General features: G+C 60.8%; 70 protein-coding genes and 1 riboswitch. Of the genes, 25 read left to right on the top strand and 45 right to left on the bottom strand.

The annotated features are described in order from the left end of the window. The 4 genes from BLP82_RS16560 to BLP82_RS16545 all read right to left on the bottom strand — a co-directional run. A partial coding sequence (locus BLP82_RS16560; protein ID WP_092170111.1) for a hypothetical protein occupies positions 1–2510 on the bottom strand: 2510 nt, incomplete at its 3' end. Positions 2511–2591: 81 nt separating this feature from the next. Beyond that, complete coding sequence (locus BLP82_RS16555; RefSeq protein WP_092170107.1) at positions 2592–4997, bottom strand: hypothetical protein; 2406 nt, start codon at positions 4995–4997, stop codon at positions 2592–2594. 59 nt (positions 4998–5056) lie between these two features. Next, entirely contained in the window at positions 5057–7744 is a 2688-nt protein-coding gene (locus tag BLP82_RS16550) for a fibronectin type III domain-containing protein (RefSeq protein ID WP_139197869.1), read from the bottom strand. 42 nt (positions 7745–7786) lie between these two features. Then, positions 7787–9256, bottom strand: coding sequence for a hypothetical protein (locus tag BLP82_RS16545; protein ID WP_092170099.1), 1470 nt, complete (start codon positions 9254–9256; stop codon positions 7787–7789). A 211-nt stretch (positions 9257–9467) separates the two neighbouring features. Here BLP82_RS16545 and BLP82_RS16540 point away from each other — a divergent pair, with 211 nt between their 5' ends. Beyond that, positions 9468–10022: a hypothetical protein gene (locus BLP82_RS16540; RefSeq protein WP_092170094.1), complete on the top strand. Its 555-nt coding sequence runs from the start codon at positions 9468–9470 to the stop codon at positions 10020–10022. A 54-nt stretch (positions 10023–10076) separates the two neighbouring features. After that, positions 10077–15053 (top strand): RHS repeat domain-containing protein, encoded by a 4977-nt coding sequence (locus tag BLP82_RS16535; protein WP_092170090.1) that lies wholly within the window; start codon positions 10077–10079, stop codon positions 15051–15053. 79 nt (positions 15054–15132) lie between these two features. Here the strand turns inward: BLP82_RS16535 and BLP82_RS16530 are convergent, their stop codons facing one another. The 13 genes from BLP82_RS16530 to cobO all read right to left on the bottom strand — a co-directional run bounded on the left by BLP82_RS16530 (position 15133) and on the right by cobO (position 30491). Further along, positions 15133–16599 (bottom strand): hypothetical protein, encoded by a 1467-nt coding sequence (locus BLP82_RS16530; RefSeq protein ID WP_139197868.1) that lies wholly within the window; start codon positions 16597–16599, stop codon positions 15133–15135. A gap of 203 nt (positions 16600–16802) precedes the next feature. Then, positions 16803–19043 carry an autotransporter outer membrane beta-barrel domain-containing protein gene (locus tag BLP82_RS16525; RefSeq protein ID WP_092170082.1) on the bottom strand — a complete coding sequence of 747 codons (2241 nt, stop codon included), beginning with the start codon at positions 19041–19043 and terminating at the stop codon, positions 16803–16805. A 225-nt stretch (positions 19044–19268) separates the two neighbouring features. Then, positions 19269–21269 (bottom strand): hypothetical protein, encoded by a 2001-nt coding sequence (locus BLP82_RS16520; protein WP_139197867.1) that lies wholly within the window; start codon positions 21267–21269, stop codon positions 19269–19271. A 197-nt stretch (positions 21270–21466) separates the two neighbouring features. Then, positions 21467–22198, bottom strand: a complete 732-nt coding sequence (locus BLP82_RS16515; RefSeq protein WP_092170073.1) for an adenosylcobinamide-GDP ribazoletransferase — start codon at positions 22196–22198, stop codon at positions 21467–21469. A gap of 2 nt (positions 22199–22200) precedes the next feature. Next, the gene (gene cobC / locus BLP82_RS16510; RefSeq protein WP_092170068.1) at positions 22201–22776 is read right to left on the bottom strand and encodes an alpha-ribazole phosphatase family protein; all 576 of its coding nucleotides are present in this window, start codon (positions 22774–22776) and stop codon (positions 22201–22203) included. Then, on the bottom strand, positions 22773–23828 hold the full coding sequence (cobT, locus tag BLP82_RS16505; protein WP_092170064.1) for a nicotinate-nucleotide--dimethylbenzimidazole phosphoribosyltransferase: 1056 nt from the start codon (positions 23826–23828) through the stop codon (positions 22773–22775). Before cobT ends, cobC begins: the two co-directional genes overlap by 4 nt. Next, positions 23825–24346 (bottom strand): bifunctional adenosylcobinamide kinase/adenosylcobinamide-phosphate guanylyltransferase, encoded by a 522-nt coding sequence (cobU, locus tag BLP82_RS16500; RefSeq protein WP_092170060.1) that lies wholly within the window; start codon positions 24344–24346, stop codon positions 23825–23827. Before cobU ends, cobT begins: the two co-directional genes overlap by 4 nt. A 157-nt stretch (positions 24347–24503) precedes the next feature. After that, positions 24504–25955, bottom strand: a complete 1452-nt coding sequence (locus BLP82_RS16495; RefSeq protein ID WP_092170056.1) for a cobyric acid synthase — start codon at positions 25953–25955, stop codon at positions 24504–24506. Then, entirely contained in the window at positions 25952–26944 is a 993-nt protein-coding gene (cobD, locus tag BLP82_RS16490; RefSeq protein ID WP_092170052.1) for a threonine-phosphate decarboxylase CobD, read from the bottom strand. Before cobD ends, BLP82_RS16495 begins: the two co-directional genes overlap by 4 nt. After that, positions 26937–27845 carry an adenosylcobinamide-phosphate synthase CbiB gene (cbiB, locus tag BLP82_RS16485; RefSeq protein ID WP_092170049.1) on the bottom strand — a complete coding sequence of 303 codons (909 nt, stop codon included), beginning with the start codon at positions 27843–27845 and terminating at the stop codon, positions 26937–26939. Before cbiB ends, cobD begins: the two co-directional genes overlap by 8 nt. Beyond that, complete coding sequence (gene bluB / locus BLP82_RS16480; RefSeq protein WP_092170045.1) at positions 27842–28492, bottom strand: 5,6-dimethylbenzimidazole synthase; 651 nt, start codon at positions 28490–28492, stop codon at positions 27842–27844. Before bluB ends, cbiB begins: the two co-directional genes overlap by 4 nt. Then, positions 28489–29883, bottom strand: coding sequence for a cobyrinic acid a,c-diamide synthase CobB (locus tag BLP82_RS16475; RefSeq protein ID WP_092170041.1), 1395 nt, complete (start codon positions 29881–29883; stop codon positions 28489–28491). The genes bluB and BLP82_RS16475 overlap by 4 nt, the downstream gene beginning before the upstream one ends. Beyond that, positions 29880–30491 carry a cob(I)yrinic acid a,c-diamide adenosyltransferase gene (gene cobO, locus BLP82_RS16470; protein ID WP_092170037.1) on the bottom strand — a complete coding sequence of 204 codons (612 nt, stop codon included), beginning with the start codon at positions 30489–30491 and terminating at the stop codon, positions 29880–29882. Before cobO ends, BLP82_RS16475 begins: the two co-directional genes overlap by 4 nt. Before the next feature lie 80 nt (positions 30492–30571). Further along, positions 30572–30784, bottom strand: a riboswitch (cobalamin riboswitch). Between the two features lie 154 nt (positions 30785–30938). On the opposite strand from cobO, the gene BLP82_RS16465 reads away from it, so the two are divergent. Together BLP82_RS16465 and BLP82_RS16460 are read left to right on the top strand one after the other, a co-directional pair. Beyond that, complete coding sequence (locus BLP82_RS16465; protein ID WP_092170032.1) at positions 30939–31523, top strand: hypothetical protein; 585 nt, start codon at positions 30939–30941, stop codon at positions 31521–31523. A gap of 202 nt (positions 31524–31725) precedes the next feature. Further along, positions 31726–33036, top strand: a complete 1311-nt coding sequence (locus BLP82_RS16460; RefSeq protein ID WP_092170028.1) for a PQQ-dependent sugar dehydrogenase — start codon at positions 31726–31728, stop codon at positions 33034–33036. A 182-nt stretch (positions 33037–33218) separates the two neighbouring features. Here the strand turns inward: BLP82_RS16460 and BLP82_RS16455 are convergent, their stop codons facing one another. The 5 genes from BLP82_RS16455 to BLP82_RS16435 all read right to left on the bottom strand — a co-directional run bounded on the left by BLP82_RS16455 (position 33219) and on the right by BLP82_RS16435 (position 37798). Continuing rightward, complete coding sequence (locus tag BLP82_RS16455; RefSeq protein ID WP_092170023.1) at positions 33219–33755, bottom strand: C40 family peptidase; 537 nt, start codon at positions 33753–33755, stop codon at positions 33219–33221. A 165-nt stretch (positions 33756–33920) separates the two neighbouring features. After that, on the bottom strand, positions 33921–34547 hold the full coding sequence (locus tag BLP82_RS16450; RefSeq protein WP_060741069.1) for a C40 family peptidase: 627 nt from the start codon (positions 34545–34547) through the stop codon (positions 33921–33923). Positions 34548–34759: 212 nt separating this feature from the next. Beyond that, positions 34760–35464 carry a DnaA regulatory inactivator Hda gene (gene hda, locus BLP82_RS16445; RefSeq protein WP_003178999.1) on the bottom strand — a complete coding sequence of 235 codons (705 nt, stop codon included), beginning with the start codon at positions 35462–35464 and terminating at the stop codon, positions 34760–34762. A 169-nt stretch (positions 35465–35633) separates the two neighbouring features. Continuing rightward, complete coding sequence (locus BLP82_RS16440; protein ID WP_092170019.1) at positions 35634–36707, bottom strand: AI-2E family transporter; 1074 nt, start codon at positions 36705–36707, stop codon at positions 35634–35636. Between the two features lie 32 nt (positions 36708–36739). Next, positions 36740–37798, bottom strand: a complete 1059-nt coding sequence (locus BLP82_RS16435; RefSeq protein ID WP_092170015.1) for a DUF2066 domain-containing protein — start codon at positions 37796–37798, stop codon at positions 36740–36742. Positions 37799–38162: 364 nt separating this feature from the next. On the opposite strand from BLP82_RS16435, the gene purM reads away from it, so the two are divergent. From purM to BLP82_RS16410, 4 genes are all read left to right on the top strand, one after another. Beyond that, entirely contained in the window at positions 38163–39221 is a 1059-nt protein-coding gene (purM, locus tag BLP82_RS16425; protein WP_092170007.1) for a phosphoribosylformylglycinamidine cyclo-ligase, read from the top strand. Continuing rightward, positions 39221–39871 (top strand): phosphoribosylglycinamide formyltransferase, encoded by a 651-nt coding sequence (gene purN, locus BLP82_RS16420; RefSeq protein ID WP_003204660.1) that lies wholly within the window; start codon positions 39221–39223, stop codon positions 39869–39871. The genes purM and purN overlap by 1 nt, the downstream gene beginning before the upstream one ends. A gap of 8 nt (positions 39872–39879) precedes the next feature. Next, the gene (locus BLP82_RS16415) at positions 39880–40593 is read left to right on the top strand and encodes a DUF3108 domain-containing protein (RefSeq protein ID WP_060741064.1); all 714 of its coding nucleotides are present in this window, start codon (positions 39880–39882) and stop codon (positions 40591–40593) included. 302 nt (positions 40594–40895) lie between these two features. Then, positions 40896–41090, top strand: a complete 195-nt coding sequence (locus BLP82_RS16410; protein ID WP_025215049.1) for a hypothetical protein — start codon at positions 40896–40898, stop codon at positions 41088–41090. A gap of 138 nt (positions 41091–41228) precedes the next feature. Here the strand turns inward: BLP82_RS16410 and BLP82_RS16405 are convergent, their stop codons facing one another. The 5 genes from BLP82_RS16405 to cysM form a co-directional block, all read right to left on the bottom strand. After that, positions 41229–41768, bottom strand: coding sequence for a DUF2058 domain-containing protein (locus tag BLP82_RS16405; RefSeq protein ID WP_053124301.1), 540 nt, complete (start codon positions 41766–41768; stop codon positions 41229–41231). 26 nt (positions 41769–41794) lie between these two features. Further along, positions 41795–42628 carry a nucleoside triphosphate pyrophosphohydrolase gene (mazG, locus tag BLP82_RS16400; RefSeq protein WP_092170003.1) on the bottom strand — a complete coding sequence of 278 codons (834 nt, stop codon included), beginning with the start codon at positions 42626–42628 and terminating at the stop codon, positions 41795–41797. A gap of 129 nt (positions 42629–42757) precedes the next feature. Beyond that, positions 42758–45004: a GTP diphosphokinase gene (gene relA / locus BLP82_RS16395; protein ID WP_014339754.1), complete on the bottom strand. Its 2247-nt coding sequence runs from the start codon at positions 45002–45004 to the stop codon at positions 42758–42760. Between the two features lie 101 nt (positions 45005–45105). After that, the gene (gene rlmD, locus BLP82_RS16390; RefSeq protein WP_092169998.1) at positions 45106–46476 is read right to left on the bottom strand and encodes a 23S rRNA (uracil(1939)-C(5))-methyltransferase RlmD; all 1371 of its coding nucleotides are present in this window, start codon (positions 46474–46476) and stop codon (positions 45106–45108) included. Further along, entirely contained in the window at positions 46476–47378 is a 903-nt protein-coding gene (cysM, locus tag BLP82_RS16385) for a cysteine synthase CysM (protein ID WP_060741061.1), read from the bottom strand. The genes rlmD and cysM overlap by 1 nt, the downstream gene beginning before the upstream one ends. A 290-nt stretch (positions 47379–47668) precedes the next feature. Here cysM and BLP82_RS16380 point away from each other — a divergent pair, with 290 nt between their 5' ends. The 4 genes from BLP82_RS16380 (at position 47669) to BLP82_RS16365 (ending at position 52460) form a co-directional block, all read left to right on the top strand. Beyond that, complete coding sequence (locus BLP82_RS16380; RefSeq protein WP_092169993.1) at positions 47669–50419, top strand: response regulator; 2751 nt, start codon at positions 47669–47671, stop codon at positions 50417–50419. 88 nt (positions 50420–50507) lie between these two features. Further along, the gene (locus tag BLP82_RS16375) at positions 50508–51497 is read left to right on the top strand and encodes a 2-hydroxyacid dehydrogenase (protein ID WP_092169988.1); all 990 of its coding nucleotides are present in this window, start codon (positions 50508–50510) and stop codon (positions 51495–51497) included. Between the two features lie 124 nt (positions 51498–51621). Next, positions 51622–52056, top strand: a complete 435-nt coding sequence (locus BLP82_RS16370; RefSeq protein WP_092169984.1) for a hypothetical protein — start codon at positions 51622–51624, stop codon at positions 52054–52056. Beyond that, positions 52056–52460: an META domain-containing protein gene (locus tag BLP82_RS16365; RefSeq protein ID WP_092169980.1), complete on the top strand. Its 405-nt coding sequence runs from the start codon at positions 52056–52058 to the stop codon at positions 52458–52460. The genes BLP82_RS16370 and BLP82_RS16365 overlap by 1 nt, the downstream gene beginning before the upstream one ends. Before the next feature lie 191 nt (positions 52461–52651). Here BLP82_RS16365 and BLP82_RS16360 read toward each other — a convergent pair whose 3' ends face one another. Continuing rightward, positions 52652–53119, bottom strand: coding sequence for a TlpA disulfide reductase family protein (locus BLP82_RS16360; protein ID WP_092169976.1), 468 nt, complete (start codon positions 53117–53119; stop codon positions 52652–52654). A 115-nt stretch (positions 53120–53234) separates the two neighbouring features. Here BLP82_RS16360 and arsC point away from each other — a divergent pair, with 115 nt between their 5' ends. Genes arsC through BLP82_RS16345 form a run of 3 tightly spaced genes read left to right on the top strand, consistent with a single transcriptional unit; the run spans position 53235 to position 54608 of the window. Next, positions 53235–53588, top strand: a complete 354-nt coding sequence (arsC, locus tag BLP82_RS16355) for an arsenate reductase (glutaredoxin) (protein ID WP_092169972.1) — start codon at positions 53235–53237, stop codon at positions 53586–53588. Beyond that, positions 53585–54190, top strand: a complete 606-nt coding sequence (gene wrbA, locus BLP82_RS16350; RefSeq protein WP_060741054.1) for an NAD(P)H:quinone oxidoreductase — start codon at positions 53585–53587, stop codon at positions 54188–54190. Before arsC ends, wrbA begins: the two co-directional genes overlap by 4 nt. Then, a complete protein-coding gene (locus tag BLP82_RS16345; RefSeq protein ID WP_092169969.1) occupies positions 54183–54608 on the top strand; it encodes a DUF2069 domain-containing protein in 426 nt (141 codons plus the stop codon). The genes wrbA and BLP82_RS16345 overlap by 8 nt, the downstream gene beginning before the upstream one ends. Positions 54609–54696: 88 nt before the next feature. On the opposite strand, the gene BLP82_RS16340 is transcribed toward BLP82_RS16345, so the two are convergent. Both BLP82_RS16340 and ttcA read right to left on the bottom strand, forming a co-directional pair. Further along, positions 54697–55371 (bottom strand): DNA-3-methyladenine glycosylase I, encoded by a 675-nt coding sequence (locus BLP82_RS16340; RefSeq protein WP_092169966.1) that lies wholly within the window; start codon positions 55369–55371, stop codon positions 54697–54699. An 81-nt stretch (positions 55372–55452) separates the two neighbouring features. Beyond that, positions 55453–56277 (bottom strand): tRNA 2-thiocytidine(32) synthetase TtcA, encoded by an 825-nt coding sequence (gene ttcA, locus BLP82_RS16335; protein ID WP_003204698.1) that lies wholly within the window; start codon positions 56275–56277, stop codon positions 55453–55455. 394 nt (positions 56278–56671) lie between these two features. On the opposite strand from ttcA, the gene BLP82_RS16330 reads away from it, so the two are divergent. Then, positions 56672–57274, top strand: a complete 603-nt coding sequence (locus tag BLP82_RS16330; RefSeq protein ID WP_039591896.1) for a Yip1 family protein — start codon at positions 56672–56674, stop codon at positions 57272–57274. A 148-nt stretch (positions 57275–57422) separates the two neighbouring features. After that, positions 57423–57917: a SprT family zinc-dependent metalloprotease gene (locus tag BLP82_RS16325; protein ID WP_003204703.1), complete on the top strand. Its 495-nt coding sequence runs from the start codon at positions 57423–57425 to the stop codon at positions 57915–57917. A gap of 115 nt (positions 57918–58032) precedes the next feature. Here BLP82_RS16325 and BLP82_RS16320 read toward each other — a convergent pair whose 3' ends face one another. Together BLP82_RS16320 and BLP82_RS16315 are read right to left on the bottom strand one after the other, a co-directional pair. Beyond that, positions 58033–59214, bottom strand: a complete 1182-nt coding sequence (locus BLP82_RS16320) for a CaiB/BaiF CoA transferase family protein (RefSeq protein WP_092169962.1) — start codon at positions 59212–59214, stop codon at positions 58033–58035. Between the two features lie 194 nt (positions 59215–59408). Beyond that, positions 59409–60761, bottom strand: coding sequence for a dicarboxylate/amino acid:cation symporter (locus BLP82_RS16315; RefSeq protein ID WP_060741049.1), 1353 nt, complete (start codon positions 60759–60761; stop codon positions 59409–59411). Positions 60762–61093: 332 nt separating this feature from the next. Here BLP82_RS16315 and BLP82_RS16310 point away from each other — a divergent pair, with 332 nt between their 5' ends. Continuing rightward, on the top strand, positions 61094–62092 hold the full coding sequence (locus BLP82_RS16310) for an AraC family transcriptional regulator (protein ID WP_092169958.1): 999 nt from the start codon (positions 61094–61096) through the stop codon (positions 62090–62092). 89 nt (positions 62093–62181) lie between these two features. Here the strand turns inward: BLP82_RS16310 and BLP82_RS16305 are convergent, their stop codons facing one another. The 3 genes from BLP82_RS16305 to BLP82_RS16295 all read right to left on the bottom strand — a co-directional run bounded on the left by BLP82_RS16305 (position 62182) and on the right by BLP82_RS16295 (position 64907). Beyond that, positions 62182–63528 (bottom strand): ATP-binding protein, encoded by a 1347-nt coding sequence (locus tag BLP82_RS16305; protein WP_092169953.1) that lies wholly within the window; start codon positions 63526–63528, stop codon positions 62182–62184. Next, on the bottom strand, positions 63525–64202 hold the full coding sequence (locus BLP82_RS16300; RefSeq protein WP_014339772.1) for a response regulator: 678 nt from the start codon (positions 64200–64202) through the stop codon (positions 63525–63527). The genes BLP82_RS16305 and BLP82_RS16300 overlap by 4 nt, the downstream gene beginning before the upstream one ends. 105 nt (positions 64203–64307) lie before the next feature. Next, on the bottom strand, positions 64308–64907 hold the full coding sequence (locus tag BLP82_RS16295; protein ID WP_092169949.1) for a hypothetical protein: 600 nt from the start codon (positions 64905–64907) through the stop codon (positions 64308–64310). A 144-nt stretch (positions 64908–65051) separates the two neighbouring features. Here BLP82_RS16295 and BLP82_RS16290 point away from each other — a divergent pair, with 144 nt between their 5' ends. Both BLP82_RS16290 and BLP82_RS16285 read left to right on the top strand, forming a co-directional pair. Further along, the gene (locus BLP82_RS16290; RefSeq protein ID WP_092169945.1) at positions 65052–65843 is read left to right on the top strand and encodes a dienelactone hydrolase family protein; all 792 of its coding nucleotides are present in this window, start codon (positions 65052–65054) and stop codon (positions 65841–65843) included. 265 nt (positions 65844–66108) lie between these two features. After that, positions 66109–66834 carry a 4'-phosphopantetheinyl transferase family protein gene (locus BLP82_RS16285; RefSeq protein ID WP_092169941.1) on the top strand — a complete coding sequence of 242 codons (726 nt, stop codon included), beginning with the start codon at positions 66109–66111 and terminating at the stop codon, positions 66832–66834. Between the two features lie 115 nt (positions 66835–66949). Here the strand turns inward: BLP82_RS16285 and BLP82_RS16280 are convergent, their stop codons facing one another. Both BLP82_RS16280 and BLP82_RS16275 read right to left on the bottom strand, forming a co-directional pair. Further along, positions 66950–68560: an ATP-binding protein gene (locus BLP82_RS16280; protein ID WP_092169937.1), complete on the bottom strand. Its 1611-nt coding sequence runs from the start codon at positions 68558–68560 to the stop codon at positions 66950–66952. Next, a complete protein-coding gene (locus tag BLP82_RS16275; RefSeq protein WP_092169934.1) occupies positions 68557–69279 on the bottom strand; it encodes a response regulator in 723 nt (240 codons plus the stop codon). Before BLP82_RS16275 ends, BLP82_RS16280 begins: the two co-directional genes overlap by 4 nt. Before the next feature lie 887 nt (positions 69280–70166). On the opposite strand from BLP82_RS16275, the gene BLP82_RS16270 reads away from it, so the two are divergent. Then, entirely contained in the window at positions 70167–73058 is a 2892-nt protein-coding gene (locus BLP82_RS16270; protein ID WP_060741041.1) for a ribonucleoside-diphosphate reductase subunit alpha, read from the top strand. Positions 73059–73420: 362 nt separating this feature from the next. On the opposite strand, the gene flgE is transcribed toward BLP82_RS16270, so the two are convergent. The 6 genes from flgE to BLP82_RS16240 form a co-directional block, all read right to left on the bottom strand. Further along, positions 73421–74719: a flagellar hook protein FlgE gene (flgE, locus tag BLP82_RS16265; protein ID WP_092169930.1), complete on the bottom strand. Its 1299-nt coding sequence runs from the start codon at positions 74717–74719 to the stop codon at positions 73421–73423. Between the two features lie 28 nt (positions 74720–74747). Next, complete coding sequence (flgD, locus tag BLP82_RS16260; protein ID WP_092169926.1) at positions 74748–75470, bottom strand: flagellar hook assembly protein FlgD; 723 nt, start codon at positions 75468–75470, stop codon at positions 74748–74750. Positions 75471–75485: 15 nt separating this feature from the next. Beyond that, positions 75486–75929, bottom strand: a complete 444-nt coding sequence (gene flgC, locus BLP82_RS16255) for a flagellar basal body rod protein FlgC (RefSeq protein ID WP_060741038.1) — start codon at positions 75927–75929, stop codon at positions 75486–75488. A gap of 3 nt (positions 75930–75932) precedes the next feature. Beyond that, a complete protein-coding gene (gene flgB, locus BLP82_RS16250; RefSeq protein WP_060741037.1) occupies positions 75933–76340 on the bottom strand; it encodes a flagellar basal body rod protein FlgB in 408 nt (135 codons plus the stop codon). Positions 76341–76696: 356 nt separating this feature from the next. Further along, on the bottom strand, positions 76697–77524 hold the full coding sequence (cheR, locus tag BLP82_RS16245; protein WP_003204735.1) for a protein-glutamate O-methyltransferase CheR: 828 nt from the start codon (positions 77522–77524) through the stop codon (positions 76697–76699). A 58-nt stretch (positions 77525–77582) separates the two neighbouring features. Next, a complete protein-coding gene (locus BLP82_RS16240; RefSeq protein ID WP_092169922.1) occupies positions 77583–78509 on the bottom strand; it encodes a chemotaxis protein CheV in 927 nt (308 codons plus the stop codon). 78 nt (positions 78510–78587) lie between these two features. Between BLP82_RS16240 and flgA the strand changes: the two genes are divergently transcribed. The 4 genes from flgA (at position 78588) to BLP82_RS16220 (ending at position 81196) form a co-directional block, all read left to right on the top strand. Beyond that, positions 78588–79352: a flagellar basal body P-ring formation chaperone FlgA gene (gene flgA, locus BLP82_RS16235; protein ID WP_072412228.1), complete on the top strand. Its 765-nt coding sequence runs from the start codon at positions 78588–78590 to the stop codon at positions 79350–79352. Between the two features lie 172 nt (positions 79353–79524). After that, positions 79525–79842: a flagellar biosynthesis anti-sigma factor FlgM gene (gene flgM, locus BLP82_RS16230; protein WP_060741034.1), complete on the top strand. Its 318-nt coding sequence runs from the start codon at positions 79525–79527 to the stop codon at positions 79840–79842. Between the two features lie 47 nt (positions 79843–79889). After that, positions 79890–80357: a flagella synthesis protein FlgN gene (locus tag BLP82_RS16225; RefSeq protein WP_092169919.1), complete on the top strand. Its 468-nt coding sequence runs from the start codon at positions 79890–79892 to the stop codon at positions 80355–80357. Between the two features lie 92 nt (positions 80358–80449). Then, positions 80450–81196, top strand: coding sequence for a flagellar brake protein (locus BLP82_RS16220; RefSeq protein WP_092169915.1), 747 nt, complete (start codon positions 80450–80452; stop codon positions 81194–81196). A gap of 61 nt (positions 81197–81257) precedes the next feature. On the opposite strand, the gene BLP82_RS16215 is transcribed toward BLP82_RS16220, so the two are convergent. Both BLP82_RS16215 and BLP82_RS16210 read right to left on the bottom strand, forming a co-directional pair. Next, positions 81258–82619 (bottom strand): MFS transporter, encoded by a 1362-nt coding sequence (locus tag BLP82_RS16215; RefSeq protein ID WP_092169911.1) that lies wholly within the window; start codon positions 82617–82619, stop codon positions 81258–81260. Positions 82620–82689: 70 nt separating this feature from the next. Then, positions 82690–83931 (bottom strand): glutamine synthetase family protein, encoded by a 1242-nt coding sequence (locus BLP82_RS16210; RefSeq protein WP_170842326.1) that lies wholly within the window; start codon positions 83929–83931, stop codon positions 82690–82692. Positions 83932–83946: the final 15 nt, after the last annotated feature.

Below are 83946 nucleotides of genomic sequence, written 5' to 3'. Positions count from 1 at the left end.
ACCAGCTTGATGCTCTCGATTTCACTCTCCGACAACTCTCCATCGCCAGCAGGCTGAACCCGCACCATCACCTTGGCCTGTTGCAAGCCATTGGCATACACCGTTGGAGGATAGGTGCTGACTTCGAAATCGAAGGTATCCAGGGCGTGCCATTGCGACTGTCGGGCATGCTCGGACAAGTGAATGATGCTGTAGCCAAAGTGATCGAAAAACTCTTCGGAAACACTGATTTTCACCACGCTGTAAGGCAGCGTAATCGTCGAGGGCGCGGTGAATAACCCGGTTTGCCCATTGATACTGCCCTCCCCGGCCACGACTTCCCATGTGAACTGCTCGGGGCGCTGAGAACCTGGCAGTCTCAACAGGGCGGTACCGTTGGGCCGTAAGCCAGGATGCAGGGCCGGTGACAGATTCAACGCGAAGTTGCCCTGACGCAGAAGCACCGTAGCCACGGCTTTCTCCCCGGTGCTGGTGTCCTCGACATCGATCAACACCGCCTCCAATGTGCCATCCTGCAGATCCGAAGACGGCGGCGTATAGATCGCCTCGGCGCCATTGACCTGCAGCGAACCGACATTGCTGCGCGGTGTCCAGCGGAATGGTCCGGCGCCCAATGAAGTTGCTTTGAGCCGCACGTCGCGGCGATCACTCATAGGGATCAGCGACATCGAAGGCGTTACTACGACACTGGTCAGCACGACCACTACCAAGGCCGAGGCCGTGACGTCCTTACCAGTGTCCGGATCGGTGTAGCTGGCGGTGACTACGTTGCGTATGGCGCTGCCATCGAGCAGGTGAACATCGGGGGCCACATATTCACCGTTATCGATGGTCCCCAGCGCACGACTGCCGTCGACACTGCGCACGCTCCAGATGACATTCGAAGTCCGATGACTCAGTTGCCGAATCGTGAACGTCTGCGAATCGCCCGCCTTCACTACCGGCAACAAGGGATCAAGGGTGAACGTGGTTTCTTTTGGATCGATTTGCCCAACCATCAGCAGGTCGCCCGGCAATCGGGCCTCGGTCAGTTGCAGGGCATTGCGCTCGGGAAATAGCAAGTTACTGATGGCTAAGACATTGAGACCGGGCAAGTCCAAAGTGTGGAACGCTTTCATAATCTCCAGAAATGGAGGTGTTAACGCTGCTTCCAACTTTTCAGGTAATTCAAGGTAGGGAGGAAAGTTACTCAGTTTACCCTCTGGATCCCAATCCCCATGAAACTCGATGACCGAGTCGGATGATTGCTCGAACCTCACATAATTTAAATCCGACAATACCGGTACAAATTCAAGTTGCACACGAGCTGTGGCTATAGCGTCCCAATAAATATTGACGGTTGGATGCAACCACAGCCATTTACGCAAATGGAATGGCAACAATCGCCCGCCCTGGAGAGACAACTCAAGGAACGAAGATTCATTCGAAGTTATCTGAAGTGAATTTTCTGGATTGGGATCAGCCAGGCCAAAAAAAATAGGGCCACGATTACTTAAGCTAACCTCTGAGCCAATCTTCTTGGCCCACACGAACCTAAACCCCGGAATATTGTACCCCCCTGCAACCGCAGTTAATGTGCGAGCCACATGGTTTGACTCTGACGACCTTAGCCTTAAGTTCGCGTCTATATGCTTTTCAACAGCATCCTGCACATACCAGTCAAACACCACCCGGCTGGCCAACACCAACGAGCCCGAGTACATCGCCTTACCCGTCGTCGGATGCCGATCATTGGGAATCAAATAATCCACTGCAAGTTCATTAGGGTCGCCACCTTCATTCGGATTGCCCTTGGTCCTGACAAATAACACCACGGCCCCTTCACCGTAATCGTCGGAATTCCGATTCTTGCCCTCGTCCGTAGCCATGGTGCGGATCAGGAAGGAACGCGGCGCCAGAAGATCGACATCGCGTAAATCAAGCATCCCCAGCTCATATATTCTGTCTTCAGGTTTCTGTTCGAGAAACAGCTCTTTGAAGAAATTCCCCAGGGTTTCCTGGGCGCGGTCCTCTGTAACCAGATTGCAACGGCAGTTATAACCAGTACCAATATCAACAATAACCCTGCCCTGTTCGTTGACCGTACCGCGGCTGGCGGCCAGGTCGATATCCATGGTCAAGGTATAACCCTGATTAACAGTGACTACATAGCTGTAAAGAATCGCACCGGGAACTTGGCCTGTGCCCTTGCGTATATAGGAGACAGTGCCTGCGACGATATCCATGGTGGCAGTGGCCCGGGAATCACGCAGCGAGGCTTTTTCAAAGCTCAAGCGCGGATGGCTAAGGATCAACCCACTCATCTCCAGGTATTCGCTGCTATCCGGCGTCATGGGCGGTGCGCCAAAGATACGCTTGAGGAAGCTTTCGCGATTAAAGCGGGTAATATATTGCTGCTCCAGCAAACTGTTGACCTTGGCTCGATTCATGAATACCAGGGCATCCCAACCGAGTGTGACCGACTTGCCTCTCATTTTGTCAGTGAGTGCACTTAACGAATAAGTAGTCATGGCTTTTGCCTTCAGCGATATAAATCGACTGTGTATAAAACAGGGCAACAAGTACCGATCAGTGCGGCACTTATATGGATGTCATTCAGATTCCCAATCGGACTTGAGCGTATTCCCCACGCTGCCAATCAGTTCCACGTATCGATCAAGCGGTAGGGGAACGGCAGCGAGGGCATGAGTGTCCTGGAGCATTCCCGGAACCATCCCCGTGACCACCACAAGGCTGCCGGGTGGAACGAATGCCGGTTGCTGATACATCGCGGTCTGATCGTCAAAGGTTCCCGCTCCGGCGAGCAGTTTCCAGGTCACCCTGGACGGATCGACCGGATTACCGTCCCTGTCCCGGAGTTCGAATTGCACGGTACCGGTGGAGGGATCGCTTGCCTCGGAAATCCACATGGGCGTGGTGACGCCGAGCTTGGTGATCAGATAATGGATGTAGGCGGATGTCGTCACCCCGTTGACAGTTTGCTTGATCTCGAACCTGTCCACGTAAAACGCAACGTTCGGATCGCTGCTACCCGGCCCTGCGGTGTATCTCCGCTCGTTGGGCTTATCATCCACCGGTTCCAGACTTGACCCCCATTGAGGGGTGAGATTGATCCACTCAAGGGTTCCGCCATTCACTGATTGGGCAGTAAACGTAGTCTTATCACCCGGGTCGCCAGCGTCGTATATCGGATTGGCGACAATCGCGCTGGCAAGAATCGTGACCAGTGAAGAGCTTTTGAACGCCGTCCCATTCAGGGTTCCTTCGGCCGTCACCACTACAGCAAGGAAGCCGTCAGGTAACTGGTTTGCTTGCGGAGCGGTGAAGTAACCACTTGGACTGATCAATTGCGACATGTCGACCTGCCCATCAATGTCGCGCACCGCCCAGGTGACATTGTCCGGCGTTGGGCTCAAGGCGAACTGAAACCCGTAGGTCGCCTCGATCGTTGAATTTGCCGGCGAAAGGACCACTGTAGTACGCAGCGGATCTATATCGCCAAACACCGCGAGGTCACCGGGATTAAAGGCTTCGGTCAAGTGCAGGGCGTTATGACCGGGAAACAGGAGGTTCCTGAGCAGGAAAGTGTCAATGGACGGAATTTCAACCTTTTTAACCACATCAGAAATGGTGGACGTGACTCTATCCCTGATATGACGCTTTGTATCTTCCTCACCTTCCATGTTCCAGAAATAGCCAGGAGTTCCCCCAAACGTGGTATCCGCCTCCGCATGTAAAACTTGTGGATTGCCTAGCTCCACATAATTCGTTTCGGCATCCAATACAACTTCAAGTTTCAGCCCGACATGATAATTACAACTATAATCAAAATCATGACTTGGGTTATCCGCAGGCACCTTGCAGCGTCCTGCCACGATACCTTTCCAGTCGATTGCGAAGCCGCCTGGGGTGGCATAATTCGTTGTTAAACCCGTGAATATGCCGTCGACTTTCCTAAAGACGTAAGCAAACGGGTCCAACCTACTATTAGCCCAAGCGTAGCCTTGACTGGGTGCATACCAATATTGGTACATCGCCGTCGCAAAACCTATATCTGCCCCACCAGCCGTAGCTTCCAACGTAGAAGCCATATCCCGACCTGAATCCGCCACTCTCAGCTGCAACCCCTTCCCGATGGAAGCCTCGAGTGCTGGCTTCAGTATCTTGTCCGCAAGAACGCGGCTCGACAGCAACATCGCTCCAGTAAACCGCTTACCTCCCTCGTCAGCCGGAATCATATAGGGGTCTTCGGAAGTATAATATTCGGGGCCGTCCTGCCCTCCCCTGAGGGTAATGAATAGCATCACTGCCCCATCGCCATACTGCGCGTCACCAAACAAAGCATTCGGATCGGATTTCATGGTCCGGATTTCGAAGTTCTGCGGAGTCAGAATCCCGTTCTCGATACCTTCAAGGCGCCCTATGGAAAACCATGTCAATTTAGGACCCAACGCTTTGATGTATTCTTCAAAACGCTCACCCACGGCGGCCATCGCAAGACTACCAACCACAAAATTCGCTTTAAAATTGTCAGCGTCGCGTAAATCGATCAGTACGTCACCCAGGCCGGAAACCCTTACCTTGGTCACCGGTTGATCCATCCATAACTGCGGGCCGCCTACCGGCATCACCTTCAGCATCCTGGAAACAAAAAGCCGCCCTCCCGAGTATTTTTTCGTACTGACAATCATGCCGCCGATCATGTCCATGGTCAGGCGCGTCTTGGCTGGCGAGTCCGAACTGGAGTTTTCGAAAGACAAACGCGGCGCGCCTAATTTCAGCCCGTAGATGTGCTCTACATAAGTACCATCTCCCCAAGGGGCGTCCATGGTGATTGGCTCAATATAACCATCTTCACTGTTGAATCTTTCGACATACAGTTGAAAAAGCAGCTCATTGGTCTTGCGTTGATCATAGAGCGTCACTGCGTCCCAGCCTTTGGTAAAGGACTTGCCTTGCATCTGATTGATCAATTGCGTTAACGTCAATTTACTCATGACTCGTCACTCCGGTCCGTCGTCAGCAATATTTTTAAGCCATTTACATGACCAACCGCTTACTTATCCTCTTTGCCGCTTGACATAGCCTCATCCGATTCGTTGGACAAATAGCCCGGCGGATAAAAATATACGTAATGCGTTCGCTCGGATAAATTTCCGGCAGCATCGACTGCACGCAGATGAAAGCGGTTATACCCTTGAACATTGGAGGTATATTCGGTACCGGTAATATCGGCGATCGGTACCCACCATCGGTAAAGCCTGTACTTGACCGCATTACTCGATGCATTCCACTGAAACTGGATTGGATAGTAATTATTGTGTTCCAAGCGAAAGTTTCCGGGAATCGGAAGAGAGGAATCTACAGGCGGGACCGTCTCATTCAGGATTTCAAGCAATTCCACATATTTGCTCAGCGGCAATGGGATCGCGGCAACAGCGAGCATGTCCTGGAACTCGTCGGGGACCATACCCGACACGACGATAAAGCTGCCCGGCGCGACGGAGGCCGGTTCACGATAAAACCCTGTACTTTCATCGAAAGTGCCCGGCCCACCGAGCAATTTCCAGGTCACCCAGGAGGGGTCGACCGGGCCAGGCGTGCCGCGCAGTTCAAACTGCACCGTGCCATTGTCAGGGTCGCTCGCCTCGGAAATTCGCAATGGCGTGGTGACCGCCTGGTTTTGAATCAGGATATGGATATAGCCCACCTGGCCGTTGGACGTTTGCCTGACTTCGATCTTGTCCAGGGAAAACGGTGTATAGCGGTCCGAACTGCCGCCAGCCGTATAGGTTCTTTTGGTCGGTTCACCCGATACCGGGGTCAAGCTTGAGCCCCATTGCGGCGTCAGGATATTCCATTCCAGGGCGCCACCTTCCAGGGACTCGGCAGTCAATTGTTTCGTTTCTCCCGGATCACAGCTGTCGTAAAGAGGGTTGGTCAAGACCATGCTGCCCAACACCGAAACCAACGCCGAGCTTTGCACCGGTGCTCCGTCCAACATGCCCCGCGCGGTCACCACAATGGCGAGAAAGCCCTCGGGCATTTGGCTTTGGGATGGCGCGGTAAAGTATCCGCTCGCACTGATGACCTCCGGCAGCGACACCCGGCCATCGATATCCCGCGCCGACCAGGTCACATTGCTCGGCATCGGGGTCAGGTCGAATTGAAACCCGCTGCCAGCTTCAACGGTCGAGTTGAGCGGAGAAAGTTTCGCACTGGTGCGTAGCGGGTCGATTTCACCAAACAGGGCAAGGTCGCCGGGAACATAAGCCTTGGTCAAATGGAGCGCGTTGTGCCCCGGAAACAAAAGGTTTCTCAGCGTAAAGGTGTCGATTGACGGTATTTGGATTTTATCGACCACACCGACAATAACCGAGCGGACTCTTTCGTCGATATGCCTTCTGGTCTCGGACTCACCGTCCTGATTCCAATAGTGGCCGGCACTCCCGTTGAACGTGGTCTGGATACGTAGTACCTCAGCGACTGGATTGCCCAACTCCACGTGACTGCTTACCGGATCTATACCGGCTTCAAGCGCTATCTCCAGCGTATGACTGCACTGATAGCCAAAGTTATACGTTGGGTTTCTGGCAGGTACCTTACATTGCCCTGAAACGGAACCGAGCCACTGAATATAAACGTTCCCCTTTGCACCATAAAAAACATTCAAGCCACTGGGAACGGCGGGCAACCATTTGAACTGATAAGCAAACGGTTCCAGCTTGCTGTTGATAAAACCAATGTTTTGATTTGACGCACTCCAATAGGGATACGTCGCCGTATCAAAACCAATGTTACTTCCACCAGAGATCGCCTGCGGCATTGAAGCAGAATCCTGGCCTTGACTGACAACCGCCAATACCAAGTCTTTCCCGATGGAATTTTCCAGAGCAGGTTTTAAAATTGACTCAGCAAAGACCTTGCTCGACAAAATCAGAGTGCCGGTATATTTTGCGGCACCGCCGTCCGCCGGTATCAAATAAGGCGCCTGCGCGTCAGGAAAACGGCTGCTATCGCGTCCCCCCTTCAAAGTAATAAACAGCATCACCGCGCCCTCGCCGTATCGCTCGTCGCCCATCACGGCCGTGGGAGTGGACTTGGTCAACCTCACTTCAAAGTTTTGCGGGGTCAATACGCCATTCAGTTGGCCATCCAGACGACCGAGGGGAAACACCTTCATCTCGGCGGGAATATTCTCCTCAAAATAATACTGGAAACGACTGCCGACCTCTTCCATCGAAAGCTTGCCAAGCACAAAGTTTGCGTTGAAGTTATCGGCTTTCGCCAAGTCGATCAGCACATCCCCAAGCCCATTGACCACAGCCTTGGTCACGGGTTGGTCCATCCACAGTTGCGGACCACCGACGGGTAATATCTTGAGTAACTTCGATATGTAAAAAGGCCCGCCAGGAGGCTTCTTGGCGCTGACGATCATGCCACCGATCATGTCCATGGTCAGCCGCGCCTTGGCCGCCAATTTGGGATCGGCATTTTCAAACGACAGGCGAGGTGCGCTCAGCTTAAGGTCATGTATATATTCCTTGTAGGCATCCTCGCCCCAAGGGGCGACCATTGACATGGGCTCGATATAGCCATTTTCGCTATTGACCCGCTCGATATACAGCTGCATCAACAACTCATTGGTCTTGCGTTGATCGTAAAGCACCAACGCATCCCACCCGCAGGTCAAGGTCCTGCCATGCATTTTGGCGATCAGACTCGTCAACGACATTTTGCTCATGATTCAATCGTCCCTGTGCCCATGAAGAGCACGGATGGGTAATCAATCCAATAACTTCAACTGCAGCGGATTCTTGAACACCACAGTCGAGTGCCCGCCATCGAAACTGACGCTCGCACGCAGAGTGAACAGTGAATTAACCGGGATTCCTGCCAGGTGCGTGGTCGTCAGGCGCGCCGTGACTCCCGAAGTCGTCTCGGCGGGCAGGACCTGGCGCACGGCAATGATGTCGCGCTCGGCAATGGCGCTGGAGGTCAACCACAGGCGCACGCTTTGGGCCGTTGAAATGAACGACCAAAGCCCCAGGCTCAACAACGCACCGCCGGGGGGAATAGCGGACAATCTCAGGGTCGCCGGCGAGCCGACCTGGGCGCCTTCGCAGGTAATCGCCGGATGGCTGGTCAGCTCACGCACGAACAACTGCAACGGGGGCTGGGCCTCCTGGCCGGAGACGCTATACGTCACTTCCACCGTCTTGCCGAAGTTCGGCGGCAAGGCCGTCGAAGGCACCTTGAATTTCAATGGGTTGGTCTGGGCAGGATCCACCGCGTCATACGAGCCCTCGGCCCCAAAGCCTTTCCAATGGGCGATGACCGAGTCATCGTCACCGATGGTCGCGCTCGGCGGGATGCTGATGAAGGCACCATTGATGGCGGTGATCGGGTTCAACTCGTCACGGCCCTCGGTGACCACGCTGTTGTCGACCGTGGGTGTCGGCAATACCAGCGGTTCGCGAATCGTCAGTTCCAGGGTTTCGCCGGATCCGGCGGCATCGTCACGGGCATACTGATAGCGCAGGCTGACGGCGCCGCCCTGATTGTCGAGCAGCCACTGAAGCGGCATCGGCACCTCGATCCGGCCGCTGTCGATCATCGCCTGGTCGATGCGCAAATACTGGACCGTGTTTTTGTTCTGCCCACTGCCCAACCCGGTGCGTGTGCCGTAGACCAGCAAATCGTCACCCGCGAGGATCCCCGGGTAAGGCGCCACCACCACCCGGATCCCTTCGGGGAACTGGATGGGATTGATCACGCTGCCGGTCAGGTCCTTGACAGTCGCCGCTGGCAGTTCGGGTGTGCTGGGTGGCGTGACCAGGATCGTGCGTTCCACCGATTCGTCATCGGGCTGCGAGGGGGACGCGTAATCGACCTGATAGCGCAGGGCGATAGTGCCGCCGCGCACCGCCGCGGCATTAGATTTCAACACGGTCCAGGTCAGCACCGAGCCGGGGTTGTTGCTCGGGTCGGTATCACTATCGCTCAAGGTCTTGGCTGGCAGATTGACCGGAGGGCCAGCGATCCCATCGGCACGGGTCCCCACCCAGAACAAGCGGACCACATCACCGTTGGCCATGCCGGGATAGGGCACGACCGCGAGGGTCATGCTGCCATCGATCTTGTCGGCATCCAGGTGCTGGTCGTGGGATTCCTTGATTTGCGGCGCGGGTAGCAGGCCATCCTGACGAGGTTTGGTCGGCCTTTTTTTTCCGTCTTTGATATGGCTTGTAGTCATATTGCCACCCTTCAAATCAATGCCGATAGCCGGACAATTGCCCGTGCTAATACCTGAGTTTTTTTTATTTATACGCTTGGCCAATCTGGCTGGGTACTAGCAGAACTACTAGGTTCCAAAGGTTCTTGTGAGTGCTAGATTCGACCAGAAGGTAACTGTGCAGCCGCCCCTTCTAAACAGCCTCGGTCAATTTAAAGAGAGGTATCCGACCATGAACTCGCTTAAATCGATGTTGAGAACTTGTGCCTGGATGACGCTTATCAGTGTCAGTGCTCTCGGCACTATTTCGTGCGTGGCACCCGACCGGGGTAATACCACAAAAAATGCTTTCGGGAGCATTCACTTTAATAATGACAAAGGCGAAGAAAAGTGCATTCTGGCAATCCCTGAAACAACCCTGACAGCGGATTTCAGCCGACCGAATCAATACTGTGAAAATAATATGGTTTCAACTTTCTGGCTGGAAAATGTGCCCTCGGCAACATTGATTCAGTTCTTTGAAAATGAGTCCTGCTCTAATGGAAAAGTCCCGAGTAATTTTTTCTTCCTGTTGAAGACCGTCAAGCAACCCACTGACTGGACTCCTCACAGCGCCGTGACACAGTCCATCGACTCATTGCGAACCCTGCGCCCGGGAGAGCTGATCGGCGGGAAGAATTTGCGCGTTGAAGCCGACGGCGTTTTTGTAGGTTCTGATCTAGCCAGTAAGAACCTCAACGAGCGCCTCAGTTGCGTCTACATCGAACGCTCACAACCCGCTAACTAATCCAAACACTTTCAACAGGCAGCCCCATCACCGCGCACACCGAGGACCACCCCCATGACCACCGCCACCTCCGTGCCCTCCAACGCCTTCAACTTCATGAACTTCATCCTCAGCCAGGTCGACCCTCGCACCGGACAATACACTTGCGCCATCTCCCTGCCCGAACTCAAGGCCAATAACCTCTGTGGCCCAGTCGTACCGCTGCAACTGAATTTCAATGCGCTCAACACCAGCGACAGTGGCTTTGGCAAAGGTTGGGACCTGCAACTGTCCCAGTACAACCCGCACAGCCGGATACTTTCCCTGTATTCCGGAGAAACCTTCAAGGTCGATCCCGGGCCCGATGGCATGGAGATCCCGGAAAAGAAACTCGATACCTTTCACTTCCACGACCTGGGGGATCAACGCTACAAGGTCGTGCATAAATCCGGGTTGGTGGAAATCCTCCAGGTGGGCCAGGGCCAGGTCGCGATGCCGGTGGAAATGCTCTCGCCCCAGGGTCATAGCGTGACCCTGGAATACACAGCCTTCGGTACCCAGCCACTGCTGAACAAAATCCGCAATGCCGACCGTACCGAGCTGCTCAGGCTGGAACGCAGCGCCAACATCCTGGAGGTGAAGCTGTATCCCGACACCGCGTTGGAAGCCCTGTTCGTGCTGAATATCCTCGGCGGCGAAACCAAAAGCGTGGTGCTGCCCACCGACGATCTGGCGTCCTGGCGTTTCGAATACATTTCCCTGAGCGGCCTGACCCTGCTCAAGGAGGTCCGTACCCCCGCTGGCGGCCATGAAACCGTCAGCTATTCAGGCACACCGCATTCCTTCCCAGGCGTGCTCGACCGTACGCTGCCACGGGTCCACTGGCACAAGATCGATCCGGGATTCGGGCAACCGATCATCGAAACGCATTATGAGTACGATCGCACCGGCAACAACTTTCTCGGTTATGGCAGTGGTGTCACCTGGACCAATAATGGCCTGGATAACCTGTATCGCGATGGCGTGGTCCGGGGCTATCGCTATGAAACCAGCGAGATTCTCTGGGACGCCCTGGCCCAGAAACCGATACGAACCACCCGCCGGGTGTTCAACCGGTTTCATCTGCAGGTGCTTGAAGAGACTTCGCAAAAAGCCAGCGCACCGGGCAAGGACGATTCCCTGCTGGTGACCGAGACCGAGTATTACGGCGACCCGCTGGATGACTTCAAGGACCAACCGACCTACTTCCAGTTGCCCAAGCGCCTGACCCAGACCTGGCGCAATGCCGCCGCCACCGTGCCCCGGCACAGTGAAGTGACGACCAGCACCTACGATGATTTCGGCAACCTGCTGGTGCAGGTCAATGCCAATGGCGTGACCGAAACCAACGCCTGGTACAGCGCCTTGGGCGAGGCTGACTGCCCGGCCGATCCGCACGGGTTCGTGCGCAATATCAAGAGCAAGACCGTCACGCCGGCAGCTTCCGAATACGGTGATGCGCCTGTTTTGCAAACCTGCTATCGCTACGTTGAATACCCCGGGCTCGCCGGCAGCGACCGTTGGCTGGCCTTGAGCGACGAGACCCTGTTCCAGGTGGTGGACGACCAACCACAGACCGAGTTGCGCCGTATCGCCCATGAGTATCTGGTCAACCCCGATGATCCCCGCCAGCACGGGTTGCTCAGCAAAATGCGGCAAACGCTGCACGGCCAGGACGATACCCTGACCACCACCGAATACACCTACAGCATGACCCGCAGCGCCCGTACCGGGGCCATGGTCATGCGCACCGAAACCACCCTGGTCGGCTATGACGACCAACCCCGTGCGCCAATCCGCAAAACGATCATCGAAGAACACTCGCTGCTCAATGGCGCCAGACTGCTCAGCACCGATGATGTCGGCACCGAGATCGTCTACCAATACGATCGCCTGGGCCGGGTTATCGAGGAGAGCGTGGCGCCGGAAACCGCCTACCACGCCAAGCGCACCTACAGCTACACGTTGACCCATGCACCGGAGCAACAGGCGCAGCAGTGGGCCAAGGATGCCAAGGGCGTCGAAACCATTACCTGGCTGGATGGCTTGAACCGCGTATTGAAAGTGCAGCGTCAGGATGCCGATGCCATGGGCGGCGAACCCGATGCCTTGCGAGATACCTACCGGGCGACCTACAACGCCCTCGGACAACTGGCCAGCGAGACCGACATCGATTGGGAAGGCAGCAAGAATATTGCCCTGACCAGCCGCTACGAGTACGACGCCTGGGGCGAGCAATACAAGGTCATCGGCAGCGATGGCGTGGCGCATGTCACTGAAAACGACCCGCCCACACAAACCCTGCGCAGTTGGAGCGAGAGCGTTGCCACGCCGGTGAAAATAACGGGCAAGACCCGCTCGACGCTCAATCGCTTCGGCAAGGAAGACAAAGTCGAGGCGCTGGACACAGCGGGCAAGACGGTCAGCGAAATGCAGTTTTTCTATGACGGGTTGGGCAATTGTGTCGAGCAGATCGACCCGATGGGCGAATCCACCCGTTTCACCTACGACCTGTACGGCCGGGTGCAGGCCACCACATTGCCCGACTACAGTGAAATCCATCGCACGTACGCCCGTCACAGCGCCGATGAGTTACCCATCAAGCTTGAGGTGGTCGCCAATGAGACGAGCACCTGCGTCGGCTCGCAGACCTTCGACGGGCTGGATCGCCAGACCACACTGAAAGTCGGCCCGCGCCTGCAACAGTTCCAGTACAAAGGCGGACAACTCCAGGTGGATACCCGGATCACCGCCAGCAACCAATCCATCAGCTACGAGTACCAGTTGGGACTGACCGGCGCACCGGTCGCCAGCATCGCCCCGGACGAGCAGTCGAGCTTTAACTACGACCAGCAGAGTGCGCAACTCACGCTTTCGGAAAACACTCAGGGCCAGCACAGCTTCGACTACAGCTCCACCGGCCAGCTGCGACGCGAGAGCTGGACCGAGAAGCGCTCGGGCAAACAATGGCAAAGCCACTACACCCATACGTTGAACGGCCGCCCCCTGACCCGCACCAACGACAATGGCCTGCTTTGCACCTATGACTATGACGAAAAGGCCCGGCTCAAGAGCGTGACCCAGGGCCAGATCCACGCGGCTTTCGAATACGACAGCCTCGGCCAGATCAGCCTGATCACCACGCAGAACACCCATACCCGGCAGTCACTGGAAACCCGGCTGAGCTTCGACGACCAGGGCCGCGAGATACTCCGCCAGATAAACCTGAGCAGTGGTCACCCGCAGCAAACGATCATCCAGGTCTACCGGGCCGACAGCAAGCTGCACAGCCGTCATCGGCAACAGGGCGATGAAACCGAACTGCTCGAAACCTTCGGCTACGACCCGCGCGGACGGCTGGTGCAGTACAACTGCGAAGGCAGCCAACTGCCCCAAGACCGCTACGGCAACGGGATTTGTGAACAGCTGTTCGCCTTCGATGCGCTGGACAATATCACCGAGGTTTACACGCTGTTCGCCGACGGCAGCCGCGACGAAACCGTGCGCACTTTTGCCGATGACGATCACTGCCAATTGGTCAGGATTACCCACAAGCACCCCGACTATCCGGACAGCATCGAGCTCGACTACGACGAGGATGGCAACCTGTTGCACGACGAAAACGGCCAGCGCCTGACGTATGACAGCCAGGGTCGTTTGTTGCGCGTCACCGACAGCGACGGCAAGACCGTCAGCCAATACCGCTACGACGCCCACGACCATTTGTTCGGCGTCACCCGCGAGGCGGACGAGGAAACCTTACGCTTCTACGATGACGACAGCCTGACCCGGACCGAACAAGGCGACAGGAAGATCCATTATCTGGGAATCGACGGCCAACCCTTGGGCCAGCAGCAACAGGACGATCCCGAGCGAACCCTGCTGCTGCTGACCGATGCGAAAAACAGCGTGCTGGGCGAGAGCAGCCAGGATGAGTTGCGCAAGGCCGTATATGGCGCCTATGGTGAGCGCCGTCCGCAGGATGACCTGCAATGCCTGCTGGGCTTCAACGGCGAAGTCCGCGATGAAACCAGTGGCTGGTATCTGCTGGGCCGCGGCTACCGCGCCTACAACCCGACGCTGATGTGCTTCCACAGCCCGGACTCGCTGAGCCCGTTCGATGCCGGAGGGATCAACCCCTACATGTACACGGCGGGCGACCCGATCAACTTCGTCGACCCCACCGGGCATGCCAATCGCGGCGTGAACTGGCTGGGCGCGCTGGGCGCGGCGCTGTCGGCGATTGGTATTGCGTTGTCGATCGCGGCGGTGGTCATTGCGCCTCCGGTTGGGGCGCTGGCGATAGGGGTTACGAGTACTTTCACTTTGGTGGGGGTTGGTACGGGTGTCTATGGTGTGTATGAAGGGATCATGGCTACCCACGCTACAAGGTTGCGAGATCGCGAAAAAAAGGCAATGAGTTCGGTGATTTCGGGCGGCGTGGATGTTGCGTTTGGTCTCTTTGGGCTCTGGCAGGCGGCAAAGGCTGCTGCGAAGATTGCCGCCCAGAAGAGTTGGCACACCCAACTCAAAAAAAGCTTCGGTGATATCAATTCGCAGCTCAATACGCGAAATGCCAATGTTGCTACCAGAGAGGCGGCCCCAGCCGCCGAAGGGTTAGGAAGCAATGGGCTAGTACGCAATCGCGTCAAAAAAACCGCCCCTAAACAGGTCTCTGATTCCGCGCAACCAGCACGCAAAAGAGCAGATTCCCTTCCCTACATACCGCCCCCCGATTACCCGGGATCCGGCCCAAAACCTGTTCCACCACCGAAACCCAACAAGCTAAATCGACCCCAAAGTCTAAATGACGTCCAGACCGGGGGGAATCGCGCTGGTGAGGAAGGCATTTCAGATGCAACAGAGCTTTCCGGAGCAAATATGGAGGTGAGACACGGCAGGGACGGAAAGTGGCATGCTGTCCTATCCGAAGTCACTGACGGTAAACTTAATGTCAAGTCATTTAGCGCCAAGGTATCGAAGGACGGAACCTTGATTAGAGATCTTGACTAGATTTTATTCAAAGAGCTAGCGATACAATGGCACCATTGAAAAACCCGGTAGGTTCGCTACCGGGTAGTCCCAGACGTTTTTAAGCCACAACTTTCAACGCCAAACTCCTGAACTCAATATAACTCTCCCCCCCATCAAAACTCACCCCCGCATAAAGCGTAAACATGGAATCAAGCGCCAGCCTATCCACATAATCCTTCGCGATCTTCATGCTGAATGTCCCATCGAAACCATGCGGGACCCCGCGTTGGAAATCGGTGCGCACGCCTTCCGCGATGGCCCACACGTTCATCCGCTGGCCCCGGGCCTGGTAGATCCACCTGGCAATTTCCAGGTCCGCGCCCTCTGGCGGAACACCCGATTTGGAAAGAGTCGCCGGCGAGCCCACCTGCGCCTGGCGGCAATGCACCTGCCCCAGCGCCCCGACGGCGAACGGGTTGATGCGCAGGGTATAAATCGCCGAATGCTGCGGGGAAGTACCGGGCCAGTAATAGGTTTCGACCTTGCGCAAGTCGGAGCTGTCCACCGGAATGTTCGCCGCCACGACAGCCGCAGGGATGGCGAACTCCAGCCCGCCGGCAGTGATGGGTCGCACGCCCGTGATGGAGCCGACACCGTCCTCGCCGCCCAGGCCGACAAAGTCCACGATGACGTCTTCGTGGGGATCGACCTCCGAGGCTTCCACCACCACGGTCACCCCTGAGCCACCGTTGAATGGATTCAACGTGCCCGTGCCCGACGGGGTACTGCTCGCCTCCTTCACGGTGGGAAAACGCCGTGGCGTAGGCGGCCGGATGTTCACATTCAGGCGCACCTCGCGAGAGGTGGAGACATTACCGGCGCGGTCGCTGATCTGGTAATACGCAAAACGCTCGCCATTGTTACTGTTACGAATGAACGTGCCCGGGAACTCCAGCGGCAGCGGCTGGCCACTTTCGCCACGAAACAACGTGCGTGAATCGACTTTATCCGCCGGGTTCACCGGAAACGCAACTTGGCTCCAGTACCAGGTGATGACATCGCCTGGGGCGCCACCCGCATACGGCGGCACATCCCCCATCAACTTGTCATCGTTGTTGTCCAGGTACTGGTTGGTCACCTCGGTGGTGTCGAAGACCAGCCTGGGATCGCTGCCGAGGTTGGGGGGGATTTCATCGATGGTGACCGTCAGATGTTCAGAGGGGTCATAATTGCCGAGAAAAAGCGTCACGTCGTACCGCAGGTCATGGATACCATGAACAACATGCCGTGCCTCAAGATCGAAAAACAGATCGGCAGGCGGAGGACTGTTTCCACTCCCCCAGTCAGTCGATGTCCATTCCTTTTCATAAACGGGACGGGGCAGGTTATCCCAGTAAACCCGTAGATACGACTTCAGACCGGAGCTTTGCGGTGAATCGATCCAAGGTGGAATTTCAACCCGCAAGGGATTACCCACATACTCAACCGGCAACAATCCGGTTTCGTCCCAATCGGAACTATCGGGCAGCAGTACTGAAACAATCGGCTTACGCAGTAGGCGGCGTGGAGAGTTGTCATCAGTCATGGCGATACTCCTTCAAGCAGGAACAAACATGCCAATGAACTATCAACTTCATCCATCAGCCCCGACGTAATAACGAGCATTTAACACCGCACTCTGCAACTTGAGTACTGATAGAACTGCTAGGTTGACAACCCGTTTGGAACCCGGTGTGCAAAAACGACAAAGGGCTGGAATAACCAGCCCTTTGTCGTTATTTCGATAGATCACCAGGCATAAGATGCGCCGAGGTTGACGCCCCAGGGTTGCTTGATCTTGTCGCCATGGCTGTAGTCGAGGTCGGCATGTAACCGGACCTTGTCCGTGACCTTCATCGCCACCCCGCCACCCAAGGCCAGGCGCGAACCGGACAGGTCGTTGTCGAAACGGGTGTTGTTGACCTTGACCTCGTTCTCCTTCGCAAACTCATGCACCAGGGCCGCCTTCAGGTACGGTTGGAGAATCTGCCCGCCGCCCAGGTCGATATCCCGGCCCACCGTGGCACCCGCCGTGCCCAGCAGCGAATGACTGCGGCGACCCTCGGCGGTCATGCCGTTATCCAGCGAGTAGTCCTTGCCTTGCACCACCAGCGCGGCCGCCTGGACAAAAGGTTCGACGAAGTAACCGTCGTCGAGCTTGATATGCCGGCCAAACTCCAGCGTGGTGCCCACGCCATGGGTGTCGTAGCTGCCCTTGGCCTTGGCGCCATCGCTGAGGGCCACCTTGGATTCGTTCTGGAAGCGGTTCAGCTTGAGCACGCCATCGAAGTAGTAACCGCTGTCGGCATCCAGCCAGGTGGCATAGGTACCGACATAGAAGCTGTCCACCTCGCCGGAGGTGCCGTGCTTGATCTGCAAGTCGGAACGGCTGTAGCCACCCAGCAGGCCGATCACCCATTGACCATCGCCCAACGCCGGGACCGGCGTATCGACCCCCAGGGACAGGCCGTGCTGGGTCTGTTTGTAGGCCATGCCGGATTCGGCCGAAACATCGAAACGATTGCCATAGGTGCGGATCCAGCCGCCGGCCTGGCCGCTGTTCATGCGCACTTCACCCATCCGGGTACGCAGGGTGCTCAGCTCGCCGTACCAGGCCGAGCGCGAGGCATCGAACAGCGCCAGCACCGAGGCAGTGCCCGGGCTGATCACCTTGCTGGCGGCGTCCAGGTACCAGTCATTGGCACCCACCTGCTGCAAGTCATAGGAGTAGGTACCGAGGTCGACCCGCCCGTTGAGCAGCGAGAACGCAGCATCGCCGCCGGCGGTGTGCACCACATGGATCTGTTTGTCGGAAAGCGGATCGGCGCCGCTGCTGGCGATGTCCAGGGTATGGCTGCCGGTGGCGGTGCCGGTGACCTCGAGGAAGTCAGTCTGCCCGCTGGCAAAGTCGGTGTGCATGATGAAGTTGCCATTGCCGCTGAGGTTGGCCACCGACAGGCGCAGGTATTCATTCGACTGACCGAACTGCACCGAACCACCGCCCATGTTCAGGTTGTTCAGTTGGCCGTCCTCGACCATGATCCACTTGCCCTGGCTGTTGAGGTCCAGGGTCTCGACATTCTGCAGGCGCCCAGTCAGGGTCGCGAAGTTCTGCAAGGTGAGGTTGGCCGTGCTGCCGGCGTCGACGATCACATCGCCCACCAGATCGCTGTTGTCCACGGTGGCGTTGGCGCTGGCCCCGCCCTGTACCTCCAGCAATACGCCGTTGCCCCCGGTCAGGGTCGAACCATTCCTGATCAGGATGTCTGCCGGCACCGACGTTGCACCGGGGTCGATGACACTGATGGCTGCACCGGTCAAACCTTCGACATCGGTGCCGTCGAGCTCCAGGGTGCGCGACGCCCCGGCCGGGCCACTGCCACTGGACATCATCAGGATGCCATTCTGGCCACCGCTGATGGTGCTGGCCCGTGCTATCACCGAAGCTTCGGTCATTTGCAGGCCGATACCGCTGCCGTCGGTCGCGGTGACGGTCGAACGTGACAGATCCAGCACGCCCAGGCTGGCAAGGGTCACGCCACGGGTGCCACCGGTAATCGAGCTGTCGGCAACGATGGCCTCGGCACCGATGGAAGAACCCGCCTGGTATGTCAGGAGCAGGCCTGTACGGTTGCTGGTGATGGCGCTGCCGTTGATGGTTGCCTTGCTTTCCAACAAGCGCACGCCTTCGACTATCCCGCTAGCGTTGACGGCTGAACCGTTCAGGTTGAGTTGGGAACCACTTTGCACCAGGATTTCGCGAGTGGACGCGCCGTTGGCTGTCAACTCGGCTTCGTTGCGCAGGGTGTAGCTGTCCGGCGCGGTACTGCCATCGATGACCACGGGAGGGCCGCCATCGATGACCACGGGAGGGCCGCCATCGATGACCCGCGCGAGGGTCTGTGGGCTGAGCACCAGCAAAGGCGTGATGGAAAGAAGCTTCAGCGCCTGGGTCAGGGGGCGCAGGGCAAAGGTTTTTACATACGTCATGGAAAGTACCGTATAGAAATTCCGGTTTAACACCAGCGCCGCAGGTAAATCCCCATAACCTTGGACGGCACTACTGAAGAGGTGCCGAAGACTACAGATTGACCTCCATTCGCTATGTAGGAAAATTCCTGTTGTCGCAGGGATTATTCCTTAACCGTCTTCCCTCCCCCCAGGAGCTCACCGACGCCCAGGACTGGCCGTCCCAATCCTGGGCGAACGATGGTTTCATGGTGCCGGAACAACGATATCCAGGTCGCAGGTTGCACCATCCGAACCCAGCGCGATGGACATGGTTTTGCGCAGTTTAATAGAAGGTTCCGGCGAACCATTGATGGGGATGGTGTAATCGACTTCTATTTGGGCGTGTCTGGTACCTGAACCAGGGTCCGTTGGCAAGACATGTGCGTCATACTCGACGAACCAGTCGAGACCTGCTGTCGCCGCGCCTTCTGGAATGGGAATGGTTGAAGTCTTGTCCGCTACGCTGATAGGCGTCGTTCCATCGGCCTCGAAAGGCCTCCAGCGTAGCGTGATGTCTTCGCCTGTAACCAGGAAGGGCGAAGGCGAGACTTTTATCCTATACCCCACCACCCCACCCACGCTGCGCAAGTGGCTGCAATTAAGCACAGGACTGTTACCTATATCAGTAAATGCCGGCTCGCTGAGCACAATCGGAACCGCATGGACCCAGACATCCGTTGTCACCGACTCGTGCTCGTTATTCGGTGAGTCGGGATGCGTCATGGCGTAATACACCGGCAGCTTGGTATTTGTACCGCCGTCCTCAATTTCACCCCAGGTGATATTGATGATGATTTCAGCACCAGGCCGTTCCGAGCCATCGGCCACATACTTATGGGCCACCGCGACGCCTTTCCAATACAGGATGAAGGTATCGCCGGCGACTATTGGATAAGGTGCCCTGAACCGGGCTCTGGCCGGCCGGTTGAAATCCGCCTCGGTCAATTCATCTTCGGCATCGGTGCTGCTGATGATCTTGACCTTGTCCAGCAAGGGGTTGACCGGATTTGGATCGGGGTCACCCGGTTCGACAGGCCCGGTGATGGAGAAATCCACATCGACGTCGATGGTGGCCGGGGTGGGCCGGAAGACTACCTGTGGCGCGCGCTCGACCCGATAACCCACGGTAACGGTCTGCACGCCCTGGGCAATGAAGTCGTATTCCTGTTTCAAACGGTTCCAGGACACCGGGATCCTAAAGGTGTCTGGCGGAACCTCACCCACCGGAAAGGGCTGCAGGGTCGTGCCCCCCCACTCGACGACTATCTGGTCCTCGGGCTGAGGGTTGTCGTAGCGCCGGAAATCAACCGTCACGCCATAACTGGCGTCGGCGCGATTGATCAGCCCATCGTCCGCCAGCGGTACGCTGTGTGGGTGAAGATTGGTGGGCAACCCCCCCAGGGCCACGGGCACGTCCCGTACCCGCGATGGCTTGCTGACATTCTGTGCCGGGTCGATCAGTACATAAGTCACGTAATGGGTGCCGGAACGAAGGGATTCGACCTTGTCCCTGGGAACCGTCACTTTTCGGCTCGGAGGCAACGGAAGCAGAATGTCAGGAACGATAGGTTCTGAGGGGTCGGGTACTTCCTTGGTCCAACCGACTGCTACGCTGATTCGATCCCTGTCCGGGTCTTGGAAATCCGGAATCTCAATCTCCACCCCATTCTCAGCGTCCAAGGTCGCATCGGTGATGGGGTTGGAAGTCAGCACTGCCACGGGTGGGATATCATGGGGGTCCTGCAAATGCAGATAGGGCCCGGTTCGATCCAGGCGGACTCGAGTATCTAAGGAATAATCCTCGTTGCCGGCCCAGAGCGTGGCACGGTAACGCAACAGGAACTGCCCTTCCTGATCGTCGAAATGCTCCATCTCGATTTGCTGGGGAACAGGAAAAGTGACGGACCCGTCAGGCCTGAGTTCAACAGGGTCGCTGATCGTTTCGTATTCTTCATTATTTTCCCGCCGCCACTGGAAATACACGGAACTGGGAAAGGCAGGGTTGTCCCCCAGGTCAAAGATGGGAATTTCAATGCGTATCGGGGCATCGAGCGTTCTCCTGAGGAGCAACCCATCCGGATCACCAGGCAACGCATCAAGAACACCGGGCGCTGTCATCTCCCCCACAAGTTTGGGTTCCCTGCGCGCCCGGGTGTAGGCGTCTCGGTTTTCCTCACCCTGACGTGTTCTGTATAGCTTGGTCATCGCCCTGCCCTCGCGCGTGAGTCGAATCATGTCCAGCCACGGGCGAGCCCTGGCCGTGAATAAATTCAGCCACCTGATCGAGAAAACAGTCCGCAGACACTTCGTAGGTATTGGATGGCCGCTAAGGGCCTGGCAATGATTTAAAACTCTATTGGCGATCACCGATACTGTCAGAGTTGACAGGTGGTTTGATTAAATCAGGCCGAAACCAACCCTACCAACACCGCCACTTCCAACAGTTCAAGCAACGCCCCGGCTGTATCCCCGGTGCAGCCCCCCAACCTGCGCACCATCATCCGCCGCAAGCCAACAAGCACTCCCAAGGCAATCACCAGCGCGAGTATCCCGTTCCACCCAGTCACCAGCACGCAGCCCAGCGCACAACCGGCTAACACCTGCCACCCAGCGCGCCGCGGCAGATGATCAGCCAACGCCTGCCCCAACCCACCAGCACGCACATAAGGCGTGGTAAGAAACAACCCAAGCAACGCCCCGCGCCCCAGCACTGGGATGATGAGCAAAGCCAGACTTTGGCCCTGCTCTATCAGCGCCAGCAACGCGACGAACTTGAGCAACAGCACCAACACCAGAGTGATCACCGCAATCGGCCCGCTGCGCGGGTCCTTCATGATCAACAGCGTGCGCTCGCGATCACCGAAGCCGCCGAGCCAGGCGTCGGCGCTGTCGGCCAGGCCATCGAGGTGCAGGCCGCCGCTGAGCAGCACCCATGCAGTCAGCAGCAACGCGGCGTGAAGCAGTGGCGGTACGCCGGTCAGCAGTGCGTTGAGCAGCCAAAGCAGGCCGCCGAACAACAAGCCCACCAAGGGGTAGAACAGCAAGGAACGGCCCAGCTGTTCAGGTTCGGGCATGCCCGGCAATCGCACCGGCAGGCTGCTGAGAAATTGCAGGGCGATCCAGAATGGCAGCATGCCTAACCCACCTCGTTCAGTGCGGGACCGGATGCCACCTGAAGAGCGAACAGCGCGCCATGGGCGACTTCGACATTGAGCAATTGCTCGCGAGGCAGGCCGCGGGCCTGGGCCAGCAGCAGGCGCATGACGCCGCCATGGCTGACCAGCAAGACCCGCTGACCGCCATAGGCCGCGTGCAGGCGTTCGACCGCCGCCAGGACGCGGCTGGCAAACGCCTGCACCGGCTCGCCTTCGGGGGGCGTGAAGGCATAGGGATCGGCCCAGAACTGGCCCAGCGCCTCGGCGTCAGTGTCCATCAACGCCGCTGCACTGCGACCTTCCCAGGCGCCAAAATGCAGCTCTTGCAGGTCTTTGTCCAAGTGCACCGGCACGTTGAGCCGGGCGCCGAGTTGCTCGGCGAAACGGGCGCAGCGCTGCAAGGGTGAGCTGACCAGGCGATCCCAGGGTCCGCCTTGAGCGACGGCTGTGTGCATCTGCTCCCAGCCCCTGGTCGTCAAGGCATCGTCGAGGCTGCCGCGCAAGCCGCCGCCCAGTTCGGTTTCGCCGTGACGCAGCAGGTCCAGGCGCAGGGTCATGCCGGGCGGTCCGCCACGGCCGCTTCGGCAAACGTCGCCATCTGCCCGTGCAGATCACACGCCAGGCGCAACAGCGGCACCGCCAGCGCCGCGCCACTGCCCTCGCCCAAGCGCAGGCCGAGATCCAGCAGCGGTTCGGCGCCGAGGGTTTCCAGCACGTGACGATGGCCCGGTTCGGCGCCGCGATGACCGAACAGCAGCCATGGCCGGCATTCAGGATTGAGGCGCACCGCCACCAGGGCCGCGACGCTGCAGATGAAGCCGTCCACCAGCACGGTAACGCCTTGCTGGGCACAGGCCAGGTACGCGCCGACCAACGCGGCGATTTCAAAACCGCCGAGGTTGAACAACGTCTGCAACGGGTCGTGACCCTGGGCAGCGTGCAACGCCAGGGCCCGCTCGATCACCTGGGCCTTGCGGCTGACACCCGCGGCGTCCAATCCCGTGCCCGGCCCGACCAGATGCGCCACCGGGCATTCGAGCAAGGCGCAGGCCAGGGCGCTGGCGGCGGTGGTGTTGCCGATGCCCATCTCGCCGCCGATGAACAATTGCGTCCCGGCCGCGACGGCACGCAGCACACTGTCGCGCCCGGCGTGCAAGGCTTGCTCGCCCTGTTTCACCGTCATTGCCGGGCCCTGGGCGAAATTCGCCGTGCCCGGCCCGAGGTTCAGGTGCCGCACACCGGGCAGGTCCAGCGCAGGCGTGACGGTGCCCAGGTCGACCACTTCCAGGGACGCGCCCAGTTGTCGCGCCAGGACGCTGATGGCCGCGCCGCCGCTGACGAAGTTGAGCAGCATTTGCCCGGTGACCTCCTGGGGATAGGCCGATACGCCTTCTGCAACCACGCCATGGTCGCCGGCGAAAATCGCGATCCACAGCAGCTCCAGGCGCGGCTTGAGCTGCCCTTGCAGACCCGCCAGTTGCACCGCCACCGACTCCAACCGCCCCAGGGAACCGGCCGGCTTGGTCAGTTGTTGCTGACGGGCCGCGGCCAGTTCCAACGCTTGCTTATCGACGGGTTTGCACGGGTCCAGCCACCAGCGATGATTCATAACGCAGTACCTTTGAGAGTCAGGGGCAGGCCAGCGACGGTCAGCACGACGCGCTGACAACGTTCGGCCAAGGCTTGATGCAGCCAACCGGCTTCATCGACATAACGGCGCGTCAACTCGCCCAGCGGCACGACACCCATGCCGGTCTCGTTGCTGACAAAAATGATCTCCCCAGGCAGCGCGGCCAGGCTGTCCAACAGTGCTTCGCGCTCGGTGTTCAGTTGCTCGGGAGCGTCGAGCATCAACAGGTTGGTCAGCCACAGGGTCAGGCAATCCACCAGCAGGCATTGCTCGGGGGCGGCGTTTTCCCGCAGCACCCGGGCCAAGGCCAAGGGCTCCTCCACCAGCGCCCATTCGGCTGGCCGCCGGGAGCGATGCTGGACGATGCGCTGGTTCATCTCGCCGTCCAGGGGTTGGCTGGTAGCGATGTAGGTCACTGGCAAGCCGGTGTCCGCCGCGAGTTTTTCAGCCAGGCGGCTCTTGCCGGAGCGGGCGCCGCCGAGGATCAGTTGCAGCATGGTGCATTACCTTTTATTGGCGTATTGGCGGTGTGGCGACTGACGCCTTCGCGAGCAAGCCCGCTCCCACAGGGGTTCTGTTGTGACTATAAATTTCATATACACAATGAGTCCTTGTGGGAGCGGGCTTGCTCGCGAAGAGGCCAGCAGCAACACCTTAGATCCCACAGAGCTCACGCAACAATCCAGTATCCAGATGCCGCTCCACCAGATCCGCCAACCGCTCGATGTCCCGCTCGCGCAAGCCGTGGTAATCCACCGTTTGCACATCCGCCAACCCAGCCCAACGCAACAACGCGCTGCTGGCCTGGGGCGACTCGAACAGCCCGTGCAGGTAGGTGCCAAACACCTGTCCGTCGAGGCTCTGGGCGCCGTCGCAACGGCCATCTTCCAGGTGCACCGCAGCGTTCTCCAGGGCCGGGCCGGTGGTTACGCCCGCGTGGATCTCATAGCCGCTGACCTCGGCCGCTTCCAAGGCCAGTCGCCCACGGACATTGCGCAGTTGCTTCTCGTGCTCCAGGGTCGTTTCGAAATCCAGCAGGCCCAGACCGGCACTGGAACCCGCCGCGCCTTCCAGCCCCAGCGGATCGTGGACCTGCTGGCCAAGCATCTGCAAACCGCCGCAGATGCCCAGCAATTTGCCGCCGTAGCGCAGGTGACGATGGATCGCTGTCTCCCAACCGTTGGCCCGCAGGTAGGCCAGGTCGCTGCGCACGCTTTTCGAGCCAGGCAGGATGATCAGGTCGGCCGGCGGGATGGGCTGGCCGGGGCCGACGAATTGCAGGTCGACCTGAGGGTGCAGGCGCAACGGATCGAAATCGGTGTGGTTGCTGATGCGCGGCAAGACCGGCACCACCACTTTCAGCACCTGCTCGGCCTTGTCGATCTGGCGCTGATCGAGGCCATCCTCGGCTTCCAAGTGCAAATCCATGACGTACGGCAACACGCCGATCACCGGTTTGCCGGTGCGCGCCTCCAGCCAGTCCAGGCCTGGTTGCAGCAAGGCGATGTCGCCACGAAAACGGTTGATGATGAAGCCCTTTATCCGCGCCTGCTCGCTGGGGGAAAGCAACTCCAGCGTGCCGACCAGATGGGCGAACACCCCGCCGCGATTGATATCGGCGATCAGCAGCACCGGGCAGTCCACCGCCTCGGCAAAGCCCATGTTGGCAATGTCACCGGCGCGCAGGTTGATCTCCGCCGGCGAGCCGGCGCCTTCCACCATCACCACCGGATAGGCCGCGCTCAAGCGCGCGTGGGAGGCCAGCACCGCTTGCATCGCGATGGCTTTGTAATCGTGATAAGCCACGGCGTTCATGGTGGTGACGGCACGACCATGGATGATCACCTGGGCGCCGGTGTCGCTGTTGGGCTTGAGCAGCACCGGGTTCATGTCGGTGTGCGGTTCGAGCCCCGCCGCCTGGGCTTGCACCGCCTGGGCCCGACCGATTTCGCCGCCGTCGGCCGTCACGGCACTGTTGAGGGCCATGTTTTGTGGCTTGAACGGCACCACGCCCACGCCCTGGCGCCTGACCCAGCGGCACAAGGCCGTGACCAAGGTACTTTTGCCGGCATCGGAGGTGGTGCCCTGCACCATCACTGTGGTCATGGGGTGTCCTTGGCGTAGGCTTCAAAGGCTTGTTCGAGGCGCAGGAATTCGCTGTCGTCGGCCGGCAACCCGAAACGCAGGCTGCTGGTGTTCACGAACAGGCGCAGGAGAATGCCGCGATGGGCCATGAAATCGTGAAGCCCCTGGGCGTGTTCGGTGATCAGCCATTGGAACAATCCGCAGCCGCCCTGCGGCTTGAAGCCGTGGCGTTCGAGCAACAGCGCCAGGCGTTGGCTGGTGGCTTCGCAGCGTTGGCGCTGGGCTGCGTGGGCATCGCTATCCAGCAGGCACGCCTGGCCCAGCACCCGGGTCGGCCCGCTGACCGCCCACGGCCCGACTTGTTCGGCAAGCAACTTGAGCAAGCGGCGTTCGGCCAATACAAAGCCCAGGCGAACTCCGGCCAAGCCAAAGAACTTGCCGAACGAACGCAGGACGATCAGCCCGACCAGATGGGTGTACGCCGCCAGGCTCAGCGCCGGTGTGACATCCATGAACGCTTCATCCACCACCAACCAGCCACCGCGCTGGGCCAGGCGGGCATGCCAATCCAGCAAACGCTCGGGCGCCAGGCTCAGGCCCGTGGGGTTGTTCGGATTGACCACCACCAGCACATCGAGGCTGTCGAGGAAGAAATCCACTTCCGCTTCCAGTACTTCGCGCACGATATAGCCGCTGCGGCGCCAGGCTTCGGCGTGCTCGGCGTAACACGGCGACAAGACGCCGACCTTGCCGCTGCGACGCAGGCGCGGCAACAGCTGGATGGCCATCTGCGAACCGGCCACCGGCAGCACATCCAACGCACCGTAGTAATCGCAGGCGGCCTGCTCCAAGCCATCATCGGTTTCCGGCAGGCGCGCCCAAGCCCGCAGGGGAATCGCCGGAACGTCGAACGGCCAAGGCGCGAGGCCGCTGGACAAGTCGAGCCAATCGGCCTCGGCAATGCCGTATTGCCGGGCCGCGTTGCGCAAGCGTCCACCGTGCTCAAGCATAGAACTCAGCTCCCAGGCAGAGAATCAGCAACCACAACCATACCCCGCGCTGGACCAATTGCCAGCCGCGATCAATGGAATCGGCACTCGCCGGCACGCCTTCGCCCAAGGGCGGACGTTGGTGCAGTTCGCCATGGTAAACCGCCGCCCCGCCCAGCTCGACACCCAGCGCTCCGGCCCCGGCGGCCATCACCGGCCCGGCGTTGGGGCTGTCCCAGGTCGGGCCCTGGGTGCGCCAGCACTTGAGCGCCAAGCGTGTTTTGCCGAGTAGTGCGTAGGTCAACGCCACCAGGCGCGCCGGAATGTAGTTGAGCACATCGTCGATCTTGGCCGCCGCCCAGCCGAAGCGCTCGAAGCGTTCGTTGCGATAGCCCCACATGGCGTCGAGGGTATTGCTCAAGCGGTACAGCACCACCCCGGGCGTGCCGGCCACGGCGAACCAGAACAACGCGGCGAACACCGCGTCGCTGCCGTTTTCCAGCACCGACTCGGTGGCGGCGCGGGCCACGGCGGTTTCATCCAGTCCAGCCGTCTCGCGACTGACCAGGTAGCCGACGCGCTGGCGCGCCTGTTCCAGATCACCGCTGCGCAGTGCCCGCGCCACCGGCTCGACATGCTCGCCGAGGCTGCGCAGGCCGAGGGCACAGTACAACGCCAGGATCTCCACCAGCCAGCCCACCATCGGCGCCCAGGACAGGGCCGTGGCGAGCAAGGTCAACGGCACCACGGCGATCACCCAAGCCGTGACCCCGTGGCTGCGCCAGCCACGTCCGCCAGAGTTGAAACGTTGTTCGATGCGATCGGCAAAGCCACCGAACGCCACCAGCGGATGCCAGCGCCGGGGCTCGCCCAACAGCGCATCCAGCGCCACCGCGGCGGCACTGAGCAACGCCACGCTCATGGGCTCACTCCCCAACGGTTTTCATACAGCAGTTCATTGAGCGGACGCGGTTGCGCCCAACCTTCCAGGGCGAGCATCGGCGCTGGGTAAAACCCTTCCACCGGGCCCAGGCAAAGGATCGCCAGCGGCTTGGCCCCGGCGGGCAGGCCCAGCAGGTCGGCCAGGGCCTGAGGTTCGAACAATGACACCCAGCCCATCCCCAGCCCTTCGGCGCGGGAAGCCAGCCACAGGTTCTGGATGGCGCAGGACAGCGAGGCCAGGTCCATTTCCGGCAACGTCCGACGACCGAAGATGTGCCGCTCGCGATCCTCCATCAACGCCGCCACCAGCACTTCGGCACAGGCGTCGATGCCTTCGACCTTGAGCGTCATGAACTCATCGCTGCGCTCGCCCAAGGCCTCGGCGGTGCGAATGCGTTCCTGCTCCACCAGTTGGCGGATCTGCCCACGCAAGGCGCGGTCGCTGATGCGGATGAATCGCCACGGCTGCATCAGGCCGACGCTCGGGGCCTGGTGCGCGGCTTCCAGCAGACGGCGCAACAGGGCCGGCTCTACCGTGCCGCCGCTGAAATGGCGCATGTCGCGGCGCTCGGCGATGGCGCGGTAGACCGCGTCGCGTTCGGCCAGGGAGAAAGCGTTGTCGGTCATGGCCTTTTCGCGAGCAAGCTCGCTCCCACAGGGTTCAGGTGATCAAATGTGGGAGCGGGCTTGCTCGCGAAGGCGGCCTCAAGGTCAGGCGCAAACAGCGCGGCAATCGCCCTGGGATTGGACGGGAAATAAAAATGCACATAGGAAGCCGTCATCCGCCCTTGCCGGAAAACCGCCTCCGCCCCTCGCCCGCCATTGGGGCTATGGCCACGAGCAATCGGTTCAACCTCGGTGCTGGTCAGGGAATGATGATAGGTGTGCCCACGCAGGTTGCCTTCCGGCAAGTCCACCGACTGCAGCGCCAGGGCCGCCAGGCGCTTTTGCATCTGCGCATCGCCGGCCAGCAAACCCAGCAGTTCGGCACGCACGCCGTCGACATCGGTCAATGAATCGAGCAGATACAACATGCCGCCGCATTCGGCGAGTAACGGTTTCTCGGCGGCGTGGTGGGCACGGATCGCGGCCAGCATCGGCGTATTCCGGGCCAGCGCAACGTGGTGCAGCTCCGGATAACCGCCAGGCAGATAAAGACTGTCCGCCTCGGGCAGTTCGGTGTCATGGATCGGTGAAAAAAAGCTCAACTGCGCACCCATGGCCCGCAGCAGATCAAGGCTTGCGCCATAGGTGAAGGCGAACGCTTCGTCACGGGCCACGGCGATACGCACCCCGGCGAGCCTCGGCTCAACGGCGATCACCTGCGGCGCGGCGAATTCCACCGCCGGCGGCAGCGCCACTTCGCAACTACCGGCCAAGGCATCGGCCGCCGCGTCGAGGCGCAGGTCGAGATCGTTCAATTCACTGGCCTGGACCAACCCGAGATGACGGCTGGGCAATTCGATGCCGGTTTCCCGGGACAGCGCGCCGTACCAGCGCAGGCCTTCGGTCAGGCTGCCTTCGAGCAACTGCGCGTGACGCAAGGTGCCGACCCGGTTGGCCAAGACCCCGGCGAATGGCAGGTCCGGTTGATAACGGGCCAGGCCCAGGGCCAGGGCACCGAAGGTCTGGGCCATGGCCGTGCCGTCGATCACCGCCAGCACTGGTACGCCAAAATGCCGCGCCAGGTCGGCGCTGGACGGGGTGCCGTCGAACAGCCCCATCACCCCTTCGATCAGGATCAGGTCCGCTTCGGCGGCGGCTTCCCACAACAGCCGGCGACTTTCCAGCTCGCCGACCATCCACATGTCCAATTGATAGACCGGCGCGCCGCTGGCCCGCTCCAGGATCATCGGGTCCAAAAAGTCCGGGCCACACTTGAAGACGCGCACCTTGCGTCCCTGGTTGCGATGCAAGCGGGCCAGCGCCGCGGTGACGGTGGTCTTGCCTTGTCCCGAAGCCGGGGCGGCGATCAGCACCGCCGGACAGTGGCGGCTTGCCAGGCAAGGGTCACTCACAGTTCGACGCCCTTCTGCGCCTTGATACCCGCCTGGAACGCGTGCTTGATCATGCCCATTTCAGTCACGGTGTCGGCCAGCTCGATCATCTCCGGCTTGGCGCCGCGACCGGTCACCACCACGTGCTGCATCGGCGGGCGAGCCTGCAGATCGCTCAGCACCTGGTCGAGGTCGAGATAGCCGTGCTTGAGGGCGATATTCAATTCGTCGAGCACCACCAAGCCGATGGACGGATCGCCGAGCAACTGACGGGATACGGCCCAAGCGGCTTCGGCGGCGGCGATGTCGCGCTGGCGATCCTGGGTTTCCCAAGTGAAACCTTCACCCATGACATGAAAACGCACTTGCTCCGGGAAGCGGCGAAAAAACAGCTCTTCACCGGTACTGTTGCGCCCCTTGATGAACTGCACCACACCGCATTGCATGCCATGGCCCATGGACCGTGCCAGCATGCCGAACGCCGAGCTGCTCTTACCCTTGCCGTTACCGGTCAGCACCAGCAGCAACCCGCATTCATTCGGCGAGTTGGCGATGCGCTCGTCGATCACGGCTTTCTTGCGCTGCATGCGCGCCAGGTGGCGTTCGTCGCGATCAGGGGTGTCGGTCATGGGGAGCTCTCCGTTGGGATTGGATAACGGCGGGCGGGGCACAAAAAAAGACGGCAGCAAGCCTGGCATCGCCCACCGTGATGCCGTTGGATGAATCAGGCCGGTCTCCGGGCTCATGAGCGGCGTGGCGCCGGGCTGCGCGCCTTCCCATGTCGTGCGACACAGTGGCTTAGGCACAGCGTTGACTCATTTACCGTTGCGGGGGCAGCGCCGGGTTCGTGTGCACTCACCGGCTTCCCTGTTTCACTCTGTCGACCAAGCGGCCACAGAGCACCTGAAACAAGCGGCGAAGGTTAGAGGGTTGGGGGTGGAGCGTCAATTAAAGCCGCCTGTCGGGGGTGCTCATTGGCACCGATCAATAAAATGACGTCAATCTTGTGTGATCCTGCGGCAAGTGATATCAAAGCGACATTACAACCCGATATCACAAGAACAAGAGGGCAAAACATGCAAGGCATGCTCATCAGCAATCCAAAACTGGAATTCCTGCGCCCGGTGCTGGAACGTTGGTTTGATTGTATCGACCGCTACAACGCAGTGCGCGGCGATAACGACACACCCTACTGGTTCGATGAACGAGCCAATCTCAGCTTGCTGTCGGCCGCCGCCTGGATGGCCGAGATGGTCACGCTGCAGAACGCGCCGACCCGCAAGCAGAATGAAGAAGGCGAACGCAACGTCAGCGCCGACCTGTTCATCGCCAGCACCGATGAGCGGGCCTTCATCCAGGCCACCCAACGCTGGCCCAAGGTCAACAACCTGAACCTGACCCAACCGCTGTCGGAAGCCACCAGCGATGCCAAGCGCATCAGCTACGCCAGCGACCTGAAGCTGGGCTGCCTGTTCGTCTCGCCGCAAAAGGCCCAGCAGAGCGCCACGCCCGAAGAACTGCAGGACATGATCGACGACCTGCAAAAGGAAAACACCTGCGCCGTGGCCTGGTACTTCCCCTATGCCTATCGCAAGTTGCGCAACGAGGCCGGCCAATACCATCCAGGCATTGCCGTGCTGTTCAAACAGGCCCATGGCTGACTCATTCCACGCAAGAACTGTGGGAGCGGGCTTGCTCGCGAATGCGGCGTGTCAGTTGACTAATATGTCATTTGGTACACCGCATTCGCGAGCAAGCCCGCTCCCACAAGGTTTGGCCTGGCAGACTGGCCTACCCGCAGTTGAACCATCACGCGTCTACGCTTCTCTATGAAGAACCTCATGCATTCATAGGGAAGCCAGCATGCTCAAGCCACCACACCTTCTGATCGTCGCCCTCGCCGCCGGACTTGCCGCCTGTGGCGAGTCGTCCACCCTGCAGGTTTCCGATGGCACCGGCCCCGCGCCGAAACTGCCTGAACCGAACAAGACGCTGGTCCCCACCGTCAACATCGCCGAAGCCATTGGCTGGCCACAAGGCGCCAAGCCGACCCCGGCCCAGGGCCTGCAAGTGGGTGCGTTCGCCGAAGGACTGGACCATCCGCGCTGGCTTTACGTGCTGCCCAATGGCGATGTGCTGGTGGCCGAAACCAATGCCCCGCCCAAGCCAGACGACAGCAAGGGCATCCGTGGCTGGGTGATGAAAAAGGTCATGGGCCGTGCTGGCGCCGGGGTGCCCAGCCCCAACCGCATCACGCTATTACGCGACGCCAACCACGATGGCATCGCCGAAACCCGTACGGTGTTCTTGGAAAACCTCAATTCGCCGTTCGGCATGACCCTGGTGGGCAATGACCTGTACGTGGCCGACACCGACCGACTGATCCGCTTCCCCTACAAGGACGGTGACACACAGATCAAGGCCCAACCGACCAAGGTCGTCGACCTGCCGGGCGGCACCCTCAACCATCACTGGACCAAGAACGTGATTGCCAGCCGTGACGGCAGCAAGCTGTACGTCACCACCGGTTCGAACAGCAACGTCGCAGAAAATGGCATGGAGGCCGAAGAGGGTCGCGCTGCCATCTGGGAAGTGGACCGTGCCAGCGGCAATCACCGGATCTTCGCCTCAGGCCTGCGCAACCCCAACGGCCTGGCTTGGGAGCCCCGCAGCGGAGCCCTGTGGACGGCCGTGAACGAACGGGATGAGATCGGTAGCGACCTGGTGCCGGACTACATCACCTCGGTCAAGGACGGCGCGTTCTATGGCTGGCCCTACAGCTACTACGGGCAACACGTCGATGTCCGGGTCGAACCACAGAACCCAGCCCTGGTGGCCAAGGCCATCGCCCCGGACTACGCCGTTGGCCCCCATACTGCCTCACTGGGCCTGACCTTCGCCGAAGGCAGCACCTTGCCCGCACCGTTTACCGAAGGGGCTTTTGTCGGTCAGCACGGCTCCTGGAACCGAAAGCCCCACAGTGGCTATAAAGTGATTTTCGTACCGTTCAACGGCGGTAAACCCGTAGGGCAACCGGTGGATGTGCTGACCGGCTTCCTGAATGCCGACGAAAAAGCCCAGGGCCGGCCAGTGGGCGTGGTCATCGACAAGCAGGGTGGTTTGTTGGTGGCTGATGATGTGGGGAACAAGATCTGGCGGGTGTCTGCCAAATAGTGCTGATCGCACTCTCTTGTGGCGAGGGGATTTATCCCCGCTGGGCTGCAAAGCAGCCCTAAAGCCTGAAATCCCGAATTTTCAGGCCGATCACATCCAAGCCACTATTTTAGGGGGCTGCTGCGCAGCCCAGCGGGGATAAATCCCCTCGCCACAGATTTGCGCTGGCCTGAACCTTCGCATCAGGGATTACGCGCCAAGTGCTCCGACTGCAACACACGCTTGGCACTCAGGTAAGCCTTTTGCCAATAAGCCTTGGACAGGCTGTCGAGCTTGACCGTACCGCCCGTGGCCGGCGCGTGGACGAAGCGCCCCTCGCCGACATAGATCCCGGCATGGCTGACCTGAGAGCCGCCGTTGGTGGCGAAGAAAATCAAATCGCCGGTCTGCAAGGCATTCTTGCCGACATCCGGCGCGCGCATGCCGATCATCTCGCGCGTGGAGCGCGGCAGGGAAATACCGGCGGCGTCGCGATACACATAACCGATCAAGCCACTGCAATCGAAGCCCGAATCCGGCGTGTTGCCGCCCCAGCGGTACGGCGTCCCCACCAGGCCCAGGGCCCGGAACAGAACGTCTTCGGCGGCCGGGGAAAAGGATTGCGAGGGAGCAAAGACCACCGGGGCCCGTACCACAGGTGCTGGCGGCGGGGTACGGCTGGCGCACGCACTGAGCAGTGCGGCGAGGAAGATGAGCGCGAGGCGGGCCGACGTCGACATATGCAGAACAATCCTGATCTGGATGCGGCTTTTCTGCCGTGGGCATGAAAACAAATCCGCCTGCGTAGTACGCAGGCGGATTGCCATCAATCAATGATCAAGGATTCTAGCGGCTATGGGGCAAACTTCAAGTAAGACTTTAAGTTTGCCTTACAAACTGTGTGCTTACTTGCGAGCAGTGACCACAGTCGGTGCCATGGCGAGGGCGCGCTTGGCTTCGATGAAGGTCTTGCTCCAGTAGCTGTCGCCCAGGCTGTCGATCCGCACGCCACCGCTGCGGCGGCTGCTGGAATGGATGAACTGGTTGTCGCCCAGGTAGATACCTGCATGACTGACACGACCGCGACGACCGTTGGTGCTGAAGAACAGCAGGTCACCGGGCTCCAGCTGGTTGCGCGCTACCAATGGGGCGTTCACGTTGATCATTTCTCGCGTGGAGCGCGGCAGGTTCATGCCAGCCTCTTCGCGGAACAGATAACCGATGAAACCGCTGCAATCGAAGCCGGCTTCAGAAGTACCGCCAAAACGGTAGCGGGTACCGATCAGCGACATGCCACGTTCCAGGATGCTGTCAGCCAATACTGGAAGCTGGTAAGGCTTGCTGCCGGCGAAGGCTGCGAGTTCTTTGTCGGAGGCCATTTCTTCCTGGAACGCAACGGAGGAAGACTGGGCGGTAACGGAATTCCGGACCTGTGGTTGTGGCGCTTGCTGGGACACTGGAGAGTGGGCAGCGCAACCGAACAACAGGGTAACGAGTGCGAGAGGCACGAGGGGTGCGAAGCGATTTAGCATGGGCACGACCGTGGCTGAAGTAGTAAAGATGGCGAGACTATGCCTTCTATCAACCTCATTTGCAAATTCAATCGATGCAAATGTGACTTCTCGGTTTTACGTTTACATCTAAGCGCTTAAGCCCATTTTGAACGTCACGCAGCCTGCAACCCAGCAGGACCGCGGGTTTCGCCGTGTCCAGAACAGGCCATGAGCCACTACGCACAACGGTTCTACCAGCCCAAAGTTTCTTTCAAAAAAGGAATAGTCAGCTTGCGCTGGGCCTGGAGCGAGGCTTGGTCGAGGCGCTCGAGCAGCTCGAACAATGCGCTCATGCTGCGGGTGCCACGGGTGAGGATGAAATGCCCGACTTCGTCGGTCAGGTGCAGGCCACGTCGGGAAGCGCGCAGCTGCAAGGCACGGAGTTTGTCTTCGTCGGATAACGGGCGCATCTGGAAAATCAGCGCCAAGGTGAGACGGGATTTGAGATCCGCCAGTTTCACCGGCAGCTCCCGAGGCGACGTCGAGGCGGCGATCAACAAGCGCCGACCGCTGTCGCGCAACCGATTGAACAGGTGAAACAGCGCTTCTTCCCAGTCAGCCTTGCCGGCCACGGCCTGGAGGTCGTCCAGGCAGACCAGTTCGTACTGTTCAAGGTTATCGAGGATTTCAACGCCGCGATCCAGCAATTCAGCCAGCGGCAGATACACGGCCGGCTCGCCCAATTGCTCGAACCGCAGGCACGCGGCCTGCAACAGGTGCGTGCGCCCTACCCCGTCCTTGCCCCACAGGTAGATCAGGCTTTCGGTCCAGCCGGCGTCGGCTTCGCAAAGCCGCTCGACATAGCCGAGTGCAGCGGCATTGGCGCCTGGGTAGTAGTTGATAAAGGTGGCGTCATCACGCAGACGCACACCTAGGGGCAGCTGAATCGGTTTCATGCTGACTGAACAGTTCCAAAGGAACCGTTAGTGGCCTCTGTGTAAAGTTCGCAAAGTTTATACCCGTGACACGGACCGCACAATGCGCCGGACCACGAGCAAAATCAAAGGTTTGCAGCGGCAAGGGCGCGAAGCGTCAGTTTCCCTGACACCCCGCCGGTCATTCGCCCTACAGATCGGGGTCTTCAGCGCCGCTATAAATGTCCGAATCCTTGTACAGATCGTGCATATGCCGCACCAGCACCATGATCACCGCCGCCACCGGCAGTGCCAGCAGGATCCCGGTGAATCCGAACAACTCGCCACCGGCCAGGATCGCAAAGATCACCGCCACGGGATGCAGGCCAATGCGGTCGCCCACCAACAGCGGCGTCAGCACCATGCCCTCCAGGGCCTGCCCGACCATGAACACCGCTACGATGCCGACCATCGGGTACAAGTCGCCGCCGAACTGGAACAACCCAGCGATCAACGCCGCACCGATACCAATCACAAAGCCCATGTACGGCACGATGGCCGCCAGCCCGGCGATCAAGCCGATCAACAGCCCCAGCTCCAGCCCCACCAGCATCAAGCCGGCCGCGTAGATGAAACCCAGGGCCACCATCACCAGCAACTGCCCGCGCACGAACGCCCCCAAGACTTCATGGCATTCGCCGGTCAGGGTCATGATGCGTTCTTCGCGATGACGCGGCAGCAGGCTGCGGATCTTGGCCATCATCAGGTCCCAGTCCCGCAGCAGATAGAAAGCCACCACCGGGATCAGCACCAGGTTCGCCAGCCAACCGATCAACGCCAGGCCCGAGGCCGTCGCCTGGCTCAACACCACGCCAACGATGTCGGTCGTCTGGCCCATGTGCTCGCTGATGGCGGCCTTGACCTTGTCGAACTTCCAGAAACCGTCGGCCAAACCCAATTTCGACTGCACCCACGGCATCGCGCTGTGCTGCAACCAATCGAGCATCTGCGGCGCCAATTCGTACAGGCGCACCAGTTGCTTGGCGAGCATCGGTATCAGCACCAGTAACAGGGCGCTCACAATCAGTGTGAACAGCGCAAACACCGCCACCACACCCCAGGTCCGCGACAGGCCGAGTTTTTCCAGGCGATCCACCACCGGATCGAACAGATAGGCCAACAGCAGCGCAACCAGGAACGGTGTGAGGATCGGATGCAGCAAATAGATAAGGGCGAACAGCAGGGCAACCCCACCCAACCAGAACCAACGCCGCGTATCGCCCATGAACCACTCCTAGCTATATAAAGAAAGACAACCTACCAGCGGAACCGCAAATTGGCGGCCGGTGCTGGCGCAGGTGCTGCAACCGGGGCCGAGCCATCAGCGGCGGGCGGTGCGACCGGTACCGGCGCGATGGCCTCACCGGCTGGAACCTCCTGCAGTCTTGCCAGGGCCAACTGCGCCTTCAATTGTTCGGCGCTGCCGTTGACCCGATAGACGATCCGGTCACCTTCGACCCGCTGCAACTGCCCATCGAATGGTTCGAGCAAACGCCCCAGCGCCGCGTAGCGCTCCAGGTTCATGCCCTGCACTTCCAGCAGTTGTTCCGTGGCCACCCCCGGCTTGGCGACGAAGCGCGGCGCCAGGCGCTGGCTCACCGCGAGCATGACCGCATCGGCCAGGGCCGCAGGATCGGCGCCCTGGGCAGTACCCTGCTCACGCTGGTCCCCCAGCCACAGGCGCCAGGTACCGTGCCACTGGCCGCCTTCTTCCTTCGCATGGACCGCCAGCAAGGCGTCCGCCGCGTAGCGCTCCGAGGCATCGCGCAGAGGCGCCGGGTCGCTGCCTTCCAGGTTCGGCGCAGTGGCGACAATCTGCTCGCTCAGATCCGCCAGCGGCAGGTGCAAAGCCAGGCCCCGGTGCTGCGCGGCACGCCGCAACGGCGTGGCGCTGGCTTGGCCATCGCCCACCAGGCTGGAGCCCTCGGCCGAGTCGTTCAGCCACCACCCCAGGATCGATGGCCGGTTCGCGCTCCAGAGCGACAAGCCTGCCGAGCGCAACGCCCGGTCGGTGCTCGCCGGGTCGAAATCCACCTTGAGGCTTTCCGGCGGGCCGGCGTCGTAGCCATATTGAAGAATGATCTGTTGCGGGTCCTGGCGAATGGCCGCCAACCCGGGATTCTGGGCCGCCTTGGCATCGCCGGTCAGGCGCAGCACCAGCGTGTCCAGGGCGCGCAACGTCGCCTGGTTGCGCTCCTCCGGCGTCTGGTTGGTGACCGGTTCGAGCACTTGATAGAGGCCACTGACGGTTTCGGCATGGCTCGCCAGGCTGATCAGCGACAAGCAGCCCACGGACAAGAATTTGAACAAACGCATGGAAGATTCCCGGACATAACGGCTGGAACAGGCCGTGTGAAGAAGATTGAGCATGGCTGTGACCACAGCACCCGGCAAAACATTCACACGCCGGTGGAAGTTTCGCACGGTCATCACCATAACCGGTTACCGCTACACCTTATACAGAGGCGTTGCGCAGTACCAATATAAGAAATATCGGTTTTTTTCCGCGGATATGTCCCTGCCCGTCGGCGCGAGGATGGCCGCTGCCCCTCAAGCCTGATAAAATCGCGCGCCTTCGCAGACCGGCAACGGCCGGGCCCCCGGAATAATTCGTACAACGGTTATTCAATGGCCCTGGCGGTCGGTCGTTACCCAGAAATCCCCCCTAAAGGCCTGGACCATGAGCAAGCAACCCTCCCTGAGCTACAAGGACGCCGGTGTAGACATCGACGCCGGTGAAGCATTGGTCGAACGCATCAAGAGCGTCGCCAAGCGCACTGCGCGCCCGGAAGTCATGGGCGGCCTGGGCGGTTTCGGCGCCCTCTGCGAGATCCCGGCCGGCTACAAGCAACCGGTGCTGGTCTCGGGCACCGACGGCGTCGGCACCAAGCTGCGCCTGGCCCTGAACCTGAACAAGCACGACAGCATCGGCATCGACCTGGTGGCCATGTGCGTGAACGACCTGGTGGTCTGCGGTGCCGAGCCGCTGTTCTTCCTCGACTACTACGCCACCGGCAAACTGAACGTCGACACCGCCGCCCAGGTCGTGACCGGCATCGGCGCCGGCTGTGAACTGGCCGGCTGCTCCCTGGTCGGCGGCGAAACCGCTGAAATGCCCGGCATGTACGAAGGCGAAGACTACGACCTGGCCGGCTTCTGCGTCGGCGTCGTGGAGAAAGCCGAAATCATCGACGGCTCGAAAGTCGCTGCCGGCGATGCCCTGCTCGCCCTGCCATCCTCCGGCCCGCACTCCAACGGCTACTCGCTGATCCGCAAGATCATCGAAGTCTCGGGTGCCGACATTGAAAACACCCAGCTCGACGGCAAGCCACTGGCCGACCTGCTGATGGCCCCGACCCGCATCTACGTCAAGCCGCTGCTCAAGCTGATCAAGGACACCGGTGCCGTCAAGGCCATGGCCCACATCACCGGCGGCGGTCTGCTGGACAACATCCCGCGCGTGCTGCCAAAAGGCGCCCAGGCCGTGGTCGACGTGGCGAGCTGGACCCGTCCAGCGGTGTTCGACTGGCTGCAAGAGAAAGGCAACGTCGATGAAACCGAAATGCACCGCGTGCTGAACTGCGGTGTGGGCATGGTCATCTGCGTGGCCCAGGAGCACGTCGAGACCGCCCTGAACGTCCTGCGTGAAGCCGGCGAACAGCCTTGGGTCATCGGCCAGATCGCCACCGCGGCCGAAGGCGCCGCACAGGTCGAGCTGAAAAACCTTAAGGCACACTGATGTCCGCAACCTGTGACGTGGTGGTGCTGCTGTCCGGCACCGGCAGTAACTTGCAGGCCTTGATCGACAGCACGCGGACCGGCGACAGCCCGGTCCGTATCCGTGCGGTGATTTCCAACCGCGCCGATGCCTACGGCCTGCAACGTGCCAAGGACGCAGGTATCGACACCCGTGTCCTGGATCACAAGGCGTTCGAGGGCCGCGAAGCCTTCGACGCCGCACTGATCGAACAGATCGACACCTTCAATCCGCAACTGGTCGTGCTCGCTGGCTTCATGCGCATCCTCAGCGCGGGCTTCGTGCGTCACTACCAGGGCCGCCTGTTCAATATCCATCCCTCGCTGCTGCCCAAATACAAAGGGTTACATACTCACCAGCGCGCGCTGGAGGCCGGAGACACGGAGCACGGCTGCTCCGTGCACTTTGTCACCGAGGAACTCGATGGCGGACCACTGGTCGTACAGGCAGTAATACCGGTAGAGTTGCACGACACGCCGCAAAGTCTGGCGCAGCGGGTTCACGCCCGCGAGCACCAGATCTACCCGATGGCCGTACGTTGGTTTGCCGAAGGAAGGCTGACCCTCGACGATCGCGGTGCCTCACTGGACGGCCAGTTGCTCGCCGCCAGCGGCCATTTGATTCGATACTAGGAGATTTTATGCGTCGCGCCCTGCTCTTCGCTTGCGCTCTGCTTGCCTTGCCCCTGGCACAGGCCGCAGAACTTCAACCGTTCTCCGCCAGCTACACCGCCGACTGGAAACAGTTGCCCATGAGCGGCACCGCCGAGCGCAACCTGACCAAGGAGGCCAACGGCACCTGGAAGCTGAGCTTCAAGGCTTCGATGATGATCGCCAGCCTGACCGAAGAAAGCACCCTGACCCTGGACAAGGACACCCTGCTGCCACAGTCCTACCACTTCGAACGGGGTGGCCTGGGCAAGGCCAAGAAGGCCGACCTGGACTTCGACTGGAACACCAAGATGGTCACCGGCACCGATCGCGGTGACGCGGTCAAGCTGCCGCTCAACCGTGGCATGGTCGATAAATCCACTTACCAGTTGGCCCTGCAGCATGACGTGGCGGCGGGCAAGAAAAGCATGAGCTATCAGGTCGTCGATGATGGCGAAGTCGATACCTATGACTTCCGTGTCCTGGGCTCGGAGAAGGTCGACACCAAGGCCGGACAGATCGATGCGATCAAGGTCGAGCGCGTGCGCGACCCGACACAAAGCAAGCGCATCACCGTGCTCTGGTTCGCCAAGGACTGGGATTACCTGCTGGTGCGCCTGCAACAGGTCGAGACCGACGGCAAGGAGTACAACATCATGCTCCAGGACGGCACGGTCAACGGCAAGGCTGTGAAAGGCAGCTGACCCACACTGATATCAAGAAGCCCCGCACCTGCGGGGCTTCTTTTTGCCCAAACCTTCATGAATGCCTACATTCCCTCGCTCCCACAGGGTTTGTGCTCATGGAGGATTACCACTGCGACATGAAAACTTCTTCATGAACAACACCTGCGACCGAATGCCGCGCACCACCTGGCCTGCAGGATTGTTGCGCTTTCCATGAAAACTTCTTAACGAACCGGGGCATTTACTTAGCACGCTATCCAAATCTATAACAAAGTCCTGCACACGCCTTGCTGCAGATAACAGAGATTGGAGCTTGCAAGATGACTGTGAAAGTAACTGAACGCGACGACGCCCATATGTCCCACGAAGGCATTGCCGCCGGTATCCGAATTTGGGATGTGCACCAACAGGATCTGCTGGTGGGCATGTTCCACTCCGAAACGGACGCCCATAGCTACAAGGCTGAGCTGGAGCGTGAGGAACGACTGCGCTCGCGTGAAATGGCAGAATCCTGAACTATAAAAAACCTGTGGGAGCGAGCTTGCTCGCGATAGCGGTATATCAGTGACAGAGATATTGACTGATATGACGCCATCGCGAGCAAGCTCGCTCCCACAGTTTCTGTGCTTCAACTCAATAACATTGCGTCCGGCTTACCACATCAAATCATCAGGAATCTGATACGCCGCGTACGGATCATCGGCATCCACTTCTTCGGTCTGGGTGTTGAGCTGGACGATGCGCTTGGGGTCGCGTTCCTGGATCTTCAGGGCTGCCTCGCGCGGGATCACTTCGTAGCCGCCGGCATGGTGGACGATCGCCAGGGAGCCACTGCTCAACTTGTTGCGCATCAGCGTATTGACCGAGATGCGCTTGACCTTCTTGTCGTCGACGAAGTTGTAATAATCCTCAGTGGTCAGCTTCGGCAGGCGCGAGACTTCGATCAATTGCTTGATCTGTGCGGCCCGGGCCTTCTGCTCGACCTTTTCCTGCTGCTGCCGGTTGAGTTCCTGGTCGCGCTTGACCTTTTCGGCCATGGCTTCCTGGGCGGCGCGCTGCTGGGAATCATCCAGTTCGATCTGGCCTTTGTGGGCCAGGCGCTGTTGCTTCTGTTTCTCTTTGCCGACCTGCTTGGCCTGCTTTTGGTTGACCAGCCCTGCTTTGAGCAACTGGTCGCGAAGGGAAAGGCTCATGGTGCTTACTCACTTAGGCAACAGCCTCAGCCACAGCTGGGCAAATTCTTTTCCTGACGTTTGGCTTCGCCCCACAAGGCGTCCAACTCTTCGAGGGTGCAATCTTCCATGGGACGGTGGGTGTCGCGCAATGCCTGTTCGATAAATCGGAACCGCCGCTCGAACTTCCCGTTGGCATCGCGCAGCGCGGTTTCCGGGTCGACCTTGAGGTGACGGGCCAGGTTCACCACGCTGAACAGCAGATCGCCGATCTCATCGCTGATGGCCACCGGATCGTTGTCGGCCATGGCTTCGAGCACTTCGTCCAGTTCCTCGCGGACTTTGTCGAGCACCGGCAAAGGACCTGGCCAGTCGAAACCGACCTGCCCCGCACGTTTTTGCAATTTCGCCGAACGGGACAACGCCGGCAGCGCCCCCGGTACATCGTCAAGCAGCGACAACTGCTCGGGCGCCGAGGCTTTCTCGGCCCGTTCCTCAGCCTTGATTTCTTCCCAGCGCTGCTTGACCTGCTCTTCGCTCAAGCGCGGGATATCCACGGGCGCATACAGGTCACCGGTAGGAAACACATGGGGATGACGACGGATCAGCTTGCGGGTGATGCTGTCGACCACGCCGGCAAATTCGAAGCGATTTTCTTCCCGGGCCAACTGGCTGTAATACACCACCTGGAACAACAGGTCGCCCAACTCGCCCTGCAGGTGATCGAAATCGCCGCGCTCGATGGCATCGGCCACCTCGTAGGCTTCTTCAAGCGTATGAGGAACGATGGTGGCGTAGGTTTGCTTGATGTCCCACGGACAGCCGTACTGCGGGTCCCGCAGGCGGCTCATCAGGTGGAGCAGGTCTTCGAGGCTATACATCAATCCATCCCATCACAAAAAAGCCCTGTGGGAGCGAGCTTGCTCGCGATGGCGGAACACCAGTCAACATCTCTGTCACTGATAGACCGCTATCGCGAGCAAGCTCGCTCCCACATTTTTGGACTGCGCTTAACCTGGCGTCCGGTTACGCCGGGTCTCGATGATGTTCGGCAACTGGGAAATCCGCCCCAGCAACCGCCCCAGTGCATCCAGCCCCGGAATCTCGATGGTCAGGGACATCAGCGCGGTGTTGTCTTCCTTGTTCGAACGGGTATTGACCGCCAGCACGTTGATCCGCTCGTTCAGCAACACCTGGGACACATCACGCAGCAGACCGGATCGGTCGTAGGCGCGGATGACGATGTCCACCGGGTAGGTGAGCACCGGCACCGGGCCCCAACTGACCTGGATGATCCGCTCCGGCTCGCGACCGGCCAGTTGCAGCACAGAGGCACAGTCCTGACGATGAATGCTCACACCGCGGCCCTGGGTGATGTAGCCGACGATCGCATCCCCCGGCAATGGCTGGCAGCAGCCGGCCATCTGGGTCATCAGGTTGCCCACGCCCTGGATCTGGATATCGCCGCGCTTGCCCGGTTTGTAGCCGGTGGCCTTGCGCGGGATCAGTTCCAGTTGCTCGTTGCCACGCTCCGGCTCCACCAGTTGCTGGGCCAGGTTGACCAACTGCGCCAGGCGCAGATCGCCGGCACCGAGGGCGGCAAACATGTCCTCGGCGGTTTTCATGTTGGCTTTTTCAGCCAGTTTGTCGAAGTCCACCTGCGGCAAGCCCAGACGACCGAGCTCACGCTCGAGCAGGGTCTTGCCGGCGGCGACGTTCTGGTCGCGGGCCTGCAGCTTGAACCAGTGGACGATTTTCGCCCGCGCCCGGGATGTGGTGATGTAGCCCAGGTTCGGGTTCAGCCAGTCGCGGCTCGGCGTACCGTGCTTGCTGGTGATGATCTCGACCTGCTCACCGGTCTGCAGGCTGTAGTTGAGCGGCACGATCCGCCCGTTGATCTTGGCGCCACGGCAGTTGTGGCCGATCTCGGTGTGGACCCGGTAGGCGAAGTCCAGCGGTGTCGCGCCCTTGGGCAGATCGATCGCGTGGCCGTCGGGGGTGAAGATATAGACCCGGTCCGGTTCGATGTCGACGCGCAGCTGTTCGGCCAGGCCGCCGATGTCACCCAGTTCCTCATGCCACTCGAGCACCTGGCGCAGCCAGGAGATTTTCTCTTCGTAGTGGTTGGACCCGGACTTGACGTCGGTGCCCTTGTATTTCCAGTGGGCACAGACCCCCAGCTCGGCCTCCTCGTGCATGGCATGGGTGCGGATCTGCACTTCCAGTACCTTGCCTTCGGGGCCGATCACCGCGGTGTGCAACGAGCGATAGCCGTTTTCCTTGGGGTTGGCGATGTAGTCGTCGAACTCCTTCGGAATGTGCCGCCACAAGGTGTGGACGATCCCCAGCGCGGTGTAGCAGTCGCGCATTTCCGGGACCAGTACACGAACGGCGCGAACGTCGTAGATCTGGCTGAATTCCAGGCCCTTGCGCTGCATTTTTCGCCAGATCGAGTAGATGTGCTTGGCCCGGCCACTGATGTCGGCTTCCACGCCGGTGGCCTGCAACTCTTCGCGCAACTGGGTCATCACATCGGTGATGAAGCGCTCGCGATCCAGGCGCCGCTCATGCAACAGCTTGGCGATCTGCTTGTATTGGTCGGGCTCCAGGTAGCGGAAGGACAGATCCTCCAGCTCCCACTTGATATGACCGATGCCGAGACGATGGGCCAGGGGGGCATAGATGTCGAACACCTCCCGGGCGACGCGATTGCGCTTTTCGTCATCGGCGGACTTCACGGCGCGGATCGCGCAGGTGCGCTCGGCCAGCTTGATCAGCGCGACGCGCACGTCGTCGACCATCGCCACCAGCATCTTGCGCAAGTTTTCCACCTGGCCCTGGGTGCCCAGCACCATGGACTGGCGCGGGCTGAGGCTGGCACTGATAGCGGCCATGCGCAGCACACCGTCGATCAGCTTGGCCACCACGGTGCCGAAGCGCTGGCTGACCACCGGTAGCTGGATCTGCCCTTCGCGCACGCCGCGGTACAGCACCGCCGCCACCAGGGAGTCCTGGTCGAGCTTGAGGTCAGCGAGAATTTCGGCGATCTCCAGGCCCGTCTGGAAACTCGAGGTGCCTTCGGACCACAGGTTCTTCGCCGCGTTGTGTTGCTGCTCCGCCTCGCGAGCGAACTCGCAGGCGGCCTTCAAGGCTTCGCGATCCAGTGCCATGTCGACGCTGACCGCATGATCGAGCCAAGCCTCGAGATTGATACTGCCGTCGGTGTTGATCGGCTGGTGTGCTCTCACCTGTACCATCTTTACTTACCTTCCCTACGACGCAGATTCAATGCGTCAACTTCGCTGACCTTCGCTGCCCGTGTTTCCGCCCAGGGCTGTGGCGGGTTGGCACGAACGGGTCAGTCGGACAAGCCATCCTGGCTCGCTTCAAATAACGCCATGGCCTCGACATGCGCCGTTTGAGGAAACATATCGAGAATCCCGGCACGTTTTAACCGGTAGCCCTGCTTGATCAGTTCGACCGTATCCCGGGCCAAAGTTGCCGGGTTGCACGAAACATAAACCAACCGTTTGGCCCCCAGGGACGACAGCTTGCGCACCACCTCGAAAGCACCGTCACGGGGTGGGTCCAAGAGTACCGCAGAAAAGCCTTCGCCGATCCATTCGGCATCCGCCAGAGGCTGGGATAAATCGGCCTGAAAAAAGGCAGTGTTATTCAAATTGTTGCTGACGGCATTGGCCGCCGCACGGTCCACCATGGCTTGCACACCTTCCACGGCCACCACTTGACGCACGCTTTTGGCCAGCGGCAAGGCAAAATTGCCCAGGCCGCAGAACAGGTCCAGCACCCGCTCCTCGGAACGCGGCGCCAGCCATTGCAGGGCCTGAGCGATCATCGCGTCGTTGACCCCGGCGTTCACCTGGATGAAATCCCCGGGCCGGTACGCCAGCTCAAGGTCCCAGGCATCCAGGCGAAAGCCCAGGGCCTGTCCGGGTTCGACCGGTTGCGGCTCACCTTCACCGTGCAACCACAACTGGGCTTCATGAAACGCGCAGAAATCCTTGAGGATGATCAGGTCGACCTCCGACAGCGGCGCCATGTGGCGCAGCAATACCGCAAGGGACGAGCCGGCGAACAATTCCACATGCCCCAGCGCCTGGGGTTTGCCCAGGCGTCGAAGCATCTCCGGCAGGCGACTCATGATCGACTGCAAGGGCTGTACCAGCACCGGACAATCGCCAATGGCGACGATGTCCTGGCTGCCGACGGCACGGAACCCCACTTCGAGTTTTTTCGCCTTCTGATCCCAGCGCACCGCCACGCGGGCGCGACGGCGATAACCAAACTCCGGCCCACTCAACGGCGCGGCCCATTCATCCGGCTCGACCCCGGCCACCCGCGACAGCTGCTCGGCGAGCATGCGCTGTTTCAGGGCGAGCTGTTCGTCATGGGGCAAATGTTGGACGCTGCAACCGCCGCAACGACCGGCATGGATGCACGGCGTTGCGCGACGCAGCTCACTGGACAGGAACACCCGCTCGGTACGTGCTTCGACCACTTTGCCGTGGGCACCGAGCACCCGTGCCTCGACCTCTTCGCCGGCCAGGGCACCGATGACAAACCAGGTACGCCCGTCGACAAAGGCAATGCCCCGGCCATCATTGGCCAGGCGTTCGATGGTCAGGCGCTGCTTTTTACCGGTGGGCACTTGCGGGGCCCGGCTTCCGCCGCTGGGCTGGAAGCGCAAGCCTCTTTCTTGCTTGGCCATCAGTTGGGCGCGTCGAAAATGCCGGTCGACAGGTAACGGTCGCCACGGTCACAGATGATCGCCACGATCACCGCATTTTCCACTTCCTTGGACAGGCGCAGCATTCCCGCCACGGCACCGCCCGAAGACACGCCGCAGAAGATGCCTTCCTCACGCGCCAGGCGACGGGTCACGTCCTCGGCTTCGCTCTGGGCCATGTCGATGATCCGGTCCACGCGGTCGGCCTGATAGATCTTCGGCAGGTACTCTTCGGGCCAGCGACGGATGCCGGGGATGGCCGAGCCTTCCATCGGTTGCAGGCCGATGATCTGCACGTTCGGGTTCTGTTCTTTCAGGTAACGCGAGGTACCCATGATGGTACCGGTGGTGCCCATCGAGCTGACGAAATGGGTGATGGTACCGTCGGTCTGGCGCCAGATCTCAGGGCCGGTGGTGGTGTAGTGGGCCTCGGGATTGTCGCCGTTGGCGAACTGATCCAACACCTTGCCACGCCCCTCGGCCTGCATGCGCTCGGCCAGGTCCCGGGCACCTTCCATGCCCTGTTCCTGGGTCACCAGGATCAACTCGGCGCCATAGGCCGTCATCGCCGCCTTGCGCTCGGCACTGGAGTTGTCGGGCATGATCAGGATCATCTTGTAGCCCTTGATCGCCGCCGCCATCGCCAAGGCGATACCGGTGTTGCCGGAAGTCGCCTCGATCAGCGTATCGCCAGGCTGGATCTGCCCGCGCAACTCGCCACGGGTGATCATCGACAGCGCCGGCCGATCCTTGACCGAACCCGCCGGGTTATTCCCTTCGAGCTTGAGCAAAAGCGTATTAGTGGTCTCGCCGGGCAAGCGCTGCAAGCGGACCAGCGGGGTGTTGCCGACGCAATCGGCGATGGTGGGGTACTGCAAAGTCATGGCGTATTCGCAATCCGGACTGCGGGGGCGCCTATCATACCGGCAAACCTGGCGCGGCCATATCACGCAAAGTGTGGTGGTTATGGCTTATGGGAATAAGCACGGCCCGTGGCGAGGGAGCTAGCTCTCGCTGGGCTGCGCAGCGGCCCCAAAGCTTGAGCGGGCGAAAATATCAGAACAGCGACATGATTTTTACGAAGATCGCCCGCCTGCAAATCGCTACACTGCGCAGGTGGTGCGTGCCGGATGCGCGCACAGCTCAATCAGACCGCTGGATGCAGGAGACAAGTGTGCTCAAGAAACTGGGAATCAAAGGCCGCGTGCTGTTGCTGACCCTGTTGCCGACCAGCCTGATGGCGCTGGTCCTGGGCGGCTATTTCACCTGGATGCAGCAATCGGACCTGCACGCCCAGTTGCTGCAACGTGGCGAGATGATCGCCGAGCAACTGGCCCCGCTGGTCGCCCCGGCCATGAGCCGCCAGGACACCGATCTGCTGGAGCGCATCGCCACCCAGTCCCTGGAGCAAGCGGACGTGCGCGCCGTGACGTTCCTCGCCCCCGACCGCGCGCCGTTGGCCCACGCCGGCCCGACCATGCTCAACCGGGCCCCGGAAGGCAACAGTGCACAACTGCTGCAACGCACCGGCAACGACGCCACGCGCTACTTGCTGCCGGTATTCGGCAAGCACCGCAACCTGGCGGGCGAACTGATTCCCGAAGAAGCCGACCGCCTGCTGGGCTGGGTCGAGCTGGAGTTGTCCCACAGCGGCATGTTGCTGCGCGGCTATCGCAGCCTGTTCGCCAGCCTGCTGCTGATCGCCGCGGGCCTGTGCCTGACCGCGCTGCTGGCCCTGCGCATGGGCCGCACGATCAACCGCCCGCTGAGCCAGATCAAGCAAGCCGTGGCCCAACTCAAGGACGGTCACCTGGAAACCCGCCTGCCACCGCTGGGCAGCCAGGAGCTGGATGAACTGGCCTCGGGCATCAATCGCATGGCCAGTACCTTGCAGAACGCCCAGGAAGAATTGCAGCACAGCATCGACCAGGCCACCGAAGACGTGCGCCAGAACCTGGAAACCATCGAGATTCAGAACATCGAGTTGGACCTGGCCCGCAAGGAAGCCCTGGAAGCGAGCCGGATCAAGTCCGAGTTCCTGGCGAACATGAGCCATGAAATCCACACACCGCTCAACGGCATTCTCGGTTTTACCCACCTGTTGCAAAAAAGCGAGCTGACCCCGCGCCAGCTCGATTACCTGGGCACCATCGAGAAATCCGCCGACAGCCTGCTGGGGATCATCAACGAGATCCTCGACTTTTCGAAGATCGAGGCCGGCAAACTGGTGCTCGACAGCATTCCGTTCAACCTGCGGGACCTGCTGCAAGACACCCTGACCATCCTCGCCCCGGCCGCCCACGCCAAGCAGTTGGAACTGGTGAGCCTGGTCTACCGGGACACACCGCTGTCGCTGGTGGGCGATCCGCTGCGCCTCAAGCAGATCCTCACCAACCTGGTGAGCAACGCCATCAAGTTCACCCGCGAGGGCACTATCGTCGCCCGGGCCATGCTCGAAGACGAGCACGAAGACAGCGTGCAGTTGCGCATCAGCATCCAGGACACCGGTATCGGCCTGTCCAACCAGGACGTGCGGGCACTGTTCCAGGCGTTCAGCCAGGCCGACAACTCGCTGTCCCGGCAACCGGGTGGTACCGGCTTGGGCCTGGTGATCTCCAAGCGCCTGGTGGAGCAGATGGGTGGCGAGATCGGCGTCGACAGCACACCGGGCGAAGGTTCGGAGTTCTGGATCAGCCTGCGCCTGCCCAAGACCCGTGACGATGCCGAAGACCTGCCGGGCCCGCCGTTGCTGGGCCGGCGCGTAGCGGTGCTGGAGAACCACGAACTGGCCCGCCAGGCCTTGCAGCACCAGCTCGAAGACTGCGGCCTGCAAGTGACGCCGTTCAACACCCTGGAGAGCCTGACCAACGGCATCACCGTCGCCCACCAGACCGACCAGGCGATCGATCTGGCCGTGCTGGGCATCACCAGCAACGACATGCCGCCGGAGCGCCTCAACCAGCACATCTGGGACCTCGAGCACTTGGGCTGCAAAGTGCTCGTGCTGTGCCCCACCACCGAACAGACCCTGTACCACCTCTCGGTGCCCAACCCCCACAGTCAGTTGCAGGCCAAGCCGGCCTGCACCCGCAAGTTGCGCCGCTCGCTGTCCGACCTGGTCAACCCGCGCCCACCCCGCAGCGAACCCAGTGAGCCGGTTTCCAGCCGTGCCCCGAAAGTGCTGTGCGTGGACGACAACCCGGCCAACCTGCTGCTGGTGCAGACCCTGCTCGAAGACATGGGCGCCAAGGTGCTGGCGTTGGAAAGCGGCTACGCAGCGGTCAAGGCGGTGCAGAAGGAAACCTTCGACCTGGTATTGATGGACGTGCAGATGCCCGGCATGGACGGTCGCCAGAGCACCGAGGCGATCCGCCAGTGGGAAAGCGAGCGGCACTGCACGCCGCTGCCCATCGTCGCCCTCACCGCCCACGCCATGGCCAACGAAAAACGCGCCCTGCTGCAAAGCGGCATGGACGACTACCTGACCAAGCCCATCAGCGAACGGCAACTGGCCCAGGTGGTGCTCAAATGGACCGGCCTGGCCCTGCGCAACCAGTCGCCGGAGCGCAGCAGCGATGCCCAGGGAGGCAGCGAACTGCTGGTGCTCGATCATGAAGAAGGCTTGCGCCTGGCCGCCGGCAAGGCCGATCTGGCAGCGGACATGCTGGCGATGCTGCTCGCATCCCTGGAAGCCGACCGCGAAGCGATCCGCCAGGCCAGCGAGGCCAACGATCACAACGCCCTGATCGAACGGGTCCACCGCCTGCACGGCGCCACCCGCTACTGTGGCGTGCCGCAGTTGCGGGCGGCCTGCCAGCGCAGCGAAACCCTGCTCAAGCAACAGGACCCGAAAGCCGCTGCGGCCCTGGAAGATCTGGAGCGTGCGATCAATCGCCTGGCCAGCGAGGCGCGTATCAGCGCCTGATCCAGGGCAATACCCTGGAAATCGGAATCGCTGAAAATCCACGCTCCGACCTCGACCTACAGGTTTATTTTTTTGCCAGGAGGCCGCCATGCGCGCGATTCTTTTCAGCAGCCAGACCTACGACCGTGACAGTTTCATCAAAGCCCCGGCGCCCGCCGGTCTCGAGCTGCAGTTCCAGCCCGCCCGCCTGAACCTGGACACCGTGGCCCTGGCCGAACGGCATGAAGTGGTCTGTGCGTTCATCAATGATGACCTGAGCGCCCCGGTATTGGAACGGTTGGCCAACGGCGGCACCCGGCTGATCGCCTTGCGCTCGGCCGGCTACAACCACGTCGACCTGCCCGCCGCCAAGCGCCTGGGCTTGAGCATCGTCCGGGTGCCCGCGTACTCACCCCATGCCGTGGCCGAACATGCCGTGGCGTTGATCATGGCCCTCAATCGCTGCCTGCACCGCGCCTACAACCGCACCCGGGACGGCAATTTCAGCCTCCATGGGTTGACCGGGTTCGACCTGGTGGGCAAGACCGTCGGGGTGATCGGCACCGGGCAGATCGGCGCGACGTTCGCGCGGATCATGGCCGGTTTCGGCTGTCAGTTACTGGCTTACGACCCATACCCCAATCCTCAGGTGCAAGCCTTGGGCGCGCGCTACCTGCCCTTGGACGAACTGCTGGCACAAGCGCAGGTCATCAGCCTGCACTGCCCGCTGAACGAGCAGAGCCGCCACCTGATCAACGCCCGGTCCCTGGCGTCGATGCAACGCGGCGCCATGTTGATCAACACCGGACGCGGTGGCCTGGTGGATACACCAGCCTTGATCGAGGCGCTGAAGAGCGGTCAACTGGGCTATTTGGGGTTGGATGTCTATGAAGAAGAGGCCGAACTGTTCTTCAAGGACCGCTCCGACCAGCCCTTGCAAGACGATGTGCTGGCACGCCTGCTGACCTTCCCCAACGTGGTGATCACTGCCCATCAGGCCTTCCTCACCCATGAAGCCTTGGCGGCGATTGCCATGACCACCCTGGACAACATAGCGGCCTGGGCGGCCGGCACACCGAAAAACCTGGTGGACCGCTAAACCTTCTCGCAAACAGCCCGCTCCCACAGAAGGGAGTTTCGTCGGCCAGATCCCAGGTTGACCGGCATCCGGACCATCCCAAGCCATGCCCCGTGCTAGCATGTCGCGCCTATTTGGAGGACCCATGGCCGAACACGATTTTCGCTACACCCTGATGAACCCGCAGCACACCCTGACCGAAGTCCGCGCCCTGGCGCCGGGCCGCTACCAGGTCACCGGCAATGGCGGTTCGATCCAGGCCAACGATGTACTGCTCGTCACGCTCAAGGGCAGCAAGGATTTGTCCATGCGCCTGACCGTGGACACCGTGCGGCACCTGCTCAAACCCATGGGCCAGTGGACGGCCATGACCACCGGCCCGGTGTTCGGCGAACTGGCGATCCATACCTGGCAGGTCAACTGTGACGCTTGCGCCAAGGCACTGAGCTTCGAATTCGCCGTCGATGCCAAACTCGGCGTCAAGGCCGAGAAACCGGCCGCCAGCGCACGGATCGCCGAACTGGGCTGGACCACCGTGGGTGAAAAACACCTGTGCCCGACATGCCAGGAAGCCGCCTGATGAAACGTTTGGCCCTGTCCGCGTCGATCGGCATGGGCCTGATGGGGTGTGCCGCGGAACCTGTGCAGTTGCAACACAACCGCAGCTATATCCTGGAATGGATCGGCGAACGGCCATTGATGGACTACAGCCACCTGACCATCACCCTTGGGGATGATGGCCGGGCCTACGGCAACGGCGGTTGCAACCACTGGTTCGCGCCCTACACCCTGGAAGGCCATCGCTTGAGCTTCGGCAAGATCGGCAGCACCCGCAAGCTCTGCGCCCCGGCGCTGATGGAGCAGGAGACGCGCTTCTTGCAGGCCCTGGAAAAGGTCGAACGCTGGGACATCTCGCCCATCGAGCAGATGCGCTTCTGGCCGGCCCAGGGCAAGCCGCTGCGGTGGTGGCTGGAAGAGGGCTGAGGCCTCCAGGAGAAGATCCTGAATCCGGCATGAATCCCCTGTGGCGAGGGGATTTATCCCCGCTGGGCTGCGAAGCGGCCCCAGATCTATTTGCCGCTGCAGTTTGTCAGACGGGACGCAGGGGGCTGCTGCGCAGCCCAACGGGGATAAATCCCCTCGCCACAAGGGATCCCACCTGTCAAAACAGGGGGTTATTTGAACGCCTGCAACGCCTCAAGCTTGGCCATTACCCCCGCCGCCGTCTGCTCCCCCAGCATCTGTTCGCGCACCTTGCCCCGGTTATCGATGATGTAAGTCACCGGCAAGCCTTCACTGCGAGGCAGGTCGAAGATCTCGGCCGGATCCCGGGCCAGCACCGTGAAGCGAATCCCCATCTTGTCGCTGGCACTCTTGAGCTCTTGGCCCTGCACCTGGTCGAAGTTGACCCCGAACACACCGACGTTGCGCCCCTTGAGCTGTTCGGCCAAGGCATTGAATTCCGGAATTTCGGTGCGGCACGGCGCACACCATTCCGCCCAGTAGTTGAGCACCAGCCATTGTTTGTCCAGCCGCTGCGAGTCGATGGCCTGGCCGTTCTGGTCCACTCCGTAGTCGTTTCCGCAACCGGCGAGCAACAGGATGCCCATGAATGTCAGTGCTGCCATCAATCGCCTTGTCATGTACCAATCCTTGTCTGAAATGTGAACGCTGCTGCGACCCGTCGCCTCTCTAAGGTGCTAGGGACTTCGCGGCACAGTAGAATAGCCGCCACCTTACGCAAGATGCGACCCGCTCATGACCGATCTGACGCTTTATCACAACCCGCGCTGCTCGAAATCCCGCGGTGCGCTGGAACTGCTGGAGGCCCGCGGCCTGACGCCCACCGTGGTCCGCTACCTGGAAACACCGCTCGACGCCGCGCAACTGGAACGCCTGCTGGGCAAGCTCGGCATCACCGCCCGGCAATTGCTGCGCACCGGCGAGGATGAATACAAAGACCTGAACCTGGCCGACGAAAGCCTGAGCCAGGCCCAGTTGATCGCGGCCATCGCCGCCCACCCGAAACTCATGGAACGGCCGATTCTGGAAGCCGGTGAAAAGGCCGTGGTCGGCCGGCCGCCGGAGAAGATTCTGGAGATCCTGCCGTGACCACGCCGTACATCCTGGTGCTGTATTACAGCCGCAGCGGCTCCACCAACGAAATGGCCCGGCAGATCGCCCGGGGTGTCGAACAGGCCGGGCTGGAAGCCAGGCTGCGTACAGTGCCGGCGATTTCCGCCGAGTGCGAAGCGGTTTCCCCGGACATCCCCGAGCAAGGCCCGCTCTACGCCAGCCTCGATGACCTGAAACACTGCGCCGGCCTGGCCTTGGGCAGCCCGACGCGGTTCGGCAACATGGCTGCGCCGCTCAAGTACTTTCTCGACGGCACCAGCAACCTGTGGCTGACCGGCGCCCTGGTGGGCAAACCGGCCGGGGTGTTTACCTCCACCGCGAGCCTGCACGGCGGCCAGGAAACCACCCTGCTGTCGATGATGCTGCCGCTGTTGCACCACGGCATGCTGATCACCGGCCTGCCCTACAGCGAATCGGCCCTGATCGACACTCAGGGCGGCGGTACGCCCTACGGTCCGAGCCATCATGCCGGGGCCGACGGTAAAAGCGGCTTGAACGAACATGAAGTCGCCCTGTGCCGCGCCTTGGGTTCGCGCCTTGCAAAAACCGCCCTGCTGCTGGAGAACGGCCGTGGCTAAGAAGCCGAAGATCCTGCCTTCCATCCAATGGCTCGAACCGCGCGTACGCCTGGCCCGCGTCCTCAGCCTGCTGTGCTTTTTCGGCCTGGTGGGGTTGCTCAGCGCCTACTACCTGCTGATCGCCGACCTGCACGGCGCGCGACCCTGGGTGATTCTGCTGATCGAACTGGTGCCGCTGTTGATACTCGCGCCCGGCATGCTCAGCGGCAGCGCCCGTGGACACTCATGGATGTGCTTCGTGGTGAACCTGTATTTCATCAAAGGTGCACTGGCGGCCTATGACCCGAACCGGCAATGGTTCGGCGTGCTGGAAATGGCGGCAAGCGTGGCGGTGTTCTGCTCGGCCCTGCTGTATGTGCGCTGGCGGTTCCAGTTGAACCGGCGGTTGGCGGGGGAAGGCGAGATTTCCGTCGCCTGATACATCGCTATCGCGAGCAAGCTCGCTCCCACAGGGTGCCATCGAGCCCTGTGGGAGCGAGCTTGCTCGCGATGGCCGCAACGCGGTCTCAATGATTCACGGTATACGCCAGCATCATCGATATCTGGCTCATGGGCCTTCCCCCGCTCTCTTCATGCCACTGATTGAAGGCATTCTGCACCGTCGCCAGGTCTCGCAGGCTGGTGGGGACTTTGTCGATGATGTCCTGGGCGTTGAGCGCGGCCACTACGTCATAACTGGGCACGAAGGTGTCCTTGCCCATCATCCGCAAGAAGCGCGGCGCCGACAGGCCGCCCAGTTGATGGCCGTGCTTTTTCAGGTAGGTCCACAGGCCGACGATGTCAGTCACCGGCCAGTCGGCCACCAGTGCGCCAAAGCTGCCCTTTTCATGGGCCACGTCCAATATCAGTTGCGCGTTGCGCGGCACACTCTTGAGCTTGCCCAGGTGGCGGATGATCCGCGCGTCCTGCATCAACCGCTCCAGGTGCTCGGCGCTCATCAGCACGACTTTCTCCGGATCGAACTTGAAGAACACCTCTTCGAACGCCGGCCACTTGGCATCCACCAGGCTGTGCTTGAGCCCGGCGCGGAACACCCGCAGCGCCATGGTCGAGAGGTAGCGGTCGTCGCCGATCTTGCGCAGTTGCGCCGGGGTCTTGGGAACCGGCAGGTGGGCTTCCAGTTCAGCCGCCGAACCGAAGCGGTTCAGACAATACTCGTGCAGCCACTTGTAATCGCGCATGCCCTCTCCTGGGGTTGTAAATGAAAACGGCGCCAGTGGCCCTTATAGCCACTGGCGCCGTGAATAGAGCGGTTGGCGCCGTCAGAGGTTCACCACATTGACGAACCGCGGTGTGGCGTTTTCGTCGATGCGCAGGTTGGTGAAATCGAACAGGTTGCGGTCCGCCAGTTGCGACGGAATGACATTCTGCAGGCCACGGAAAATGCTCTCGGTACGGCCCGGGGTCTTGCGTTCCCATTCCTGGAGCATCTCCTTGACCACCTGGCGTTGCAGGTTTTCCTGGGAGCCGCACAGGTTGCAGGGGATGATCGGGAACTGCTTGAAATCCGAATAGGCCTGGATGTCTTTCTCGCTGCAATAGGCCAGCGGGCGGATCACCACGTTGCGCCCGTCATCGGCCCGCAGCTTGGGCGGCATGGCCTTGAGTGAACCGTTGTAGAACATGTTCAGGAAGAAGGTCTCGACGATGTCGTCGCGGTGGTGCCCCAGGGCCATCTTGGTCGCACCGATCTCGTCGGCGAAGGTGTAGAGCGTGCCGCGCCGCAGGCGCGAGCACAGCGAACAGGTGGTCTTGCCTTCGGGAATCAGTTCCTTGACCACCGAATAGGTGTCTTTTTCGACGATGTGATATTCCACGCCCAGCGACTCAAGATAGGCCGGCAGCACATGCTCGGGGAACCCGGGCTGCTTCTGGTCCATGTTCACCGCGACGATGTCGAACTTGATCGGCGCAACCTTCTGCAAATGCATCAGCACATCGAGCAAGGTATAGCTGTCCTTGCCGCCGGACAGGCAGACCATGACCTTGTCGCCGTCCTCGATCATGTTGAAATCGGCGACCGCCTCACCGGCCTGGCGGCGCAGGCGCTTTTGCAGTTTGTTCTGGTTGACCGTAAGAGTGCCCATGACGCGAAATCCGTGAGGTGTGACGAAAGGCCGGCATTTTACGCAAAAAACCCATTTTCGGCGAAGGCTCATGACGAACGCTATTGTGGCGAGGGGATTTATCCCCGCTGGGCTGCGCAGCAGCCCCCTCATCAGGGCTGACCTACTGGGGAGTCAATGGATTGGGGGGCGCTTCGCGCCACAACGGGGATAAATCCCCTCGCCACAGACTCATCGGCGATTAATACACCCTCCTACAGCGCGATTTGCTCTAAGCCCTCCATCCCCCTCGGGGTAACTCCTTTCTATACTGCGACATAAGGTCGCACACATATCCAGACCTTTACTTACTTGGCCGTTTGGCCCGTAGGCGCTCCGTTGGGGGGCGATGGCAATAACAAAGGAGTGACTGACTATGATCCATCATGTCGTGGGGCTCTTTACCCACCCTGATCAAGAATGGAAAGAAATCCGTGGCGATCAGGAGGAAAGCATCAGCCACATGTACCTCACCCACACGCTGATCCTGGCGGCTATTCCCGCGGTTTCGGCATTTATCGGCACCACGCAAGTGGGATGGGTCATCGGCAATCGTCCACCGGTCATGCTCACGCAGGAAAGCGCGCTGTGGATGACCATCATGTCGTACCTGGCCATGTTGGGCGGCGTGGCGGTAATGGGTGCCTTCATCCATTGGATGGCCCGCACCTACGATGCCAATCCGAGCCTGGCCCGTTGCGTCGCGTTCGCCACCTACACCGCGACACCTCTGTTCATCGGCGGCCTGGCGGCGCTCTACCCGCACATGTGGCTGGGGATGATCGTCGGCACGGCGGCAATCTGCTACACCGTCTACCTGCTGTACGTCGGCCTGCCGACGTTCATGAACATACCCCAGGACGAAGGTTTTCTGTTTTCCAGTTCGGTGCTCGCGGTCGGCCTGGTGGTGCTGGTGGCCATCATGGCGTTCACGGTGATCGTCTGGGGGCTGGGCGTCGGCCCGGTCTATACCAATTGACGTAGTGCCCTCCAATAAAAAAGCAGGATCTGCCGACACAGGCCGCCGCAAGGCGGCCTTCCTGTGTTTGAAACGACCACTGGGCGCCTGGGCGATTCGCAACGGCCGACGCTTGCGGCATACTCGGGCTTCTGGAGACCCGTAAAGCATGCTCGAGCAACTCAATACCCGCGTCGAAGAGTGTTACCAACAAGCCGAATCCTTTTTCAAACGTCCTTTCAAACGCCCGGTGGTCAGCTTCAAATTGCGTGGCCAGAAGGCCGGTGTCGCGCACCTGCATGAAAACCTGCTGCGCTTCAATCCACAGTTGTACCGGGAAAACGCCGAAGACTTCCTCAAGCAGACCGTCGCCCACGAAGTCGCGCACCTGATCGCCCACCAACTGTTTGGCGAACGCATCCAGCCCCATGGCGAAGAGTGGCAACTGATCATGCGCGGCGTGTACGAACTGCCGCCCAACCGTTGCCACACCTACGAAATCAAACGCCGCAGTGTGACCCGCTACATCTACAAGTGCCCTTGCGATGGCAGCGACTTCCCGTTCTCGGCCCAGCGCCACAGCCTGGTGCGCCAGGGGCGGCGATATTTGTGCCGCAGCTGTCGCAATACCTTGGTGTTCAGTGGGGAAACGCGGGTGGAGTAATGCTCTTGTGGTGTCTGGGCTGACCTCATCGCGAGCAAGCTCGCTCCCACAGGATCCGTGAACGCCAAAGATCCAGTGTGGAAGCGAGCTTGCTCGCGATGGCGGCCTTGTCGCCCTACAAAATCACCCCGCTCCTGCGCAATTCGGCAATCCGCTGCGCACTGAACCCCAACGCCTCCAACACCTGATCCGTATGCGCCCCCAGGCCCACGCCAATATGGCGAGGTTCGGGCAGCCCCTCTGAGAACCGCAACGGACAGGCCATCTGCGCCTGGCTCGAACCATCCCCTCGGGGCACCTGTTTCACCAGCTCCCGAGCCTGTAACTGCGGATGCCGGACAGCTTCCTCCAGGCTCAGCACTGGCTCGACGCAGGCATCGATCCCGGCAAACAGTTGGCAAAGCTCGGCAAAATCATGCTTTTCAAACTCGGTTTGCAGCGCCTGCTTCAGGACGTGTTGTTGTTCAGGCTTGGGCGACAGTCCCTGGGTTGCCAGTTCCGGGCGCCCCAAAGCCTCGCACAGCGCCTGCATGAAGGCCGGTTCCAGGCTGCCTACCGACATCCAGCGACCATCGCGGGTACGGTAATAGTCGTAGAAGCTGCCGCCGTTGAGCATCTGGTTCTCCCAACCCGGCTCAACACCGCAAGCCAGGTAACCGGCACCGGCCATGGCGTTGAGGCTGAATGCGCAGTCAGTCATGCTCACGTCCAGGTGCTGGCCCTGACCGGTCTGCTGGCGGGCGATGACCGCCGCCAACAGTCCGATCACCCCGTGCAATGAACCACCGGCGATATCCGCCGCCTGAAGGCCCAGCGGCAACGGCCCGCTGTCGGCACGGCCGGTGTGGCTGGCCAGCCCTGCCAGGGCCAGGTAATTGATGTCGTGACCGGCGCGGTCCTTATAAGGGCCGGTCTGGCCGTAGCCGGTGATCGACACGTAGATCAGCCGCGGATTGATGGCTTTCAAGGCTTCGTATCCCAGGCCCAGCCGCTCCATCACGCCGGGGCGGAACTGTTCCAGCAGGATGTCGTAGTCCCCCAGCAACTGCGTGACCACCTCCAACGCTTCCGGCTGCTTGAGGTCCAGGGCCAGGCTGCACTTGTTGCGGTTGAGGTAGGCGTGGCTGGCCGATATGCCCTGGTCATGGGGCGGCAGTACCCGCAGCAAGTCCTGACGGGTCGGCGACTCGATGCGCAACACCTCGGCCCCCATGTCCGCCAGCAACAGCGAGGCGAACGGGCCAGGCAGCAGTGTCGAGAAGTCCAGAACCTTGAGCGATGCCAGTGGGCCTTGCATGGGTGGTCTCCAGTGACTGATGACTGGAAGACTAGGCAGGGGTTGGCGATGGGGCAATTACTGGATTTGTCACTTTGAATGACGATTGTGCTCACGGCCGACAGGGATCCCTTGCCACAAAAACAAATTCCTACCTGAATAATTCAGCTCAATAAAAAACCCGCCGAGGCGGGTTTTTTATTGCAACCTGAAGATTACTTCACAGTGCCTGGAGCAGAGGTCTCAGCCGCTGCAATCTGCGCCGCCGCGATCTGCTCGTCATCTTCGCGAACGTCGGAGATACCGCGACCACCGGAAGCCAGCTCGGTCTGCAGTTGGTCTTCGTCCAGCTCCTTGACCCACTTGGCAACCACGATGGTGGCGACGGCGTTGCCCACCAGGTTGGTCAGGGCGCGGGCTTCGGACATGAAGCGGTCGATGCCCAGGATCAGCGCCAGGCCGGCCACCGGCAGATGACCTACGGCCGACAGGGTCGCCGCCAGTACGATGAAGCCGCTGCCGGTCACGCCAGCCGCACCTTTGGACGACAGCAACAGCACCAGCAGCAGGGTGATCTGGTGAGTCAGGTCCATCGGGGTATCGGTGGCCTGGGCGATGAACACCGCCGCCATGGTCAGGTAGATCGAAGTACCGTCGAGGTTGAACGAGTAGCCCGTCGGGATCACCAGGCCTACGACAGATTTCTTGGCACCCAGGCGCTCCATCTTGATCAGCATGCGTGGCAGGGCCGATTCCGAGGAGGAAGTACCCAGCACGATCAACAGTTCTTCACGGATGTAGCGGATCAGCTTGATGACGCTGAAGCCGTGGGCGCGGCAGATGGCGCCCAGCACCACCAGCACGAACACCACGCAGGTGATGTAGAAGCAGATCATCAACTGGCCCAGTTGCACCAGCGAACCGACACCGTAGGCACCGATGGTGAAGGCCATGGCACCGAACGCGCCCAGTGGAGCCAGCTTCATGATCATGTTGATGATGATGAACATGACGTGGGCGAAGCGATCGATGAAGTCCAGCACCGGCTTGCCGTAGGCACCCAGGCGATGCAGGGCGAAGCCGAAGAGCACCGAGAACATCAGCACTTGCAGGATGTCGCCGTTGGCGAAGGCGCCGACGATGGTGTTCGGGATCACGTTGAGGATGAAGGCAATGATGCTCTGGTCTTTACCAGCCGAGATGAAACCGGCGATCTTGCTGGTGTCCAGGGTCGATACGTCGATGTGCATGCCGGCGCCCGGTTGCACGACATTGACCACGACCAGGCCGATCAGCAAGGCGATGGTGGAGACGATTTCGAAGTACAGCAGCGCGTAGCCGCCGGTCTTGCCCACCGATTTCATGTTCTGCATGCCGCCGATACCACTGACGACGGTACAGAAGATGATGGGGGCGATGACCATTTTGATCAGTTTGATGAACCCGTCGCCGAATGGCTTGAGGGCAACACCGGTCTGCGGGTAGAAGTGGCCGAGCAAAATACCGATGGCAATGGCTACGATCACCTGGAAATACAGGGATTTGTACAGTGGCTGACGAGTCGTCATGGCAAACCTTCCTCAAGAGTCCCGCATGACGACTTCCACCTGTCGTCCACGGCACCTCAATTGCGAACCCTCCTGCACTGGAGGGATTTGTTTTTTTCGGCTGCACGGGGCAGACCTACCCAACGCATCGCAAAGCGCGTGCCATTTTTGCGAAATGCCCTACACCCGGTATAGCAGACGGGCTTGCGGTTTCCACACGCGACTAAACGCAGTGTGCAAGTGGCGGATTTCCGCCTACAGACCATCCCGCGCTCCGGGATTTGGCGGATATCCGCCTTGTCCAGCCTCAAGCCCCTGCTACCATTCGCCCGCTTAACGAACGGATTTCTGCCATGCGCCAACGCACGATCGCCAGCCACTTCGCCCGCGCTGCCCTGGGCGGCGCACGTCGGCAAGGTTTCGACTATTTTCCCTTGCTGCAACAATTGAGCATCAGCCCTGAACTGCTGGATGAACCGCGCGCGCGCATCGCGCCGGAGCAGTTCGCCCGCCTGTTGCAAGCGTTGTGGCTGGCAATGGAGGACGAATACCTGGGATTCGGCCGGGCGCCGAGCAAGCCCGGGACGTTCGCCATGATGTGTCATGCGTTGATCCACTGTCGGACCCTGGGCAAGGCCCTTCAGCGCGGCTTGCTGTTCTACAGTCTGTTCCCCGACGCCCCGCGACTGACGCTGGAAACCGAAGGCGAGCGGGTGCGGCTGGTGCTGGACGACTCGACGTTGTGGGACCCCGATCACTTCCTGACTGAAAGCCTGCTGGTGGTCTGGCATCGCCTCGCCAGTTGGCTGATCGGCCAGCGGATAGGCCTGGAACAGGTGACTTTCGGCTATGCCAAGCCCGCCCACGGGGCCGAATACGACTTGTTGTTCCCCTACCCGCTGGTGTTCGACGCGCCCGGCAGCAGCCTGTTGTTCCACAGTCGCTACCTGGACATGCCACTGTTGCAGGACGAACGCACCCTCAAGCATTTCCTCGAACACTCCCCTGCCGACCTGCTGTCGCGCCCGGACGATGGCCACAGCCTGAGCAGCCAACTGCGCCGCCTGCTCAGTCGCGACACGGCACACTGGCCCGACCTGGACACCGTCGCCGCCCACTTGCACATCAGCCCGCAGACCTTGCGCCGGCATCTGCGGGAGGAAGGCACCAGCTTCCAGGAGCTCAAGGATCAGTTGCGGCGGGATATCGCCATCTATCACTTGGGGCGTGCGGATTTGTCGTTGCAGCAGATTGCCGAGCAGTTGGGTTTCTCCGAACCGTCGGCGTTTCACCGGGCGTTCAAGAAGTGGACGGGGCTGACGCCGGGGGCCTACAGGGAGTTGGAGAACTGATTTCCTGATTGGTTTTTTGTGGTGTGCTGACGGGCCTCATCGCGAGCTTGCTCGCGATGAGGCCCGCAAACACACCGAAAACATCCCAGTCAAACCACCGGAAAATGAATCCGGAACGCCGCCCCGCCCAGCTCCGAATCCCCCAGGGTCAAGCGGGCGCCGTAGCTTTCGATGATGTCCTTGACCACCGCCAGGCCAATGCCCTGCCCCGGATGCTGACGGTCCAGCCGTTCGCCCCGTTGGAGGATCCGCGCACGTTGATCCGGCGGCACACCCGGCCCATCGTCCTCGACGCTCAACTCCGTACCGCCAAGGGTCTGGTGCACGCTGACGCGCACCTCGCCCAGGCACAGTCGATAGGCGTTCTCCAGGAGGTTGCCGAGCATCTCCAGCAAGGCGCCCTGCTCGATCGGCACCTGGCAGTGCTCCGGCAGATCGAAACGCACATTGACCCGCTTGTCGCGATAGACCTTGTCCAAGGTGTCGCACAGGCTTTGCAGCACCGGGTGCAAGCGCACCTGATGGCGCACCAACCCGCTTTTGCGCAGGCTGGCGCGCTGCAACTGGTAGCCGATTTGCTGGCTCATACGCTCGATCTGGGTTTGCAGCACCCAGGCCTGGCCACGGTCTTCGGGACGCCGGGCCATGTCTTCGCTGACGCCCTGCAACACCGCCAGCGGGGTCTTCAGGCTGTGGGCGAGGTCATCGAGGGAATCACGGTAACGGCTGCGCTGCTCCCGCTCGCTGTGGAGCAAGCGATTGAGGGAACCGGTCAGGCGCAACAGTTCCCGGGGATGCTCGGTACTGAGGCTTTCCCGGGCACCGCTTTCGATTTCGTCCAGCTCCTGGCTCAGGCGCCGCAGCGCCCGCAGGCCCCAGGTCAGGCCGATCCACAACAGCGCCAGCAACACCGCCAGGGCCGCGCCAAAGCCCAGGTAGAGATTGTCCCGCAGCCCCTGCAAGGTCACTTCGTAGTCGCGCACCGGTTGCAGGGTAACGATACTGAACGCCGCGTTCTGGCCGCCAAGCAGCTTGATCTCGACGTCATAGACGAAAAATTCCTGGCCGTCGTTCTCGCGAATGCGGGCGAACTGGTTGCCCTGGCCGTCATAGCGCGGCGTGTAATTGATGTTTTCTTCCTGGGTGGCCTTCGACCGCCAGACCAACCGCCCCTCACGATCATAGATGTAGCCCAGCAGGCGGGCATCGGCGAGGTTGAAGCGCTCATCGGGCAACTGCGCCGGCATCTTCAAGCGGTTGTTTTCCACCCGTGCGGCGGAAATCAGCGTGGTCACGTCCGAGGCCAGGCGTTGCTCGATGGACTCCTGCAACGCCAGGCTGAACGCGCCTTGCATGGCCGGCAACAAGGCCAGCATGAACAGCACCGCCAGGGTCATCGCGGCCAGCATCAGCCGCAGCCGAAGCGAACGAATCACTGGCAGCGCTCGTTGAACAGATAACCCAGGCCGCGCACGGTGTCGATGGGCTTGAAGCCGGCGGGGGCTTCCAGTTTGCGGCGCAGGCGTCCGACCAGCACTTCGATGACATTGGGATCGCGCTCGTCATCATCGGGGTAGAGCTGCTCCATCAAGCGGTCCTTGGCCACCACCTGCTGGTGATGGCGCATGAGGTATTCGAGGATACGGTATTCGTAGGCCGTCAACGCCAGCGGCTCCTCGTCGAGGGACGCCTGCTTGCGGTTGAGGTCCAGCAACAACGGCCCGGCGACGATGGTCGACTGGGTGAAGCCGCTGGAGCGACGCAACAAGGCGTTCAACCGGGCCTCCAGTTCTTCGAACTGAAACGGCTTGACCACGTAGTCGTCCGCGCCGGCGGCCAGGCCTTCGACCTTGTCCTGCCAGTTGCCGCGGGCGGTCAGGATCAGGATCGGAAACGTCTTGTCCTGTGAGCGCAGCCGGCGGATCAGCTCCAGCCCGCTGATACCCGGCAGGCCGAGGTCGATCACCGCCAGGTCGTGGTTGAATTCCCGGACCTGGTACAAGGCCTCTTCGGCATTGGCCACGGCCTGCACCACATGACCGCTGTCAGTGAGACGGGTTTGCAGGTGATGACGCAACAGCGCTTCGTCTTCGACGACCAGTAATTTCATGGAGCCTCTCCCCAGGCAAATCAAACAATCGCGCGCGGCGCACCTCAACGAAAGGCGCCGGATCGTCTTCGACCGATCCGGCTGGATACACCCACCCTGGCCCGCTTAGAACGTGTAGTTGGCGGACAGGTAGGTCTGGGCGCTGCTGGTCAGGTCCAGCGAACCGACCTTGTCACCACCGTGCGGGCTCATCTCGGTACTGGCGTTGCTGCGCAGGTAACGGTAACCCAGTTCAACCGAGGTGTTCTGCGAAATTTGTTGCAGCACGCCGCCCTGCAGGCCTACCGCGTAGCCGATGTCGCTGTCGCGGCTGAAACCGGGCGAATCCTGGGTCAGCTTGGTCAGGCCCGCCGTGCCGCCACCAAACAGTTTGGTCGTGCTGGTGACCGGAAGGAACACATCGTAGCTGCCCAGCAGGTTTTCCTGGCGCAGCTTGATGCCGTTGTGGGTGCCCGAGACGTTGTCGTAGGTGGCGTAGTAGCGGCCCTGGTCATTCTGCTTGCCCAGGCGCAGGCCATACGTGGTGTCCTTGCCGATGATGCCGTCGGCGTTCGGGTGGTTCAGGTTGGCATCCAGGGCGTCGGATTTCTTGACCTTGTCGCTGGTCTGGCCGAGGGTCAGGCTGGCGAAGTTGTCATCGGCGTGGGCCAACGCGCTGGCGCCCAGCACGGTGAAAGCCAGCAACAGTTTTTTCATCTGAGTCATGGTCGAGCTCCTTTGAAGCATGGGTGGTGGGTGAAGTCGCTGTCACGTTAACCAGCGCTCCCTGAACACCCCTTGAACGTTCTCTGAACCTGCGCTGAATGAATCGGCTAATCTGTGCGGACCATTTTCATAAGGAGATCCGTCATGCGCAGGCTGCTTGCTGTTGTACTTCTGGTCATGAGCGGCGTGAGCCACGCCGCCATCCAGACTCAGGAGATCCCCTACACCAGTGCCGATGGCACCAAGCTGATCGGTTACTACGCTTATGACGACGCCGTCAAAGGCCCGCGCCCGGGCGTGGTGGTGGTTCACGAATGGTGGGGGCTGAACGATTACGCCAAGCGTCGTGCCCGGGATCTCGCGGGCCTGGGCTACAGCGCCCTGGCCATCGACATGTACGGCGACGGCAAGAACACCGAGCACCCCAAGGACGCCCTGGCCTTCATGCAGGCGGCGCTCAAGGACGGCAAGGCCGCCAGCGCCCGCTTCCAGGCCGGTCTCGACCTGCTGAAGAAACAGCCCCAGACCGATCCGGACAAACTCGCCGCCATCGGCTACTGCTTCGGCGGCAAGGTGGTGCTCGATGCGGCGCGCCAGGGTGTACCGCTGGCCGGCGTGGTGAGCTTCCACGGTGCGCTGGTGACCAACACCCCGGCCACCCCGGGCAGCGTCAAGGCCAAGATACTGGTCGAGCATGGCGCCTTGGACAGCATGGTCACCCAGGACAACGTCACCGCGTTCAAGAGCGAGATGGACAAGGCCGGTGCCGACTATAAATTCGTCAGCCTCGAAGGCGCCAAACACGGCTTCAGCAACCCTGACGCCGACCGCTTGAGCCACGGCGAACATGGCGGGCCGGACATTGGCTATAACAAGGAAGCCGACGAGAAGTCGTGGGCGGACATGCAGAAGTTCTTCAAGAAAATCTTTGACTGACACATAACCCTGTGGCGAGGGGATTTATCCCCGTTGGGGCGCGAAGCGGCCCTGAATCTGACACTCCATGTATCAGATGCATCGCTGCTGTTGGGGCTGCTTCGCAGCCCAGCGGGGATAAATCCCCTCGCCACAACAGTGTTCGCAACGTTAACCCGCATCAGACCAAGGGGAGCAAGCTCCCTCGCCACCAAAGCCCTCTCCCTTCCATCCATGAAGCGCGCCCCACTACCCAGCCTCCCACCAACCCGGCAAAATGCCGGGCATGAACGCACTCCCCGACCTGCCCGCCTGCTGTACGCCTCTGGATGATCAATGGCTGTTGCCCGAAGCCCTGTCCGATACAGTGCTGTTGAGCACCTGCTTTGATCCACTGCTGCTGACCGGCAATGACTTCCCCAACAGCGCCATCGAACCCCCGGCGAGCATCCAGCGCTCGGTCGCCAAGCGTCAGGCAGAATTCCTGGCCGGGCGGATCTGCGCCCGGGCGGCGTTGCAGCGGCTCGACGGCCTGGCCTGCGTACCGGCCATCGGCGAAGACCGCGCCCCGGTGTGGCCGGCTCATATCAGCGGCTCGATCACCCACAGCACGGGCCGGGCAGCGGCCATCGTCGCGAAAAAAGACCACTGGCAAGGCTTGGGCATGGACGTGGAGAACCTGCTCGACCCCGAGCGCGCCGAGCGCCTGGCCGGTGAAATCCTCACCCCGCCAGAATTGCAGCGCATGACCCGGCTCACACGCAATGACCAGGCCTTGCTGGTGACCCTGACCTTTTCAGTGAAGGAAAGCTTGTTCAAGGCGCTGTACCCCATCGTCAGGCAGCGTTTTTATTTCGAGCATGCCGAGGTGCTGGACTGGACACACGACGGACAGGTGCGGCTGCGCTTGCTGACGGACCTGTCGACCCAATGGCGCCATGGCAGTGAGCTGCAGGCGCAGTTTGGGGTGAAGGATGGGCAATTGTTGAGCCTGGTGGGGATCAGGACCTGAGGTTTCTGGTGTCTGGGAGGGCCTCATCGCGAGCAAGCTCGCTCCCACAGGTTGGACGCATGGCCATGTGGGAGCGAGCTTGCTCGCGATGAGGCCGGCAGAGGCACCGCACCTCTCAAGACCTATCCTGATGCCTTGGCCAACTCAGGCTGAAACAGGCGCCACCCAGGCTCTTGCTCTTGCCGATCAACGCCCGGCCATCGTGCCAATGGATGATCCGCCGCACGATCGACAGCCCCAGCCCATGACCGCCCGAAGCGCGGGCGCGGCTGTCGTCCAGGCGCAGGAAGGGTTTGAAAATCCGCTCCCACGCCGCTTCCGGCACGCCGGGCCCGTCATCTTCCACGTCCACCCGACAGCGCAACTGGCCCACCTGGTAGCTGACCGTGACCTTGGAATGGGCGTGGCGCATGGCATTGCCCACCAGATTCTGCAAGGCCCGATGCAGAAAGCGTGGCTCAGCCTCGACCCAGGCGCCATCGCAATCGGCGGCCGACAGGCATAGACCGCGCTCGACCGTGATCCCGGCCCGCAACGGCCCCAGCTCATCGATCACCTGGTTAACCAGCGCATCCAGATCCACCCGCTGAAAATTCAAGGCCGGTGAACCCTGTTCCAGCCGCGCGTAGGTGAGCATTTCGTCCACCAGCCGATCCAGGTCTTCGATGTCGTGGTCCATGCCCGCCAGGTATTTGTCCCGGGCCTGGGGCGTGGTGGCGCTGCCGAGCATTTCCAGGCCAAACCGCAGGCGCGCCACCGGGGTGCGCAATTCGTGGGACACCGCTCGCACCAGCTCGCGCTGGATCGCCAACAGTTGCTGCAAGTGCTCGGCCATGCCATTGAACGCCGCCGCCAATCGCCCGACCGAATCGGCGCCTCGGGCCGGCACCCGGGTTTCCAGGCTGCCCTGGGCGATCTGGGTGGCGGCCGACTCCAGGCCACGCAAGCGCCGCTCCAACTGACGCACCAACAGGTAGACGATCAACCCGATCAGGCTCAACCCCAGCGCCGCGATCAGCACCAGCCATTGCGGCGGATAAGGGTTCATCTGGTACAGCGGGCCGATCTCCAGGACCCACGGGGTGCCGACCATGCCGGCGAAGACCCGGATCGAATCGCCGCCCTTGCCCAGCGCCATCACCGTATCGCCCTCGGACACGCGACGGCGCTGGTCTTCGTCCATGTCGGCCTGCTCGGCGGTCATGAGTCGCAGGTCGAAACCAAACCCTTTTTCCTGCTCCAGTTGCGCCAGCCGCTTGGGTTGCTCGGCCACGGGGTAACGCACCAGTTCGTCGGCCAACAGGTAAATGGTCGCGCGGGCCAATTGCTCGCTGATCTGCTGGACTTCCCCGACCAACATCAATTGCTCGGTTTCATTGACCAGTCGATAGACTTTTGCCGCATGGGGCCCGGTCTGCTCGACCAACGCCTGGCCGCGCAGTACACGGGTACGCTGACCGAGATCGAGGTCGGTCTGGGAGAAGGTCTGCAACGCCAGAGGAATGCCCAGCAGGCGCTCCCACACCAGCAGTGCCCGGTGGCGCTCGGTGTCGTTCATGGGCCGCAGGTTGTCGGCCATCAACGAAAACGTGCCGTGGGCCAGGCGCTCGCGGTATTGCTCGCTGCGGGTCTGATTGAGCAGGTGCAGGGCCAGCACACCGAGGACCGCCACCAGCACCAGCGCCGCGCACATGCCGCCATAAATACGCAGGAAGATCGAATTCACGGCGCCAAGTCTGCGCAAGCTTCAGGGACGAACAGGTAGCCTTTGCTGCGGATGGTCTTGATCAGCCGGGGATGGTCCGGGTCGTCGCCGATCTTGGGCCGGATGCGCGAAATACGCACGTCGATGGAGCGGTCCTGGCCGTCATAGCCGATGCCGCGCAGGGCGGTGAAGATTTCTTCCCGGGACAGGATGCGCCCGGCATTGGACACCAGCAGCCACAGCAGGTCGAATTCGGCGCTGGTCAGCTCGATACCGTTGCCCTGCAACCAGGCTTCACGCAGGGCGTCGTCGACCACCAGCGGGCCGAATTGCAGGCGCCGCTGCTTCTGCGCCACGCTCGGCTCCGGCTCGCTGCGTCGCAGCAGGGCCTGGATCCGCGCCAATAGCAAGCGCGGGCGAACCGGCTTGCAGACGTAATCATCGGCGCCCAGGTCCAGGCCCTGGATCTGATCGGTGTCGTCGGTGCGGGCGGTGAGCATCAGGATCGGCCCATCATAGTGCTCGCGCACCTTGCGGCAGATACTAAAGCCGTCTTCGCCGGGCAGCATCAGGTCGAGGACCACCAGGTCCGGCTGCTCGGCAATGATCCGCGCCGCCGCCACCGCACCGTCACCTTCGATGGCGACACGCAACCCGTTGCTTTCGAGGTATTCCCGGGTCAGCTCGGCCAGACGCTGGTCATCCTCGACGATCAATACCTGCCAGGCTTCTTGTTCCATGGGGGCCTCGTCTTGCTGTGAATATAAAAGGAAGGATGGCCACAATCCTGTGGCGAGGGGATTTATCCCCGCTGGGCTGCGTAGCAGCCCCCAAAAATGCTCACTGTTGTAGTCAGACAGAATGCAGGGGCCGCTTCGCGACCCAACGGGGATAAATCCCCTCGCCACAAGTAGCCGCTCACCCCGGGCATTCGAATACAGCCCCCTCTTTTTGTCATATCAAAGGAGGATAAACATGCCAGCACACCGGCCGATTGTATAAACGTCGCCCCCCTAGAAAACAAGCGGACAAATGCGTTCGGTCGAAGCAGGTTTTATGTGGTAACGTCCGCGCCCGCAAAAAACCATCGGGCAGTTTTCAGACCGTTGAAACCGATGAAAAAAGGTCCACTCCAGCTAGGTCGCGGCCTACAGAGCAGTTCCACGTTTCGCACACAAATTACGCACAGGCTTATCCACAGGTAGTACGTTGCATACCCCCCAAAAACGCATTATCTTGTAGCCCGCCGCGTAAAAAACCCTACATGTAGGGTTTCAGGCCAAAAACCAAACACAAGTCGGGCAGCGAGTTCAAGCGCTTTTTCTTGCTTCTGTTCAACTGAAACATCGCATTTCCCCAAGCCCAGACCGCCCCTGCGGATGGCAGCTGTTTCAAGGTCGAAAACGACCGAAACGGTACGGGTGTTGCAGTCAATTGCTGCCACCCCGGCAATCCGGTTTCGAGCCTCGCTCGCAACCTGAGAACTTCGGATGGAAGCGGCATTAAACGCCTGCTTCCTACTGTCCCGAAGTTGTTATGCCCGGCGCCAGTCGGTTGTAGTGCTTCAGGACGGAACGGTGGGCACCGTGATGGTGCCCAAACAAACATAAAGAACGTGGAGACACCCATGCACACCGACACAACTCGCGAGAACCCGCAGGGCACCGCGCCGCTGGCCGCCGATTCGAGCCCGGATCTGTCCGCCACCGCGCCGGGCCAACTGCGTGTGATCAAGCGTAACGGCACTGTCGTTCCTTACACCGATGACAAGATCACCGTCGCCATCACCAAAGCGTTTCTCGCAGTTGAAGGCGGCACCGCTGCCGCTTCGTCGCGAATCCACGACACCGTGGCCCGCCTGACCGAACAGGTCACCGCGACCTTCAAGCGTCGCATGCCCTCGGGCGGCACCATCCACATCGAAGAAATCCAGGACCAAGTCGAACTGGCCCTGATGCGTGCCGGCGAGCAGAAAGTGGCCCGCGACTACGTGATCTACCGTGACTCCCGCGCCAAGGAGCGTGCCACCCGCTCCCCGGCCGACGCACCGGTCCAGGCCCACCCTTCGATCCGCATCGCACGCGCCGACGGCAGCCTGGCGCCGCTGGACATGGGCCGCCTGAACACTATCGTCACCGAGGCCTGCGAAGGCCTGGAAGAAGTCGATGGCGACCTGATCCAGCGCGAAACCCTGAAGAACCTCTATGACGGCGTCGCCCTCAAGGACGTCAACACCGCATTGGTGATGACCGCCCGGACCCTGGTGGAGCGCGAGCCGAACTACTCCTTCGTGACCGCCCGCCTGCTGATGGACACCCTGCGTGCCGAAGGCCTGAGCTTCCTGGAAGTCGCCGAGAGCGCGACCCACCACGAAATGGTCGACCTGTACGCCAAGGCGTTGCCCGCTTATGTCGCCAAGGGTATCGAGTTCGAATTGCTGAACCCGGTCCTGGCCGAATTCGACCTGGAAAAACTCGGCAAGGCGATCAACCACGAACGTGACCAGCAGTTCACCTACCTGGGCCTGCAAACCCTGTACGACCGTTACTTCATCCACAAGGACGGTATCCGTTTCGAACTGCCGCAGATCTTCTTCATGCGCGTGGCCATGGGCCTGGCAATCGAAGAGAAGCAGCGCGAAGACCGTGCGATCGAGTTCTACAACCTGTTGTCGTCCTTCGACTACATGGCGTCGACCCCGACCCTGTTCAACGCCGGCACCCTGCGTCCACAGCTGTCGAGCTGCTACCTGACCACCGTTCCGGACGACCTGTCGGGCATCTACGGCGCCATCCACGACAACGCCATGCTGTCGAAATTCGCCGGTGGCCTGGGCAACGACTGGACCCCGGTTCGCGCATTGGGCTCGTACATCAAGGGCACCAACGGCAAATCCCAGGGCGTCGTGCCGTTCCTCAAAGTGGTCAACGACACCGCCGTTGCGGTCAACCAGGGCGGCAAGCGCAAGGGCGCGGTCTGTGCCTACCTGGAAACCTGGCACATGGACATCGAAGAGTTCATCGAGCTGCGCAAGAACACCGGTGATGACCGTCGTCGTACCCACGACATGAACACCGCCAACTGGATCCCCGACCTGTTCATGAAGCGTGTCTTCGATGACGGCAAGTGGACCCTGTTCTCGCCATCCGAAGTGCCGGACCTGCACGACCTGACCGGCAAGGCCTTCGAAGAGCGCTACGAGTACTACGAAGCCCTGACCGAGTACAACAAGATCAAGCTGTTCAAAGTCGTCCAGGCCAAAGACCTGTGGCGCAAGATGCTTTCGATGCTGTTCGAAACCGGTCACCCATGGCTGACCTTCAAGGACCCGTGCAACCTGCGCAGCCCGCAGCAGCACGTGGGCGTGGTCCACAGCTCGAACCTGTGCACCGAGATCACCCTGAACACCAACAAGGACGAGATCGCGGTCTGCAACCTGGGCTCGATCAACCTGCCGAACCACATCGTCGACGGCAAGCTGGACACCGCCAAGCTGCAACGCACCGTGAACACCGCCGTGCGCATGCTCGACAACGTGATCGACATCAACTACTACTCGGTGCCGCAAGCGAAGAACTCCAACTTCAAGCACCGTCCGGTCGGCCTGGGCATCATGGGCTTCCAGGACGCGCTGTACCTGCAGCACATCCCGTACGGTTCCGATGCCGCGGTCGAGTTCGCCGACAAGTCCATGGAAGCGGTCAGCTACTACGCGATCCAGGCTTCCTGCGACCTGGCCGACGAGCGTGGCGCCTACGAGACGTTCCAGGGTTCGCTGTGGTCCCAGGGCATCCTACCGCTGGACTCGCAACAGATCCTGATCGCCCAGCGCGGCCAGAAGTACATCGACGTCGACCTGAACGAATCCCTGGACTGGGCACCGGTTCGCGCCCGTGTGCAGAAAGGCATCCGTAACTCCAACATCATGGCCATCGCACCGACCGCCACCATCGCCAACATCACCGGCGTGTCGCAGTCGATCGAACCGACCTACCAGAACCTGTATGTGAAATCGAACCTGTCGGGCGAATTCACCGTGATCAACCCGTACCTGGTTCGCGACCTCAAGGCTCGCGGCCTGTGGGACTCGGTCATGATCAACGACCTGAAGTACTACGACGGCTCGGTGCAGCAGATCGAACGCATCCCGCAAGAGCTCAAAGCGCTCTACGCCACCGCGTTCGAAGTGGACACCAAGTGGATCGTCGACGCCGCCAGCCGTCGCCAGAAGTGGATCGACCAGGCTCAGTCGCTGAACCTGTACATCGCCGGCGCTTCGGGCAAGAAGCTGGACGTGACCTACCGCATGGCTTGGTACCGTGGCCTGAAAACCACTTACTACCTCCGTGCCCTGGCCGCCACCAGCACCGAGAAGTCGACCATCAACACCGGCAAGCTGAACGCGGTCTCCAGCGGCGGCAACCACGGTGACGATTCGGTCCTGGCTGCTCCAGCAGGACCTGCGCCAGTGCCAAAGGCCTGCGCGATCGACGAGCCGGATTGCGAAGCTTGCCAATAAGCTGAGCGGGTGGGCGCGTAAAGGCGCCTGCTGAAATAAGCCCCCGATAGACCGCTGGTTTATCGGGGGTTTTCTTTTGCCTTGGAAACGACGTCGCCTGGGCTGCCCTCATCCATATTCAGGGTGACATTCATTGTGGCGAGGGGATTTATCCCCGCTGGGGCGCGGAGCGGCCCTGAATGCCAGCGACCCGGTGGGTCAGGCAGGTCGTATTGACTGCTTGTGGAGGGCTGCTGCGCAGCCCAGCGGGGATAAATCCCCTCGCCACAAAAGGAAACCTGGCATGAGGACGGGCTCTAGCGGGTATGAAAAAGCCCCTCTTGCGAGGGGCTCCTTGTACAGCCTTCAAGCAACCGTCGACATCAGGCCATCTGAATGATGGTCTGCATGATGGTGCTCTGGGTGGAGATGGTCTTGGCGTTCGCCTGGTAGTTGCTCTGGGCCTTGATCAGCTCGACCAGTTCGTTGGTCAGGTTGACGTTGGACTCTTCCAGGGAGTTGGAGACGATCGAACCCAGGGTGCCGGTTTCCGGGGCATCGTAGCCCGGGATGCCCGACGCGAAGGTTTCTTTCCAGCTGGTGCCGCCTACCGGCTGCAGACCTTGCTCGTTGGTAAAGCTGGCGAGCGCGAGCTGGCCGATCGGCTTGGTCTGGTTGTTGCTGAAGTTGGCCAGCAACACACCGCTGCCGTCGATGGTCAGGTTGGTAATCTGACCGGTGGCGTAGCCGTTCTGGGCTGGAATCGAGCGGGCGGTGTCGGCGTTGAATTGGCTGGTATTGCCCATGGAAATCGTGATGGTTGGTGCACTCGCGGCGCCGTTGGCGGCCCATACGCCGTTGGTCACGGTGCCGGGAACCCAGCCGGTCAGTACCAGATCACTATTGACCGTCGCTGGCGGAGTGGTGACCGTGGTCAACTTGCCGTTCGAATCGAAGTTCATGGTCGAAGGGATCGGCGCAGTCGCACCGGTCGTGGTCGGCAAGCTGCCGTTCAGGTTACGACCATCGATCAAGGTATAGACGTTCCAGGTGTTGCCGGCAGTCTTGACCATGTACTGGTCCATGGAATGCTGGTTGCCCTGGGTGTCGTAGACCGGGGTGGTGAACTGCTTGGTAAACGTAGCGGTGTCGTTCGGATTGAACGCCGCAGTGATCGCCGTCGCTGTCGAGTTCAGGTTGATCGTCGACGAAACCAAGCTGGTGGCATTCGGCGGCAGGTTCGAGGTGTCGATGCGCAGGTCGGTCAGGATACCGTTCTGGATCTTGCCGTTGGCATCCACGCCATAGCCCTGCAGGCGCGCAGTACCATCGCTGTTGGTGATGAAACCTTCCTTGTCGGTCTTGAACGTACCGGCACGGGTATAGCTCAGGGAGCCGTCGTTGCTCAGGACAAAAAAGCCCTGGCCCTGGATGCCCATGTCCAGCACGTTGCCGGTGTTGTTCACGTCACCCTGGCCGAACTGCTGGGAAACGTTGGCCAGGCGCACGCCGTTGCCGACGGTCTTGCTGCCCGAACCCAGCTTGGTGGCCGAGTAGACGTCTTCGAATTCCGCGCGGGACGATTTGAAACCGGTGGTCGCCACGTTGGCGATGTTGTTGCCGGTCACGTCCAGCTGTTTGTTGGCTGCATAGAGACCGCTAAGGCCGATGTTAAAAGACATGTTGACTCCTTTTGCCGGTTAGTCGGCTCTACATACCAATAGTTTGTACTTTGGACAGGGCAATGCTGCCCAGCCCGGCCAGGTTGAGCATCAGCTCGCCGCCCGTCTGGCTGATGGTCACGCTGCTGACCGTGGCCGGCAGGTTGGTGATCAGCGACGTGGCCTTGCCGTCGATGGTGGTCGAAGCGGCGAAGGTGTAAGTACCCGATTCAACGACCGTACCCGCGTCGTTCTTGCCGTCCCAGATGAAGGCCGAGTTGCCGGCATTCTGGCTGCCCAGGTCGATGGTGCGAACCGTCTTGCCGTCCTTGTCCACGATCTTGACGGCGACGGAGGACACCGAGGTTGGCACCACCACTGTACCGTTGAGGCTCTTGGAGGTATCGACCACCGCCTTGTCACCCGGGGCAATGACCGAGCGGCCCACCAGCGACGAGGCCTGCAGGGCCTGGGACGAGTTGTAGTTGCCGGCGATGCCGCTCACCGTCTCGTTGAGGGTGGTGATGCCTTCCAGGCTGCTGAACTGCGCCAATTGGGCAACGAACTCGCCGTTGTCCTGAGGCTCCAGCGGGTTCTGGTTTTTCAGCTGGGTAACGAGCAGTTGCAGGAACGCATCCTTGCCCAGTTCCTGGTTGCCGGTCGCCGCCTTGGCCGCGCCCCCGAGACCATCGGAGGTGTTGTTGGTCTTGACCGAAGAGTTGGCCAGAATCTCGTTGAGGCTCAAACCGCTTGTAGTGTTGGTAACGCTCATGTGACTCGCCCCTTATCACTGACCGAGGGTCAGGACCTTCTGCATCATGGCTTTGGCGGTGTTCATCATTTCGGCGTTGGTCTGGAACGAACGACTGGCGGAAATCATGTCGGCCATTTCTTCGACGACGTTGACGTTCGGGTAGTAGACATAACCCTTGGCGTCCGCGGCCGGATGGTTTGGCTCATAACGTGCTTCGAGGTTGCTCTGGTCTTCGACCACGCCAAGCACCTGTACGCCTTGCCCGGCCGCTTCCTGGTCCTGGAACAGCGAGTCGCTGCCACCGGACTGGCCGCCCTGGAACATGGTGGCGAATACCGGGTGGCGGGCGCGGTAGGTCTGGTCGATGCTCGACGAAACGGTCTCGGCGTTGGCGATGTTACTGGCGACGGTGTTCAGGCGAGTGGTCTGGGCACTCATGGCACTGCCGGCAATGTTGAATACGCTAGCAATCGACATGGCTTACTCTCCGCGCAGGGCCGATATCAGCCCTTTGAACTTACTGTTGAGCAGGGTGAAGCTGGCCTGGAAGTTCACGGAGTTTTCCGCGTAGTTGGATTGTTCCAGTTGAGCGTCCACGGTGTTCTGGTCGATCGACGGTTGCATCGGCGTGCGATACATCAGCGACTCGTCGCCATTACCCAGGCCTTCGGCTTCGATATGACGGTTGTTGGTCATGTTCAAGGCGAAGTGGCCGTTCTTGGCCTTATCGTTCTGCTCGGCGAGCACCTTGGAAAAATCCAGGTCCCGCGCCTTGTAGTTCGGGGTGTCGGCGTTGGCGATGTTGTTGGCCAGGACTTCGGCACGCTGGGCGCGGAAGCTCAGGGCCTGTTCGTGGATACCGAGCGCTTTATCGAAGCTGATGCTCATGTCGGAAACCTTTGGGTGACCAGAATGTACGTACGTTGGCTATAGCAAGCGGCGTGCCACTTTCCAAAGCCCCGTAAACCGGGGCTTTGCGGGCATCGGCAAGGCGGCAATGCCAGAAAAGCGGCAACTGGCTTCCGCAAGCTGCCGCTTTTCTGCCGCTTCTCAAGGGCAATGGCATTCAAACTGTGGGAGCGGGCTTGCTCGCGAAAGCGGTGTGACAGCGACATTTATCTCGACTGACCGCCGCATTCGCGAGCAAGCCCGCTCCCACAGGGATAATGGTGATAGGGAGGAATTAGCGGGCATAAAAAAACGGGAGCCCGTGGGGACTCCCGTTTTTTGTCAACCCAAGCCAATCACTTCGCCTGGTAAATAATCCCCGGGCTGCACTGGACCATCTGGTAATGATCCGGCAAACCGTTCAACGCCTCGGAGGCGCCAAGGAACAGGTAGCCACCCGGCTTGAGGGTGCTGTGGATACGCAGCAGGATGTCTTTCTTCACTTCGGCGGAGAAGTAGATCAGCACGTTGCGGCAAAACACGATGTCGAACTTGCCCAGGCTGGCGTAGCTGTCCAGCAGGTTGAACGAGCGAAACTCCACCCGGCTCTTGATCGGTGCCTTGACCACCCACTTGCCCGGCCCTTTCGGGTCGAAGTAGCGTTGCAGCCGGTCCGGCGACAAACCACGGCCGATGGCCAGGCTGTCGTACTCACCGGTCTTGCAGTTATTGAGCATGGTCCCGGACAGGTCGGTGGCGACAATCTGCACGCCGCCTTTCAACTGGCCCAGGTTGGAGCGTTCGAACTCATCGATGGACATCGACAGCGAATAGGGTTCCTGCCCCGACGAACAGGCCGCCGACCAGATCCGCAAGCGCTGGCCCGGACTGGCCTTGATGGCGGCCGGCAGCACTTTGTTCTTCAGCACCTCGAACGGATAGGTGTCCCGAAACCACAGGGTTTCGTTGGTGGTCATGGCGTCCACCACCATCTCGCGCAAGCCGCTGCGCGGTTGGGTCTGGATACGCTGCACAAGCTCGCCCAATGACTTGAGGCCCTGTTGCTCCATCAATTTATTGAGACGGCTCGACACCAGGTATTGCTTGTTTTCACCAAGCAAGATGCCACAGGCTTTTTCCAGGAAGACCCGGAACTGTTCGAAATCCAAATTACCCGTAGACAAGATACCGCCTCTTTCATCGTGTTGACTTGCCGGGCGCACAACGCGCCAGACCTTTACTTTATTCTGCTGTCTTGATCCGATCGACGACCCGGGACGCCAGGTCATCGGGACGGAATTTCGCCAGGAAATCGTCGGCACCGACCTTCTTGACCATCGCCTGGTTGAAAACCCCGGACAACGAAGTATGCAAGATGATGTGCAGCTTTTGCATGCGCGGATCGCTGCGGATTTCCGAGGTCAGGGTGTACCCGTCCATCTCCGGCATCTCGATGTCGGAAATCATCATCAGGAACTCCTCTTCGGGCTTCTTGCCCTCGTCGACCAGTGCACGCAGGTAATCCAGCGCCTGCCGCCCATCGTTCAACGCCACCACTTCCACACCGACCGTTTGCAGGCAACGGGTCACCTGCTTACGTGCCACCGACGAATCATCGACAGTCAGCACCCGCAGCGAAATCGCCTTGTGCTGGGTCTCGGCGTCCACCACACCCGCAGAAATCGCTTCCGGCGTGGGCGCCACTTCGGCGAGGATCTTCTCCACGTCGATGATTTCCACCAACTGGTTGTCGACCCGGGTCACAGCCGTCAGGTAGTGATCGCGGCCGGTGCCCTTGGGCGGTGGATGGATCTCTTCCCAGTTCATGTTCACGATGCGCTCCACCGAGCGCACCAGGAAACCCTGGGTCTTGGTGTTGTACTCGGTGATGATCACGAACGGATTGCTCTGGTCCAGTAACCGACCGGAACCGGTCGCCATCGCCAGATCGAGAATCGGGATGGTCGCACCCCGGATATTGGCCACACCGCACACGACGGGGCTGGACTTGGGCATCAGGGTCAGCTTGGGGCATTGCAGCACCTCGCGGACCTTGAATACGTTGATCCCGTACATTTGTTGGCCGTCGAGACGGAACAACAACAGCTCCAGGCGATTCTGACCGACCAGCTGAGTGCGCTGGTTCACCGAATCCATTACTCCCGCCATGCCCTGACTCCTACCTAACGCTAAAGTGTCCGACGCGCATTCATCACTAAACGGCACGGGGCTTGCTATTGAACCGGCATGAACGCACAAACGACATTTTCTCGACGCCTGACCACTCACTGCCGCCACTGGCTCGGTGCACTGCTGGCTGCCTGCCTGTTCACTTCGGGCGGTCCTGCCCTTGCGGCGGCTCCGGTTACCTTGCCTGATCTCCTTATCGGCGTCACTCAGGGCTTTCTTGAATTCACCGTAGAAGACTACCTGGCAACCAGTCAAACCGAAGGTCGTTACGAAATCGAAGTCAACCAGCTCGACCCGCGCCTGCGCATGCCCATGTGTGACAAGGAATTGACTGCTTCGCTGGAGAGCCCGGCCCGCCCACTGGGCCGCGTCACGGTGAAGGTTCGTTGCGACAGCGCCGCGCCCTGGACGGTGTTCGTGCCCGCTCAAGTGCGCCTGTTCCGGGAAATCGTCACCACCACGCGTCCGCTCAAGCGGGCCGGGATCGTCGAGCCCCAAGACGTGATGTTGCGCGAACGGGACATCAGCCAGATCACCCAGGGCTTCCTGACCTCTGTCGATCAGGCCATCGGGCAGAAACTTGTCCGACCAATGGTCGCCGACCAGGTCGTGACGCTGGTGCACCTGGAACAGGCCGAGGTGGTCCGCAAGGGCGACCAGGTGGTCATCACCGCCCGCAGCGGCTCACTGGCCGTGCGGATGCCCGGCGAGGCCCTGTCCAACGGCGGCATGCGTGAACAGATACGGGTAAAAAACCTCAATTCCCAGCGCGTCATCAAGGCGCAAGTGATGGCTCCAGGCCAAGTGGAAGTGGCGATGTAATGACCCGGTAGAGGAGGTAGAAAGCTGGCGCTTGATCCCGGTGTTCCCTAGACTGTGCCTTACGCCAAGGCAAGCGCAGACGTGCGCACGTTCATTGAATAAATGAGCCTAAAGTTTTTTTGGGGATGGCCGAAAACATGGCAAGCGTCCAAATACCCAGAGGTTTTTTACCATGGTCATCGATTTCAATCGTTTAAACAGCTCTTCACCGCTGACAGGCACTACGCGTACCAGCGCCGCCAAGGAAACCGTCGAATCCGACAAATCCGCACCGGTGTCCACGCCAGCCGAACAGGTCAGCAACGGGGAGTCGGTACACCTCAGCAATGAGGCTCAGCAGTTGCAGAAGCTCACTGACAAGCTGCGCGATCAACCTGTCGTCGACAACGCCCGCGTGGCCGAGTTGAAAGCAGCCATCGCCGATGGCAGCTACAAAGTCGACAGCAACCGCGTAGCCAGCAAACTGCTCAACTTCGAAGCCCAGCGCTAGGCCGCCGCCTGCGCCAGGCTTTTGGACGCTAAGACCCAAGGCCAGCCATGCACGACACTCATTTATTGCAACTGATCATCGACGACTTCGTTCCAGCGCAACAACTGCTGGAGCTATTGCAGGCTGAATCCGTGGCCCTGCACGGTCGTGACATGCCTTTGCTGGAAACTATCCTGGCGCAGAAACAGGCACTGATCATCTTGCTCGACCAGCATGGCCGCAAGCGCAGCGAGATCCTCGCCAGCCTCAACCTGCCCGCCAGTCATGACGGCCTTGAGCAGTTGGCCGCCCAGTCGACCCTCGGCGATCAGCTGCGGTCCCAGAGCAAAGTGCTCAACGACCTGCTCGCCCAATGCCAGGCGACCAACGCCCGCAACGGCCAGTCGATCCTGATGCAACAGGCTGCCACCGCCAACCAGTTGCGCATCCTCAACGGTGGCGAGATCCCGACGCTATATGACGCTAGCGGCTCGACGGCCAGAATGGTCAAGCATCGTCCGCTCAGCCAGGCATGAAACGAACAATGCCTTCGCTCTATCAACGCGCGATACATGCTGGCAAAATGCCGGCCATTCGTAGTCGTATTTTGCCTGGAGATTGACCCACCGTGTTCAATGCCTCAAACGCGGATGACGCTCCGCAGCCCCCCAAGGTCCTCACCACGCCCCTGGAAATTTCTGGCAACCTGCGGATGCTGCAAGATAGCCATGACCCGCTGATCATTACCTTCCATGAACGTACCCAGCGCTTCCAGAGCTATCTGGTCAATGTCGATCGCGAGACCAACTCCATCGCCCTGGATGAAATGATTCCCCGGGACGGCGAGCGTTTCCTGCTGGCCGGCGAGCCGTTTCGCGTCGAAGGTTTCCATGACGGCGTACGCATCGCCTGGGATGGCAAGGGCCCACTGACCATCGATGAATCCAGCGACGGTCGCTGCTATCGCGGCGCCCTGCCCGACGAAGTGGTCTACCACCAGCGTCGCAACGCCTTCCGCGCCGCCCTGAAACTGGCCCAACTGGTAAGCGTTGAACTGGGCGGCGAAAAGCTCAAGTCCCCCGTGGACGGCAAGCTGCTGGACATCTCCGCCACCGGTTGCAAGCTGCGTTTCGACGGCGACATCACCCAACGCCTGCAATTGGGTCAGGTGTACGAGCGCTTCATCGCGGCCCTGCCGTTTGGCAACATGATCGCCCCGGTCGAGCTGCGTTACCTGCATTTCGAAGAAAGATTCAACACCACGTTCGCTGGCGTACGCTTCCACAACATCAGCGGCCTGGTGCAACGGCAGGTCGAGCGGTTCGTCTACCAGCTCCAGCGTGAAGCCCGACGCTTCGATAAAGACGACCTCTGACCGTCGAGCCATGAAAAACGGGCAGTCCCTTGCGGTGACTGCCCGTTTTTTCATGCCCGTTTCAAGGCCTGGCCTGGGTAAAGCTGGGGGGCTCAGGCGCCTCGGCGTCAGCTTCAGCCACGGTCTCAGGGGCGGGCTCAGGCTCCACCTCCGGGCTGGCCGGTGCCTGCATCTGCTCCTGCACCACTTGTTCATCCACCCGCGGATCGAGGCACGCCACCAAAGGCGAACTCGACATACTGTCCGGCATTGCCACGTGATGCAGCGGCGCGTCATCGACCTGATGCAGGTTGGTCACCGCTTTCGGCCGGATCCGCCACACCAGCACCAAGGCGAAGAAGGCGAAAAAGCCGTAGAGCATCTGGCTACCGAACATCTTCATCAGCACCCCCGCCACCAGCGGCCCGATACTGGCGCCAACGCCATAGGTCACCAATAGCATCGCGGTCAAGGACACCCTTCGATCCGCTTCGACATGGTCGTTGGAAAACGCCACCGCCAGCGGATACAGGCAGAACTGCACCAGCGAACAGAAGAACCCGGCGACGAACAGCACCTCCAGCGGCACCGCCGGAAGGATCGCCAACGGCAGCGCACAAATCGTCAGGACCAACGCAAAGCAGCGGATCAGCAGCGCCCGGTCGTAGCGGTCAGAGAGCCAGCCCAGCGGCCACTGCACCAACAATCCGGCAAAGATGCAGCTCCCCATGAACAGACCGACCTGCTCGGTCGACAGGCCCTGCTGGGAAGCGTACAGCGGTGCCAAACCATAGAACGAGCCGACGATCAGCCCCGAACCCAACACCGTGCTCAACGACTGCGGCACACGCTTGATGAAGAAACGCGGCTCCATGGGCGCCGGATGCAGCGCCGCCGGGTGAATTCGCCGGGTCAGCGTTACCGGCACCAGGCACAGGGCGAAGCACAGCGCCACCAGCATCAGCAGCTCCAAGCCCAGGGCCGGGTGCATGACCAGGATCAACTGGCCCAGCACCAGCCCCAGGTACGAGGCGATCATGTAGCCACTGAACACCACCCCACGCTGCTTGGCATCGGCCTGCTCATTGAGCCAGCTCTCGATGACCATGTACTGGCACATCATGCCCAGGCCCACAATCATCCGCAGCACGACCCACGCCGGCAGCCAGTCCACCAGGCCATGGCCCAGCACCGCCGCCCCGACGATCCCGGCGCAGGCCGAATAGGCACGGATGTGCCCGACGCGGGCGATCAGCCGGTGGCCGATCTTGCCACCCAGCACCAGGCCGAAATAGTTGGCGGCCATCAGCGCACCGACCCAGAGGCTGTCCACATGGTCGGCGGCCAGGCGCAAGGCCAGGTAAGTACTCAAAAGGCCCGAGCCGATCAACATCATCAGCGAGGCGAAATAAAGCGCTCGAAAAGGTTTCCAGATTTGGCGCATCGGCGTTCCGAGCGGCTCCTTGAGGTGAGTAAGGGCTATCCGTTGAAGATAGCCCGGATACAGCGGTTCTTTATGCCTGGGCCGCCAGGACACGTCGCTCCCAGGGGGTGATTTCATCGAAGAAGCTGGTCAGCTCCAGGGTCTTGGAAGCGATGTAGCCTTCGATGAACTCCGTGCCAAACAGTTCCTTCGCCAGATGACTACGCTTCAGACGCTCCAGGGCGGCATGCAAGGTACAAGGTAGCGACAGATTATCCGGCACTTCGAATTCACCCTGGATCGCCGCGCTCGGCTCCAGGCGCTGTTCGATCCCGTACAACCCGGCGGCCAGGCTGGCGGCAATCGCCAGGTAGGGGTTGGCATCGGCCCCGGGCAAGCGATTCTCGACCCGGCGGGCCACCGGCGAACTGGCGGGAATCCGCAGCCCGGCCGAACGGTTGTCATGGGACCAACAGGCATTGTTCGGTGAAGCGAACGGATGGCACAGGCGCTGGTAGGAGTTCACGTTCGGCGCGAACAACGCGGTGAAGTCCGCCAGGCAAGCCTGTTGCCCCCCGATGAAATGCCGGAACGCGGCCGTCGGTTCGCCCGCTTCGTCGCTGAAGACGTTGCGGCCGCTGTCCGCCTCGACGACGCTCTGGTGGATATGCATCGAACTGCCCGGCGTGTGAGCCAGGGGCTTGGCCATGCAGACCACGGTCAGGCCGTGCTTGAGGGCCACTTCCTTGAGCAGGTGCTTAAACAGGAAAGTCTGGTCGGCCAGCAGCAGCGGGTCGCCGTGCAGCAGATTGATCTCGAACTGGCTCACGCCCATTTCATGCATGAAGGTGTCGCGCGGCAAGCCCAGCGCCGCCATGCAGGCATAGACTTCGCTGAAGAACGGACGCAGGCCGTTATTGGAGCTGACGCTGAACGCCGAGTGGCCGTCTTCGCGACGTCCATCCAGGCCCATTGGCGGCTGGAACGGCTGGGTCGGGTCCGGGTTGGGGGCGAACACGAAGAACTCCAGCTCGGTCGCCACCACCGGCGCCAGGCCAAGGGCGGCATAACGCGCGACAACGGCCTTGAGCTGGCCGCGCGTCGAGAGCCGGGAGCTTTCACCGGTCAGTTCGTCGGCGTCGCAGATCGCCAGGGCCCGCGGCTGTTGGCTCCAGGGCAGGCGGTGGATCTGTTTCGGGTCGGCCACCAGCGCCAGGTCGCCATCATCGCTGCCATAGAAACGCGACGGCGGATAACCGCCCATGATGCATTGCAGCAGCACGCCTCGCGCCAACTGCAACCGCCGCCCTTCGAGGAAACCTTCGGCGGTCATCACCTTGCCCCGCGG

This window comes from Pseudomonas sp. NFACC37-1 (assembly GCF_900101575.1).
GTDB classification, from domain to species: Bacteria; Pseudomonadota; Gammaproteobacteria; order Pseudomonadales; family Pseudomonadaceae; genus Aquipseudomonas; species Aquipseudomonas fluorescens_AA.
The sequence above is the reverse complement of the archived record's forward strand: the minus strand, read 5'-3'. Positions and strand labels throughout refer to the sequence as shown.

Coding starts and splice junctions, on each gene's coding strand:
- BLP82_RS16520 (WP_139197867.1), bottom strand. CDS start 21,269: ATGACCAAGCTATACAGAACACGTCAGGGTGAGGAAAACCGAGACGCC.
- BLP82_RS16535 (WP_092170090.1), top strand. CDS start 10,077: ATGACCACCGCCACCTCCGTGCCCTCCAACGCCTTCAACTTCATGAAC.
- hda (WP_003178999.1), bottom strand. CDS start 35,464: ATGAAACCGATTCAGCTGCCCCTAGGTGTGCGTCTGCGTGATGACGCC.
- BLP82_RS16275 (WP_092169934.1), bottom strand. CDS start 69,279: ATGGAACAAGAAGCCTGGCAGGTATTGATCGTCGAGGATGACCAGCGT.
- BLP82_RS16370 (WP_092169984.1), top strand. CDS start 51,622: ATGGCCGAACACGATTTTCGCTACACCCTGATGAACCCGCAGCACACC.
- flgE (WP_092169930.1), bottom strand. CDS start 74,719: ATGTCTTTTAACATCGGCCTTAGCGGTCTCTATGCAGCCAACAAACAG.
- BLP82_RS16325 (WP_003204703.1), top strand. CDS start 57,423: ATGCTCGAGCAACTCAATACCCGCGTCGAAGAGTGTTACCAACAAGCC.
- BLP82_RS16315 (WP_060741049.1), bottom strand. CDS start 60,761: ATGACGACTCGTCAGCCACTGTACAAATCCCTGTATTTCCAGGTGATC.
- cysM (WP_060741061.1), bottom strand. CDS start 47,378: ATGACTTTGCAGTACCCCACCATCGCCGATTGCGTCGGCAACACCCCG.
- BLP82_RS16540 (WP_092170094.1), top strand. CDS start 9,468: ATGAACTCGCTTAAATCGATGTTGAGAACTTGTGCCTGGATGACGCTT.
- arsC (WP_092169972.1), top strand. CDS start 53,235: ATGACCGATCTGACGCTTTATCACAACCCGCGCTGCTCGAAATCCCGC.
- cobT (WP_092170064.1), bottom strand. CDS start 23,828: ATGAATCATCGCTGGTGGCTGGACCCGTGCAAACCCGTCGATAAGCAA.
- BLP82_RS16365 (WP_092169980.1), top strand. CDS start 52,056: ATGAAACGTTTGGCCCTGTCCGCGTCGATCGGCATGGGCCTGATGGGG.
- purN (WP_003204660.1), top strand. CDS start 39,221: ATGTCCGCAACCTGTGACGTGGTGGTGCTGCTGTCCGGCACCGGCAGT.
- BLP82_RS16530 (WP_139197868.1), bottom strand. CDS start 16,599: ATGACTGATGACAACTCTCCACGCCGCCTACTGCGTAAGCCGATTGTT.
- BLP82_RS16215 (WP_092169911.1), bottom strand. CDS start 82,619: ATGCGCCAAATCTGGAAACCTTTTCGAGCGCTTTATTTCGCCTCGCTG.
- flgM (WP_060741034.1), top strand. CDS start 79,525: ATGGTCATCGATTTCAATCGTTTAAACAGCTCTTCACCGCTGACAGGC.
- BLP82_RS16240 (WP_092169922.1), bottom strand. CDS start 78,509: ATGGCGGGAGTAATGGATTCGGTGAACCAGCGCACTCAGCTGGTCGGT.
- BLP82_RS16550 (WP_139197869.1), bottom strand. CDS start 7,744: ATGAGCAAAATGTCGTTGACGAGTCTGATCGCCAAAATGCATGGCAGG.
- BLP82_RS16300 (WP_014339772.1), bottom strand. CDS start 64,202: ATGAAATTACTGGTCGTCGAAGACGAAGCGCTGTTGCGTCATCACCTG.
- rlmD (WP_092169998.1), bottom strand. CDS start 46,476: ATGGCCAAGCAAGAAAGAGGCTTGCGCTTCCAGCCCAGCGGCGGAAGC.
- BLP82_RS16360 (WP_092169976.1), bottom strand. CDS start 53,119: ATGACAAGGCGATTGATGGCAGCACTGACATTCATGGGCATCCTGTTG.
- BLP82_RS16460 (WP_092170028.1), top strand. CDS start 31,726: ATGCTCAAGCCACCACACCTTCTGATCGTCGCCCTCGCCGCCGGACTT.
- BLP82_RS16285 (WP_092169941.1), top strand. CDS start 66,109: ATGAACGCACTCCCCGACCTGCCCGCCTGCTGTACGCCTCTGGATGAT.
- BLP82_RS16515 (WP_092170073.1), bottom strand. CDS start 22,198: ATGCTGCCATTCTGGATCGCCCTGCAATTTCTCAGCAGCCTGCCGGTG.
- purM (WP_092170007.1), top strand. CDS start 38,163: ATGAGCAAGCAACCCTCCCTGAGCTACAAGGACGCCGGTGTAGACATC.
- ttcA (WP_003204698.1), bottom strand. CDS start 56,277: ATGGGCACTCTTACGGTCAACCAGAACAAACTGCAAAAGCGCCTGCGC.
- BLP82_RS16410 (WP_025215049.1), top strand. CDS start 40,896: ATGACTGTGAAAGTAACTGAACGCGACGACGCCCATATGTCCCACGAA.
- BLP82_RS16450 (WP_060741069.1), bottom strand. CDS start 34,547: ATGCTAAATCGCTTCGCACCCCTCGTGCCTCTCGCACTCGTTACCCTG.
- cobC (WP_092170068.1), bottom strand. CDS start 22,776: ATGACCCTGCGCCTGGACCTGCTGCGTCACGGCGAAACCGAACTGGGC.
- BLP82_RS16330 (WP_039591896.1), top strand. CDS start 56,672: ATGATCCATCATGTCGTGGGGCTCTTTACCCACCCTGATCAAGAATGG.
- BLP82_RS16405 (WP_053124301.1), bottom strand. CDS start 41,768: ATGAGCCTTTCCCTTCGCGACCAGTTGCTCAAAGCAGGGCTGGTCAAC.
- BLP82_RS16375 (WP_092169988.1), top strand. CDS start 50,508: ATGCGCGCGATTCTTTTCAGCAGCCAGACCTACGACCGTGACAGTTTC.
- flgB (WP_060741037.1), bottom strand. CDS start 76,340: ATGAGCATCAGCTTCGATAAAGCGCTCGGTATCCACGAACAGGCCCTG.
- BLP82_RS16210 (WP_170842326.1), bottom strand. CDS start 83,931: ATGACCGCCGAAGGTTTCCTCGAAGGGCGGCGGTTGCAGTTGGCGCGA.
- flgC (WP_060741038.1), bottom strand. CDS start 75,929: ATGTCGATTGCTAGCGTATTCAACATTGCCGGCAGTGCCATGAGTGCC.
- BLP82_RS16225 (WP_092169919.1), top strand. CDS start 79,890: ATGCACGACACTCATTTATTGCAACTGATCATCGACGACTTCGTTCCA.
- mazG (WP_092170003.1), bottom strand. CDS start 42,628: ATGTATAGCCTCGAAGACCTGCTCCACCTGATGAGCCGCCTGCGGGAC.
- BLP82_RS16465 (WP_092170032.1), top strand. CDS start 30,939: ATGCAAGGCATGCTCATCAGCAATCCAAAACTGGAATTCCTGCGCCCG.
- BLP82_RS16455 (WP_092170023.1), bottom strand. CDS start 33,755: ATGTCGACGTCGGCCCGCCTCGCGCTCATCTTCCTCGCCGCACTGCTC.
- BLP82_RS16525 (WP_092170082.1), bottom strand. CDS start 19,043: ATGACGTATGTAAAAACCTTTGCCCTGCGCCCCCTGACCCAGGCGCTG.
- BLP82_RS16440 (WP_092170019.1), bottom strand. CDS start 36,707: ATGGGCGATACGCGGCGTTGGTTCTGGTTGGGTGGGGTTGCCCTGCTG.
- bluB (WP_092170045.1), bottom strand. CDS start 28,492: ATGACCGACAACGCTTTCTCCCTGGCCGAACGCGACGCGGTCTACCGC.
- cobU (WP_092170060.1), bottom strand. CDS start 24,346: ATGCTGCAACTGATCCTCGGCGGCGCCCGCTCCGGCAAGAGCCGCCTG.
- BLP82_RS16555 (WP_092170107.1), bottom strand. CDS start 4,997: ATGAGTAAATTGACGTTAACGCAATTGATCAATCAGATGCAAGGCAAG.
- BLP82_RS16415 (WP_060741064.1), top strand. CDS start 39,880: ATGCGTCGCGCCCTGCTCTTCGCTTGCGCTCTGCTTGCCTTGCCCCTG.
- cbiB (WP_092170049.1), bottom strand. CDS start 27,845: ATGAGCGTGGCGTTGCTCAGTGCCGCCGCGGTGGCGCTGGATGCGCTG.
- BLP82_RS16270 (WP_060741041.1), top strand. CDS start 70,167: ATGCACACCGACACAACTCGCGAGAACCCGCAGGGCACCGCGCCGCTG.
- flgA (WP_072412228.1), top strand. CDS start 78,588: ATGAACGCACAAACGACATTTTCTCGACGCCTGACCACTCACTGCCGC.
- relA (WP_014339754.1), bottom strand. CDS start 45,004: ATGGTACAGGTGAGAGCACACCAGCCGATCAACACCGACGGCAGTATC.
- BLP82_RS16495 (WP_092170056.1), bottom strand. CDS start 25,955: ATGACCACAGTGATGGTGCAGGGCACCACCTCCGATGCCGGCAAAAGT.
- BLP82_RS16310 (WP_092169958.1), top strand. CDS start 61,094: ATGCGCCAACGCACGATCGCCAGCCACTTCGCCCGCGCTGCCCTGGGC.
- flgD (WP_092169926.1), bottom strand. CDS start 75,470: ATGAGCGTTACCAACACTACAAGCGGTTTGAGCCTCAACGAGATTCTG.
- cobD (WP_092170052.1), bottom strand. CDS start 26,944: ATGCTTGAGCACGGTGGACGCTTGCGCAACGCGGCCCGGCAATACGGC.
- BLP82_RS16545 (WP_092170099.1), bottom strand. CDS start 9,256: ATGACTACAAGCCATATCAAAGACGGAAAAAAAAGGCCGACCAAACCT.
- BLP82_RS16320 (WP_092169962.1), bottom strand. CDS start 59,214: ATGCAAGGCCCACTGGCATCGCTCAAGGTTCTGGACTTCTCGACACTG.
- BLP82_RS16435 (WP_092170015.1), bottom strand. CDS start 37,798: ATGCGTTTGTTCAAATTCTTGTCCGTGGGCTGCTTGTCGCTGATCAGC.
- BLP82_RS16340 (WP_092169966.1), bottom strand. CDS start 55,371: ATGCGCGATTACAAGTGGCTGCACGAGTATTGTCTGAACCGCTTCGGT.
- BLP82_RS16290 (WP_092169945.1), top strand. CDS start 65,052: ATGCGCAGGCTGCTTGCTGTTGTACTTCTGGTCATGAGCGGCGTGAGC.
- BLP82_RS16295 (WP_092169949.1), bottom strand. CDS start 64,907: ATGACTCAGATGAAAAAACTGTTGCTGGCTTTCACCGTGCTGGGCGCC.
- cobO (WP_092170037.1), bottom strand. CDS start 30,491: ATGACCGACACCCCTGATCGCGACGAACGCCACCTGGCGCGCATGCAG.